The organism is Paraplanobispora siamensis, assembly GCF_016863175.1.
In the GTDB taxonomy this organism is placed as follows: domain Bacteria; phylum Actinomycetota; class Actinomycetes; order Streptosporangiales; family Streptosporangiaceae; genus Planobispora; species Planobispora siamensis.
On the sequence record NZ_BOOJ01000057.1, the window covers coordinates 1 to 110,257 of the forward strand.

A 110,257-nucleotide genomic window follows, 5' to 3' on the forward strand; every position below is an offset into this window, starting at 1 on the left:
GGGTGATCCCTGCCCGTCCCGGACGGAAGGAACCCGCCGGTCCGGCCGGGACCCCGCGCACGCCGAGCCCGCCGATCCCTCTGCGGGCTTGCGTACGCGGGGTCTTTGGTCCCTCATGCGCACGACCGTCGGCCCCTTCATCCGCGCGGCGGCGGGCGGAAGGCTGGAGGTGACCGTCAGGCGGCCGGACCGGCCTCCGGCGCCGGCCGCCCGAAGAGCACAGGCGGACAAGGAGATGAGTTCCCATGCGCGCGCTCGTGGTCTACGAATCGATGTTCGGCAACACCCAGACGATCGCCCAGGCCATCGCCGACGGCCTGGCCACCCGGATGGACGTGGAGCTGGTCGAGGTCGGCGCCGCCCCGGCGGCCGTTCCCGACGGGGTGGACCTGCTCGTGGTGGGCGGGCCCACGCACGCCTTCGGCATGAGCCGGGCCAACACCCGCAAGTCCGCCGCCGAGCAGGCGACCTCCGGCCTGGTGTCGAAGGGGCAGGGGATGCGAGAGTGGCTGTCCGCCCTGAGCGGCCACGCCCCCGATGTGAGCGCCGCGGCGTTCGACACCCGCTTCAAGAACCCCTGGCTGCCCGGCTCGGCCCGGCGCGGCGCCGAGAAACTCCTGCGCAGGAAGGGCCTGCCCGTCCTCACCGGCTCGCAGAGCTTCTACGTCTCCGGCACTCCCGGGCCGCTGCTCGAGGGCGAGATCGAACGCGCCCGCTCCTGGGGCGTGTCGCTGGCCGCGATGCGGGAGCCCGGCGAGCGGCGGCCCGCCGTGTGACCGAAAACAGCCGATCGTACGGATAGGCGGAAAGGACGTCTGCCGTGAACGTGATCCGCACCCGGGCGCTGACCAAGCGCTACGGCAAGACACTCGCCCTGGACGGCCTGGACCTGGAGGTGCCGGGACCGGCCGTCTTCGGCTATCTGGGGCCCAACGGCGCGGGCAAGACGACGACCATCCGGCTGCTGGCCGGGCTGCTGCGGGCCACCTCGGGACACGCGGAGGTGCTCGGCCTCGACATCGGCCGCGACCGCGACCGGGCACAGCGCCGGATCGGTTACCTGCCCGGCCAGTTCACCGCCTACCCCGACCTCACCGGCGACCAGTACCTGCGCTATCTGGCCGGGCTGCGCGGCGGTGTCGGCGGGAAGGCCGTGGCCGGTCTGGCCGAGCGCTTCGATGTGGACCTGTCCCGCCGCATCGGCGGCCTGTCCCACGGCAACCGGCAGAAGATCGGGCTGATCCAGGCGTTCATGCACGAACCCGAACTGCTGATCCTGGACGAGCCCACCATCGGCCTGGACCCGCTCATGCAGCGCGAGTTCCTGGCGCTGGTGCGCGAGACCCGCGACGCGGGACGGACGGTGTTCCTGTCCTCGCACATCCTCGACGAGGTCGAGGCCGTCGCCGACACGGTCGCCATCCTGCGCCGGGGCCATCTGGTGGTCGTGCGGCCGGTGGGGGAGCTGAAGGCCCAGGCGGTACGGCGCATGGAGCTCGTCTTCGCCGGAGAACCCCCGCTCGCCGAGGCCGAGAAGGCCGACGGGGTGCGCGAGGCGACGGCCGACGGCTCCCGCCTGCACCTGGTGGTCGAGGGCTCGACCGCCGAGCTGCTGCGGGTGGCGGCGCCGTACGGGATCGAGAGCGTCGTCACCCACGAGCCCGACCTGGAAGAGATCTTCATGACTTACTACGAGGAGCGGTGATGTTCCACAACGTCTTCCTCAAGAGCCTGCGCGACCAGCGCCGCGCCCTGCTGGGCTGGAGTGCGAGCCTGGCCGTCCTCGTGATCGTGATGGGAGCGATCTTCCCGCTCATGCGGGACATGGCCGACCTGGACAAGCTGATGGCGAGCTATCCCGAGGCGTTCAAGGAGCTGTTCAACATCGAGGCGATGACCACCGGGGTGGGCTTCATGAACGCCGAGCTGTTCAGCGCCCTGCTGCCCGCCCTGTTCATCGTCCTGGGCATCGGTCGCGGCGCCCGCCTGGTCGCCGGTGAGGAGGAGGCGGGCACGCTGGAGACGCTGCTGGTGACCCCGCTCTCGCCGGTCCGGCTGCTGCTGCAGCAGGCCGCCGTGCTGGCGGTCACGGTGATCGCGCTGGGCGCCGTGCTCTTCGTCTCGATGTCGGCCGCCTCGGCGCTCTTCGACATGGACATCGGCGTCGCCGAGGCGGCCACCGGCGCGTTGTCGATGACGCTGCTCGGCATCGAGTACGGCTGGCTGGCGCTGGCGGTGGGCGCCGTGACGGGCCGCCGGACGGTGGCCGTCGCCGTGGCCACGGTGATGGCCTTCGCCGGGTACGTGCTCTACGTCGCGGGCGAGTTCGTCGACGCGCTCGAACCCTGGCGGCCGATCTCCCCCTTCCACCAGGCGCTGGAGGGCGGGCCGCTGGGCGCGGGGCTGCCGGTCTCCTACGTCTGGATGGTCATCGTGCCGGTGGTGCTCCTCGCCGCGGCCCTGCCCGTGTTCGACCGCCGGGACATCGCGACCGCCTGACCGGGATACCCGAAGACGCGTACGGCGCCGCGCTCGAGATCGGCGGCCTGGCCGTACACGGTGACGTTCAGATGCTCGGGACCGTCGTCGCCGCGGGTGACCCGCACCCCGCCGGGTTCCACGTCGATGGACAGCCAGGCGCCGCGGACCCGGATCGGCAGGGCCAGAGTGGTGAGCCGGGCGGGCAGCAGCGGGCTCAGCCGCACCCCGTCGGGGCCGGCCTCCAGCCCGAGATAGCAGCGCTGCACCAGGTCCAGGGTGCCGGCCATGGCGCCCAGGTGCACGCCTTCGGCGGTGGTGCCGCCCTGCACGTCGTCGATGTCGCAGGACAGGGCCTCGGTGAAGAACCGCCAGGAGCGCGCCCGGTCCGAGCGGGCCAGCACCCAGGCGTGCACGACGGCGCTCAGCGTGGAGCCGTGGCAGGTGCGCGCCAGGTAATGGCCGACCGTGCGCGGGATCAGGTCCGGCTCCGTCCGGTAGCCGAGCCGGTCGAGGATCTCCCCGAGCTCGTCGGCGGTGAGCAGGTAGAACAGCATGAGCACGTCGGCCTGCTTGGAGGCGCGGTAGCGGTTGGGGCTGTCGCCCCCGGCCTCCAGCGCCCGGTCCAGACGGCGCACGCCCCGATAGCGCTCCCAGTCCAGCTCCAGCAGGTCCGCGTACCCGGTGAACTGGCTGATTACCCCGTCGTGGAAGTCGATCCGCATCCGGCGGGTGATGTCGTCCCAGCGCTCCAGCTCCCGGTCGGTGAGCGCGAGCCTCGACGCCAGCGCCTGCCGCTCGTGCTCGGGCAGCAGCGCCAGGGCCTGGCGGGCGCGCAGCAGCAGCCAGACCGTCATGACGTTGGTGTAGGCGCTGTTGTCCAGGCCGGGGGAGGCCGCGCCGGGGTAGGACTCGTGATACTCGTCGGGCCCCATGACGCCGTGGATCTCGTAGCGGCCCGACACCGGATCGGGGACGGCCAGCGAGGCGAAGAAGCGGGCGATCTCCACCAGGAGCTCCGCCCCGCACTCCACGAGGAACTCGATGTCGCCGGTCACCGAGTGGTACTGCCAGGTGTTGTAGGCGATCGCCAGCCCGACGTGCCGCTGCAGGTGCGAGTGGTCGGGCAGCCAGTGTCCGGAGATCGGGTTGAGGTGCAGCGTCTGGGTCTGCTCGGTGCCGTCGCTGCCGCTCTGCCAGGGGAACATGGCGCCGGCGAACCCCGCCTCGCGCGCGGCCGCCCTGGCCTCGGGCAGGCGGCGCCACCGATAGCGCAGCAGGCCGCGGGAGATCTCCGGGAAGCGCATGGTGAGCCAGGGCAGCACGAACAGCTCGTCCCAGAACACGTGCCCCCGGTAGGCCTCGCCGTGCAGGCCGCGCGCGGGCACGCCCGCGTCCAGGTCGGCGGTGTGCGGGGAGAGCGTCTGCAGCAGATGGAACACGTGCAGGTGGACGACGCGCCCCACCTGCGGGCCGTTCACGTCGAGACGGGCGCGGCGCCACAGGCCGTCCCAGGCGGTCCGGTGCCGGTCGAGCAGCTCGCCGAAACCGGGCGCGCGCCGTACCGCGCGGATCGCGGCCGAGGGGGCGTCGGCGATCGCGCGGTCGCGGGAGGTCACCAGAGCGACGATCTTCGTGAACGTCGCCGGTCGTCCCTGCCGCAGGTCGAGCACGTGCCGTTCGGCGATCCACCCGGTCCCGCCGCCGACCCGGCGCCGGGCCGAGGAGGTCTCCACCCGGGCGGCCAGGGCGACGGTGATCTCCGAGGTCCGGGTCCTGACCGACAGCCAGGTGATCCCGTCGTGCGCGCCGGTGACGTGCCCGGTGAGATGGGCGCCGTTCAGGTCGTGATAGCGCCTGACCCCCCGGTTCGTCACCCGGCCGTCCAGCGCGGAGCGCACGCGCAGCGGCCCCGACCAGTTCTCGGCGATGAAGACGGTCTCCAGCGCGGCCAGATGGGGGTCGGCCATGGACACCAGACGGCGCTGCCGGACCGCGGTGACGCGGCCGTGCTCGTCACGGAAGCGGAACCTGCGGTGCAGCACGCCGTGGCGCAGGTCCAGCTCCTGGCGGTAGTCCAGCAGCTGCGCCTCCTCCGGCCGGAACCAGGCGCAGCCGGGGGCGGCGAAGGACAGCGGCAGCCAGTTGGGCAGGTTGACGATGTCCTCGTTGCTCACGGTGCGACCGCCCACGGCTGAGTCCAGCAGGTCGAAGCAGCCGGCCGCGTAGGTTCCGGGATAGTGCACGCCGTCGGCCCCGGACTCGGGCGCGGCTCCCCGGGTGGCGATGTAGCCGTTGCCCAGCGTGCACAGCGCCTCGCGCAGCCCCTCGGCCGCCGGATCGAAGCCCTTGTAGACCAATGTCCAGGCCGTCATGGCGCACCGGCCGGTATGCGCCCTCTGACGGTCACCTCGCTCAGGTCGGTCACCACGACGTCCGCCCCGTGCTCGCGCAGCGGCACGGCCAGGCCCGTACGGTCGACCCCGATGACCAGGCCGAAACCGCCCCGCCGGCCGGCCTCGACCCCGGGCAGCGCGTCCTCCGCGACCGCCGTGCGGCCCACGGGCGTCTCCAGGCGGCGGGCGGCCTCCAGGAACAGCGCAGGATCGGGTTTGCCGGGCAGGCCGAGGCGGTCGGCGTCGTTGCCGTCGACGAGGACGTCGAACAGCTTCATGGCCCCGGCCGCGGTCACCACCGTGCGGCAGTTGCGGCTGGCCGAGACCACGGCGGTACGGCAGCCGCGGCGGCGCAGCTCGTGCAGCAGGGCCACGGTGTCGGGGAAGGCGGCCACGCCGTACCGCGCGACCTGCTCGGCGAACAGCCGGTCCTTGGCGGTGCCCAGGCCGTGCACGGTCAGCGCGTCCGGCGGATCGTCCGGCCCGCCCTCGGGCAGGGTGAGGTCACGCGAGGCCAGGAAGGTGCGCACGCCGTCCAGCCGGGGCCGGCCGTCGACGTGGCGCAGGTAGTCGTCGCGGACGTCGAAGGGCGCCGACCGGCCCCGCAGGAATTGGTCGAACACGTGCTTCCACGCCGCCGCGTGCACGCGTGCGGTGTCGGTGACCACACCATCGGTGTCGAAGACGACGGCGCTGATCAGCCCCAGATCGATGATCGGTGATAACGGCTCGTCCATGCCTTCAGTGTCGGCCCAGGACCGGCCGGTGGGAACGGCCGAAGGTCCCGGGGAGTGGAGGCGCAGGCCTCTACGGAGGTCCGCCGCGGCCCACGCTCGCCGGAGCGCGGCACAAGGGTCTTTGTACCCGCACATCCCCCTACGGTCGCCTCTGCGACAGCTCCGCGACCGGCTGAAGGATGGAGGCGAGATGAGGAAGGCGGAGCGGCCGGGCGGCGGATGACGACCGGGGAGAGGAGCCCGCGATGAAGGCGGCGGTAGGCGACAGGCTGTTCGTCGAGGGTACCCGCGGGGACGACGTCCGGCGGATCGGCGTGATCATGGAGTTGCGTCACCCCGACGGCTCCCCGCCCTACGTGGTGCGCTGGGTGGACGACGGGCACGAGAGCCTCGTGTTCCCCGGACCCGACGCCCGCGTGGTGACCAAGGAAGAGCGGGACGCCTCGTTTCGCGATCCCGTGGACGACCCGAGCCCCTGGAGGAGAACGTCATGATCATGGTGGGAGTGGACGGGTCGCAGGCCGCGCTGGAGGCGGTCGGCTGGGCGGTGCGCGAGGCCCGGCTGCGCGGCACGCGGCTGCGCGTCGTGCACATCATGCCGGCCTGGGCCTTCGAGATGCCCGAGGACGCCCCGCACGCCGACGTGGGCCGGTGGATGCGCCGCGGCGCAGCCGAGATGCTGGACGCCGGGACGGCGCGGGCCCGCGCGGAGGATCCCTCGGTCGAGGTGGAGTCACGGCTGCTCCCGGGCGATCCGCGGCTCGGCCTGATCCAGGCCGCCAAGGAGGCGGACCTGCTGGTGGTCGGCAGCCACGGGCGGGGCGGCTTCATGGGCATGCTGGTGGGCTCGGTGGCGCTGGGCGTGTGCGGGCACACCACCTGCCCGGTGGCCGTGGTCCGTTCCGCGCCCGCCGAGCAGGACGGGCCGGTGGTGGTCGGGATCGACGGCTCATCCGCCGGGGCGGGCGCCCTGGCCTTCGCCTTCGCCGAGGCCGCGGCGCGCGGGGTCGAGCTGCGGGCGGTCCACGCCTGGAGCGGTCCCCTCGTCGAGGGCGTGCCCGGCCTGCTCACGCCTGCGGAGGAACGGGAGGGCGGCGAGCAGCGGGTGCTGGCCGAGGCCCTGGCCGGCTGGGGCGAGCACTACCCGGACGTCAAGGTCGTCGCGCAGGCCGTCAACGGCCACCCGGTCGAGGTGCTCAAGGGCGCCTCCACGGGAGCGGGCCTGCTGGTCGTGGGATCGCGCGGACGAGGTGAGCTGACCGGTCTGCTGCTCGGCTCGGTCAGCCACTCGCTGCTGCACCACGCGCCCTGCCCCCTGGTGGTCGCCCCGCCGAGGCGACCGTCGCGGTGATCTCCGTTTCCGGAAGGGAGGGACCGGGTCATGAAGGTCACGGTCGTCGGGGCCGGTTCCTGGGGGACCACGGTGGCGTCACTGGTGGCCAAGCGCCATGACGCCACAGTGTGGGCCCGCGAGCCCGGCCTCGCGGAACAGATCAACGACGGGCACGTCAATCCGCTGTACCTCGAAGGCTTCTCCCTGCCGGAGCGGCTGGCGGCCACGGACGACCTCAAGGCCGCCGCGGAGACGGCGCAGCTGCTCATCGTCGCGGTGCCCTCCCACGGGTTCCGCGACGTGCTGCGCCGGGCCTGTCCCCACGTCCCGCCCTGGATCCCGGTGATCAGCCTGGCCAAGGGGCTGGAGCAGGGGACGCTGCTGCGGATGACCGAGATCATCCGGGAGCTGCTGCCGGGGCACCCGGCCGCGGCGCTGACCGGGCCCAACCTGGCCAAGGAGATCCTCTCCGGCAAGGCGGCGGCGACCGTCGTGGCCACCGAGGACCTCACGGTCGCCGCCGCACTGCAGGAGGTGCTGCACCGGGGGATGCTCCGGGTGTACGTCAACCACGACGTGACCGGTTGCGAGCTCGGCGGCGCGCTCAAGAACGTCGTGGCGATCGCGGCCGGGATGGCCGAGGGCCTCGGCGTGGGGGACAACACCCGCGCCGCGGTCATCACCCGGGGCCTGGCGGAGATCACCCAGCTGGGCACGGCGATGGGCGGCGAGAGCGTCACCTTCGCCGGGCTCACCGGCATGGGCGATCTGCTGGCCACGTGCATGAGCCCGCAGAGCCGCAACCGGTACGTCGGAGAGCAGCTGGGACGGGGCCGCAGTCTCGAAGACGTCCTCGGCACGATGCGCTCGGTCGCCGAGGGCGTCAGGACCGCCGGGGTGGCCGTCGAGCTCGGCGACCGGCACGGGCTGCCCCTGCCGATCTGCCGCACGATCCAGCACGTCATCGAGGGAAAGATCTCCGCACGCGACGCGTACGACGGACTGCGCAACATTCCGGCGGGACACGAGGCCGACCCCTGGTGAACCGCCGTCCCTGAGGCTTCTCCGGGAGGAGACGATGACCGGTCCTCAGCGGGTGATCGAGCGGGCCGGCTCCGCCGATCTGGCGATGGGGTCGCGCTCGGCTCCCCAGCAGATAGGCGCCCTCCTGACACTGGAGGCGGCGCCGGGCTTCGACGGGACGGCCGCCACCCGGCTGCTCGCCGAGCGCGTGCGGGCCGTGCCACGCCTGCGGCAGCGCCTGGTACGGGTGCCGCCGGGGTGCGGCCGCCCCGTCTGGGCCGATGACCCGGCCTTCGACGCCGGTCGTCACGTGCGCTGCGCGCCCTGCCCGGAACCGGGAGACGAGCAGGCGCTGCTGGATGCGGCCACCGCCGTGGTGAACGAGCCGCTGCCCCGCTCCCGGCCGCTGTGGGCGGTGGTGTTCGTCACCGGCCCGGCCGGCGACGTGCTCGGGATGGTCGTCGTCCTGGACCACGTGGTGGCCGACGGCATCGGCGGGCTGGCCGTGCTCGCCGGCCTGGTGGACCAGGCGGCCCCTGCGTCGTCCGCCCGGGAAGTCCCGTTCCCGCGGCGCCCGCCCTCGACGCGGGAGCTGGCCGCCGACGCCCTGCGCGAGCGCCTGCGAGCGCTGCGTCGCGTGCCCGCGTTCTGGCGGGCCGTGCGGGTGGCCGTGACGGCCTCGGGCGGCCTGCGTCCGGCGCCGGCGGAGCGGTGCTCACTGCTGCGGCCGGTCGGGCCGCGCTGCCGGGTCGAGGCGGTTCACGCCGATCTGGCCGGGCTGCGGGCGGCGGCCCACCGCTGCGGCGGGACCGTCAACGACGCGCTGCTGACCGCGATCACCGGCGCGCTGCGCACGCTGCTGGCGCACCGCGGCGAGTCCGTCGACGTCTTCTCCGTGGCGGTGATGGTGGCGGCCCGCCGTACGGCCGGCGCCGACCGGCTCGGCAACGAGGTCGTCCCGCTGATCGTCGCCCTTCCGGGCGCGGACGGGCCTCCCTCGCGGCGGCTGGAACGCGTCGCGGCCATCCTGCGGGCCCGCAAGGCCACCCAGGCGGAGATCCCCCTCACGGCCCTGTCCGGCCCGCTGTTCCGGGTGGCGGCCCGGCTGGGGCTGTACCGCCGGTACATGCGGCGCCAGCGACGCCTTCACACGCTGGTGAGCAACATGCGCGGTCCCGACCGGCCGCTGTCCTTCGCCGGTGCCCCGATCCGCGCGGTCGTGCCCATCGCGGTCGCCGAGGGCGGGAACATCACGGTGAGCTTCGAGGCCCTGTCCTACGCCGGGACGCTCACCGTCGCCGTCCTGGCCGACCCCGGCAATGTGCCCGACCTGCCCGTGCTGACCGCCGCCCTGCGGGCCGAACTCCACGCCCTGACCGCGTTGCCGGTATGACCTTCACCTTTGTCCTCGCCGCATGCCGAAGGCGGCTCCGCGCAGTTCCCTGACGGCCTGGTCCAGGGTGATGAGGGACTCCTGGATCCTGCGGGCGGCGCGGTCGTCGTGGACGTCCGGCAGGGCACTGTGCAGGTGAAGGGCGGCGGTGAACAGCCGCTGGATCAGCCCGTCGCCCAGATCGCCGATGTCGTGGACGGGCCGTTCGCCGCCGGCCGGCGCCGGTAGGCGGACCGGGTGCCTGCGGCGCGGCCGTCCGGTGCCGATCAGCCACGGACCGCCGACCGAGGACGAACGCCGATAACTGCTGCTACCTGAGGACGAACGCCGATGATTGCGCACTATGACCGGTACTCCCTTCACTGAAGGGACGATGCCTCCCCGGATGCGGGGGAACTTCATCCTCGCTCCCGCACGATCGGCTGAAAAGCCCCGCCCGAGGGCTCTTCGGCCCTGTCGTTCGCCTCTACCGCCATTCCCCCCGCCCGGCCGAGGCTTGAGATGACCTCGTACGACATGGCGATGAAGTCCGGGGAGAAGGGAAAAGAGGTGAGGCACCGATGCGACGGGAACCGAGACGAAACAGCGGGCCGCAGGAGATCGCCGAGGATGTCTTCCTGCTGGCCCTGGGGTGTGGCGTCACCGCCTGCAACGTGTACTTCGTGCGCTCCGGCTCCTCGTGGGCGCTCATCGACACGGGCTGGCGCAAGCAGGGACGGCGCGTCAGGGAGGCGGCCGAGAGGCTCTTCGGAGCCGGTGCGCCGCCGGCCGCCATCGTGCTGACCCACCTGCACCCCGATCACTCCGGCTCCCTGCTCGAGCTGGTCGCGGCCTGGAAGCCGCCGGTCTACGTGCACCCGGATGAGCTGCCGCTGGCCGCCGGGGGGTATGTGCCGCAGTACGCCAATCCGCTCGACCGCTGGCTCGTCGCCCCCGTGCTGCGCCTGATCCCGCCTCGCACGCTGCGCCGGGCCCTGGCAGCCAACAGCGTGGCGGGCCTGGCCCGGTCCTTCGATCCCGAAGGCGCCGTGCCCGGCCTGCCCGGCTGGGAGTGCGTGGCCACCCCCGGGCACACGCCCGGCCACAGCGCCTTCCTGCGCCGCCGGGACGGCGTGCTGATCACCGGGGACGCCGCGCTGACGGTGGATCTCAACCGTCCGTGGAACCTGCTGCGCGAGGCTGCGGGGGTGTACGGCCCGCCGTACGTCTCGACCTGGAACTGGCCCGAGGCCCGGCGGTCGGTCGCCGCCCTGGCCCGGCTCGAACCACGGGTGCTGGCACGGGGGCACGGGCCGCCCCTGGTCACCGGGGCCGCCCCGGCCCTGCACGCCCTGGTGGCGCATCGGTAGCGGTCTTCACCGCCTTTCCGCGTGAGGATGACTCACGGCTCCAGGCACTCGGGGATGGAGTCGGAGGGGCCGGTGGGCCGTTCGGTCTGCCCGGCCGCGTTGTAGATCTTCACCCACTTGACCGACGGGAACTGCTTGAGCGTCGGGATGATCTCGTCGGCGACGGTGAAGGTGGAGCCGCCACTGGTGCACCGGCCGGTCAGGTAGACCCGGGCGACGCCCTTGGTGATGGTCAGCTTGCTGAAGCCGGTGGCCCTGGAGCTGATGAATCGCAGACCCTGCGCGCGTTCGCTCTGGGTCGGTCCGGCGAACAGCCGCTGCAGCGCGCCGTAGGCGGTGCCGGGCGGGATCACCGGTCGGAGCACGGCGGTGGTGTACGGCTCGTGCCCGGTGTTGAAGTTGCGGAGGTTGAGGAAGTGGTTGCGGGCCATGACGGTCCGGTACGGCGTACTGATGTCGACGACCACCCGGCTGGGCCGGTTCAGGGCGTAGACGCGATACGGCGTGCGCTTGGCCAGCCCCACTCCGAAGGACAGCACGGCTTCGTCGTCACCGGTGGAGACGACCTGGACGACGCCGGGCAGGGAGTAGGTGCGGCGGGCCGGGCCGTAGGTAGCGCCGTTGCCGTCGTGGCCGGTGGCCTTGGTGAAGCGGACCTTCAGCAGCGCGTCACCGACGGCGCGCACAGGCCTGCCGGACGGGTCGCCGATGAGCTGCTTGACGTAGCGGGCGCTGTAGCGGGCCGGAACGGGGCCGCGGAACTCGAAGACCAGCCGGTCCAGGCCCGGATGGTGGGCGGCGCGCACGTCGACGAGGGTCGGGACGGTCGGCCGGGCCGACTGCTCCGCGGCCTGCCGGGTGGCCGTCGCCCACAGCGGGGCGGGGGCCGCAGCGGCCTGAGCCGATACGGCGGGCAGCAGCCCGGCCGTGCCGGCGGTCAGGAGAGCGGTGGTGAGGAGGGTGCGGGTGGTGAGCACGGTGATCATCTCTTCTCGCTGATCATCTTCTGTTCTGGTGCTCCACCTCCACAGTGCTGCGGCGCGCCCGTGGGCGAACGCGGCGAACGTCACCGGTCGACGGGCCGAAAGACAGATTTTTCGCGGCCGGCGGCCGGGCGGGCGGGACGGGGTCAGGCTGTCGCCTCCGCCTCCGCCTCGGCGACCAGCGAGAGCAGGAGCGGGGCCACCTCGTCGAGCGCCGTCACGTGGTCGACGATCTCGTCCCGGGTGATGGTGGCCTGGGGCATGGCGAAGTGATTGCTGGTCGCCCGATCGGTGGTGATCACGGTGCCGCCGAGGCGGTGGACCGCGGTGGCGCCGGTGGCGCCGTCCCTGCCCTCGCCCGACAGGATGACCGCGACGGCGTCGGGTCCCACGGCCAGCGCCAGGCTGGTCAGCAGCAGGTCGGCCGAGGGCCGGTAGGGCGGAAGCGGGCCGGAGACGATCAGGAGCAGCCGGCGGTCACCGGTGACGAGCAGGTGTTGCCCGGGCGGGGCGACGACCACACGGCCGGGGACCAGGGCCTGCCCGTCGCACGCCGCCGCGACCGGCAGGGCGGTGCGCCTGCCCAGGATGTGCGGGAGCATGCTGCGGCGGTCGGGGTTCAGGTGCTGCAGCACGATCACCGCGGCGGGCAGACCGACCGGCAGCGCGCCGAGGACGCGGCTGGTGGCGGCCAGCCCTCCGGCGGAGGACACGAGCGCGATGACCGGGAGACGGCCGGCGGGCGGGGCCGCCGGGACGGGTTCGTGCCGGGTGCTCATGCCGGCCGGAGTGTTCATGAGTGTCTCCGATCTCATCGTCCGGCGCCGTGGGAAAGGCGCTCCGCGCCGCTCGACCGGATGTTCCGTTTCCATCATCGACGTCCGCGGGGTCGGCGGCAGGGGCCGGAAGTCCCCTCCGGGAGAGCCGGTCGCCCCTGGGCGGGCCGCCGGGCCGGGAGTCGGATGGAGCGGAGGAGGAACCGCCACGACGATGATCGACGTCATTGGTCCCGGCCGGAGTGGCGGGCCGAGATGATGTGGGAGACCGTTCACAAGAACCCGATTCAGGCGAACCTGCTGGACTACGCCGCCGAGTGCCGGTCCTTCTCCTGGGAGGGGGCGCGCGCCCGGCTGTACGGCCGTCACGGGCTCAACATCGCCTACGAGGCCGTGGACCGGCACGCCGAGACGGAACGCCGTCACCAGACGGCTCTGCGGTGCGTCGGCAGGGATGACAAGGTCACCGAGCTGACCTACCTCGATCTGCACAGGGAGACCGGCCGCTTCGCCAACGTGCTGCGCGAGCTGGGCGTGGGCAAGGGCGAGCGGGTCTTCACACTGCTGGGCCGGGTCCCCGACCTGTACGTCACGGTGCTGGGCACGCTCAAGAACCTCAGCGTGCTGTCGCCGCTTTTCTCCGCCTTCGGTCCCGAGCCGATCCGCGAGCGGCTGCGCCTGGGCGGCGGCCGGGTCCTGGTGACCACCCCCGAGCTCTACGCCCGGAAGGTCGCCCCGATCCGGGACAGTCTGCCGGCGCTGGAACACGTCCTGGTCACCGGTGACGGCCCCGCCCCGGAGGGCACCCGGCTGCTGCGGGAGGCGATGACCGGGGCGAGTCCGCGCTTCGACATCCCGCCCACCGACTCGGAGGACATGGCGCTGCTGCACTTCACCAGCGGCACCACCGGCAGGCCCAAGGGCGCCGTGCATGTGCACGCCGCGGTGATCGCCCACCGCGCCACCGCCGTCTACGCCCTGGACCTGCGGCCCGAGGACACCTTCTGGTGCACCGCCGACCCCGGCTGGGTCACCGGCATGTCGTACGGCGTCATCGCCCCCCTGACGATCGGCGCCACCGTGGTGGCCGACACGGGCGAGTTCGACGCCCGCCGCTGGTACCGCACGCTGCAGGACCAGCGGGTCAGCGTCTGGTACACCGCGCCGACCGCGCTGCGCATGCTGATGCGCCACGGCGGCGAGCTCGCCGCCGGCTACGACCTGTCGCGGCTGCGGTTCGTCGCCAGCGTGGGCGAGCCGCTCAACCCCGAGATCGTCGTCTGGGGCCTGCGCGCGCTGGGCCTGCCGGTCCACGACAACTGGTGGCAGACCGAGACGGGCGCCATCATGATCAGCAACTACGCCGCGATGGACGTCAAGCCCGGATCGATGGGCCGCCCGCTGCCCGGGATCAGGGCGGCGCTGCTACGGCGCGGCGCGGACGGCCGGGCCCTGGTCTCCGACGGAGAGGTGCAGGTCGTCGAGGAACCGGACGCGGAGGGCGAGCTGGCGCTGCGGCCCGGGTGGCCGTCGATGTTCCGTGGATACCTGGACGATCCCGAACGGTACGCCAAGGCGTTCGCGGGCGGCTGGTACCTCACCGGTGACGTCGCCCGGCGCGACGCCGACGGCTACTACTGGTTCGTGGCCAGGGCCGACGACGTCATCAAGTCCGCCGGCCACCTCATCGGCCCGTTCGAGGTCGAGAGCGTGCTGATGGAGCATCCCGCCGTGGCCGAGGCCGGCGTCATCGGCAAACCCGATCCGGTGGCGGGCGAGCTGGTCAAGGCGTTCGTCACGCTCAGGCCCGGTCACGAGCCCACCGACGCGCTCCGCCGGGAGCTGGTCGCCTTCGGCCGTCGCCGGCTGGGCGCCGTCGCGCCCAAGGAGATCGCGTTCGACCAGAACCTGCCGCACACCCGCAGCGGCAAGGTGATGCGTCGTCTGCTCAAGGCCCGCGAGCTCGGCCTTCCCGAGGGCGACATCTCCACCCTGGAGGGATCGGGTTGAGCCGGGCGCCAGCGGCCCGGTACGGCCCGGGCCCGCTCCTTCGGGGGGAAGGAGCGGGCCCGGGTGACCACCGCGGGGCGCCGGTCGTCGTCAGCTCTTCTTGCCCTTGTCGTCGGGCTTGCCGACCAGGATGCGGACGCCCTCCGGCTTGACCTCCGACAGCTTCACGCTGACCTCGAGGATGCCCTTGTCGTAGCCGGCCTTGACGTCCTTGGGGTCGGCTCCGGCGGGCAGGACGATGGACCGGGTGAAGGCGCCGTAGCGGAACTCGCTCCGGTGCCCCTCCGTCTCCTCCTGGTGCCGCTCGGCGTGGATGGTCAGGACATCCCCGGCCAGGGTGATCTCGACGTCCTTGTCGGGGTCGATGCCGGGCAGTTCGGCGCGGAGCACGTAGCGGCCGTCCTTGACGCAATCCTCGAACCGGATCATCTGTCCCAGCATCGGCCGCAGTCCGGCGAACGGTGCCTCGAGCCAGTCGAAGATCTCGGGGATCAGCCCGCGGGGCTCCCGGCGGACCAGTGCGCTCATGATCGTCCCTCCGTTTCCCGTGACACTCCTTCACTTCCATCCCATCGCCGCGGCCGGCCGCCGGGCAGGGGCGGAAGTCCCTACCTGGGAGACGGAGGTCATCGGACGATCCTGATGTCAGAGATGCCGGAAAGGTCGGCTAAAGGCGGGAGGTCCCTGACGATCCGGGCCTCTCGGTCATGACCGGCCGGGCCGTACGGCACTGCCCGCGTGGCCGGGAAACCGGTGTGCTGGGGAGGCGGTCGGGATCGGCGCCGGGCCTGCGCGACCGCCCGCCGCAGTCTGAGAGGAGACCCGCGATGGAGCTCAAGGAACTGCTCGGTGACGAGACCTCGTCCCTGCTGGGACACGAATGCTCCACGATCGGCCGGGAGCGGCTGAGCACGCCCGGCCCGGACTTCGTGGACCGGGTCCTGGCCGGCGGCGACCGGCCCCCCGCGGTGCTGCGCAACCTGCAGCACGTCTTCGACACCGGCCGCCTGGCCGGCACCGGATACCTGTCGATCCTCCCGGTCGACCAGGGCGTCGAGCACTCGGCGGCGGCCTCGTTCGCCCCCAACCCGGAGTACTTCGACCCCCTGCGGCTGTGCGAGCTGGCCGTGGAGGGCGGCTGCAACGCCATCGCCTCCACTCTGGGCGTGCTGGGGATGGCCGCCCGCCGCTACGCGCACCGGGTGCCGTTCATCGTCAAGCTCAACCACAACGAGCTGCTGACCTACCCCAACCGGTACGACCAGGTGATGTTCGCCTCCGTCCGGCAGGCCTTCGATCTGGGTGCGGTGGGGGTCGGCGCGACGGTCTACTTCGGCTCGCCGGAGAGCATGCGGCAGCTGCGGGAGGTGCGGCAGGCCTTCCAGGCGGCGCACGGGCTGGGCATGTTCACCGTGCTGTGGGCCTACCTGCGCAACGAGGCCTTCCGCAGGGACGGCGTCGACCACCACACCAGCGCCGACCTCACCGGCCAGGCCAACCACCTGGCGGCGACGGTGGAGGCCGACATCGTCAAGCAGAAGCAGCCGCAGGGCAACGGCGGCTTCCGCGCGCTGGGGTTCGGCAAGACCAGCGACCTGGTGTACGAGGAGCTGACCACCGACCACCCGATCGACCTGACCCGCTGGCAGGTCGTCAACTGCTTCATGGGCCGGGTCGGACTGATCAACTCCGGGGGCGCGTCCTCAGGCCAGGGCGACCTGGCGCAGGCCGTACGGACCGCGGTGATCAACAAGCGGGCGGGCGGCATGGGACTGATCGTCGGGCGCAAGTCCTTCCAGCGGCCGATGGCCGGGGGCGTCCGGCTGCTGAACGCCGTACAGGACGTCTACCTCGACCCCGACGTCACCATCGCCTGAACCTGAAAGGGCACGACCGCCACGGCGGTCGTGCCCGGCCCGCGTCTTCCGGCGGGCGCTGTCACCGAGGACGCCACCGAGGACGGCGTGAATCCGCCGGGACCGGGCCGGTCGTCCGCACTCATCCGGCGGTCGCGTTCTGCGCGGCGCTCTCTGCCGTGACGACCCGGAAGTCGACCCGCGGCGGCACGCGCAGCGAGTTGTGCACCGTGCAGTGCTCGATGACCGCGGTGAAGGAGTCGCGCAGGTTCTCCGGCAGGCCGGGCGCCTTCACCACCAGCTCCACCCGTGCGACCCGTGCGGGCCGCGGGTCCATCTCGTACCGGGCGGTCACGGTGACCCCCATGGGCAGGTCGCGCCGGTGCAGGTAACGCCTGGCGTAGTGGGCGGTGCAGGCGGCCAGGCCGGCGACGAACAGCTCGACCGGCGTGGGACCGGTGTCACTCCCGCCGGCGTCCGTGGGCTGGTCCGCCCGGACCCGGTGATCACGGATCTTGATGTCGAAACGGTCACCGCCGTACCAGACGACTCGCACGGTGCCGCTGGGCTTGTCGATCATGGCCTGCTCCCCTGTAGGCCTCCCTTGAGTACCTCTGATCTCAGCGTGCTATCGCACCGTGTTCCCCGGCAGGGCCGGACGTCCCCGGGCGCGGGACCGAACGGCCCGCGACGCCGGCCGCGGGCGGCACAGAGGACGAAAGGCCCCCCACTGCGAGGCGCAGGACTCTGCCCCGGCGGCGCGGCGGGCGGGAACATGGAAGTACGACACCCGCTGGAGCGGGGATCGAGGGGCCGGCCCGGAGAGGCGATCTCCGGGCGGCGGTCCCGCCCGGATGACAGGGGAAGGGCGACGGCGGCCGTACGGCCACCAGACCCGCCGCCGTTCAGGCGGCATCCCTGCTTCGACGGGCGGACCACCGGCCTCGGGATCCGAGCTCGGCGGGTGCCGTTGTATCCGGCCCGGCCGGATCGGCGCCGGGAGGATTCGATGACACGTCGCATCGTGGTAGGGGTGGACGGATCGTCCGCCTCCCGTGACGCCCTGCTGCAGGCACGGGCCGAGGCGGGACTGCGCGGTGCGGCGCTGACCGTGGTGCACGCGGTGTACTGGGATCCGATCGGCACCGAGCTGCTCGTCCCGGACAGACGCAACTGCGGCAGTGGGGGCACCATCTGCTGGACGGGGTGCTGGCCGCGGCGAACTCGTCGATCGACGTCCAGGCGGGCGTCCAGGTCGACGTCCGCCCGGTGGTGGCCCACGGCCACCCCGCACAGGTCCTGCTCCCCTACGCCAGGCGCGCCGATCTGCTCGTGAGCGGCTCCCGCGGGCACGGCGCCCTGTCCCGGCTGACGCTGGGTTCGGTCAGCACCTACTGCGCCGAGCACGCCCGCTGCCCGGTCATGGTGGTCAAGGAGCACGAGGCCGTCACCGGCTGACCTCCCGCGGGCGGTCCGGAACCGACGAAAGGTCCGCCGGGCCCGGGGCTTTCGCCTCTGGGGCCGGCCGCGGGCGCGTGGGGTAATGGGGTCACCGGGACCGATCGGGGGGACCCGTTCGCGTCTCACGCGGAGGATCGCGGTGATGTCGGGGAGACCGTCGGCACAGGAGCCTCCGGCCGCCTCCCGGGTGGGAACGGAGCGGCTGGTCTTCGCCGACGTGCTGAGAACCGCGCTCGTCGCCATGGTGATCGTCCACCACGCCGCCCAGGCGTACGGCCCCACCGGCGGCACCTGGCCCGTGGAGGATCCGGCGCAGAGCGAGTGGTTCCGGCCGTTCTACACGGTGAACGCGGCGATCGGCCTGGGCCTGCTGTTCCTGCTGGCCGGATACTTCGTCCCCGCCTCCTGCGACCGCAAGGGATCCGGGTGCTTCCTGCGGGAGCGCTGGGCCCGCATCGGGGTGCCGATGGTGTTCTTCGCCCTGGTGGTGCACCTGCCCCTCGTCTATCTCTACGTGGACCGCCCTCCCCTCGGTGAGTTCACCGGCGCGCTGTACGAGAGCGGCTGGCAGGGCCTGTACATGCACCTGTGGTTCCTGGCGCACCTGCTGCTGTACTCGGCGGTGTACGTGGGGTGGCGGAGCCTTTCCGGCCGGTTCGCCGGAGCCGGGCCGCCCCGCAGGGCGTGGCCGCCGCCGGACCACGCCGCCGTCGCCGGGTTCGTCGTGGGGCTGGCCCTGGTCACCTGGGTCGTCCGCTGGTGGTACCCCGTCGACGAGTGGGTGCCGCTGCTGTTCGTGGTGCCCGCCGAGCCCGCGCACCTGCCGCAGTACGTCAGCCTGTTCACGTTGGGCGTCATGGCCTGCCGGGGCGACTGGCTGCGCCGGATCCCGGACAGGACCGGCGCCCTCTGGCTCGGCGTCGGGCTGTTCTCGGCGGCGGCCATGTACCTCCTTCAGGGCCTCGCCCCCGAGTTGTACGTGGACCTCGTGGCGCCGGGCGGGTTCACTGGCGGATCGCTGGTGCGCAGCACGTGGGAGACGCTGATCTGCGTCGGCCTCGGTGTGGGGCTGATCGTCCTGTGCCGCAGGCTCTTCAACCGGCCCGGCCGGCTGCTCGCGGCGATGGCGGACGCGAGTTACGCCGCGTACATCCTGCACGTCGTGATCGTCGTCGTGCTCCAGCTGCTGATCCTGAGCCCGCCGCTGCCGGCCGTCGTCAAGTTCGCCCTGGTCGCGGCGGGCGGAGTCGGATTGTCGTTCGGCGTCGGGCATCTGTCCCGCGGGGTACCCGGTCTCAAGGTCGTGCTGGGCACCGCTCCGGAGACTCCTCACCGTTTGCGATCCTTACGCCCCAAGGGTTAACCTAGGAGCATTAGGGGGAGCCTATAGATCCTAGGAAAGGTGGTGCGCGCATGCCGCGGGCCGGGTTGACGGCGGACCGGGTGACGCTCGCCGGGGCCGAGCTGGCCGACGAGGTCGGGCTCGACCACGTGACCATGGCGGCGGTGGCGCGGCGGCTCGGGGTGAAGGACGCCAGCCTCTACGCGCACGTCCGCGGCCTGGAGGACCTGCGCGGGCGGATCGCGCTGCTGGCGGCGGACGAGAAGACCATCCGCATCGCCGAGGCCACCGCCGGGCGGGCCGGCAGGGACGCGCTGGTGGCGTTCGCGAACGCCTGGCGGCGGTACGCCCACGACCACCCCGGCCGCTACACCGCGACGCAGATCCCGACGCAGATCGACCCCGAGCTCCTGGCCCTGGCGCCGGGGCCGAGGCGCGCGGTCGAGCTGACCTACAGCATGCTGCGCGCCTACGCGCTGGACGAGCCCGACCTGACCGACGCGGTCCGGCTGATGCGCAGCATGCTCCACGGCTTCGTCAGCCTCGAGGCCGCGGGCGGGTTCGCGCACGCGCGCCCGGCGGAGGAGTCCTGGGTCCGTGGCCTCGACGCCCTGCACACCCTCCTTGAGCACTGGCCCGCCCGTCGGGAAGGAGACCCGGCATGACCGCCCCGACCATCGGCCGCCTGCGCGTGGACGGCGCCACCCTGCACCACGAGGTACGCGGCAGCGGCCCGCTCCTGCTGCTGATCCCCGGCGGCACCGGCGGCGCCGCCTCCTTCGACGGCGTCGCCGACGACCTGGCCGGCGACTACACGGTCGCGTCCTACGACCCGCGGGGCCTGTCCCGCAGCCCGCTGGACGACCCGGAGGCGCCCCAGTCGGTCGCGCGGCACGCCGAGGATGCCTTGCGGCTGCTGGAGCTGCTGTCCCCGCACGCGCCCGCCCGTGTGGCCGGCTGCAGTTCGGGGGCGATCGTCGCGCTGCACCTGCTGACCGCCCGTCCCGAGCGGATCGAGCGCGTCGTGGCGCACGAGCCGCCGGTGGTGGAGGTGCTGCCCGACGCCGCCGAGCACCGCGCGCTGCTCGCCCGGGTCCGGGACACCTTCGAGCGGGAGGGGCTGATGCCCGCGGCGGCCGTGTTCGCCGCCGGCCTCAGGCGGCGGCCCGGCGCCGATCCCGTCCCCGCCAGTCCCGCCGTCTCCGCCGCCCCCGCCGACGCCCCGGCGGTGACCGAACTGCCGCCGCAGGCGAGGGCGCGGGTCGAGCGGACGGTGGCGGACATGCCCTACTTCCTGGGGCGCATCGTGCCGAGCTTCATGGCCTACACCCCGGACGTGGAGCGCCTGGAGGCACTGTCGGACCGGCTCGTGCTCGCCGCCGGAACGGACTCGCGCGGTGAGCTGCCCTACCGCCCCGCCGCCTTCCTGGCCGAGGGCTTCGGCACGGAGCTCGTCCACTTCCCCGGCGGGCACACGGGCCTGAGCACCCACCCCGCCGAGTTCGGCGAACTGCTCCGCAAGGTGCTGAGCGCCTAACGCGGGCGGGCGGGCGGATCGCGGGAAGCCGCCGCGTTGCGGAAAGTCACCTGGATTACACACTGAGCTACCGTTTCGTCGGTCGCGTGTCACCGAGCGCTCCGAAGGTGGGAGGCGACATCTCCTACCTCGAGAGGTGAGCATGTTCCGACGACTCGGTGCCGTACTGACCGTGATGGCCGCCGCCGCGTTCCCGGCCGTGCCGGCGGCCGGTGCGAGCACACCGGCGGCCGGTGCGAGCACACCGGCGGCCGGCGCGAGCACATCGGCGGCCGTCGCGAGCGCACCGGGACGGGTCGCCAGCGTCGCCCACCGCGGCGCGAGCGCCCACGCCCCGGAGAACACGATCGCGGCGTTCCGGCTGGCCCGGCGGCAGCAGGCGGACCTGTTCGAGCTGGACGTGCAGGAGACCAGAGACCGCCGGCTGGTGCTGATGCACGACACCACGCTGGCGCGGACGACGGACGTGGAGAGGGTCTTCCCCGGGCGCGCGCCGTGGCGGGTGGCCGACTTCACCCTGGCGGAGATCCGCACGCTGGACGCCGGGTCCTGGTTCGCCCCGGAGTTCGCCGGTGAGCGGGTGCCGACGCTGGGCGAGTCGCTGCGCGCGATGGGGGACGGCGCGATGGGGCTGCTGCTGGAGATCAAGGCGCCCTCGCTGTATCCGGGCATCGAGCGGCGCGTCGCCGGCGAACTGCGCCGCCACCCGTCGTGGGTCCGGTCCGGCCCGCAGGGGCGCCGGCTGATCGTGCAGTCCTTCGACTTCTCCTCGATGCGGCGCTTCCACCGGTTGATGCCGCAGGTCCCGATCGGGCTGCTCGGCACCCCGGCCGCCGCCTCCCTGCCGGACCTGGCGAGGTTCGCCGACCAGATCAACCCCGCCCACGCCGGCCTGACCGCCCGCTACGTCCGGCGGGTGCACGCCCTGGGCATGGAGGTCTTCACCTGGACCGTGAACGGCGCCTCCGCCATGCGGCGCGCCGTCGACCTCGGCGTGGACGGGATCATCACCGACCGGCCGGACCTCCTGGGCGAGGTCCTGTCCGGCCGGGCCGTCTGAGATCCGTCTTCTCGCACGCGCCGGGGAAAGCCCCCGGCGCGAAAAGTCCCCGGTAAGGAAATCTCCGGCCGGATTCTCCAAGGAGACGGCGGCGGCCGAAACTTGACTCCCGGTGCGAAACTGTGCAAGACAAGGAATGGCGCAAGAGAGGGTGCCGCTTTTGTCGGAGAATCCGGGAACTGAAAAACCGTCGCCCGAAAACGCGTTTCCGGCCACACTCGACGTGGACGGGCTGCTGGCCTCGGGGTGGCGGCCTCTGGCTTTCCAGCAGTTCATTCTGAAGGTTCACAGCCGCTGCGACCTGGCCTGCGAATACTGCTACATGTACGAGATGGCGGACCAGTCCTGGAGATCGCAGCCCCGGCGCATGTCCGAGGCCGTCGTGGACCGTACGGCGCTGCGCATCGCCGAGCACGCGGCGGCCCACGGGCTGGCCGAGGTGGAGGTGGTCCTGCACGGCGGCGAACCGCTCCTCGCCGGGCCGGACTTCATCTCGCGCACCGTCCGCGCGATCAGGAGCGAGGCGGCCGATGTAGGCACGCGCGTCCGGGTGGCGATCCAGACCAACGGACTCCGTCTCGACGAAGAGTTCCTGCGCCTCTTCGAGCGGTTGGAGATCCGGGTGGGGGTGAGCCTGGACGGTGGTGAGAAGGCCCAGAACCGCCACCGGCGTTTCGCCGACGGGAGAGGAAGCCACGCGATCGTCTCGGCCTCGCTCGCCCGACTGACCTCCGGCCGCTTCCACCGTCTGTTCAGCGGCCTGCTGTGCACGATCGACGTCCGCAACGACCCGGTGGAGACATACGAGGCCCTCCTGGCCTTCGACCCGCCCGCGATCGACTTCCTGCTCCCGCACGGCAACTGGATCACGCCTCCGCCCTTCCGGGACCCGGACTCGTCCGCCACGCCGTACGCCGACTGGCTGATCCCCATCTTCGACCGCTGGTACAGCGCGCCGACAGAGGAGACGGAGATCCGGTTCTTCACCGAGATCATGCGGCTACTGGCGGGGCACGCCTCGCGGACCGAGGCGGTCGGCCTGTCCCCGGCGCGCATGGCCGTCATCGAGACCGACGGAGGCATCGAGCAGTCGGACTCCTTGAAGTCCAGCTACCACGGAGCCGCCGCGACCCGGATGCACGTCCTGAGCGACTCCTTCGACGCCGTGCTCCGGCATCCCGCCATAGCCGCGCGTCAGGTCGGCGAGCTGGCCCTCGCCCCCGTCTGCCACGCCTGCGACATCGTCTCCGTCTGCGGCGGCGGCCTGTACGCCCACCGCTACAACACCGTCGACGGGTTCATGGGGCCCTCGGTCTACTGCCCTGACCTGTACCGGCTCATCGGGCACATCCGTACCAGGTTCGCCCGCGACGTCGCCCGCATGAAAGGAGGCAGATGACGTCTACGCCGGGCCGGGTCTCCGACGCGGTCTTCGCCGAGCTCGCGGCCGGAGGCGGAGGGGCCGAGGCGTTGCGAGCGTTGCGCGCGTTCCAGCGTTGGCGCACGAGGCTTCTGGTGCGAGGCGTGGTCGAAGAGGCGAAGGCGGCGGGCCATCAGCACGCCGATCTGGCTTCTCATGCCTACGACCTGCTGGAGGAGCTCGAGACCCGGGCGAAGGACGCGATCGACGCCGTGCTGGGCTATCCGGCCGCGGGCGCGTGGGCGTGGCGGGCCTACCAGGCGCTGGCCGGGGACACCCGGAGCGACCGGGCCGATCTCGGACGGCTGGGCGCGCTGGCGCTGGCGTCCGCGATCCGGGCGGGCGTCGCCTGCGAGATCAGGGTTCCCCTCAGCGGCGGGACGCTCATGCTGCCGTCGCTGGGGGAGATCACCCTTCCCGGGGGCGCGGGCGGCGGGACGGCGGACATCACCGTGCGGCCGGACGGGGAGGACACCGAAGTCCGCCTGGGCCGGTCCGCTGTACGGGTGAACCCGTCCGGGGACGGGACGGGCTGGCGTGCCCTGGGACGCTTCCCAGTGACCGAGGGCTTCGGCCCGGCACTGGACGACCTCGACCCGTACCGGTGGCCGGTGGATCGGGACGTGGCGCCGAGGCTGACCGCGGGGCAACGCCGTACCTGGGGGGAGTGCCTCGGGGCGGCCTGGCGCATCCTGGCCGCCGGGCACAGGACCGTCGCCGACGAGGTCGCCTCGGCTGTGACTGTCCTCGTCCCTCTGCGATCTGTGGACTTCGGTCAGAACAGCGCGAGCGCCCGGGAGTCATTCGGGGCCGTCGCGCTCTCTGAGCCGCGCAGCGGTCTCGGGCTCGCGGCCACGTTCGCCCACGAGATCCAGCACGTGAAGCTCACGGCGCTGATCGACATGGTCGACCTGACCGTGCCGGACGACGGGCGGCGCTACTACGCTCCGTGGCGCCCGGACCCTCGTCCCGCGTCCGGGCTCCTGCAAGGTGCCTACGCCTTCATGGGAGTGGCCGACTTCTGGCGGCGGCGGCTCGGGCGCGAGACGGGCGCCACGGCGTTCCGGGCCCGGGTGGAGACCGTGCGCTGGCGGGAGGGCGCGTACCTGGTCACCGGCACGCTCCTGCGGAGCGGCTGCCTGACGGAGCGCGGTGAGGAGTTCGTCGCCGGGATGCGGCGCACCCTCGAGGCGATGCTCGGGGAACCGGCGGACCTGGCCTCGGCGGCACAGGCGCACCGCGAGGCCGAATGGCACCGTGACACCTGGAACCGGCGCAACGCGGGCCGGGCCGGTGTCGCGCCGGCCGCCGGCTCCTGCAGGCCGCCTGGCCGGTCGGGTCAGGTCAGCGGCGGATCGAAGTCGCAGTCGACGCGTCGCCCCTCGTAGACGGCGAGGAGATCAGGCGGGTCCGATGTCGAGGCTCCGGGTGGGTCGAAGCGGCGTACCGTATCGGCGTACAGCAGGTCGGCCTCCTCCTGCGCGCCCGTCGCCCTCATGTCGAGGACCAGGTTGGCGGCGCACACCAGGGTCAGGTGGTGGTCCGCACCGAAGAGCTTGCGCAGCCGGCCGAGTGTGTCCTCGCCCAGTTCCCGGGCCGCGGCCGGATCGCCCAGCGTGGCGAGGTCCGTGGCGAGGTTGACGGCGCAGGTCAGCGAGTAGTGGTGGTTCCGGCTGACCTTGGAGATCAGCTGCTCCCGGGCGTCCTCGTTGAGCCGCCTCGCCACGGTGGCGTCACCGCGCAGCCGGTGCAGGATCGCGAGGTTGCCCCGGCACGCGTGGGTGAAGGGATGGTCTTCGCTGAACACGCGGGGATAGCGGGGCACGACCCCCTCGGCGATCGTGAACGCCTCGTCGATCTGCCCGGCGGTGCGCAGGGTGTTGGAGACGTTGATCGCGGCGGCCATCGTATCCGGGTGGTCATCACCGAAGATCCGCTGGAGCCGGGTGTGCGTCTCACGGGCGAGCTCCAACGCGTCGGCCAGGTCGCCGATCCTGCGCCGGGCGATGGACAGCTCCTTGGCCGCGAGCAGGGTCATGTGGTGGTCGGGAGGTAGCTCGTGCACGCCGTATTCGTAGGCTTCGTCGCCGACGTCGCAGGCCTCCGCGTAGTCGCAGCAGAGCCGTACGGCCTGCGCCAGGCCGCTCCACGACAGCAGGAGCGAACCCTTGCCGATCGCGACGTTCGTCTTTCCCCGGTAGGCCTCGCTGTGCAGTTCCCGCGCCTTCACGTAATCGCTGGTGAGGACGTAATCCAGCGCGAGATTGTACATGACGCGCAGGGTCGCGGGATCCGTCGGCCCGAGGACTCTCTTGTGGGCGGCGTAGGAGCCCTGGTCGAGCTCCAGGGCGGGGAGGAACTCGCCGCGGGCCCGCAGTGAGCCGCCGAAGCCGTTGATGGCCCAGAGCGTGTCGCGATGCTCCTCTCCCAGGACCTTCCGCATCTTCTCGATGGTCTCGCGGCCGTTCTCGTAGTCCTCGGAGTAGCGGCCGAGCATGCGCAGGATGTTGCTGCGGTGGGTCCGCGCCACCAGGACGTCCTTGTGGTCCGGTCCGTCGGCCGCGGTCCACCTGCTGATGAACTCGTCGATGAACTCCAGGGCGGGCTGGTAGTTGCCCGCCTGGTAGAGCGAGCGGACGCTGTTGAGGGCGAACTCGCGGACCCGCGGGTGGGTGCACTCGGCCACCCGGGAGGGCGTGATGTGGGCCACCACCCCCTCGAAGTCGCCCCACTGGTCGGTGGTCTCGGGGGCCGACGGGGTCGAGCCGGCCAGCAGCAGGTGGACCTCGTGGCGGGCCTTGTCCTTCTCCGCGTCCGTCATGTCGTCGCGGAGAAGGGCCTGGACGAGCCGGTGGACCTGGACCGTGCGGGTCGAGGACTCGATCCGGGCGAGCGCGTACCGTCCCAGTTCCTTGATCACTTTGCTCAGCAGAATGGGGTCGGACAGGATCGCGCCCAGTTCGAGGGTGGCGCCGCTCTCGTCGCGGGGGAGGGTCTCGCCGCCCTTGCGGAAGACGTCGCGGGGGATCGGCTCGGGACCGAAGAAGGCGCAGCACCGCAGTACCTTGATCGCCTCGGGTAGACGGTCCTCCAGTTGCGAGACCGACACCCGCCAGGCGGCGGTCATCGACATCGGGTATCCCGGCGCCCGGTTCACGCCGAGCAGCCGCCCGGTCTCCCGGTCGAGCCGCTCGATGTACTCGTCGACCGACATGACGGTCTCGTACTGCAGCGCTCCGGCCTGTTCCAGCGCGAGCGGGAGGTCGCCGAGCTTGTCGGCGAGAAGGGAGGCGTCCTTGTCGGAGACATCGCGCTTGAGTCGTTTCCTGAGGAACTCCACGCTCTCCTCGCGCGCGAACACGTCGACCTGGAGCGTCTCGAAGTAGTCCTCCCACTGGGGGTTGCGCGAGGTGATCAGGACGTGGCCCGGTCCCCGGGGAATGAACTCCTCGATCTGCACCGGATCCTCGGCGTTATCGAAGATCAGCAACCATCGGCGGTACGGCTCACCGCTCTGCAGCGCCCGGCGTACGGCCTCGGCCGCCTCCTCCACACCCATGACCGTGGCCGGCGGAAGGCCCAGGGACGGCGCCATCATCGCCAGCGCCGACGGCACCAGGACGCGCTGGTCGGAGGGAATCCACCAGACCAGGTCGTAGTGCGAGCGGTAGCGGTGGGCGTACTCGACGGCGAGGTTGGTCTTGCCCACGCCGCCCAGTCCCTGGAGCGCCTGGGGCTGGGGGACGACCGCGGTCACGGTGTTGATGCCCTGGCGGAGTCTGGCCAGAAGCTCGTCGCGGCCGGTGAAGTTCCTGTTGCGGGGAGGGACCCGCTCCCAGACCTCCGGTTGCCGTTCCGGCATCGCGTGCGCGGTACCTGAAAGCTCCACCACTATGGCCTCCACATGGTAATGCCCGGGATGCCGGAAATCTCTTGGGCACATCATAGAGGTTGCCTCAATAGGCTGGGCGTTTCAGAATTGAGCGAAATCGCACAGGAAGGATCCGGCGCAGAAAAGGGCGACCGTTCGGCCCTGTTTTCGAGGGTCCGAAAACAGAATGACCGTTGTGGCCGTGATACAAGGAGTGCAGATGGGTGAGCACGAGTCCGGATCCGTCGCTCTCGTCGACCTGGAGGGCCTGTCACTGAAGGACGTGCGAGAGCTCGGAATGCCGGCTCTCCAGAAGATGCTGCAGGAATGCATCTCCCGTTCGAGCGGTGTGCCGTACTCGAAGTTCGACAGTTCCATATGATCCATATGAGTGGTCATCCTGCTGTGAGGTGGTGCCGCACGTGCACGACATGGGCAGCGCCGAGTGGGAAAGGCTGATCGACCAGCTGACCACGGGGGACTGCACCCCTTTCCTGGGGGCCGGTGCGTGTTCCGGCGTGTTGCCCACGGGGGCGGCGCTCAGCCGGCAGATGGCACGTAGGTGGAGCTATCCCTATGACGACGATCACGAGTTGCACCGGGTGGCCCAGTTCGCGGCGATGAGGTACGGCGAGGCCGTATACGTCAAGAAGCAGGTCTGCGCGGAGCTCGCCGCCGCGGGTCCGCCGGACTTCCTCGATCCGCTGGAGCCGCACGGCATGTTGGCGGGATTTCCGCTGCCGGTGTACCTGACCACCAATTACGACGACTTCATCGTCAAGTCGCTGAGGGCGGCGGGGAAACATCCGAACATGGCTCTGTGCCCGTGGAACGACAGCATGGAGTACGACGGGTTGTTCGGCCGGGAGGTCGGCTGGGCCCCCCGGCCGGACACGCCGCTGGTCTATCACCTGCACGGCAGCCTCCACGACCCCCGGTCGATCGTCCTCGCCGAGGACGACTATCTGGAGTTCCTCACGAGTCTGGCGATGGAGGGCAGCGCGGTCGGCCCTAGGATGCTTCCCCCCGCGATCCTGGCGGCGCTCACCCAGCGACCGCTGCTGTTCATCGGCTACAGCCTGCAGGACTGGACGTTCCGCGTCCTGTTCGGTGCTTTGCTGAGAGCGGTGCCGGGCATCAACCGGCGCAGGCATGTGAGCGTCCAGCTCGCCCCGCCGCTCAACGCCGTGCCGGAGAGAGTGCGGGAGCTGCAGCAACAGATCGCCAGATATTACGAGGGATGGCGGATCTCCATCTTCTGGGGGACCGCCGAGGATTTCTGTGCCGAGCTGCGACGGCGGATGGGGACGGTGTCATGATGAGCGCTGACCGTGACCATCCCGGACGCGAGGAGCAGCCGTATGTCGGACTGCGCGCGTTCCGGCGCGAGGACGGCGTCAAATTCTTCGGGCGCACCAGGGAGGCTCGCGAACTCGCGGACCTGTGGCAGGCCAACCGGTTGACCATCCTCTACGGACCGTCCGGGGTCGGCAAGACGTCGCTGATCCACGCCGGGGTGCTGCCGCTGCTGGATCCCCGCATGACCGACGTCCTCCCGATCGGCCGCGTCTCCCACGGTTCGCCCTTCCCGTCCGCCGCGCTCTCCGAGCACAACCCCCACGTGTTCGCGCTGCTGTCCTCCTGGGCCCCGCACGAGACGCCCACCCGGCTTGCGGGCCTGACGCTCCACGGGTTCCTGCAGCGGCGCCCGCCCCGGTACGACGCCTACGGCGACCCGGTCCTCCGCCTGATGGGCATCGACCAGGCGGAGGAACTGTTCGGGGACTTCGCGCACCGTCGGCCGTACCGGGAGTGGTTCATCAGCCAGCTCGTCGATGCGCTGGACAACGATTCCAATCTCCGTCTCCTGGTGGCGATCCGGGAGGACTACCTGGCTGCGATGCTGCCGCATGAGCCCAAGCTGGCCGGCATGCCCAGGAGCCGCTTCCCGCTGAGGCCGCTGGACACGGCCGCGGCGGTGCTCGCGACGGAGGGCCCGCTGCGGGGTACGGCGCGCTCGTTCGCCCCGGGCGCGGCGGAGGAACTGGTCGAGGGACTGCGCATGGTCAGGGTCGGCAGGATGCTCGGTCAAGAAGTCGTCGCCGACACCGAGGTCGTCGAGCCCTACCAGCTCCAGGTGGTCTGCTCGGCGATGTGGCGTTCCCTTCCGCCCGATGTCCGGGTCATCACCTCCGATCACGTACGGCGCTTGGCCAACGCCGACCGGTCCCTCACGGACTTCTCCGAGCGGATGATCGGCGAGGTGGCACATGATCACTACGGCGGCGACGCCGGCAGGCTGCGGACGTGGCTGCGGCGCAACTTCATCACCGAGCTCGGCACCCGGGAGCTCGTCTACCAGGGGGAGACGCTTACGGCGGGCGAGCCGAACTACGTGATCAGAGCACTGGTGGAGCGCCGCATCCTGCGCGAGGAGATCCGGGCGGGCACGCGGTGGTGCGAGCTGTCCCACGATCGCCTCATCCAGCCGATCCTGCAGCACGACGGCCGCGGCGTCGCGGAGGCCGTCCGCCCGCTGACTCCGGAGGAGTATCTGCGAGCGGCCGAGCTCGCGCTCCGGGACGGAGAGTTCGGGCTGGCGGCCAAACAGGCGGAGGAGGCACTGGAGCGGTGCGGCGACAACACGCGGCTCCGCGCGGAGATTGAGTCCTTCCTGGGGAACGTGGCCCATCGCAGGGAGGATTACGAGAAGGCCGCAGCGCACTACCGGACCGCGGCGGTGCTGTTCGAGACGCTGGGGGCCACCGCGGCCGTCGGCCGCCTGCTGGCCGGGATCGGCCGTCTCCGGCTGGCCCAGGGACGCCCTTCGGCCGCGGTCAGGGAGCTGCTGTCGGCCATCCGCCGGGTGCCCAACGAGACGGCCATCCAGACCGAGCTGGCCTGGGCCCTGTGGTACGACGGCCATCCGGAGGCAGCCGGTGACGTTCTCAACGACGTGCTGAGCAGGGAGGGGAACGCGACCGAGGCACTGAGGGCGCGCGGTGAGATCCTGGCCGGTCTCGGGCACGGGCCCGCGGCGCTCCGCGACCTCGACCGGCTCCGGCCGTTGCAGTGGCCCTCCGCCCGGGCCGCGTACGCGCTCGCGCTGGCGTCCACCGGGCAGGTCGCCGAGGCGGAACGGGAAGTGACGGAAGTCCTGGCCGAAGCCGAGGACCACGGGCCGGCGCTGATCTACGCGGCGAAGGTCAGGGAACTGGCTGGCGATCAAGACTCGGCGGCGGAGCTGGCCATCCGGGCGAGGAGAGCGCAGTCACCGTCTCTTCCTGCCCACCTGAAAGCGGAGGCGGATCGGCTGGCGCGGGGCTTGACGTCCTGAGCAGCATCTCCCGGAAGACCGCCCGGGTCTCGTCCCGAGGACCGGACGCGATCCCGAGACTCTTGCGCAGGGGAGGGGCGGCCGTGACGATCACCGCGATCGCGAGCATCGTCACGAAGAGGATCACCGCCGCCCTGCCGATCCCGAACCCCGCGACAAGCAGGCCACCGGCGGGTGCCGCCGCGGCGATCGCGCCGCGGGTGACGAGCCGTGACACGCTCGCCACCCGGGCGATCTTGTCCGGGGCGATCTGGTCGGCTTCGAATGTCCTGACGGTGACGTTGTTGAGGGCTCCGAAGAACCCCGTCGTCAGCGTCGCGAGCCCGAAGAACACCGGGTGCTGACCGGCCGCGGCGATGAGAAGCGCGATCACCCAGACCCACATTTGGATGAACGGCATGGCGGCGGGCGGCCTCATCCGCAGGGCCATGAAGGAGCCGAGGAGACCCCCGAACCCTCCCATGGCCAGGACTGAGCCGACGACGAAAGACGACAGCCCGGCCGAACCGGTGAGGAAAACCATGATCAATGTGTTGATCATGAGATTGGTGATCGCGGTGAGCGCCATCGAGATGTACAGGAAGTGATGGCGGGAGAGGATCCGCACGCCGTCGGCGATCTCCGAGAGGATGTTCGGGGAGTTGCGGTACCGCGTGCCCTTGTCCTCCATGCGCAGAAGGGAGCCGAACGACAGGGCGAACAGCACCGTGTTCACCGCGAAGGGCACCGCCTGTCCCAGCCCGAGCAGCAGCCCGCCGAGGGGCCTGCCCGTCATGACGGCGACGTGGAAGCTGGTCTCGCTGCGCGCGAGCGCCCGGGGGAGCTGGTCGCGTGTGACGAGGGAGGGGATCAGCGTGGTCTCCGCCAGCGAGTGCAGCGCCCACATCGCGCCCTCCACGATGGCGGCCGTGAAGAGGTGCGTCATCGAGAGCGACTGGAGGGACAGCGCCGCGAAGACGCTGATGACCGAGATCCCGCGAAGGGCTTCGGCGCAGAGCATGACCGAGCGCGGTTTGAACCGGCCGATCAGGGCTCCGGCCGGGATATAGAACAGCACCCCGGGGAGCGTCCAGGCGAATCCCACCCAGCCCGCCGCCGCGGGGGAGCCCGTGATCGCCAGGGCGATCAGCGGGTAGGACACGCCCAGGGTTCGGAACGCGATCATAGATAGCGCCGAACCTGTCCAGAGCCGACGGAAATCCTTCACCTCGCGGATCCGAATCCCGTGTTTCTTTTCTTTTGCCGCCCCCAATGCCTGCGTGTCCCCCGAGCTTGTTTCCGACGTCAGAACATAGCTCACAACGGTATGGGCATCGCGGGCCATCAGGGCTGCCAAAGAATTGGATGGGCTGGGAGAAAAAATAAAGACTGGAGTCCGATATGTCAGGACTCCAGTGTTGGTGTCGCGCTGTTTCGCCGCCAAGCATAGCGGTGATCATCCGGGAGGGGAGACGTATCCGTCTATCGAAGTGATCACACGATCGGAGATCGCAGGCCTCCAGCGGACGTCGGAGACCGCGGCCCGCCGCGTCCGCGGGCCGCGCGATCACGGACCGTGGGTCTCCGGAAGACTCACAGGCCGTAGGTCTCCAGGAGACGGAGCCAGACCTCGCTCACCGTCGGGAACGACGGCACCGCGTGCCACAGGCGCTCCAGCGGGACCTCGGCGGTGACGGCGATCGTCGCCGCGTGCAGCAGTTCGGCCGCGCCCGGGCCGACGAAGGTCACGCCGAGCAGGATCCTGCGGTCCTCGTCGACCACGGCCTTGGCCCGGCCGCGGTAGCCGTCGCCCAGCAGGTAGGCGCCGGTGACGGAGCCGAGGTCGTACTCGACCGTGCGCACGGCGAACCCCTCCTGACGGGCCCGGGCCTCGGTCCGGCCCACCGAGCAGGCCTGGGGGTCGGTGAAGACCACCTGCGGCGCGCCGTACCCGCCCGCCACCTCGCGCAGCGCGGGCAGGTCGTCCTTGTCGCCCCTGGCCCGGGCGGCGATGACGTCGCCGCACACCCGGGCCTGGTACTTGCCCATGTGGGTGAGCAGGTCGCGGCCGTTGACGTCGCCCACGGCGTACAGCCAGCCGTCCTCCACGCCGGTCGCGCGCATGCTGTCGTCGACCTCCACGGCCCGGCCCGCGGGCAGGCCGACGGACTCCAGGCCGAGGCCGTCGACGGCGGGACGGCGGCCGGTGGCCACCAGCAGTTCGTCGGCCTCGATCGGCGCGCCCTGCGACAGGTGCACGGTGACCGGCCCGCCCGGCTCGGGACGCTCCACCCGGACCACCTCGGTCCCGCTGCGCACGGTGATGCCGGATGCGGCGAACGACTCGGCGACCATCTGCCCGGCGAAGGGCTCCATCCGCTCCAGCAGGCCCGCGCCGCGCACCAGGACGGTGGTCTCGGCGGCGCCGAGGCCGTGCATGGCCTGGGCCATCTCGCAGGCGACCACGCCGCCGCCGATCACGACCAGCCGTCCGGGCACGGACTTGGCCGCGGTCACCTCGCGGCTGGTCCACGGCCGGGCCTCGGCCAGGCCGGGGGCGGGCGGGACGACCGCGCGGCTGCCGGTGGCCAGCACGACCGCGTGCCGGGCCGTCAGCAGGCGCTCGCCGCCGTCGGTCAGGGCCACCCGGACCCGCCGGGGGCCGTCCAGGCGCCCCCGGCCGCGGACGAACTCCGCGGGCAGGCCGGTGATCCACCGAACCTGTCCGGCGTCGTCCATGTGGGAGACGGCCTCGTCACGGCGGGCCAGGACGGCGGCCGTGTCGATGGGGCCCAGGCTCATCCCGGGCACCCGCGCGACCTCGCCGGCCAGGTCGACCGGGCGCAGCAGCGCCTTGCTGGGCACGCACGCCCAGTAGGAGCACTCCCCGCCGGCCCGCTCGGCCTCCACGACCGCGACGCTCAGCCCGCCCCGCACGGCCCTGTCGGCGACGTTCTCCCCGGCCGGGCCGGCGCCGATCACGATCACGTCGAACTCGTCCGACACCACTGCCTCCCGTGGCAACACCCGCCGAAGATCCTGAAAACCGCAGGATCCGTATCTTTCCCGTCCCGCGGCGCCCACCGCAACGTGGCGGTCCGCCACAAGACGACAGCCCGCCACAAGACGACAGCCCGCCGCGAGGTGACGCAGCGCCCGCGGCGGTGCGACCCGCCGCAGGACGGGACGGCGTCCGCTCCACCATGACATCACGCCCCGGGCGTCGTGACGCCGCACCCGCGGTGTCGCGCGCACCGCGTCCGGCGGGCCGGTGACCTGGCGGGCGGCGATAATTCGGTGGGCGCCGAAGGGCCCGCCGCCTAGGGTGCCGCACATGAGCCAGAACGCCTCTGCGGACACCCCGAACATCCCGAACATCCCAAACACCCCGACCGTTCAGAACACCCTGCCCGCCCCGGACACCGCGGACGTCCCGTCCGTCCCGGGCCCTCCGGACACGAGGGACGCTCCCGGCACCCCCACGGGAGGCCTCGCCGACCGCCGGGCGCTCGCCGCCGCCGGGGTCACGGTGGTGCTGTGGGCCTCGGCCTTCGTCTCCATCCGCGCCGCCGCGCCGTACTTCTCGCCCGGCGCCCTGGCGCTGGGACGGCTGCTGGCCGGGTCGGCCGTGCTGTGCGCGATCCTGCTGATCCGGCGGGAGGGATGGCCGCCGCGGGCGGCGTGGCCGGGGATCGCCGGGGCGGGGGTGCTGTGGTTCGGCCTGTACATGGTCGTCCTGAACTGGGGTGAGCAGGAGGTGGACGCCGGCACCGCGGCGATGGTCGTCAACGTCGGGCCGGTCCTGATCGCGCTACTGGGCGGCTGGCTGCTGCGGGAGGGGTTCCCGCGCAGCCTGCTGGCCGGGATGGCGGTGTCGTTCGCCGGAGCCGTCGTGGTGGGGGTGTCGATGTCCGGCTCCGTGCCCGGCTCGGCGTCCGCCGAGGGCCGCTCGGCGATCCTCGGGGTGCTGCTGTGCCTGCTGGCGGCGGTGTCGTACGCCGGGGGAGTCGTCTGCCAGAAGCCCGCCCTGCGGCACGCCTCGGCCCTGCAGGTCACGACCTTCGGCTGCCTCGTCGGGACGGCGGCCTGCCTGCCCTTCGCCGGGCAGCTCGTCGAGCAGGCGGCCGCCGCCCCGACCGGCGCGCTGCTGAACGTCGTCTATCTGGGCGTCTTCCCGACCGCGCTGGCCTTCACCACCTGGGCCTACGCCCTTGCCCGCACCACCGCGGGCAAGATGGGCGCCACCACCTACGTCGTCCCGGCGCTGGTGGTGCTGATGTCGTGGGCGGTGCTGGGCGAGGTGCCCGGCTGGCTGACCTTCGCCGGCGGCCTGCTCTGCCTGGCCGGGGTGGCCGTCTCCCGCAGGAAGTGACCGCCGCCCGGCAGGCGGATCCCGTACGGCGACCGCCAACCGGCGGGTGAACGCCCCCTCATCGCGGCCGGATCGCGGTTGTGAACCGGGTTCGGGTTCACGCAGGATCCAGTCATGGATCCGGGCCCGCGGGCCGTCCGCGGTGACCCGGATCTCCCGGACCTCTCCCGGAAGGCGGATGGCATGGCGCTTCACCCCAACCTCGACCCCGAGCTCGCCGCGGTCGTCGAACAGTTCCCCCTCCCCACGGTGGACTTCGGCACCCTGCGGCCGGAGGACCTGCCCGGTATCCGCGCCGAGTTCGACGCGATCCAGGCCGCCATGGCCCCGCCCCTGCCCGAGGGCGAGGTCACGGTCGAGGACAGGATGGTGCCCGGCCCCGAGGGCGCCCCCGACGTCCGGCTGCGGATCTACCGGCCGGTGGGCCTGGAGGGGGCCGCGCCGGGGCTGTACTGGATCCACGGCGGCGGCATGATCATCGGCAGCCCCGAGAACGACGACCTCCGGATGATCGAGTACGTCACCCGGCTGGGCTGCGTGGCCGTCTCGGTGGACTACCGCCTGGCGCCGGAGCATCCCGACCCGGCCCCGGTGGAGGACTGCTACGCCGGCCTGGTGTGGACCGCCAAGAACGCGGCCGAACTGGGCATCGACCCCGCCAGGATCGTGGTGGGCGGCCTGAGCGCGGGAGGCGGGCTCGCGGCCGGCACCGTCCTGCTGGCCCGCGACCGGGGCGGTCCGGCGATCGTCTTCCAGCTCCTGCTCTGCCCGATGCTGGACGACCGCAACACCACGCCCTCCAGCCTGGAGTTCACCGACGCCGTGGTCTGGGACCGGACGGCCAACCTGTTCGGCTGGCGCTGCCTGCTGGGGGAGCGGGCCGGCACCGACGACGTCTCGCCGTACGCAGCCCCCGCCCGCGCGGAGGACCTGTCCGGGCTGCCCCCGGCCTACGTCGACGTCGGCGAGCTGGAGGTCTTCAGGGACGAGTGCGCCGAGTACGCGCTGCGGCTGACCCGGGCGGGGGTGTCGGCCGAGTTCCACCTGTATCCGGGCGCCTTCCACGCCTCCGACTCGATGGTGCCCCAGGCGGAGGTCAGCCGCCGGGCCGTCGCCGAGCGGCTGGCCGTACTGCGCCGCGCGATGCGGGACTGACCGAGGGCTGCGCTCCGGTCTCGCCGGAGCGCAGCCGTACCAGCCGCAGGGCCAGGTGCGCCCGCAGGCGGCCCGCGGGGTCGGCGAGGGAGAAACCGAGGACCGCCTCGGCGCGGGCGATGCGCCCGGCCAGGGAGCTGTGGTGCAGGTGCACCGCCGCGGCGGCCCTGCGCACCGAGCCGTGCGCGCACAGCGCCCGCACCGCCTCCAGGGCTTCGGCCCCGTACGGCAGGCGCGACAGCTCCTCGACGGCGCGCACGTCCGGCAGGGCGGCGATCGCCTCGTCCGGGACGTGCCGGGCGAACAGCGCGAGGGCTCCCAGGTCCGCCCAGTCCACCACCCGGTCTGCGGGATGGGGGCCGGTGAAGCGCAGCGCGGTCCGCGCCGCGGCCCATGACTCCGCCGCGTCCGCGCAGCCGGCCTCCGGCCCCACCCCCGCCCGCTGCCCGGCGGGGAGTTCGCCGATCTCGGGAGGGGAGACCAGGACCGCGGCCGAATCGCCCATCCGGGCGGCCCGGACGTGGTGACCGGCGGCGCGCAGGCGGGCCACGAGCGCCTCGCCGCCGTCGCCGTCGGGTACGGCCAGCACGCGCAGCCGCGCCCGGGACCCGAAGCCGAGCAGCCGCAGCGCCCGGATCCGTTCGGCCTCCCCGGCGCCGGCCGACAGGACCAGCTCGACCAGGGCCGGGTCGTCGCCCGAGCGCACCCGCGCGGCGGCCCGCTCCAGGGTGACCTCGGCGGCCTGGGCGAAGCGCTCCAGGACGATCTCGTCGAGCTCCGCGAGCTCCGCGGGGTGTTCCATCCAGACCGTGCCGAGACCGGAGCCGAGCGGACGCAGGACCGCCCCGGGCGGCGGGGTCCCGGCACGCTCCGCGGTCCCGCCGGGCGCCGCACGCAGATGCCCGCCCGTGGCCGCGTCGGTCAGGCCGACGGGATGACCGGCCAGCCGCGCCGTGGCCCGCAGCAGCACGGGGACGTCGACGTGGTCGCGCACCAGCGAGTCGAAGTAGGCGATGACGCGCACGGCGTTCTCCGCGCTGGAGTCCAGGGCCGACAGGCGCAGCAGCAGTTCCCGCATCGCTCCACAATAGGTTCCCGGAACCGCCGGCACCCGGGCCCGTAACGGATGCCGGGAGCGGGACGGCAACCGCTGTGCTTCACGCTCTTCCACGCGCGCCGTTCACCGGTGCGCTCCAGGGTCTGCCCGCCCGAGGGCGAGCCGCCCGTCAGTGCCGTCGGACGCGCTGGAAGGACCGGGCCGACGCACTCGTCCCCGGATGGCTCACGGCGCGCGGGACGGCTGGCCGCGGCCGCAGCGCTCATGACACTGCTGGGCGGCGGTCTCGTGGCGACGGCGCCCGCCGGCCCGGAGCCGGGCGGCCGTGACCGGCCCATCCCGACGCCGACCGCCTCCGCGCCGAGCGTCTTCGTCACCAGGGACGAACGGGGCCGCCCCGGCGGGCGGGGTCCCGACTCGCCGCTGTACCGCTGGTTCAGGCCCTGACCCGTTTCCGGGGGAGTCCTTCCGAGGGTGGCGGCCGGTCCGGGCCGCCATTCTATTTTTCGGATGGATGGCGAAACTTTCAAAGTCGTCCGGTCTGCAGGTCGGCCACCCGGTCAGGGCTTCTGCTGGCCGTACCAGCCACGATCGCGTAGGCGGATGCCGTGTTGCGAGATGAGGTGGGTCTTTAAGGAGGATAAGGTGCGGCGATATTTCAGGGATCGTTGACAGTCGGTCAAGGACGATCCGATACTTTCGCCGTCGCGACGATATTTTCGTAGCCGGACGGAGTCCACGGCTGCCGGTCTGAGCCACCCACCTCATGCTCCTCCGGGTCGTATCACGCTGCCCGGCCTCCCGCCGGCCTTCACGAGAAGGAAGCACGCACATGAACGACGCCCCCGCCCGTCCGAGACGCCGCGGCCGCGGCCGCATCGGCCTGCTCGCCGGCCGCGCCTGGATCGTGGCCGCAGCGCTGGTCCTGGTCGTGGCGACGCCGCCCGGCATCGCCAGCGCGGCTCCCGTGACCTCCAACCAGACCGGCACCAACAACGGCTACTTCTACTCGTTCTGGACCGACAGTCCCGGAACGGTCTCCATGGAACTGGGGTCCGGCGGAAACTACAGCACCTCGTGGCGCAACACCGGCAACTTCGTCGCCGGGAAGGGCTGGAGCACCGGCGGACGCAGGACCGTGAGCTACTCGGGCAGTTTCAATCCGTCCGGCAACGCCTATCTGACGCTCTACGGGTGGACGAGGAACCCGCTCGTGGAGTACTACATCGTCGACAACTGGGGCACCTACCGGCCCACGGGGACGTACAAGGGCACGGTGACCACCGACGGCGGCACCTACGACATCTACCAGACGACGCGCTACAACGCCCCCTCGATCGAGGGCACCAGGACCTTCAACCAGTACTGGAGCGTCCGGCAGTCGAAGCGGACCGGCGGGAGCATAACCTCCGGCAACCACTTCGACGCATGGGCCCGTCACGGCATGAACCTGGGCGGCCACGACTACATGATCATGGCGACGGAGGGATACCAGAGCAGCGGAAGCTCCAACATCACGGTGGGCGGCTCCTCCGGCGGCGGCGGCGGTGGCGGTGGAGGCGGGGGGACCCCCGGCGGCTGCACCGCGTCGCTGTCCGCGGGCCAGCAGTGGAGCGACCGGTACAACCTCAACGTCGCGGTCAGCGGTTCCGCCGACTGGACCGTGACGATGAACGTGCCGTCCCCGGCGAAGATCATCGCCACGTGGAACGTCGGCGCGAGCTATCCCAGCGCCCAGGTGCTGACCGCCAGACCCAACGGCAGCGGCAACAACTGGGGGGTGACGATCCAGCACAACGGCAACCGGACCTGGCCGACGGTCTCCTGCAGCGCCGGCTGACGCTCGGGAAGACCGCACCTCCGGCACGGCGGCCCGACCGCCGCGCCGGTCACAACTTCGGATCTACAACGTAAAGGGAGCGGGATCTGTCACACCACGGATCCCGCTCCCAGATCACGGCTCCGAGGGACGGAGGGTCTCCGACAGGTGCTTGGCCAGCCCCTCGGACGCGGCCTTGACCATCTCCAGCACCTCCACGAACCCCTCGGGACCGCCGTAGTAGGGGTCGGGTACCTCGGCGCCGGGCGGGGCGGCCGGGTCGAAGGAGCGGAACAGGCGCACGTCGGCCCCGGGCGGGGCCATGCGGCGCAGGGCGCGCAGGTTCTCGTCGTCCATCGCCAGCACCAGGTCCGCGTGGCCGTACCACTCCTTCAGGAACTGCCTGGCCCGGTGGGAGGAGCCGTCGTAACCGTGCTCGGCCAGGACCGCGGCGGCCCGCTCGTCCATCGGGCCGCCCTGGTGCCAGCCTCCGGTCCCCGCGCTGTCGACCGTGACGAGCCCGTCCAGCCCGTGGTCGGCGAGCGTCTCGCGCAACACGACCTCGGCGATGGGGGAGCGGCAGATGTTTCCCAGGCACACCACGCACACGTGATAACTCATGGTGCCAAGCATGCCGCCTCGGCGCACGAGGCACGTCCCGGGCCGGGGCGGGCGAACGGGGCGGGCGAACGGGGCGGCGCCGGGCGGTGTACCACAGGCATGCGCAGACATCTCGTCGTCGCCGCCGTCGTGGTCGCCGTGGTCGTCCTGGGCGCGGCCGTCCGGGGCCTGCTGGCCTCCCGTCCCAGGGAGGACCTGGCGGCGGTGTTCCCGCCGATCACTCCGACGGCCACCGGTTCCGCCGGGGCCGGGATCGTCATCCCCGAGGGTTCCTCGCCCACGAGGACGACGCCGGACGGCCGCTGGGCGACCAGCCGGAGGCCCGGTGGGAGCGCACCGACGAGCCCGGACTGCCGCCGCTGCTGAACCCCTGCGAGACGCCGCCGGCCGAGGACGGCGAGCGGGTGGCCGGCCGGCAGATCGCGCTGGTCACACCGACCCTGTACAAGATCGAGCGGATGACGGTCTACCGCGACGAGTCCGGCGCCCGGGCGGCCATGGCCCGGTACCGCCGGGCCCTGGACGGGCGCGCCCGCCGTACCCGCACCGACGGCACCGTCACGGTGTGGCGATGGGAGCCGCTGGCGATCGGCCAGGAGGCTTTGTCCGTGGCGGGTCAGCGCTCCTCGGGGTTGAGGCGGACGATCGCGGTGTTGAGGGCGGTGGCGAACAGCGTCCACGCGCCGTAGGGCAGCAGGGTCGCGCCGGCGGTCCTGTCGGTCTTCCACGCCTGCCTGATCAGGGCGGCGTTGGAGGCGTTGAGCGCGGCGATCTCGGCGAGCGCCAGCCGGGGGGAGCGGGCCCGGAAGAAGATCAGCGTCCATCCGGCGTTGAGGACCAGGTTGGTCGCGAGCTGGGCGGCGAACGCCTGGCGCTCCGTGCCCTCCCGGCGGTCGAGGACGCGGGCGGACCCGAGGGCGATCAGCCCGTACAGCGGGGTCCACACCAGCCCGAAGGCCTGGGAGGGCGGCTGCCAGGACGGCTTGCGCAGCCGCTGATACCACCGGGACGCGGCCGTGGTGCCCACGCCGCCGGTCACGGCCGTCGCGGTCACGGCCAGCAGCGTCAGGGCCAGCGTCTTCGGGCGGCTTCCGGTCAGCGTCCTCATGTTCATGACCCGCCCCTACCCCGGGCCGGGGAGGTATGCCCCCGGGGCCCGTGGCCGGAGGCGGCCTTTTCCTCCTCCCGGTCCCGGTGGATGATCCTTGCGATGACCGGAGCGCGAGAGAGGGGCAACGGGTGGCTGGAGCAACGGACCCCGGTCGCTGGCAGACGCGGCTCGCGGAGCTGATCGAGGAGTTCGAGGTCCCCGGCGCGGGCCTGGCCCTCCTCCATGAGGGAAGGGTCCACGAGTTCGCGGCGGGCGTGCTCAACACCGGGACCGGGGTCGAGACGACCACGGACTCGCTCTTCCAGATCGGATCGATCACCAAGGTGTGGACCGCCACCCAGATCATGCTCCTGGTCGAGCGGGGCGACCTCACCCTGGACACGCGCGTGGTCGAGATCCTGCCGGAGTTCCGGGTCGCCGACGCCGAGCTGACCGGGTCCGTGACGGTACGCCACCTGCTCTCGCACACCTCCGGCATCGACGGCGACCTGTTCATCGACACCGGCCGCGGCGACGACTGCCTGGAGAAGTACGTCGCGGCCTGCGCGGACCTGGCGCGCAACCACCCGCTCGGCGCCACGCAGTCGTACGGCAACTCCGGGTTCGTCATCGCCGGGCGGATCGTCGAGCGCCTCACCGGCAAGGTGTGGGACGTCGCGCTGCGCGAGCAGATCATCGACCCGCTCGGCCTGAGCCACACCTGGACCCTGCCGGAGGACGTGATCCGCTTCCGCGCCGCCGTCGGTCACATCGAGGGCGAGCTCAGTCCGGTCTGGGGACTGATGCGGGCCGTCGGCCCGGCGGGACTGATCTGCTCGCGGCCCGCGGACGTCGTGGCCTTCGCCCGCGCCCACTTCGGCACCGGCCTGCTCGCCGCCCCCGAGGCGATGTGGGAGCCGCAGGTGGAGATCCCCAACCCGTACACCATGGGCAGGCAGTGGGGGATCGGGTGGATCCTGGACGAGTGGGACGGCCACCGGATCCTCTCCCACGGCGGCAACACCGTCGGCCAGGCGGCCATGCTCTGGGCGGTGCCCGACAGCGAGACGGCGGTGTGCGTGCTGGCCAACGGCGGCCACACCACGGCCTTCCAGCGGACCCTGATCACCGAGCTGCTCGGCGAGCTGCTCGGCCTGACCGTGCCGCCGGTGCTCGGGCCGCCGGACACGCCCGTGGAGGTGGACGCCGGGCGCTACGCCGGGCGGTACGAACGCACGGGGAGCCGGGTGACGCTGACCCTCCAGGACGGGCGGCTCCGGCTGCGCAGCGAGGCCACCGGCACGCTCGCCGGGCTCCGCCCGCCGGTGGAGTTCGACCTCGTGCCGGTGGACGAGACCACCTTCGTCGGCCGTCCGGAGGGCGACCCCCAGTGGATCCCCGTGGTCTTCTACGAGCTGGCCGACGGTTCGCCGTACGTGCACTTCGGCGCCCGCGCCACGCCCAGGGTCGGGTGACCGGGGCGGGGCCTCACAGGGCGATCCACTCGGCGGAGACCGTGACCTCCCGCAGGATCTCCGGTACGGGATCCACGCCCAGACCGGCGCCCGCGGGGACCGGCAGGTGGCCGTCGTCCAGGACGAACGGCGGCGTGATGTCGGTGGCGTAGTAGCGGCCGGAACCGGAGGTGTCGCCCGGCAGGATGAAGCCGGGCAGCGCGGCCAGCGCGACGTTGGCCGCCCTGCCGAGGCCGGTCTCCAGCATGCCGCCGCACCACACGGCGACGCCGTGGGCCCGGCACAGCTCGTGGATGCGCCGGGCCTCCAGGTAGCCGCCGACGCGGCCGGGCTTGACGTTGACGATCGAGCAGGCGCCCAGGGAGATCGCCGCGGCGGCGTGCGCGGCGGACTCGATCGACTCGTCCAGGCAGATCGGGGTCCTCATCAGCTTCGCCAGCCGGGCGTGCTGGACCAGGTCGTCGTCGGCCAGGGGCTGCTCGACGAGCAGCAGGCCGAACTCGTCGAGCCGGGCGAGGTGGTGGGCGTCGGCGAGGGTGTAGGCGGCGTTGGCGTCGACCTGGAGCAGCAGGTCCTCGCCGAAGCGCTCGCGCACGGCCCGGACCGGCGCCAGGTCCCAGCCCGGTTCGATCTTCAGCTTGATCCGCAGGTAGCCCTCCTCGACGTAGCCGGTGACCGCGTCGAGGAGCTCGGGGACGGAGTCCATGATGCCGACCGAGACGCCGCAGGGCACGCGGTCCCGGGACGCGCCGAGGAAGGAGCCGAAGGACTCGCCGCGGGCGCGGAGCTGCGCGTCCAGGACGGCGGTCTCCAGGGCGGCCTTGGCCATCCGGTGGCCCTTGAACGGCTCCATCGCCCGGCCGGCGGCCTGGGCGTCGGCTTGCCCCGGCAGAACGGGGATGAGGAAGCGGCGCAGCACGTCGGCGGCGCCGTCGGCGTACTCGGAGGAGTAGCGGGGCTCGGCCATGGCCACGCACTCGCCCCAGCCCTCGGCGTCGGCGGTGACGACCCGGACCAGGAGCACCTCGCGGGTCGTCTCGGTGCCGAACGAGGTGCGGAACGGGGCGACCAGCGGCATCGCGATCCGCCGCAGCTCGACTCCGGTGATCTTCATTGACTCTCCTCGGGCGTGGTTCGGGCGGGGCGCGGGTGTTTCCGGCGGTTAGGAGGGGCGTTCCACGACATAACACGATTTCTGGTGAAATCCGGTGACTTTGGCGCCCTCTTCCATGAGCCCGCCCAGCACTTCCCGTACGGCGTGCCGCCACGCCTTGGCCGCTCCCGGATCCCGCCGCCGCAGGTCCTCGATGTCACCGGGCACCGTCACCAGCACCACCCGCGCGTCGGTCCGCCCGGAGACCGGGCGGCCGTCCCGCTCTGCCAGCCCGGTCACCGCGTCCGCAGGCACATCCGGCAGGTACGGCTCACGCCGTGCGGCGGCCGCCACGTGCGGCTCCGCCAGCCGCCAGACGGCCAGGACCCGGTCCGACTCGTCCCCGGCGTTGATCGCGTCCCCCATGGCACCGTAGAACGACGGCAGGTACTCCTCCGGCATCGCGCCCAGCTTGACCAGGTTGAAGTGGGCGTTGCGCCGTACCAGCGGGTCGTAGGTCCAGGTGACCCGGTCCAGGCCGCGTTCCAGGGCCCACGAGCGCTGGTGGAGCTTGAGGGCGAATCCGATCCCGCGCCCGGCCGAGGTGCCGGTGACGTGGGAGTGCAGCGCCTTGCCCGCCGGGGCCGCCAGGAACCCGACCGAGGCGCCGGCCAGCCGCCCGTCCTCGTAGGCCCCGGCCACGTAGTTGCCCGCGTGCGACAACGCCCGCATCAGCTCGACCGTGGCGGGCGGGTTGCCGGGATCGGGCCGCCAGATGCGGTCGAAGAGCCGGAAGACCTCCCCGAACTCCTGAAGAGAGTGCAACTCCCGCACCACGACCCCGCCCGCCGTACGTCCCGCGCCGTCCTGACCCGCCGCGTTGCGATTCATGCCGTCCCCCTGGGCGCGCCGGTTCACCGCGCCGCCGTTCCGGCCAGCACCGCCTCGACGAGGCCGGCCAGCAGCGCCGCCCGGCCCGGCATCTCGGCCACGATCACGTGCTCGTCGCGGGCGTGGGCGCCGCCCCCGACCGCGCCGAGCCCGTCGAGGGTGGGGCACCCCACGCCCGCGGTGAAGTTGCCGTCGGAGGCTCCGCCCACGGCCGTCGCGGCCAGGTGCCCCAGACCGAGTCCGGCGGCGATCCGCCGGGCCAGCGCGAGCAGCTCGACGGAGGAGGACTCCTCCATCGGCGGCCGGTTCGGGCCGCCCAGGATCTCCAGCCGGGTCCCGGCCAGCCGTGGGGACAACGCCCGCATCAGCGCGTCCACCCGCTCCTGCGCGGCCGCGGAGGGCGCCCGCACGTCCACCGACACACGGCCCAGCGCGGGCACCGTGTTGACCGTGGTCCCGGCGCTCACCACCGTCGGCGTGACCGTGGTCCCCATCCCCGACGCCACTGTGGACCCGGCTCCCAGGGCTGCCGTGATCCCGGCTCCCGGCGTGACCGTGCCCCGGGCCTCTCGCGGAACCGTGGTCCCGGATTCCGGCGCGGTCGGTACGGCGGCGCCCGCCGTACCCCGGCCGCCTGCGCCGTTCCGGCTGTCGGCGTCGCCGTGGTCGTCCGGCCCGTTCTGGGCGTTCGGACCGCTGCGATCGTCCGCGTCGGCGAGGGCGGCGATGCCCTCGACGGCGAGGATCTGGTGGGCCAGCTCGATCGCGGCGTTGGCGCCCTTGGCGGGTTCCAGGCCCGCGTGGGCGGCCTTGCCGTGCACCACGACGTCGTAGTTCGAGGTGCCCTTGCGCGCGGTCTTCAGCGCGCCGCCGTCGGCGCTCGCCTCCAGGACGAACGTCGCCGCGCATCCGCGGGCCGCCTCCTCGACCAGGGCGCGTGAGCTCGTCGAGCCGACCTCCTCGTCACCGGTGACCAGGATGCACACCCCCTCCAGCGACGGCAGCGAGGCCAGCGCGTGGAAGGCCTGGACCAGTCCGGCCTTCATGTCGAACACACCCGGTCCCCGGGCGATCCCGCCGGTCACCGACCAGGGGATGTCCCGCAGCGTGCCGATCGGCCAGACCGTGTCGTGGTGGCCCAGGACGAGCACCCGGGGCGTGCCGAAGGTCCAGCGCAGGTGGGTGACGCCGTCGACGACGACGGTCTCGGGGCCGGCCCCGAGCAGGCGGGCGCCCTGCTCGGCGACGACCCCGGCGCTGCGGGCGACCGCGGCCAGGTCGGCGGAGAAGGACTCGCAGACGACGAGATCCTCCAGGTCCCGCAGCATGGCGTCCAGGGTGATGCGGGGATGAGGGGCAACGGACACGGGCAGGCCCTTCGACGGGTTTTTACCGCGACCGTACGCCAGGTGCCCGGCCGCCGGTGCCCGTGGGGTCAGCGCTTCGGGAAGGGCCAGGGGTTGGGGCGGCAGCCGTGCAGGGACTTGGTCTGCTGGAGCATGATCGGGGCGCGCCTGCCGGGGCCGGGGCAGGAGACGTGACCGTGGCCCAGTCCGTGGCCGACCTCGTGGTTGACGACGTACTCCCGGTAGGAGGCGACGTCGCCGCGGTAGCCCGGCACGCCCTCGTTCCAGCGCATCGCGTTGATGACCGCGCGTCCGCCGTTCCAGCAGGACAGCAGGCCGAGGGTGCGCAACGGCAGGCACCGGCGGTCCGTCATCGCCGGGCTGGACAGCGACACCCGGATCTTGACCGGCCCGCGCGAGACCCGCTTGAAGCGGAACCCCCAGCTGCGCCGGTCGTTGAGGGTCCGGTGCACCTCGTGGGCGAACTCCTCCGCGTCGAAGGGGAGCCCGCGCTCGACCTCGACGATGTAGCGGACGACCTTCCCCTTGCCGCGGGGAGGCGGGGCCTCGCCGGGGACGACCCGGTAACGGCCGCTCGCGGAGCGGGGTACGCGGACCTTGACCGGCTGCTGCCGGCCGTTGACGAACAGCGTCTCCGGGCGGATCTCCCGCGGATCGGAGTCCGGCACCGGCGCGGGAGTGGGGGTCACCGAAGGCTGAGGCGCCCCGGTGGGAGCGGGCGTCACGGCCGGGCCGGGGGACGCCGTCGGGCCGGGCGTCACGGTCGGGCCGGAGGGCGGGGCCGGAGGCGTCGTCGCCGCGCCGTTAGCGGACCGGGGAGACGTCGTGGCGCCGGTCGCGGGCGCCGTCGTGGGGGCCGTGGCGGCTCCGGTCGCGGGTGCCGTCGCAGGTCCGGTGGTGGGCGCGGTCGCAGGTCCGGTGGCGGGTGCGGTCGCGGACCCGCCGACGGGGTGGAGCGTTCCGGTGGGCCGTACCGTCGGCACCGCTCCGGAGGGGACCGCGGCCTGCGCCACCGCGGTCGGGGCGGGCGTGCCGGGGACGGGTCCGGTGGCGGCGGGGGCCGGAGTGGCGGGCACGCTCACGACACCGCTGCCGCCGACCAGGAGCGTGGCCGCCCCGCCGAAGGCGAGTAGCCACAAAAAGGGCTTGCGCCCGCGATTGCCTACGATCCCGGTCATAACTCGTAAACCCTATTGCCACATCCCTCCCATCCGTAACTCCAGCCGCATCCATCCGGTAACAGCACTTCCGCGGCCCTCTCTATGGGATGTCATGAACAATGCAGACATCTCGTGAATCTCGCAGATCCAGGATGACACCGTCGTCGTTCCCAGGCCGGAGGTGACAGTCCGGCGGCAGCGTTTTGACAGCGCTCCCGTCGAGCATCGGTGAAACGACCCAGGGAGAGAGCATGACCATGACCACGGACGAGTTCGCCGACCGGCTGTTCCGGGCCGCGCTCGGCACGATCGAGATCCTGTCGATCCACCTCGGTGACCGCCTGGGCTGGTACCGGGCGCTGGCCGCGCACGGCCCGGCCACCGCCGCCGAGCTGAGCGCCCGGGCGGGAGGCCACGAGCGCTACGCCCGCGAATGGCTGGAGCAGCAGGGCGCCGCCGGGATCCTGACCATCGGCGCCGACGGCCGTTTCACCCTGCCCGCCGGGGCGGCCGAGGTGCTGACCGACGAGTCCAGCCTGGCCTACCTGGCCCCGCTGGCCCGCATGCTCGCCGGGGCCGCGGTGCACACCCCCGCCCTGCTGGAGGCCTACCGCGGCGGCGGCGGTGTCGGCTGGGCCACGTTCGGGACGGACGTGCGCGAGTCCCAGGCCGACATGAACCGGCCCTGGTTCGAGACCGCGCTCACGCCCGCGCTGGCCGGGGTGACCGACCTCGACGCGGTGCTGCGCCGTCCCGGCGCCCGCCTGGCCGACGTCGGCTGCGGCGGGGGATGGTCCGCCATCGCGCTGGCCCGTGCCTATCCGCAGGCCCTCGTCGAGGGCGTCGACGTCGACGCGCCCTCCATCGAGCTGGCCGAGCGCAACGCCAAGGCGGCCGGCCTCTCCGACGGCGGACGGCTGGCCTTCCACCACGGCGACGCGACCCTGCTGGAGGAGGGCCGCTACGACGCGGTCTTCGCCTTCGAGTGCCTGCACGACATGTCCCGGCCGGTGGAGACCCTGGCCGCGGTACGGCGGGCGGTCAAGCCGGGCGGCGCGGTCATCGTCATGGACGAGGCCGCCGGTGAGACCTTCACCGCCCCGGCCGACGACACCGAGCGGCTGCTGTACGGCTTCAGCCTGCTCATCTGCCTGCCCGACGGGATGGCGCACCAGCCCTCCGCCGGCACCGGGACCGTGATGCGCCCGGAGACCCTGCGCCGCTACGCCGCCGAGGCGGGCTTCCGCGACGTGGAGGTCCTGCCGATCGAGGACTTCGGCTTCTGGCGGTTCTACCGGCTGCTGCCCTGACGGCGGGACCGGGGACCGGCGGAGCGGCGGCCGGGACGTGGAACGGCGGCTGGGACGTGGAACGGCGGCTGGGACGTGGAACGGCGGCCGCCCTGACGGACGGCCGCCGCGATCACGCGTCCCCGTGCGGGGACGGGTTGTTACGGGTTACGAGTGGGGGCAGGAGGAGCGGTACTCCTCGATGGTCGTGCTGCGGTTCGGGGGCGGGCACAGGAACCGGTCGTAGCGCAGGTCGTCGTCGACGAAGCGCTTGATCCAGGAGATGGCGTACTTGGCGATCGTGTCGTTGTCGCTGTTGGGCGCGAAGTGGCTGGCGCCGTTGAGCTCCAGGTACGCCTTCTCCGGAGCGCCGGAGAGGCTGTTGTAGAACGGCTCGGAGTGCGAGCTCACCGAGGCGATCGAGTCGTTCTCCGCTCCGATGATCATCGTCGGGACCCGGACGCCTCCCCAGCTCTTGTCGAGGTGCCAGGGGGTCAGGGGCACGGCCGCCTGCAGCGACGGGCGGCTGTTGGCCGCCGCGAGGGTGCCGCCGCCGCCCATGGAGTGGCCCATGACGCCGATGCGGCTGGAGTCGAGCCGGCTGCGGACCGTGATGCTGCTGTTCTCCGTCAGGTAGTCGGCGGCGGCCAGGATCTGCCGGCCGCGGCTGTCGGGCTGGTCCGAACGGGTGATGGTGTCGATGTTGAAGACCACGAACCCGTGGGAGGCGAGCCGCTCGGCGAGCCAGGCCATGCTGGACTTGCTCGCGGTGTAGCCCGGGGCGATGACGACGCCGCCGAAGGTCCCCTGGCTGGTGTCGGTCGGGTAGTAGATCGTTCCTCCGCCGAAGCCGCTCACCACCAGGGACGAGACGTTGGTGTCGGCGACGGAGAACGGGCCGCGGGTGGCGGCCAGGATGGCCTCGGTGGGCTCGGGACCGCGCTCGTACCCGGCGGCGGCGTGCGCGGCGGGGGCGATCGCACCGGTCCCGGCGGCGAGGGCGAGCGCCAGGGTCAGCTTCGCGAGGACCCTGGCCCGGCGGCTTGCGGAGATCGGGGGGTGTGACTGCACGTGACGTACTCCTGTCCGTAGGAGGGGGACCGGGTGGCGGGCCGGAGGCCACGCCCTGGCCCCGCCGCCGCGTGTGACGGCGGGGCCGGCGCTCCCGCGGTCCCCCTCGGAACGTTGACTGGAGACACTTTCGCGGTGTCAGGGTTGTCAGTGCATCGGTGAAATCACTTGTCTCGGGTGGGCGGTCACGAAAGCAGTCGCACCAGGTCGACCCGGGAACGGATGCCGAGCCGGGAGAAGACGTTCCTGAGGTGGTGCTCGACGGTGCGCGGGCTCAGGTACAGCCGGGCGGCCACCTCGCGGTTGGTGGCCCCGCCGGCGACCAGCCGGGCGATCTGCAGCTGCTGGGCCGTCAGCGCCTGGACCGCCGCCCCGGCCGCCCCGGCCGGCTCCACCGCGCCCATCCCCGCTGCGCCCATCCCTCCCGGACCCATCCCTCCCGGACCCATCCCTCCTGCGCCCGTTCCGACCGCGCCCATTTCCACCGTGGCCGTGCCCGTCCCGCGGATGCGGCCCCTGGGCCTGCGGGACGGCGGCGCCTCCCCGGAGGCGCGCAGCTCGCCGCGCGCCTGCTCGGCCCACAGCCGCGCGCCGTACCGCTCGAAGGTCTCCAGGGCGCCGTGCAGATGCTCCCTGGCCGCCCCGGGACGCCGGTTACGGCGCAGCGCGCTGCCGAACAACAGCTGCGTGCGGGCCGTCTCGAACGCGCAGGAGCCCCGGTGGTGCAGGTCCAGCGCGTGGCGGAAGCGCTCCTCGGCCTCCCCGGGTCCAGCCAGCAGCGCGTGGCAGCGCGCCGCCAGCGCCAGGCGGTCCGGGCTGCCCGTACTGGCCACCCAGCGGTCCAGCACCGCCAGGGCCGCCCGCGCGTGCCTGACGTCGCCGGTGCGCGCGGCCGCCTCCACGAAGTGCGGGGTCGCCATGACGCGGATGACGAGATGGCCGCCGGTCCCGTCGGCCCGGGCCACCGCCCGCAGCCTGCCGGCCGCGCTCGCGTGGCGGCCCGCGGCGACGTCGAGGTGGGCCAGCGCCCAGCCGCTGATCGCGCTGGCGATGCCCAGGCCGTGGGCGTCGGCCAGTTCGATCGCGCTTCCCGCCCTGATCCGGCAGGCCTCCTCGTCGCCCTCCACGGCGGCGGCCAGGGAGAGCCAGGCCAGGTGCTGGGCCGCGCTGTTGAGCCTGCCGGTCTCCTGCGCCAGCCGCAGGCCCTCCATCGCGTTGGCCGCCATGGAGGAGTAGCGGCCCAGCCAGAGCTCGGCCTGGATCAGGAACTCCAGCACCTGCGGCACCGTGGAGACCGCACCCTGGGCGCGCGCGGTCTCGATGGCCCGGGTGGACAGCGTCAGCGCCTGGGCGTCGTCGCCCAGCAGGAGGCTGGACACGCACGCCCAGACCAGCACGGAGGGGTTGTCCACCGAGGGGGCCAGCTCCACCACCCGGCGCAGGGGCGCCGCCGCCTCCCGGTGCCGTCCGCGGAAGGTCGCCGCCATGCCCGCCAGATACTCGAACATCAGCCGCGTGGCCGGCGGGTCGTCCGGGCTGCGCAGGGTGGCGGCGCGGCGCGTGATGTCGAGGAAGCGGTGGGTGTCGCCGGCCATGTAGCTGGCCTCGCTCGCGCGCACCAGCGCGCGCACGGCCTGCTCCCGGTCGCGGTCGAGCAGCCACTCGGCGGCCGCCAGCAGTTCGTCGCAGGCGTTGCCCGTCTTGCCGCTGCGCAGCTCCAGACTGCCCCTGACCAGCTCGGCCCGCCCGCGCACCTCCTCGGAGAGGGTCAGGGAGCTGAGGAGGTTGAGCCGGTTGAGCAGCGACCGGGCGCGCTGCGGGAGGCCGGCGTGCCAGGCGTGACGGGCGGCGGCGGCCAGCCGGGCCGCCCGGGCGTCGCCGCGCGCCGTCAGCTCCGCGGCCCGCTCCATGACGCGGAACGGCTCGGGGAAGCCGTCGCGCCCGCCCGCCGCGCCGTCCGAGATCCGTGACAGCTCCTCCACCAGTTCGTCGGCCAGCCGTTCCGCGGGCCCGTCCAGCGCGACCGCCCGGTGCCAGGCCCGGCGCAGCCGCTGGTGGTCCTGGTCCAGGAGGGCGGCGAGCCTCAGGTGGGCCGCGCGCCGTCCGGCGGCCGGCGCCTCGCCGTACACCACCGCGCGCACCAGCGGATCGCGGAAGCCGTACCGGTCCCCCTCCAGCCGGACCACGACGCCCGCCCGTTCGGCGGCCTCCAGCGCGGCGAGCGCCCGCTCGGCGTCCTGCCTCCGGGCCTCCCGCGACGCGGGACGGGGACCGCCTTTGCGGGGACTGTCCCTGTGCGGGCTGTCTTCGTGCCGGCTGTCCTTGTGGAGACCGCCTCTGTGCGGTACGGCCGGCGCGCGGCGCGGATCGGCGGCCCGCAGCAGGGTCGCGGTGTCCAGGGCGGGATCGGCCGCGATGAGCAGCACCAGGTCCGCGGCGGTGCGGGGCAGCCGGGCGATCCGGGCGGCGTGGGCGCGCCACAGCCGTCCGCCGGGCGGCGGGTGCTCCGGCGGCGCGGCGGTGCCGCGCAGCTGCTCGGCGGTGAGCGAGCCGACGAGCTCGCGCAGGGCCAGGGGGTTGCCGCAGGCGGTGTGGGCCAGCGAGGCGCGCAGGTCACCGGTGAGCCCGGGCGGCGCCAGGTCGTCGATCACCTGCCGGGCCGCCTCCTCGGTGAGAGCGCCGAGGACGATTGTGGCGACGTCGGCGGGGACCTCGGGGAAGGCGCTGTCAGAGTCGTCGGGGCCGTCGCCGGAGCCACCGCCCGGGACGCCGCCGGGGACACTGCCGGGGACGCCGCCGGAAACGTCGTCGGCCGTGAGCAGCAGCGCGATCGGCTCTCCTTCCAGGCGCCGGGCCGCGAAGAACAGCGCCTCGCGGCTCGGCCGGTCGAGGAGGTGGACGTCGTCGGCGCACACCAGGACGGGGCGTCCCACGGCCAGCAGCAGGTTGAGGACCGCGGCGGGCAGCGCCAGCCCGTCACCGGCCGTGCCCAGCTCCAGCGCCTGCCCCAGCACCGCGGCCTGGGCCGGGGGCAGCGCCGTCAACCGGTCCGCGATGGGCCGCAGCAGGGCGTGCAGCCCGGCGTACGGCAGGCGGCCCTCCATCCGCGTGCCGCGCGTCCTGAGCACCACGAAACCGTCCTGCCGCTCCGGCACCGCGCCGAGGGCTTTCCGCTCCGGTGCCGTACCGGCGGCCTCCCGCTCCGGCGCCGTGCCCGAGGTCCTCCGCTCGGGCGTGGGCTCGGAGGGCGTTCCACCGGGGGTCTCCCGTTCCGGTGCGGAACCGGCGGGCGGTGCGTCGGGAAAGGACGCCGCGCGGGCGGCGGCGTCGAGCAGCGCGGACTTGCCCGTGCCCGGCGCGCCCATCAGGAGCAGGGCGCCCCCCGCTCCGGCGGCGGCGCCCTCGATCAGGCGCCGCAGCGCGTCCAGCTCCGTGTCGCGGCCGTGGAGCACCGGTGCCCGGGTGACGGAAGAGGCGCAGAACATGGCTCAGTGTTACGCGGATGTGTCGAAAGAGGAAAGGGCTCGTGTCGGATCGCCTCACGCACGTGCGCGGACGGGCTCAAGACCGGTGATTTCACCGATGCGCGGCGCGGAACGCGGCCGGGAGACTTCCCCTCCTCCCACCCGGCCGCACCATCCCCAGGAGAGACGGTGACACTTGAGATCGGCGGGCTGACCGTGCGGTTCGGCGGTGTGACCGCGCTGACGGAGGTCGACCTCACGGTCCGCCCCGGCGAGCTGGTCGGCCTGATCGGGCCGAACGGAGCGGGCAAGACCACCCTGTTCGACTGCCTGACGCGCCGGGTCGAGCCCGCCGCGGGCCGGATGCGCTTCGAGGGCGCGGGCCTGGAGGGGACGGCCCCGCACGAGGTCGCCGGGCGCGGGATCGCCAGGACCTTCCAGCAGCTCGGGCTGTTCTCCGGCCTGTCAGTACGGGAGAACGTGATGGTGGGCGCCCACCGCCACGGGCGGTCCGGATTCGGCGCGGCCGCGATCCGGCCGGGCCGGGTGCGCCGGGAGGAGCGGGCGATCCGGCGGATCGCCGACGAGGCCCTGGACCGGGTGGGCCTGCTGCCGCTGGCCGACCATCCGGCCGTCCACCTGCCGCACGGGACCCTGAAGCGGGTGGAGATCGCCCGCGCGCTGGCCGTACGGCCCCGGCTGCTGCTGCTCGACGAGCCGATCAGCGGCCTGGGTCACGACGAGATCGCGGACTTCGCCCGCCTCGTGCGGGACATGCACCTCACGTCGGACATCATGATCATCGTCGTCGAGCACCACATGGAGTTCGTGATGAACCTGTGTGAGCGGATCGTCTGCCTCGACTCCGGGAGGAAGATCGCGGACGGCGCGTCCGGCCGGGTCCGCCGTGACCCCCGGGTCATCGACGCCTACCTCGGGGTCGTCCCGTGGGCGAGCCCGGCGGGCCGGCCGTGACCGGTCCGGCCGGTGACGGCCCGTCCCGCAGGCCGCCGGCGGGCGGGGCCCCGGTGCCCCGGCCGCCCTTCCTGCGGGTGCGGAACCTGCGTACGGGCTACGGCCCGGCGCGGGTCCTGCAGGGCGTCGACCTGGAGGTGGAGGAGGGGGAGATGGTCGCCGTACTGGGACAGAACGGCGCCGGTAAGACGACCCTGCTGCGGGCGTTGTCCGGCCTGGTACGCGGCCGGGGGTCGGTCGGCCTGCGCGGGACCGAACTGCTCGGCCGGGCGCCGGAGGAGATCGCCCGCCGGGGGGTGGGACACGTCCCCGAGGGCAGGGGCGTGTTCGCGCCCCTCACCGTGGAGGAGAACCTGCGCGTCGGGGCGCACCTGCGGCCGGGATCGGAGCTGGCCGAGGACATGCGTCACGTGCTGACCTGCTTCCCGGTCCTGCGGGCGCACCTGAGCCAGCCCGCGGGGAGCCTGAGCGGCGGGGAGCGGCAGATGCTCGCGATCGGCCGCGCGCTGATGGCCAGGCCCCGGCTGCTGCTGCTCGACGAGCCGTCCCGGGGGCTGGCGCCGCTGGCCACCCGGCGGCTGTTCGACGTGCTGCGGGCGATCAGCACCCATGAGCGGGTCGCGATGATCCTGGTCGAGCAGAAGACGCAGCTGGCGGCGGAGTTCGCCGCCCGCTCCCTGGTCATGGAGTCGGGACGGCTGGTCACGCCGGGCATGGCGGGCCCGCCCGGAGACCCGTCCACCCAGGGCACGCGGCCGTGGCACGGGAGTCCACCCGGCCCCGGCACGTGGCAGGGGTCCGGGCCGCCGTCGACTCCGGACGTGTGGCAAGGGCCTGGGAACCCGTCCACTCCGGACGTGTGGCAGGGATCCGGCGAAGTGTGGCAGGGGCCGCCGTCCGGAGGACGGTCTGCGCCCGGTCGTCCCCGGCCTTGGGGGCGGTCGCATGGGTGACCTGCTGCTGCAGGTGGTGCAGGGGCTGAGCCTGGGCGCCGTCTACGCCGCACTCGCTCTGGCGCTGGTGCTGGTGCACCGCTTCAACGGGATCGTCAACTTCGCCCAGGGCGAGCTCGCCATGCTCTCGACGTACGTCGCCTGGCAGCTGCTGGAGGCGGGCCTGCCCTTCTGGGCCGCGCTGCCGATCACCCTGGCGGTGTCGGTGTCGGCGGGCGCCCTGGTGGAGCGGGTGGTCATCCGGCGGGTCGAGGGGGGTGGGGAACTGGCCTGCGTGGCCGTGACGGTGGGCCTGATGGTCCTGGTCAACGCGGCCGCGGGGCTGGTGTGGTCCTTCGCCGTCCGGTCCTTCCCCAACCCGTTCCCGGCCGTCCTCAGCTTCGGCAGCGCGCAGAGCGGGTTCTCGGCGCTGGGCGTGCTCGGGGTCGTGGCCGTCATGATGCTGACGCTGCACCTGTTCTTCAGGCACACGGGCGCCGGGCTGATCATGCGGGCGGTCGTGGCCGACCCGGTCGCCGCCCGGCTGTCCGGCATCCGGGTCGGCAGGGTGCTCAGCCTGGGCTGGGGGGTGGCGGCCGGTGTCGGGGCGGTCGCCGGGATCCTCGTGGCCCCGCTGCTGTTCCTCGAACCCAACATGATGGGCGGAGTCCTCGTGTACGCCTTCGCCGCCGCGGTCCTGGGCGGCTTCCACGATCCGGTGACGACCGTCGCCGCGGGGCTGGCGATCGGCGTCGCCGAGACCCTGGCCGGGACGTATGTGAAGTTCGTCGGAGCCGACCTCAAGGTGGCCGTGCCGCTGCTGGTCATCGTCGCGGTCCTGTCGCTGCGGCGGGGCCGGGCGGTCGTGCGGGGGACGGGGTGAGCGGCGTGGAGGTCGCCGGGCGGACCGGGCACCGCAGGCTCGCGGTCGGCCAGGTGGCCGGTGACCGCAGGCGGGCCTGGCCGTGGCCGCGGGTGACGCTGGCGGCGCTGGCCGCGGCGGCCTGCCTCGTCCCGTTCCTGCTGGAGCCTTACCGGGTCTTCCAGCTCACCATGGTCCTGGTCCACGGGATCGCCCTGCTCGGGCTGAACCTCCTGGTCGGGCACGGGGGCCGGGTGTCGCTCGGGCATGGAGCGTTCCTGGCCGTCGGCGCGTACGGCTCGGCGATCATGACGACCTCGCTCGGCGTGCCGTACCCGCTGACCCTGCCCGTGTGCGCGCTGCTCACCTTCGGCGCCGGTCTCGCCCTGGGCCGGCCGGCCCTGCGGCTGAGCGGGCCGTACCTGGCGGTGGTGACCTTCGCGGTCGCCGTGGTCGTCCCGCTCGTGATCAAGCGTTTCGGCACGGTGACCGGCGGGTCGATGGGCCTGTCGACACCGGTGCCGGCCGCGCCGTCCTGGACCGGGCTGGCCGACGACCAGTGGCTGTACCTGCTGGTCCTGGCGGTGGCGGTGGCCGCCTTCGCGGTGGCGCGCAACCTGGTGGAGTCGCGCGCGGGCCGGGCCCTGGCGGCCGGCCGGGAGAACCCGGCCGCGGCCGAGGTCCTGGGGGTGCGCCTGGACTCCCACCGGACGCTGGCGTTCGGGTGGAGCGCGATGTACGCGGGCGTGGCGGGAACGCTCTACGCGTGGGTGGTCGGGTTCGTCTCCCCGGACTCCTTCACCGTGACGCTCTCGATCGTCCTGCTCGCCGCCGTCGTGGTCGGCGGCCCGGGATCGCTGCTCGGCCCGCTGCTGGGCGGGGTCTTCATCACGTTCGTCCCCGCCGTCGCGCAGCGGGCCGGGGACGCGGTCCCGGGCATCGTCTCGGGAGTCCTGATCGTCGTGGTCGTCTGCTTCGTCCCCACCGGACTGGCCGGGCTGCTGCGCATGGCCGCCGGAGCGGTGACGCGCGGGACGGGGAGGGGATGACCGTGCGCGAGGTGACCGTGCGCGAGACGACCGGACCGCGCGTTCCGGCCCGGCCTGTGATCCGGACCGCCGTCTCGGCGGCCCTGGCGCTCGTGCTGGCCCTCCCGCTGGGCGGGTGCCGCCTCACCGAGGAGGACGACGTGCTGCCCGCCGGCGCCTGCGCCGGGCAGCAGGTGACGGGCATCAGCGGGGACGCGATCAGGGTGGGCGGGATCTATCCCCTGTCCGGACCGGCCTCGGCCTACGGGCTGATCGCCTCGGGCGCGCGGGCCTACTTCGGTCACGTCAACGAGGAGGGCGGGGTGGACGGCCGGAAGATCGAGTTCGTCGTCCGCGACGACGGCTACCAGCCCGCCAGGGCCGTGGAGGAGGCGCGCAGGCTCGTGGAGCTGGAGGAGGTGTTCGCGATCTTCCAGACGGTGGGCACGCCCTCGACCGCCGCGGTGCGCGACTACGCCGACCGCCGGCGGGTGCCGCAGGTCTTCGCGGCGACCGGGGCCTCCCGGTGGGGGACCGACTGGGAGCACCCGTGGACCATCGGCTACCAGCCCAGCTACGTGGCCGAGGCCCGGGTCTACGCCCAGTACCTGAAGGAGACCGTGCCGACGGCCACGGTGGCGGTGCTGTACCAGAACGACGACTTCGGCAGGGACCTGCGCGACGGCTTCGCCGACGCCGTTCGCGGCAGCGGGGTGCGGATCGTGGCCGAGCAGAGCTACGAGGTCACCGACCCCGGCGTGCAGGGGCAGATGGCCAACCTCGCCGCCTCGGGGGCGGAGGTGCTGCTGAGCGTCACCACCCCCAAGTTCGGGGCCCAGGCCCTGGCCGTCGACGCCGCCGTCACCTCGTGGAACCCCCTGCACATCATCAACAGCGTGGCCGTCGCCCCGGCCGTGATGGCGGGAGTGGACACCGGGAAGGTGCGGGAGATCATAAGCGCGGTCTACCAGAAGGACGCCGCCGACCCGGAGTGGGCGGACGACCCCGCGGTCGCGGCCTACCGTGCGAGCCTGCGGCGGTACGCCCCGGAGGCGGACCCGGCCGCCCAGCAGGCCATGTTCGGCTGGACGGCCGCGCAGGCCTTCGTGCAGGCGCTCAAGCGGATGGAGTGCCCCACCCGCGAAGGGCTGCGCGAGGCGGTCCGCCGCCTCGACGAGGTGTCCGTCGACACCCTGATGCCCGGGATCACGCTGTCCACCGGCCCCGGTGACGGCTTCCCGATCGAGTCGATGATGCTGGCCAGGTTCGCCGAGGGCCGCTGGGCGTCCTTCGGCGAGGTCGTCGACACCCGCGCCGTGTTCGGCCCGGTGCGCACCGCCGGCTCGGCCGGCTGACCCGCCGTGCCGTACGGCGCCGCCACGCCGTGCGGCACCGGTTCCGCGAGGCCGTACTCCGTCAGCCGGTTCCGCCGGGCCGTACGTCGCCGATCGGTTCCGCTAGGCCGCGTGCTCGGCGGCGGTCTCCTCGGCCACCGCCTCGCGGGCCACCGCCGGGTCGTCGGCGTCCAGGGCGATGCGGGCGTTGGCCTCGCAGCGGGCCAGGGAGGTGCGGGCCAGCCTCTCGCGCACCGGCGCGAGGCTCGGCGCCGACATCGACAGGCTGGTGACGCCGAGGCCGGTCAGGACCGTGGCCAGCAGCGGATCGGCGGCGGCCTCCCCGCACACGCCGACGGGCTTGCCCGCCGCCCGGCCCGCCCGCGCGCACTCGGCCACCAGCCGCAGCAGCCCCGCCTGCCAGGGGTCGAGCAGGTCGGCGAGCTCGCCGTGCTGGCGGTCGGCGGCGAAGGCGTACTGGCTGAGGTCGTTGGTGCCGATGCTGAGGAAGTCGAGCTCGCGCAGCAGGTGGCCGGCCCTGAGGGCGGCGGCCGGGACCTCGATCATCGCCCCCACCCTGGTGATGCCCCGCGCGCGGGCCCGCGCGGCGAAGTCCGCCGCCTCGCCCACGGTCGTCACCATCGGCGCCATCACCCACGGCCGGACACCGCTCGCGCGGGCCGCCTCGGCGATGGCGTCGAGCTGGACGTCGAGCACGTCCTGCCGTACGCGGCCGACCCGCAGTCCCCGCACGCCCAGCGCCGGGTTGGGCTCCTCGGGCAGCTCCAGGAACGGCAGGGGCTTGTCCGTCCCGGCGTCGAGCGTGCGCACCACGACCTTGCCGCCGGGTACGGCCCGCAGCACCGCCTCGTAGGCCGCGACCTGCTCCTCGAAGCCGGGGGCGTCCTTGCGGCCCAGGAAGAGGAACTCGGTCCTGAAGAGCCCCACGCCCTCGGCGTCCACGCCGGCCCCCAGGTCGGCGGCGGATCCGATGTTGAGCAGGAGCTCGACCCCGTGGCCGTCGGCCGTGCGTCCCGGACCGGCGCTCGCGGCCAGGCGGCTGCGCTCGTCGGCGGCCCGGCGCAGGATCTCCTCGGCGTCCTGTTCGCCGAGGCCGGTCCCGACCTCCCCGGCCGTCCCGTCGACCGACACCCAGATCCCCTCGCCGATCTCCAGGGCGCCCCGGCAGGCCACCACGGCGGGCAGGCCGCGGGAGCGGGCGAGGATGGCGGTGTGGCTGGTCGGCCCGCCCTTCTCGGTGACGAGGGCGAGCACGGTCGCCGGGTCGAGGTTCACCGTGTCGGCGGGGGCGAGGTCCTCGGCGACCAGGACGAACGGGTGGCCCGGATCGGGGATGCCGGGCACCGGCAGCCCCAGCACCGCGGCGACGGCCCGGTTGCGGATGTCGTCGAGGTCGGCGGCGCGTTCGGCGAAGTAGCCGCCGGCCTCCAGCAGCGCGCGCCGGTGGTGGTCGCAGGCGGCGTCGACGGCGTGCCCGGCGTCCATGCCCGCCGCGACGTTCTCCTCGACCGTCTCGCGCAGGCCGGAGTCGGCGGCCATGAACGACTGCGCCTCCAGGATCGCGCCCGCCTCGGCGTCGGAGGTACGGCCGGCCCGCGCGGCCAGGTCCGCGGCGACCTCCTCCAGCGCGCGCACCGCCAGGGCGGCCTCCCGCGCGGCGTCGGCGACCGGGAGCGGGTCCGGCAGGCGCGGGGGACCGGCCATCCGGCACACCCGCCCGGCCGCCCGCCCCGGGCTGACCCCCAGCCCGCGCAGCGTCCCGGTCGCCGGAGCCCTCTGCGTCCCGGCCGTCCGGGTTCCCTGCGCACCGGTCACCACGGCCTCTGCCACCCCGGCCGCCGGGGATGTGCCCGTCTCAGGCACCGGAGGCCTCCTCGGCGTCGAGGTCGCGGGCCAGGAGCGCGGCCAGGGAGTCGAGCGCGGCCTCCGCGCCCGGCCCGTCGTCCGCGGTGAGGGTGACCTCCGTGCCCTGGACGGCGCCCAGCGCCAGTACGGCGAGCATGCTGGTGGCCAGGGCGGGCCTGCCGTCGCCGACCCTGATCCGGACCGGGACGCCCTGCGCCTGCGCGGCCTGCACGAACAGCTTGGCTGGGCGGGCGTGCAGGCCCGTGCGCGAGGCGATGGTGACTGTTCTCTCCGGCATCTTCGGGACTTCCTCTCGCAGAGGGATTCGGGGGGTTCAGGGTTCGACGGTGACCTTGATGGCCTCACCCCGGCTGACGATCCCGATCCCGTCCAGGACCTCCGGAAGCGGCAGCCGGTGGGTGATCAGATCGGAGACCGGGACCTCGCCGCCGGCGATCAGCTCCAGCGCCTGCGCGTTGTGCGCGGGGCTGGACCCGTTGGCGCCGACGATGGTCAGCTCCCGGTAATGCACCAGGTTGGAGTCGCAGCGGATGATCGGGTCGTCCTTGGGCAGGCCGCCGAAGAAGCTGATGCGTCCCTGGCGGGCCGCCATTCGAAGGGCCTGCTCCTGGGCCGCGCCGGAGGCGGCGGCGGTGACGACCACGTCGGCGCCCCGGCCCTCGGTCAGCTTGAGCACCTGCTCCACGGCCGAGTCGCCGCCCTCGGCGTGCACGGCCGCGTCCGGCCGGACGAGCGAGGCGGCCATCTCCAGCCGCTCGGCGTTGACGTCCAGCAGGAAGACCCGGGCCGCGCCGCGCGAGCGCGCCAGCCGTACGTGCAGGCAGCCGATGGGGCCCGATCCCATGATCACGACGTCGTCGCCCTGACCGACGCGGGCCAGCTCCTGGCCGTTGAGCACGCAGGCCAGCGGCTCGGCCACCGACGCCTCGGCGAACCCGACGCCGTCGGGGATGCGGTTGACGCCGTTCACGGCCAGGACCTTGGCGGGCACGACCATGTACTCGGCGAACCCGCCGTCGTAGTGGTAGCCCATCGACTCCTGGTTCGGGCAGACGGTCATCCGGCCCCGGCGGCACTCCCCGCACGTCCCGCAGGGGATCGCCGCGATCACCTGTACCCGGTCGCCCGGGGCCCAGCCCTCCGTCCCGTCGACGACCTCGCCGGCGATCTCGTGCCCCATGACCCTCGGCGGCCTGATGTGGTGGTGGCCGTGCTTGAAGATCTTGGCGTCGGTGCCGCAGGTCGAGCAGTTCCGCACGCGGATCTTGATCTCCCCGGGCCCGGCGACGGGCTCGGGGGCGTCCTCGACGCGGATGTCGCCGGGAGCGTGGAAACGGGCGACCTTCACTGGTCCTCCTGGGTCGGTTGCAGTAGCGAGAGCACCTCGGAGACCTCGTCGGCCTCGCGAAGGGCCCGGGCGCTGTCGGGGTCCATCAGGATCTGGGCGAGTTCGGACAGCAGCCGCACGTGGCCGTCGCCGCGGGCGGCGATGCCGACGCAGACCGTCACCCGCTCGCCGCCCCAGTCGACGCCTCCGGGGAAGCGCAGCACGCAGATCGCGTCGTGGCGGACCACGTCCTTGGCGGCGAGCGTGCCGTGCGGGATCGCCACCTCCTCGCCCACGTAGGTGGAGATCGAGCGCTCCCGCGCCAGCATGGCCTCGACGTAGGAGGGCTCGACCGCGCCGATCTCCACCAGCACCCGGCCGCACTGCGCGATGGCGTCGTCGCGGTCGGCGGCCGAGGCGTCCAGCCGTACGGCGCGCGGGTCCAGGGGAAGCGGTGCCGTCTCAGGCATCGACGGTCCCGCCCTTCTTGATCGTGTCGATCAGCCGGGTCACCGCCGGGTCGCCGATGAAGACCTGGAACGGGACCAGCACGACGCCCGGGGCCGAGGCCCTGGCCCGGTCGGCCAGGCCCGCGTGGCACAGCACGACGTCGGCGTCGCCGGGGATGGAGTTGACCGGGGTGTGCACCACCTCGACGCCCTCCCCCTTGAGCTGCTTGCGGACCTGGGAGGCGAGCATGACGCTGCTGCCCATCCCCGCGTCGCAGGCGATGACGATCTTGTGGATGTCCTTGCTCTCGATGCCGGCCATGGGTCAGGCCTCCTTTGTGACGGGCGGGGCGGCGGGCGGGGCGGCGGGTGTGGTGACGGACGCGGTGGCAGAGGAGTTCTCCTCGGCGGCCTCCTGCGCCGCGTCCTGCTCGGCCTCCTCCTTCTCGCCCCGGCCGAAGCCCAGCAGGAGCGCGGCGACGGCGAAGGAGACGACGGTGGCGACCAGGATTCCGGCGATGGAGGCGAGCCAGCCGCCCTTGGGGGTCACGGCCAGGTAGGCGAAGACGCTGCCGGGGGAGGGCGGGGCCACCAGGCCGGCGCCGGTGAGGAGGAAGGTGAAGACGCCCGCGGCGCCGCCGGCGATGACGGCCAGGATCAGGCGCGGCTTCATCAGGACGTACGGGAAGTAGATCTCGTGGATGCCGCCGAAGAAGTGGATGACCATCGCGGCAGGGGTGCTGGGACGCAGCATCCGGGGCCCGAAGAACATGAACGCCAGCAGCAGGCCGAGACCGGGGCCGGGGTTGGTCTCCAGCATGAACAGGATCGACTTGCCCTGCTCCGAGGCCTCGGCCACGCCCAGCGGGCTGAGCACGCCGTGGTTGATGGCGTTGTTGAGGAACAGGACCTTGGCCGGTTCGATCAGGACCGAGGCCAGCGGCAGCAGGCTGTGGGCCACCAGCCAGCCGACCGCCTCGCCCGCGGCCTTGGTCACCGCCTCGATGATCGGGCCGATGCCCCACACGCCCAGCAGCGCCACGCCGCCGCCGACGATGCCGGCGGTGAAGTTGTCCACCAGCATCTCGAAGCCGGCCTTGGTGCGGTCCTGGAGGAAGCCGTCGACCAGCTTCAGGATGTAGGCGGCCAGCGGGCCGATGATCATCGCGCCGAGGAACATCGGCACGTCCGCGCCGACGACCACGCCCATGGTGGCGACCGCGCCCACCACGGCCCCGCGCTGGCCGTGGACCATCCGCCCGCCGGTGTAACCGATCAGGACGGGCAGCAGGACCTTGACCATCGGCTCGACGAGGGCGGCCAGGCTCTCGTTGGGCAACCATCCCGTCGGGATGAACAGGGCGGTGATCAGACCCCAAGCGATGAACGCGCCGATGTTCGGCATGATCATGCCGGCGAGGTGCCCCCCGAAGCGCTGGATGGCGGCTCTCGCCCCTGTCCCCTGGACGGCGGGAGTGTAGTCGGTGGTCATCTAATGGTGCTCCTTCCGGGGTGACCGGCGGGTGGGAGCCGGTCGAGGGGGGTGGTGGTGCGCCGCTGTCAGCCCCCGGACCGCAGCGGCAGGGCCGGATCGGCTGTGGAGGTGCGGATGTGGTCGCGGCGGATGTCGGCCGGGCCGGGCATCCGGCTGCCGGGCAGGCCCACAGCGGCGGTGCCCCAGGCCAGGGCCTCGGCCAGCGCGACCTCGCCGCGGGCCCCGGCGGCCAGGAAGCCGGCGAGCATGGCGTCACCGGCTCCGACGGTGCTGCGCGGCTCGGCGACGGGGCCCTCGCCGTACCAGATCCCGTCGTCCTGGATCAGGACCGCGCCGTCGGCGCCGAGGCTGGCCAGGACCGTTCCCGCGCCCATGGCGCGCAGCCTGCCCGCCGCCTCGATCGCGTCGCCGAGCGTGGTGATCTTCATGCCGGTGGCCTCGGCCAGTTCCTCGCGGTTCGGCTTGACCAGGGCGGGCCGCGCGGGCAGCGCGGCCGTCAGCGCGGGCCCGCTGGTGTCGATCGCGACGAGGATCCCGGCGGCGGCGAAGCGGCGGCACAGCCGGGCGTAGAGGTCGGCCGGGACCCGCGGGGGCAGGCTGCCCGAGGCGACCACCCAGTCGGCCGAGCCGGCGGCGCCCAGCACCGCCTCGGCGACGGCGTCGAGCTCGGCCGCGGACAGCTCCGTGCCGGGCTCGTTGATCTTCGTGATCGTGCCGTCGGGTTCGGCGAGCGCGACGTTGGAGCGGGTCGGGCCGGTCACGGGGACGGTGACCATGTCGATGCCCTCGGCCGACAGCAGCCCGATGAGCCGCCCGCCCTCGTCACCGCCGAAGGGGACGATCGCGCAGGAGCGGATCCCGTTGGCCAGCAGCGCCCGGGAGACGTTGACCCCCTTGCCGCCGGGGTCGAGATGGGTGGCGGCGGCGCGGATGACCGCGCCGCGGGTCAGGGCGCCGACCTCGATGGTGCGGTCCAGGCTGGGGTTGAGGGTGAGCGTCACGATCATGCCCGGACCACCTCGGGCCCGGCGGCCGCGAGGTCGGCCGCCGTCAGCGCGTCCAGGCCGGTGTCGCTGATCACCATGTCGATCTCCGACAGGGTCGCGAACCGGGCCAGGTAGGTGTTGGTGAACTTGGTGTGGTCGGCCAGCAGCACGCTGCGCTGCGCCGCGCCGATCATGGCCCGCTTCATCGCCGCCTCGGCGGGGTCGGGCGTCGTCAGGCCCTTGGCCACCGAGCAGCCGTTGGTCGCCATGAAGGCCACGTCCACGTGGAGGCCGGCCAGCGGGCGCAGCGCCCAGTCGTCGACCGTGGCCAGCGTGCGCCCGCGGACCCGGCCGCCCAGCATGATGACGCTCAGGTTGGGACGGGCGGCCAGCACGGTGGCCAGGGGAGGGGAGTTGACGATGACCGTGAGCTCCCGGTCGGCGGGCAGGGCCTGCACCAGCCTGGCCGTCGTCGACCCGGCGTCGATGATGATCGACCCGTCCTCCGGCAGCTCGCCGAGGGCCGCCTTGGCGATGCGCTCCTTCTCCTGGGTCATCACCTCGTCCCGGGCGGCCAGGGCCGGCTCGAAGCCCAGCCGCTCCACCGGGATGGCGCCGCCGTGCACGCGGCGCAGCACGCCCGCGCGCTCGAGCGCGGTCAGGTCGCGCCGGACGGTCTCCGTGGTGACGGCGAACTCCTCCGCCAGCGTCACCACATCGACGCGCCCGGCCTCCCGTGCGCGTCGCAGGATCTCCTGCTGCCGCTCCTCGGCGTACATGGTGTTGATTCACCGCCGTTTCCGTTTGGTTTCACCTTTGTTTACACCCGAGTGTGTTGGAAAACAAGAGGTTCGACGCTTGTGGATGTGGCGATGTGATGTGCACGGGTACGGAGGCGCCGTGTCACCCGGGCATGGCGGCGTCATCGCACCCGGGCGCGGCGGCGCGATGTCACCCGGGCGCGGCGGCACGATGTCACCCGGGCGCGGCGGCCTCCCGCCCGACCAGCGCGACCGCCTCGGCGAGCGGGAGCGGCCCGCGCCGCGACCCGTCACGCAGGCGCAGCGCGACCAGCCCGGCCGCCGCCTCCCGCGGCCCGACCACCGCCTGGTACGGCACCAGCCTGTGATCGCGGACCCGGGCCCCGAGGGTGCCGCGCTCCGGCCCGGACAGCTCGGCCCGCAGCCCGGCCTCCTCGCACGAGCGCAGGAACTCCCCGGCCGCCGGGACCTCGGCCTCGGAGACCGGCAGCGCCACCACCTGGACCGGGGCCAGCCAGGCGGGGAACGCCCCGCCGTACACCTCGATCAGATGGGCCGCCAGCCGCTCCATGCTGCCGACCACGCTGCGGTGCACCATCACCGGCCGGCGCATGCGCTGGTCGGGGCCGATGTACTCCAGTCCGAAGCGGCCCGGCTGGAACAGGTCCACCTGCACGGTCGACAGGGTCGACTCGCGCCCGGACGGGTCGGTGAACTGTATGTCGATCTTCGGCCCGTAGAAGGCGCCCTCCCCCTCGGCCTCCTCGTACGGCAGGCCGCACTCCTCCAGCGCCTCGCGCAGGATCGCCTCGGCCCGTCCCCACATGGCCGGGTCGTCGATGTACTTGTCCCCGCCGCCGCGCAGCGAGAGCCGGTACCCGGAGGCGGCGATGCCCAGCGCCCGGTGCGCCCGCCCGATCAACGCCAGCGCCTCGGCCACCTCCCGGCCCGCGTCCTCCTCGGCGCAGAACACGTGACCGTCGTTGAGCTGGATGGCCCGCACCCGGGACAGCCCGCCGAGCACCCCCGACAGCTCGGCGCGGTGCATGCCGCCCAGCTCCGCCAGGCGCAGCGGCAGGTCCCGGTGGCTGCGCGGCCGGGAACGGAAGATCAGCGCGTGGTGCGGGCACAGGCTCGGGCGCAGCACGAACTCCTCGCCGCCGAGGACCATCGGCGGGAACATGTCCTGGCGGTAGTGCGCCCAGTGCCCGGATATCTCGTACAGCTCGCGTTTGCCCATGATGGGGGAGTGGACGTGCCGGTATCCGGCGCGCCGCTCGACCCGGTGGACGTAGTCCTCCACGGCGTGCCGTACGGCCGCGCCCGCCGGCAGCCAGAACGGCAGGCCCTTGCCGATGAGCGGGTCGGTGTCGAACAGGTCGAGCTCACGGCCCAGGCGACGGTGGTCGCGGGGATGGCCGGGCCGGTCGTCGGAGCGATCGGGCTGCTCGCCGGGGTGATCGGGATGATCGCGGTGGTCGTGCATGGCGGTCTCCTCGCTCGGGAAAAGGCGAGCGACCGAACGACGAAGCCCCGGGCGCTCGCCCGGGGCTTCGTTTCACGACAGATGTCAGCGCGCCGGGACGATCTCCGGCGTCGTCGTCACATCAGCGCGTCTCATGACGGCGACGGTAGCCGACCCTGCCGGGACGGCGCCACTGCTTTCCTTTCCGGCTGAGGAACCGGGTGCGGCACGACCGCGGAGGGAACGGCCGTTCGCCGGGGATGTGCCTGGATGTGCCGGGCTGATGGAGACAGGGCCGGCTCGAATATGACGACACTCTATGCCTGCTTGATATCGCAGGTCAGGGCATGTGTTGAAACAAGAGGCCCGGCCGGTCGCGCGCCGGTCGCGGAACCGGTAGCCCCCGGCCGGGCCGGCGGATCACGGGATGCGGGACTCCGCGGCCTCCCAGGTGCGCAGGTAGGCCTCGGCTCCGGCGGCCAGGTCCTGGACGATCCCATCGCCCGCGACGAGCCGGATGTCCTCGACCCAGTCGGGGATCAGGCCGTAGTGGGCGACCCCGTCGACGTTGACGTCCCAGACCCGCTCGCCGGTGCGCTGGCGCTCCAGCGTGACGGCCCCGTCGAAGGAGGTGAACGGGTAGGTCACCGGGTTGGCGGCGTTGCCCGGGCGGACCGGGGGCAGCGCGCCCAGGCCGTTGGCGTCCATGCCGAAGCCGTACCCGGGACGCCCGGTCTGCTGCCGCAGCGGCAGGCTCTCGCGCCAGGACGCGGCGTACGGCTCGGCGTGGTGGCTGCGGGCGGTGACCATCCCGCCCAGACGGTAGATCCGGCCCAGGTAGGACGGGTCGAGCCAGCTGTGGGAGGAGACCACGCCGGGATAGTTCCGCGCCTCCAGCAGGTCCAGGGCCTGGTCGGCGGCCTTGACGCTCATGTGGTCGATGTCAACGAGCATCCCGCGCCGCATCATGCCCTCGATCATGTAGGAACCCAGGCTCGTCAGCCCGCGGGTGTTGCAGTGCGGGGCGGCCGGATAGACCGGCAGCCCGATCCCGCGGGGGAAGAGCCTGGCGATCTCGGGCGGGAGCACGCCCGCCGGGTCGATCGTGTTGTCGTGCTCGGGCCCGGTGCAGGTCCGTGCGCTCCAGAACCTGCCGGTGGACAGGAAGTTGCCCAGGTTGACGATGACGCCCTGGGTGCCGGAGTCGAAGCGCACGCCGCACAGCGCGTTGTCGTACTTGTGGCAGACGAACATGGTGCGCACGCCCAGCGCGTGCATCTCGTCCAGGCCGCGGTCGATCTGCGCCCGCGTGCAGTGCGGGACCCCCAGGGTCTGACGACAGCCGAACGGCTCGGAGGTCTCCACGCCGAGGATCACCGCGAGCTTGCCCGCCGCGATCACCTGCCGGGCCTCGGCCGCGGAGCGCACGACCCGGAACCAGCCCTTCCCGGGGCCGCCTGCCCGGGCGTCGACGAAGTCCTGCATCTCGAAGGTGCGCTGCGCCTGCAGGCGCAGCGAGGCCATCTCACCGCAGGCGTTGCGCTTGAGCGGGTAGATCTCGCACAGCTGCCGGTTGGCGACCAGATGGTTGACCAGGACGCGCAGCCCGCCCCGCCAGGCCCGCTCCACCCAGCGGTGGTAGGTCTGCTGGTGGGTGAGCGAGTCGGAGGCCGGCCAGCTGCGGAAGGTCGGCCAGCCGACCGGGTCGTGGGTGCCGGTGGGGGAGCCGGTCCGGGTGAAGTTCTCGAACCAGGCCGCCTGGCCGTTCGGGAAGTGGTCGGGGCAGTCGACGAGGGCGTGGTCGATGCCGTCGGGGTCGAACGGCTTGCCGCACAGGAGCATTCCGCCGAACGCCTCGTACGACATCAGGTGCGTGTGCCCGTCGACGAAGCCGCGGGCGGGGTTCGCGCTTCCCGGCGGCTCGCCAGTGGTGTTGACCTCCGATTCCGGAGGGGCCGGGGCGGCGGTGGCGGGAGTGGCGAGGCCCGCCAGGGCGAGAACCCCGATCAGGGACAACGCGGCGGTGATGGATCCGGCGAGTTTGATCATGCTGCACCTCTGGTGCGCCGGGGGGATTTGATGACTTATGTTCCGTCCGGTCAACTCGCCGGTCAATAGAAATGTGAGCCCTACTCAAAAGTTTCCGCGGCCTCGCCGTGCCTTCTCGTCTGGCCGTACGGCTCCCGCGGAAGTGACGGTCGCCCGAGAGCGGGCAGGGAAGAGCTCATGCAGCACTATGACGTCGCGATCATCGGTGGCGGTCCCGCGGGACTGACGGCGGCCATGACGCTCAGCCGGTCCCTGCGCCGGGTGGTGGTCCTGGAGGCGCCGGAGCCGCCGCGCAACGCGGCCTCCCACGGGATGCACGGCATCGTCGGGCTGGACGGCGTGACTCATGACGAGTACCGCCGCCGGGCGTGGAAGGATCTGGCCGCCTACGGCATGGCCGAGTTGCGCGAGGCCCTCGTCGCCGACGTGGTGCCCGACGGGCGGGACGGGTTCGACCTGACGGTCGAGGACGGCGATCCGGTGTGGGCGCACCGGGTGCTGCTGGCCACGGGCATGGTCGACATCCACCCCGAGGTCGAGGGGTTCGCCGAGTGCTGGGGCAGGACGGTGATCCACTGCCCGCTCTGCACGGGCTGGGAGAACCGCGACCGGTCCTGGGGCGTGGTCACCTCCGATCCGGAGTTCGCCAAGACGGCGGACGCCGGGTTCGCCGCCTGGAGCGACAACGTGGTCGTCTTCGCCAACGGGAGGATGCCGGAGGGGGACCACGGGGTGGACGCGATCGAGGGCAGGATCCGCAGACTGCACCACGACGACGGGGACCTGTACGCGGTCGAGCTGGAGGACGGCGCGGTCGTCGCCCGCCAGACCCTGCTGTGGCAGCTCGACCAGCGGCCGGTTCCCCTGGTCGCCCGGCTCGTGGAGAACCTGGACCTGGCGGTGCAGGAGAACTGCTACCTCAAGATCGACGACGGCTACCGCACCAGCGTGCCCGGCATCTACGCGGCGGGGGACGTCGTCAGCATGGAACAGAGCGCGATGGAGTCGGCCGCCGCCGGCTCCGCCGCCGCCTTCCGGATCGTCAGCGACGGCACCGCACGCTGGGAACCCTGACCGGCCGCGGGGACCGTGACGGGCCGGTGCGGCGGCGGGTGCGGGACGGGGGCGGTCACATGGCCCGTACGGCGTGCAGGCAGCGGGCTGCCTGGGCGCGCAGGGCCTCGGCGAGTTCCGGCGGGCCCTCGACGAGGGTGAAGTCGGCGTCCACCGAGGTGATCATCCACACCAGCGCCGACGGGGTGTCGGCGCCGACGTGCAGCAGGCAGTTGCGCTCGTCGACGGCCTCGACCACGCCCATGCCCGGCCAGACCCTGTCGGCCACGCTCTCGGCGGGCTCGTGCAGGATGACGGTCGCCTGGACCGGCCAGGTCTGCGACGACAGCCGCCGCGACAGGTAGGCCGCGACGTCGCCCTCGGGCGGCTGCCTGGGGGCGAAGCGGGGACCGGTGGGCGTGCGGGGGGTCAGCCGGTCCACCCGGAAGGCGCGCCAGTCGTCGCGGTCGGTGTCCCAGGCGACGAGATACCAGTGCCGGCCGAAGCTGACCAGGCTGTGCGGCTCGACCGACCGGACCGTCTGACCGCCGCGCGGACTCGCGTAGTCGAAGCGCAGCCGCTCCCGGCGGCGGCAGGCGTCGGCGATCGTCATCAGCGTGTCCGGGCTGACCGCGGGCCCGTCGCCGCCGCCGACCCGGACGGTCGCCGTGTGCAGCGTGTTCACCCGGTGGCGCAGCCGGGAGGGCAGCACCTGTTCGAGTTTGCCCAGCGCCCGCAGCGAGGTCTCCTCGATCCCGGCGACCGAGCCGCCCGCCGCCGTGCGCAGCCCGACCGCCACGGCGACCGCCTCGTCGTCATCGAGCAGCAGCGGCGGCAGCGAGGCGCCCGCGCCCAGCCGGTAACCGGCGGCGCCCTGGGTCGCGTGCACCGGATAACCCAGCTCGCGCAGCCGTTCCACGTCCCTGCGGACCGTGCGCGCGGTGACGCCCAGCCGTTCGGCGAGCTCGGCGCCGGAGTGCTCGCGGCGGGTCTGCAGCAGCGACAGCAGTCTCAGCAGCCGTGCGGCGGTGTCGGTCATAACGTCAAGATTGCCGGATCTCCCGCCGTGACCGTCACTCTCGCCACCGGATCACTTCCGGCACCGGGCCGCTTCCGGCGCCGCGTTATGGGACTCAGCCGTCGGCGGCCCAGCCGTGGGTGGCCCGCAGGACGGCGGCGACGCGCAGGAAGCGGTCGCGGTCGAGGACGGCGCCCTCGCGGCGGATGTCGTCCTCGTCGAGCTCGAAGATCCGGTCGAGGCGGAGATAGGAGGGGCGGTTGTCCCGGTCCCAGCGGCCGGGGCCGAGTTCGAGCCACTCGTCGGGACGGTCGCCGCCGCGGCTGGAGAGCATCATCGCCAGCAACCTGCGCCGGTGGCGGCCCACGACCAGCAGGGGCCGGTCCTTGCCCCGCGCCGGATCCTCCTCGTAGGGGACCCACGCCCACACGATCTCGCCGGGATCGGCGAGCCCGTCCAGATCGGGGGAGTAGTTCAGGGTCGCCGCCCGGTCCACACGATGGACCTCCCGTACGGCGCCGCGAACGGGCCGCGGGTCCTCACCGAGATCGCGCACGCGGGAGAGCCTATGGCAGATCGCCCGCCTCTCCCAAGTCCCGGGACTCCGCGCGGCTCCCGGGACCTCGGGACGGCCGGCTCAGCCGCCGCTCTTGCGGCGGAAGGAGCGCTTGCCGCCGACGGGGCCGTGCGCGCCGTGGATCTTGGAGGAGCCCTTCCCCCGGCCGCCGGCGTTCATGTCCGTCTGGGCGAGCTTCTTGCGCTCCAGAGCCTCGCGGAACTTGCGCTTCAGCTCATCCTCGGAACTCGCGGACTCCGGTGCGACCTCGGCGTCCTCGAGACTTCCGGGCTCGGGCGTGACATCGGACATGCGGACCTCCTGATCCGGACGGGTCGTCCAACTCCGGCCAACCGGATCATCATCCTCTCACGCCCGAAATCGGATTTCGGACGGAGACGCGACGTCGGCCGGATGTCGGGTCTGCCCCTCGGCGGTCCGCTCCTCGACGGGCCCGCTGCGGAACATCGGTTCCTTGCTGACCGGTATGCGGGGCTCGGACCTCGTGGGCTGAATAGTAACCCGCGTCATGGTCGCCGTCAGAGGCCGCTGGGCCACACTCCGGCGCCGGGGATCGCCGGATTGTCCAGGCCCGATCCGGGTACGCTCTCCCCACTGTCGGAGCGGGGGGAGGCGATCGGCGGTGTCCGGCGGCGGCGCGGCGTCCGGTGCGGACGCGTCCTGATCGCGACTCGCACCCGCAAGGACGGGACCTGCGCGGCGAGGCGGATCGCGTACCGCCTACGATCGTGGAACGTCTGGACGTGGAACTCGCCGAGTCGCAGGATCTTCGCCAGGCGCCGACCCGCGTGATCGCCGCCGCGAGCAACGCGACCGAATGACCGATATTGAGAGGAACAGGGAGACGTCATGGCTGGAAGTCACGCAGGGAGCCCCAAGTCCTGGCTGGCGGTGATCGTCATCCTGGTGGGATTCACTCTCGGCGGCGTGGCGCTGTGCCTGGGCCCCAACTGGCCGCTGGTGTGGGCCGGAGCGGGCGTCATCGTGGTCGGAGGCGTGATCGCCCTGATCGTTGACATCTTCTCCGACGTGATCGTTGACGCGCCGCGCGTGCTCGGAGCCGAGAAGGTCCAGCGCAAGGGCTGAACCCCGGCCCCGGCGGCCCTCCGGCGGGCTCACACCTCCCGGAGGGCGTCCTCGACGGTCGGGGAGATCTCGAAGACGGGCCGCAGCCCGGTGATGGCCAGTATCCGCTCCAGAGTGCCGTGCACCCCGACCAGGACCAGTCGCGAGCCCAGGGCGCGGCTCTGCTGGAGGCTCCAGATCAGCTCGGCGACCCCGGCGGAGTCGCAGAAGGTGAGCGTGGTGAGGTCCATGACGACCGTCTGCGGCCCTCCCGCCCTCCAGACCCTGCTCATCTCGTTGCGGAAGACGGGAGCATGACCGTAGTCGAGCTCTCCGCTGACCTGGACGACGAGCGCCGTGCCGCGCAGGTCGGACGAGACGGTGAAGAAGGGCATGCTGAAGACTCCTCCGCCCGCGGGTGGCAGGGCGGGCTGTCTCAGTCCTACCAGGTATGCGCCTCCGATAGCGCCCGGGAGGTCGCAGGATCTCTCCGGTGGCCTCTGCCCCGGGCCCGCCGTGCGGGGCCGTACTCGGCGGTCGGGCCCGCGAGGCGCTACGGTTCAGGGGTGGACAGGGTCTTCACGGTCGACGAGGCCCGGGCGATGATGCCGGGCGTGCTGGAGCGGGCCGGCGATTTCGTGCGCATGCGCGGTGACCTGGCGGAACTCGTCCGAGAGCTGCGCGACCACGGTGAGTCGGAGCTCGGAGGGCTGCCGGAGGTCAAGGCGCTGGAGGCGCGCCTGGACGAGATCCTCGGCTGGTTCACCTCGAACGGCGTGGAGGTCAAGGGCGTCGCGCCGCTGCTGGTCGACTTCCCCGCGGTGTTCGACGGGGTGGCGGTGCGGCTGTGCTGGCTCGAGGGGGACCGCGACCTGGCCTGGTACCACCGTGACGACCTCGGCTTCGCCGGTCGCCGTCCCCTTCCCTGACCTGTCGGCTTCCCTGATCCCTCAGCCCGCCCGGCTCACTCGATCACCAGCTCGACGGGGATGTTGCCCCGCGTGGCGTTGGAGTACGGGCAGACCTGGTGGGCGGTCTCGACCAGGGAGGCGCCCGCCTCGCCCTGCAGGTCGTCGGGGAGCTCGACCCGCAACGTCACGGTGAGCCCGAACCCCGCCCCCCGGGCCCGCAGGCCGACCTCGGCGGTCACCGAGGCGTCGGAGACGTCCGCTCCCGCCCGCTTGGCGACCAGCTGGAGCGCGCTGGCGAAGCACGCCGCGTAACCCGCCGCGAACAGCTGCTCGGGGTTCGTGCCCTCGCCCGATCCGCCGAGCTCCTTCGGCGGGGCGAGCTTCACATCGAGCCTGCCGTCCGAGGACGCCGCCCGTCCCTCGCGGCCGGCGGCGGTGGCGATGGCGGTGTAGAGCGAGCTCATGAGAGAGGTTCCCCTTTCGGTTGCGTACATTTTGATTGTGCACAACTTAATTGGTCGCAGTCAAGCGCGTATACTTCCTCCTGTGAAGCTGCTGCTGGACAACCAGGTGTGCTTCGACGTGCACGCCGCCTCACGGGCGCTCGACGGCCTCTACCGCGCCCTGTTGCGCGATCTCGGCCTCACCTACCCCCAGTACCTGGCGATGATGGTGCTCTGGGAGCGCGAGCCGGTGACGGTCAAGGAGCTCGGCGCCGCCCTGCGCCTCGACTCCGGCACGCTCTCGCCGCTGCTCAAGAGACTGGAGGCCGCGGGTCTGGTCCGCCGCGAGCGCAGCGCCGCCGACGAGCGCTCGGTGCTCGTACGGCTGACGCCGGACGGGGCCGCGCTGAGTTCCAGGGCCGAACAGGTCCCCGACCGGCTGCTCGCGGCCACCGGCCTCGACGTGGAGGAGCTGGCGGCCTTCAGGGGCACCCTGCGCCGCCTGACCGCCGCCGTGGACGAGGCGGCCCTGGCGGTCCGGAGGGCGGAGTGACGGTCACCGCCGAGGACGTGCGCCGCGTGGCGACGGCCCTGCCCCGCACGGAGGAGAAGATCGTCAGGGACCGGGTGACCTTCCGCGTGGGCCGGATCGTCTACGTCGCGATCTCTCCCGACGAGACCTCCATGGGCTTCGCCTTCCCCAAGGAGGAACGGGCCGCCCTGGTCGCCGCCGAACCCGGCAAGTTCCACATGCCCCGCCCCTCCGACGAACGCTACAACTGGGTCCGTGTCTGGCTGACCGCCATCGACCCGGCCGAGATGACCGAACTCGTCCAGGAGGCCTGGCGCATGGCCGCCCCCAAACGCCTGGCCGCCGCCCACCTCGGCCCCGCGAACCCCCGCTGAGGCAGCGCCGCAACGATGGGGCACGTTTCCGGTGAGCCGGGTGTCGCCCACCCGCGATGCGCCTCCCCGGCCGGGCGGGTGCTGCCCACCCGGGCTGCGCCGTACGGCAGACGAGCCTGGCCGCCGCGCCGGCGCAGAGGCGACGAGGGGTGTCGCGAAAGGCGGGCCGGTTGACAAGCGGTGCGGGAGATCCATCCAGATGCGACTTACGAACCCAACCTCCTAGCCTCGACCTCATGAATGACCATGCATTCGTCCCCGATGACTTCGCCGTTCCCTCACACCTGGCCACCTCACAGTTCCGCCTGGAACCCCTGGGGCCTGAGCACAACGCTGCCGACCACGCTGCCTGGACCGGCAGCATCGAGCACATCCGTGCGACCCCGGGCTTCCTGGGCCGGGGATGGCCTCCCGCGGACGGCATGACCCCGGAGGCGAACCTCGCCGACCTGCAGCGCCATGCGAACAACTTCGCCCAGCGCCGCGGATTCACCTACACCGTCCTAGAGACGACCAGCGGCGAGGTGATCGGATGCGTCTACATCTATCCCTCCCGCAGCGACGACCACGACGCTGACGTGGCCTCCTGGGTCCGGGCCGACCGAGCCGAACTGGACTCGCCCTTGCATGAAGCCGTGACAGCCTGGCTGTCCGCGCATTGGCCCTTCGAGAGACTCAACCACCACCCGCGCTGAGACCGCGCCATCCCGCAGGCAACCCCATCGGCCTCTGCGAGACGCCTCGCATCCCACCGCCCGCCACCCGGCCGAACGCACCACCCGGCGAACGTTTCCGGTGCCTTTCAGAGCCCTATTCGCGGAGGGGGCCGACGAGGCAAGGGCGGCGCGCCGCGAGCCGGCGACCAGGCGGCCGCCGGGCAGGAGCGCTTCGGGGAGAACGTCGGCCTCCTGCTGCGCTACGACCCGAGCCCGGCCCTTCCCGGGAGGACCTCATCGGGAGCGGGGTTCGAACCGTCCCACGACGCGGCAGTTCGACCCTGATCGCTGTTGACGCCGCACCGGTCGGGGATGCGGCAGGCTGTCCTGTCACACCGATGTCGATGTGCTGCGGGCCTGCCGTACGGCTCCTCGGGTGCGTATCGTGCGGGCTGTGACGATCATCTCGCTCATGCTCGCCGTACCGGACGCCCCGGCGGCATCGGCCTGGTACCAGCGTGCGCTCGGCGCCACACAGCTGTGGAACCTCGGCTCGGTCATCGGCCTCGAGGTCCGCGGAGCGCCGTTGTTCCTGGCCCAGACGGAGAGCAACGGCTGGCAGACCCCCGCCGCGGCCGGCACCACCACGGTACGGGTCGAGGTGTTCGTGGACGATCCGGATGAGTTCGCCGACAGCGCCGCGGCCGCAGGCGCGAACTACCACGATCCGGTACGTGACCACGAGATGCCGTGGGGAACGCATAGGCAAGGCGGCTTCTTCGACCCGTTCGGGCATCTCTGGCTGGTCGGCGACAGGTCACCGCTCCACCGCCATCCCTGATCGCCGCCCTCGTCGGCCTGCCGCCGAGGACTGGCAGGCCGTCTTCGATCTCGTGCGTTCCAAGGGCTGGCGGAGGTCGTGGGCTCCGCGGACCCGTGGGTCGTCCCGTTCGTCGTGCAGTTGGTCGGCGAGTACGTCTTGGAGATCCTGGTCGTCATCCGCGATGAGCTTCGTGACGCCTGGGTGGGCGACACCCGGCCGGCCGCGGACGCGCTTCACGGGTGGGCTCACCCGCTCGGCCCGCACCGCCGTACCCGCTTTCAGGTTGAGGACTTACTCGGCCGGCGCGTCACGCGGTAGCGGAGGTAGACGACCTTCGAGTTGAAGGTGCGGGTCTCGAGGAGTTCGAGATCCACCCGGCGCTCGCGCTGGGGGAAGAACGGGATGCCACCGCCGACCAGCACCGGGTAGACCCTGGCCCGGTACTCGTCGATCAGGCCCAGCGCGGCCGCCTCGGCGGCGAGAGTCGCGCCGCCGATCGCGATGTCGCCCTCTCCCGGCCCGGCACGCAACCGCTCGATCTCCTCCGCCAGGCCGCCGGAGGCCAGGCGGGCGTTGCCCTGCACCTCCGACAGCGTGGTGGAGAACACCACCTCCGGGAGCGCCTTCCAGATCGCGGCGAACTCGCGCGTCGAGTAGCCGAGCGACGGGTCCCGGTCGGCGGTCTCCCAGTACAGCATGGTCTCGTACAGCCGTCGTCCCAGCAGGTGGACGCCGAGGTTGCGCACCTCGTCGGTGGCGAGGTCGAAGACCTCCTCGTCGGGTGCCGTCCAGTCGAAGGAGCCGTCCGGCCCGACGATGTAGCCGTCCAGCGACACGGCCATCGAGCAGGTCACGCTGCGCATCGGAAGTCCTCCTCGGTAGCGGGTGGCAGCGCTCTTCGGTAGCTCGGCTCAGGTCTGCGGCCCGGTCATCCCGGGGTGTTCCCGGCCGGGGGCTTCGCCGTCGTGACGGGCCGGTACCGTACGTCCACCTCCAAGGTGGGGTCGTCCACACCGAGCCGGTGGAGGTGGACCGGCTTGCCGCCGGGGTTGTCGTACAGCCGGATGCCCTCGCCGAGCAGGACCGGCGCGATGTGCAGGTCGATCTCGTCGATCAGCCCCAGTTCGAGGAGCTGGCGGCCGATGGTGGGCGACAGCACTTCGACGTTCTTCCCGCCCGCCGCCTCCAGCGCGATCCGCACCGCCTCGGCGGGGCCGCAGCTCAGGAACGTGACTCCCTCGGCGGGCGCGGCGTCCTCCGGGTGGTGGGTGAGCACGAAGACCGGCCCCTGCCAGGCGCCGCCGTACACGCCACTTGCGTCCGGATAGTGGTCCCAGCCGTCCCGGCCGCCCAGCACGGCGCCCGTGGTCGCGACGTACTCGTCGGTCAGGTTCGGGCGGAACGTGGTCTCGGACATCCAGTCCATCTCGTGGTCCGGCCCCGCCACGAATCCGTCCAGCGACATCGTGAAGTGCCAGAGCACCTTTCCGGCAGCGGTCTGCGGCTCGTTCATCCGGCGCCTCCTGCGATCTGCTTGCGGTTTGCAACCAGTGATCAACGCTAGGACAACTGGTGGTAGATTGCAACCGGTTCGGAAACGAGGTGTGGAATGGGGGACTCCGCGCGTTCCGGGTGTCCGATCAATGCCGCGGTCGAGGCGTTCGGCGACAGCTGGAGCCTGCTCGTGCTGCGGGATGTGATGTTCGGCAACCGGCGCCATTTCAGGGAACTGCTCGCCGGATCCGAGGAGGGGATCGCCTCCAACATCCTGGCCGACCGGCTGAAGAGGCTGGTGAAGGCCGGGCTGCTGACCCGGGAGGACGTGGGGCCGGGACGGCGGGCCGCCTACAGTCTGACCGAGGCGTCGATCCGGCTGGTGCCGGTCTTCGCCCAGCTCGGTGAGTGGGGGCTGCGCCACCGGCCGACCACGGAGCGGCTGCGGGTGCGGGCGGAGCTGCTGGCGGCCGGCGGGCCTGAGCTGTGGGACGAGTTCATGGCCGAGCTGCGCGTCGTCCATCTCGGCGAACCGGCGCCGGAACGGGACGGGCCGGGCGTCATGGAGCGCCTGGCCGCCGCCTACGCCGCCGCGCTCTGAGGTTTCTCGCGTGCGTCACTGTGTTCTGGGGTTCCTCGCGCGTCGCCGCGCTCCGGGACTCCTCGCTTGCCGCCGTGTTCCCGCGCTCCTCACGCGTCGTCCGGGCCGCCCTGCCCCCGTTCACCGCCGCGCAGGGCCGACACCGTGCTGGCGGTACGGCGGCGCAGCAGGACGCGCAGCGTGTTGGCGTGCTCGTAACCGACCCTGCGGGCGATGGCCTCCAGGGGGAGATCCGTGGTGCGCAGCAGGTGGCGGGCCTGTTCCACGCGCAGATCCTGGACGAACTGCACGGGTGAGACGCCCAGAACGCGGCGCACGGTCCGCTGGAGAGTGCGCTCGCTGACGCCGGCCGCGCGGGCGGCCTCGGTGACGCTGAACGGCTGCTCCAGGCGGGCCCGGACCCAGCGTTCGAAGGCCGCCACGGTCGGGTCGCTCTGGGCGAGCGCGCCGGCGATGGTGTAGGCCGACTGGGACGGCCGCTCGTCGATCACCAGATAGCGGGCGATGAGATCGGCCAGGTGGGGACTGCTCGCCCGCACGACCGCCAGGGCCAGATCGACGTGCCCGAAGGCGGCGCCCGCCGTCATCACGCCGTCGGAGGTGATCACCATGCGGGTCTGGTCCAGCGTGACCTTCGGGTAGCGGGCGCGGAAGTACGGCGCCAGCCACCAGCTGGTGGTCGCCCGCCGTCCGTCGAGCACCCCGGACTCGGCCAGCAGGAAGGTGCCCGTGCAGGCCGAGGCGATCCGGATCCCCCGCTGACGGGCATCGGCCGCCAGGCGCCGTACCTTCCCCGCGGCGGGGCTCGAGACGTGGGCGAGGAGGGACTCGGGCTCGCGCTCGGCGAGGGCGGGGACGAGCAGCAGGTCGGCCTGCTCGGCCCGGTCGGCGGGGTCGCAGGAGACCAGATGCCCGGCACCGGTACGGATCCGGCGGCGGAAGCCGACCGTGACGACCTCCCAGGCCGGCGGGGGCTGCGGAAGCTGTCCGCGCATCGCGTTGGCTCCCTGCAGGACGTCCAGGATCGCCGAGAGTCCGGAATCGAACACGCCGTCGTATGCCAGCACAGCTACCTTCATGCCGGAAACGCTATCAATAACGTCGTTTCCGCCACTGGGGATCGCTCCGGGCGCGGCGCTAGGTTGCTTCTGCACCGAGACGAGGAGGTCACGATGAAGATCGGTCTGCTGGCCCGGATAGAGGCCAAGCCGGAGTACGCCGACAAGGTCGAGGCGATGCTGCGCGACGCGGTGCAGCTGGCCGCCGAGGAGGACCACACCCTCACCTGGTTCGCCTTCCGGGAGAACGACACCACCTTCGGGGTCTTCGACACCTTCGCCGACGAGGAGGGACGGCAGGGTCATCTGCGGGGCCGGATCGCCGCGGCGCTGATGGAGGCGGCGCCGACCATGCTCAGCGCGCCGCCGGACATCCGCCCGGTGGACCTGCTGGCGGTCAAGCTGCCCTGAGCCGGATCCGGTACGGCGGGCGGGGTCTCGCCCGCCGGCGCCCCCGGGACGCCTCTGAGGCGTTCAGGGCTTCTGGGACGCCCCTGAAGGCGTTTTCCGCACGACATCGATCTCCGTACGACACCGAGAAGAAAGCCGAGAAGAAAGCAGCCATGACGCAGACCCCCGCGACCGGCTCACGTACCCGCACCCACACCTGGGCCCCGCCGACCTCCTACGCCGACGCGGGCACCTCATCCGGGCTCGAACTGCTGAGACTCAGCCTGGAAGGGCGCCTCCCCACCGCGCCGATCTGCGGCACGCTCGGCTTCCGGCTCGTCGACGTCGAGGAGGGCCGGGCGGTCTTCGAGGGAGAGCCCGGCGAGCATCTCTACAACCCCATGGGCACGGTGCACGGCGGCTTCACGGCCACCCTGCTCGACTCCGCGCTCGGCAGCGCGGTCATGTCGGCGCTGCCCGCCGGCCGGGCGTACACCACCATCCAGCTCAACGTGAACCTGCTGCGCCCGGTCTTCGGCGACACCCCGACTCTGCGCTGCGAGGCCACGGCCGTCCACGTGGGCCGTACCACCGCGACCGCCGAGGCCCGGGTGACCGGCGCCGCCGACGGCAGGCTGTACGCGCACGGCACCGCGACATGCGCGGTCTTCGCCCTGCCGGGGGCGTGAGGGACGGGACGGGCGCGGCGGTCAGGAGGTCGCGCTGCGGTAGAGGTCCCTGGCCAGGATGGTGGTGCGCTGAGTGGAGCGCTGCCAGCCGGTCCCGGCGGGGTGGGCGGTGAGCAGCACCATGATCCACCGCTCCCTCGGGCCGACCAGGCCGGTGGTGTGCAGCACCGGGCGGCCCAGGTCCGGGACGGGCGCCGCGGCGCGGGCGGCCGGGGCGAGGGCGAACCCCGCCGCAGTGAAGCCGGTGGCCGAAGTAGCGGAGCCGGTGGCCGGGGTGGCGGAGCCTGCGGGGGACGCGGCGAAGGCGGTGGGGGAGGTGCGGGTGCAGCGGACCGGGGGCGTGGAGCCGTACCCCGACCAGCCCTGCTTGACCGCCCAGGGGCCGGGCACCCCGCGCGGGATGCCGAAGAACTGGTCGAAGCCGTCGGAACCGCACTGGCCGGCCTTGCGCAGGTGGCCGAGGACGAGCCGGCCGACCCGGGGGTCGGCGCGGTCGAGCAGGTAGCGGTAGGTCCTGACGACGTCCAGCGCGCTGAGCGAGGTGTAGCCCCAGAAGCCCGGCTTGTCGGCGGGCGGGGGAGCCGTGTCGGTCAGGCCCAGCTTGCGCGCCGTCCGCTTGATGATCCTCCTCTGGCCGCCCCGGTTCCAGAACGCGGTCGCGGCGTCGTCGTCGCTGACCCGGAGCATGACCTTGAGCAGCTTCTGGTCGCGCGCGGGCACGGTCGCGTGGGACTCCAGATAGTCGATCGCGATCAGGAGCTTCACCACCGAGGCGGACCTGAACTTCCGGTGCGCGGACCGGTGGGCGACGATCTTCCCCGTCTGCCGGTCGAAGACCACGTATCCGGCGGCCGTGCCCGCCGGGACGCGCGGTTGACCCGGCTGACCCGGCGGGGCGGCGGCCGGGGCCGGGGTCGCGGCGAGGACGAGGGCCGCCGCTGCCGGGACGGCGAGGAATCTCATCACCCGCCCATGCCTACCAGATCCGGGCGGTGCGGAGGGGCCGGTCGCCGGCTTCCGGAGCGTACGGCCGGCGCGGTGGTCCTGCGGGTCGCCCGATCCGTCCGGCTCTCCGGGGCGCCCGTTCAGCGGACATCGCCCGGTTCGCCGGCATCCTCCGCGTCGACGCAGGCGCCCGGACCCTCGGCTCCGTCATCGGGGGCGTCAAGGGCGGCGACCCAGCGCCGGGCCCACCGGTCCAGGGGGCGGATGGCCTCGCCGAGCTCCCGGCCCGCCGGGGTGAGCTCGTAGCGGCCGTCGTCGGTGCGCCGCACGAGGCGGTTCTCCTCGAGCTCCAGCAGCCGCTGGCGCAGGACGCTGGAGGACATCCCGTCGCAGCGCTCCTGGAGCGACCGGAAGCCCGCGGGCGCCTCACGCAGCTCCCACAGGACGCGCAGGCTCCAGCGCCGGCCCAGCAGGTCCAGCGCGACCATGATCGGACGTCCGGTGGTCGATCCCCGTACGGGTCCTGGCCGGTTCACGGCACCCCCTTGCGCTTCGATTTCCGAATCGATACCGTCGCCATCACAGCGCTTCTGAAATAGAAGCATACGGGAGAGCAGGAGGCTGTGATGGCCCGCATCGAACCGCTCGCCGAGCCGTATCCCCAGCAGGAGGGCGCGCTGCTGCGCGCGATGATGCCGCCGGGGGTCGAGCCGATCGCGCTGTTCCGGGTGCTGGCCCGCAACCCGAAGTTGACGCGGGCCATGCACGGGTGGGGCTCCTACGAGCTGGGCCGGGAGCTGAGCGTGGGGCTGCGGGAACGCGAGATCGTGATCCTGCGCACCTGCGCGGCCTGCGGGTGCGAGTACGAGTGGGGCGTGCACGTCGCCTTCTTCGGCGGCAGGGCCGGGCTGACCCCGGCCCAGATCGCCTCGCTGACCTCGGGGGAGGCCGGCGACCCCTGCTGGGACGACGAGGGCGAGCGGCTGCTGATCCGGGCCGTCGACGCCCTCCACCGCGACGGGGACATCGGCGAGGAGCTGTGGTCCCGGCTGGCGGCCCGCTTCACCGAGCCCCAGCTCCTCGACGTCGTGGTCCTGTGCGGGTGGTACCACGCGATCAGCTTCCTGGCCCGCACCCTGCGCCTGGAACGGGAACCGGGCGCCCCCGCCTTCGCGGACGTCGCGCCCGGTGCCGTCCCCGTCGGCGGCGCGCCGCGTACGGCCGCGTCGTGAGCGCGGCCGTACGGCGGGGGCCGGTCAGGCGCGCTTGGCGATGGCGGTGATGAACGGCTGGACCAGGCGGGCGGCCAGCGGGCCGAACGCGGCCAGGAGGAGCACGTAGGCGGCGGCCAGCGGGCCCAGGTCGGGGTGGGCGCCGGCGGCGACCGCCAGCCCGGCGATGACGATGTTGAACTCGCCGCGCGGGATGAGCGCGATGCCGGCCCGGGCCCGGCCGGCCCGGCCGATGCCCGCCCGCCGGGCGGCGTACACGCCGGTCAGCAGCTTGGTGACCATGCTGATCAGGGCCAGCGCAGCGGCGAGCCCGGCCACGGGCAGGATCTTCGCCGGGTCGGTCTGCAGGCCGAAGAAGACGAAGAAGACCGCGGCGAACAGGTCGCGCAGCGGGGCCAGCAGCGCCTGGGTCTCGTGGGCCAGCTCCCCTGACAGGGCGATGCCCACCAGGAACGCCCCCACCGCGGCCGAGACCTGCAACTGCTGGGCGGCCCCGGCCACCAGCAGGGCCAGGCCGACCACCTTCAGCAGCAGCACCTCGGAGTTGGGGCTGGAGACGAACGCCTCGATGAAGCGCCCGAAGCGCAGCGCCACCAGCAGCACCACGCTGACGGTGGCCAGCGCGATGCCCACGGTGGCCGCGCCACCGGCGAAGCTGAGACCGGCCAGCATGGCGGTCAGCACCGGCAGGTAGATCGCCATGGTCAGGTCCTCGAAGACCAGCAGCGACAGCACCACCGGGGTCTCGCGGTTACCGATCCAGCCCAGGTCGGACAGGACCTTGGCGGTGATGCCCGAGGAGGTGGCGTAGGTGACCCCGGCCATGGCCACGGCGGCGACCGGTCCCCAGCCCAGCAGCAGCGCGCAGATCGCGCCGGGCGCGGCGTTGAGCACCAGGTCCACCAGGCCGGCCGGGGCGTTGCTCTTCAGACTGGTCACCAGCTCGTCGGCGTTGTACTCCAGGCCGAGGGTGAGCAGCAGCAGGACGACGCCGATCTCGGCGCCGGTGGCGATGAACTCCTCACTGGTGGCCAGGGGGACGATGCCGCCGGTGCCGAAGGCCAGTCCGGCCAGCAGGTAGAGGGGGATGGGCGAGATGCCGACGCGCAGCGCCAGCGCCCCGAGAATGCCGAGCCCGAGCAGGACGGCGCCGAACTCGAGAAAAAGAATTGCAGTGTGGTGCACCCGCCGGCCTAACCGTGAGAGAAGATGTCGGCGACGGCGGCGGTGCTCTCCGGGCTGCCCACGACGACCACGATGTCGTCTCCGGTCAGGACGAACTCCGGGCCGGGGCTGGCGACGACCTGACCGGAGCGGACCACGGCCACGATGGAGGCGCCGGTGCGGGTGCGCACCCGCGCGTCCCCCATCGGGCGTCCGTCGTAGCGCGAGCCGGACGGGATCGGCAGCTGCAGGCTGACCAGTCCCTCGACGTCCCGGTGCAGGGCGTTGAGGCGCTGCACGATGCGCGGGGCGCCGAGCAGCTCCACCAGCGCGTCGGCTTCCTCGTCGTTCAGCTTCACGGTCTCGCAGGCGCGGTCGGGATCGTCGGCATCGTAGATCACCAGATCGCGGCGGCCGGTACGGTGTGAGACGATCCCGATCCTTCGCCCGGAGCGCGTCGTGAACTCATGCCGCAATCCGATCCCCGGAAGCACCGTCTGCTCGACTTCCACCGCGCTGATCCTCCACTCGTACACGTACGTTCGTCCTCCCCAGAACCTATAACGGGAGGCCGACGGACGCCGAGGCGCCTGCCGGGAGCGGCGTTCCGCTCCCGGCAGGCGCCTCGGTGCGAGCCCGGTGATCAGCCGGCGGACGCCGGGGCCGGGCTCGTCTTGACCGGCCGGTAGGTCAGGAGGACGGTTCCCGACTCGAACGTCTTGTTGTCGACGAGTTCCATGGTCGCCTCCGTGCCCTCGCGGAACAGGGGCTGCCCGCCGCCCTTGACGACCGGGTAGATCCAGATCTTGTACTCGTCGAGCAACCCGTGCTCGGCGAGCGTGTCGGTGAGCCGGCCGCAGCCCCAGATCATGATGTCCCCGCCGGGCTGCTGCTTGAGCCGGTTCACCTCGGCGAGCAGGTCGTCCCCGTGGATGACGCTCGAGTTGTTCCAGTCGGTCTCCTGCAGGGTGGAGGAGACCGCGTACTTGGTCATGGCGTTGACCTTGTCGGAGTAGGGGTCGCCCGACATGGAGGGCCACGCCTGGGCCATGCCCTCGAAGGTGACCCGGCCGAGCAGGAGGATGTCGCTGCCCAGCAGGAGATCGAGAGAGTACTTCTGGGACTCCGCGTCGGAGTACGACAGGGCCCACAGGTGCGGGTCGTCGATGAAGCCGTCGAGCGTCGCGAAGGTCGAAGCGATGATCTTCCTCATTGTTTCCTCCGGTGTTCGATCATGTGGTGAAGCAGGTGAAGTAAGAGGTGTTCAGACCTTGTAGGGCTGCCTGACCCGGGCCTCCCGCAGAGCGCGAGCCCACCAGGTCAGCCGGTCGAGCGCGGCCGCGGCCTCGTCGTTGCATGGAGCGGAGGCCTTGGGCCAGCTGCCGTCGGCTGCGAACAGCTCCCAGTAACGTGGCAGGACGACGGCGTCGCAGATCGCCACGGCATGCAGTTCTGTGAAGATTTGGCGCAACTGGCCGACGGCGTGCAGGCCGCCCGACTCCCTGCCGTAGGCGACGAAGGTGACGGGCTTGGCGTGCCACTCCTCGTAGTACCAGTCGATGGCCGTCTTGAGCGGAGCGGGAAAGCTCCGGTTGTACTCGGGTGTGACGACCGCGAAGGCGTCGGCTGCGGTCAGCCGCGGCGCCAGGTCCCGCACCCGCTGTGGGAGGGGTTCGTCCTGATCGGTAAGGGTCTGCGGCAGATCCGCCTCGGCCAGGTCGATCAGGTCCACCTCCAGGTCGGCCCGCCTGCGGGCCCTGGCGGTGAACCAGTCGGCGACCGTGGGGCCGAACCGGCCGTTGCGGGTACTGGCGATGATGACCGCCAGCCGCAGCCGCCCGTCCTCCGGCGTCTGTCCGCACATCCGTTCCGCCTCCTTCGCGACCGTCTCGCTTTGACGTCTCCTACGATGCCCGGACCCCTTTACGGTTTGTTTCTCGCCGCCTTACGGCTCCCGCCCGTCGTTTCTCGTGGTCTTACGGCTTTCGCCCGGCCGGCTTACGGGGTGAGGGGACGGGGCGGCCGTTATCGTGATTGCCATGCGTTTCGGGGTGTTGGGGCCGCTGGCGGTGTGGACGGCCGGCGGTGAGCCGGTGCCGATCCCGGGGCTGAAGGTCCGTGCCCTGCTGGCCGACCTTCTCGTGCACGAGGGGCGGCCGGTGCCCGCCGACCGGTTGATCGACGACCTGTGGGGCGAGGACCCGCCCGGCAATCCCGCGGGTGCGCTGTCGGCCAAGGTCTCGCAACTGCGCCGGGCGCTGGAGGACGCCGAGCCGGGCGCCCGCGAGCTGGTCGCCCACCACCCGGCGGGGTACCTCGTGAGGGGCGAGACCGACGCCGACGTGTTCCGGGCCCTGCTCGCCGAGGCCGGCCGGGCCCGCGACCCCCGGGCCAGGGCGGACCTGCTGTCCGACGCGCTGGCCGTCTGGCGGGGCCCGGCGCTGGCGGACTTCGCCGACGAGCCGTTCGCCTGGCCCGCCGTCACCCGCCTGACCGAGCAGCGGCTGGCCGCGCAGGAGGACCGGGCGGAGATACGACTGGAGCTGGGCGAGCACGCCGCCCTGGCCGGAGAGCTCCGCGAACTGCTGACCGGCTACCCGTTCCGGGAGAGGCTGCGCGCCGCGCACATGCGCGCGCTGTACCGCTCCGGCCGGCAGAACGAGGCCCTGGCCAGCTACGAGGAGCTGCGGACCATGCTCGCCGACGAACTCGGGCTGGACCCGAGCGCCGAGCTGGCCGCCCTGCACCGGGCGATCCTGACCCAGGACCCGTCGCTGACCGCCCCCGCCCCGTCTCCGGTCCCCGCTGCGTCCCCGGCGCCCGGCCCGCAGCGGAACGCGCCCGCTCTTGACGGGAGCGCGCCCCCGGCGGCCACGGCGCCGCCTCCACCGCCTGCGACCGTACCGGACCCCGTGACGTCGGCCGTACCGGCCCCCGCGGCGTCCGCCGTACCCGGGACCGCACCCGCCACGAACGTGCCCGCGCCGATCACCGGCCTGGTCGGCAGGGACGAGGCGGTCGCCGGGATCCTCGCCCGGCTGGCGGCGGACCGGCTGGTGACGCTCACCGGCCCCGGAGGGGTGGGCAAGACCCGGTTGGCGGTGGAGGCCGCCGGCCGGCTGGTGAACCCGCCCGCGCCCGGGACGTTCGAGGGCTCGCCGTCGTCCGGGACACCGGCGGACCTGTCCGCGTCCGAGGCGTCGGTGGGCCCCTCCGCGTCCGGGACGGCCCTCGCCGCGCGTGAGCTGTTCCCCGACGGCGTCTGGCTGGTCGAGCTGGCCGCGCTCGACCGGCCCGCCGACCGGGACGCCGTGCCACGTCTGGCCGAGGCGGTCATGACGGTGCTGGGCATCCGGGACGCCGCGGACCCGGGCGGGCCGGCGACGGCCGCGGGCCGGCTCGCAGAGGCGCTGCGCGCCCGGCGGCTGCTGCTGGTGCTGGACAACTGCGAGCACGTGATCGAGCCGGTCGCCGGGCTGGTGGAGTCGCTGCTGCGGGCCGCTCCCGGGCTGCGGGTCCTGGCGACCAGCCAGGAACCGCTCGCCCTGGCCGGGGAGGTCGTCTGGGCCGTTCCCCCGCTGGAGGTGCCCGACCCAGCCGCCGGGATCGAGGAGCTGCGGGAGTCCGGGGCGGTCCGGCTGTTCGTGACCCGCGCCTCCGCCGCGGCGCGCGGTTTCACCCTGGACGAGGAGACCGCCCCGGCGGTCGCGGTGCTGTGCCGCCGGCTGGACGGCATCCCGCTGGCGTTGGAACTGGCGGCCACGCGGGTGCGGACGCTGGGCGTGCACGGCCTGGTGGACCGGCTGGACGACCGGTTCCGGTTGCTGGCCACCGGCCACCGGGGCGCCCCGCCGCGCCAGCAGACGCTGATGGCGATGATCGACTGGAGCTGGGAGCTGCTGAGCGACGCCGAGCGCGTCGTGCTGCGCCGGCTGGCCGTGCACGCCGACGGCTGCACCATGGAGGCCGCCGAGGCCGTCTGCGCCGGTGACGATCTGCCGGCCGCCGAGGTGATGGATCTGCTGACCCGCCTGGTGGACCGCTCCCTGGTGGCCCTGGCCGACGGCGCGGACGGGCCCCGCTACCGGCTGCTGGAGTCGGTGGCGGCCTACTGCGCCGACCGGGTGCGCGAGGCGGGGGAGGCCGGCAGGCTGCGGCGGTGGCACCGCCGCCACTACACCGCCCTGGCCGAGGAGGCCGGGCGGCAGCTGTACGGCGGCGGCCAGCGGCGGTGGCTGCGGCGCCTGGACGCCGAGGCGGCCAACCTGCGCGCCGCGCTCGCCGCCGCCGTCGAGGACGGCGACGCGCAGGGGGCGCTGCGCCTGGTCAACGCGCTTTCCTGGTACTGGTTCCTGCGCGGGCGCCTGGCCGAGGCCCGGCGGTCGCTGGCCGCGGCGCTGTCCCTGGCGGCGCCGGAGACCGCGGGCGCCGGCGGCTCCCGTACGGCTGCGCCACCCGGCGGGGTCCGTACGGCCGAGCCGCCCGCCGGGGCGTCCGCGCCGGAGACCGGCGTCCGGCCGCCCGATCCCGCGCTGGTGGCCGGGGCGATGGCCTGGCAGGTCGGGATCGGTTTCCTGTACGGCGACGCCGCCGACCGGGACGTCCGCAGGCAGGCGGTCCTGAAGGCCTACGAGGCCGCCGACGACCCGGGCGGGCGGGCCAGGGCCGAATGGTTCCTGGGCTACGCCGGGCTGGACCTCGGAGACCTGGAGGCCGCCGCGGAGCTCACCGAGCGGGCGCTGCCGGTCTTCCAGGAGCTCGGCGACCGGTGGGGCACGGCCGCCGCCCTCGCCACCCGGGCCAAGCTCGCGCACGTGCGGAGCGATGTGGCAGCGCTGCGGGCCGACGGCGAGCGCAGCGCGGAGCTGTTCGGCGAGCTCGGCGACCGCTGGGGCCGGCTGGAGGCCTCCGGCTGGCTCGGCGCGCTGGCCGAGATGGTCGGTGATCTGGAGCAGGCCGGCCGCATGCACGAGGAGGGCCTGCGCATGGCCGAGGAGCTCGGGCTGTGGACCGAGGTCTCCGCGCGGCTGGCCTGGCTCGGCTGGATCGCGTTGCAGCGCGGCGACTACGCCGGGGCGCAGGAGCTGTGCGAGCGGGCCCTGCGGCTGAGCGTCGAGCAGGGCCACCAGGCGGGGCAGGTCTTCGCCAGGATGGGCCTGTCCTTCGCCGCCCGCCGGGACGGGCGGCTCGACCGCGCCGAGACCCATCTGCGCGCCGTACTGGACGCCGCGCCGCGCCAGGACGGCGGGACGCCGCCGCCGTACCTGCCGATGATCGTCTCCGAGCTCGGCTTCGTGGCCGAGCAGCGCGGCGACGCGGCCGGGTCCCTGGCCCTGCACCTGGAGGCCTTCGACCTCGCGGTCAGGCTGGGCACCCCCCGGGGGACGTCCGTCATCCTCCTCGGCATGGCCGGGGCGCTGTCCCTGCGCGGCAGCCACGATCTCGCCGCCCGCCTGCTCGGCGCGGCCGAGGCCGTGCACGGGGTGGACGAGGCGCCGCTGGCCGTCGCCGAGGGCGTCGACACGGCACGGGTCACCACGCGGGTGCGCGAGGCGCTGGGCGAGGACCGCTTCGCCGCAGAACACGAGCGCGGGAGGGCTCTCACTCCCGAGCAGGCACGGGATTCGGCGGCCACACCGGACGGAGAGGACACGCCGGGTATGCAGGACGAGATGGACATATCGGGTGGGGCAGGGGGGTCGCGGCGTACGATCCCTGCACGCCCGTCCGGATCCGCCCGCTGAAAAGGAGGGCTCGTCCATGGCCGACGACCGCCCGTACGACATCGTGCTGTTCGGCGCCACCGGGTTCACCGGCGCGCTCACCGCGGACTACCTCGCCGGCGCCGCCGGTCCCGGCTGCCGCTGGGCGCTGGCCGGGCGCAACCGGGCCAAGCTGGAGGCCGTCAGAGAGCGGATCGCCAGACCCGACCTGCCGCTGCTGCACGCCGACGCCGGAGACCCCGCCTCGCTGGCCGAGGTGGCCCGCCAGGCCACGGTGGTCGCCACCACCGTGGGCCCCTACATCCACCACGGGGAGCCGCTCGTGGCCGCCTGCGCCGAGGCCGGCACCCACTACGCCGACCTCACCGGCGAGCCGGAGTTCGTCGACCTGATGTTCACCCGCCACCACGCGCGGGCGCAGGAGACCGGCGCCAAGATCGTGCACGCGTGCGGGTTCGACTCGATCCCGCACGACCTGGGCGTCTACTTCACGGTCGACCGGCTTCCCGAGGGCGTGCCGATCCGGGTCGACGGGTACGTGCGCGGCAACGGCAGGCCCTCGGGCGGGACCGTGCACTCCGCCGTCGCCGCGGTCTCCCGCGCCCGGCAGACCGCGCAGGCCGCGACGGCCCGGCGCAGGGCGGAGGAGCGCCCCGCGGGGCGCAGGGTGCGGGGAGGGCCCGGGACGCCGCACTACGTGGGAGGCTGGGCACTGCCGCTGCCCACGATCGACCCGCAGATCGTCGCCCGCTCGGGCCGCGCGCTGGAGCGCTACGGTCCCGACTTCGCCTACCGGCACCACGTCGCCGTCAAGCACCTGTCCAGCGCCGTCGGCCTGGCCGCGGGCGCCGGGGCGGTGTCGGTGCTGGCCCAGCTCCCGCCCGTGCGGTCGTGGTTGCTCACCCGCTTCGAGCAGGGTGACGGGCCCACCCCCGAGCAGCGGGCCGAGAGCTGGTTCAAGGTGACCTTCGACGGCCGGGGCGGCGGCCGGCGCGTGGTCACCGAGGTCGCCGGAGGCGACCCCGGCTACGGCGAGACCGCGAAGATGCTCGGCGAGTCGGCACTCTGCCTGGCCCTGGACGACCTGCCGAAGGTCTCGGGCCAGGTGACCACCGCCGCGGCGATGGGCGACGCGCTGATCGGCCGCCTCCAGCGGGCCGGCATCACGTTCCGCGTGCTGAGCGACTCAGCCGGGTGATGGTACGGCGGGCGGCCATGCCCGCCCGCCGTACCGGCTATCTATCTCACCCGGGCAGCCCGGTCAGTTCCGCTGCCAGAGCGCCGGGACGTTCGGCGGCTCCCAGCCGGGCAGCGAGGTGTGGCCCTGCAGGCAGCGGTAGCTGACGCCGTTGTAGGTCACCACGTCGCCCGCGGCGTACGGCTTCCAGGGCTCCCAGGTCGTGCCGCCCTGGCCGCCGCCGACGGTGAGGGTGAAGGCGGCCGAGCGGTCGGAGGCGGCGCCGTCACCGTTGAGGGCAATGGTGTAGGTCCCCGGGGGAGTGCCCGCCGAGGTGGTGACGGTCACCGCGGAGGACTGCCCCGAGGTGATCGTCACCGGGCTGAAGGTCACCGCGGCCCCGGAGGGCAGGCCGGTGGCGCTCAGCGCGACGCTCTGCGCGTTCCCGGAGGTGACCGTGGTGTTCAGCGTGGCGGAGGCGGATCCGCCGGGCTGGACGGTGGCCGAGGACGGGCTCACCGACATCGTGTAGTCGTCCACCGGCGGCGGGGTGTCCCCGACGGCGAGCTTCCACAGGACGTAGGCGGCGCCGTCGGCGTTGCGGTCGAGCGCGGTGGAGTTGACGTTGCCGGAGGTGTCGCAGGCGGAGTGGTAGCAGCGGTCGAAGGGCTGGCCCGCGCTCCCGCCCCACTTGGCCGCCTGGGCGGCGGACTTGACGCCTTCGGCTCCGGTGAACACGCCGCCGACCCGCACGCCCGCGTTCTTGAACGGGGCGTGGTCGCTGCGTCCGTCACCCTGGGTCTCGATCTCGGTGGGGACGTTGATCGAGGCGTAGAAGGCCTTGAAGTGGCCTTCGATGGCCGGATCGTCGTCGTAGACGAAGTATCCGGGGTTCGGGGAGGCGGTCATGTCGAAGTTGAGGTAGGCCTCGACTCCGGACGCTCCGCCGTTCTGGACGTAGTAGGTCGAGCCGTTCATGCCGCTCTCCTCGGCGGCCCACCACGCGAAGCGCACGTGCTTGGTGAGCGCGGGCCGGTTCGCCGGCAGGGCGAGGGCGACCTCCAGCAGGGTGGCCGAGCCCGAGCCGTTGTCGTTGATGCCCGGTCCGGCCTGCACGCTGTCCAGATGGGCGCCGAGCATCACCGTCTGGTTCGCCGGGCCGCCCGGCCAGTCGGCGATCAGGTTGGTATGGGTCCTGCCGCCGAGGGTGAAGGACTGGGTCCGGGTCTGGAACCCGGCCGCGTCCAGTTTGCCCTTGAGGTAGGTGAGCGAGGCGGTGTAGCCCGCGCCGCCGGAGACCCGGGTGCCGCCGTTGCCGGAGGCGATCGACTGGAGCTGGTTCAGGTGCGCGGTGACGTTGGCGACCGGGATGTCCGGCGCCTGGCCGCCGGGCTGGCCGCCGACGACGAGGTTGAAGCCGAGCTGCTTGTCGGCGTCCGCGCCGTCGAGGGTGAGCGTGACGGCGTGTGTGCCGGTCGGCGTGGCGGAGGTGGTGGCCAGGGTCAGCCGGGAGGTCTGCCCGGAACTGATCGCGGCCGGGTTGAAGGAGGCGGTCACGCCCGCCGGCAGGGTGGCGGCCCGCAGCGTGATGGACTGGGCGTTTCCGCTGGTCACCATGGTGCTGACGGTGGCGGTGGCCGACTGGCCCGGCTGTACGGTGGCCGAGGCCGGGCTGATCGAGGCCGAGTAGTCGTTGCCGCCGCCCTGCGGGGTGCAGGTCTCGTTGGCTCCGGCCGGGACGTTGACCGCGTTCCAGGCGGCCTTGACCGCGTTGAACTGGGCGCAGGTGGGATCCAGCGTCCTGGCGGCGGCCAGCGTCTGGGCGCGGGACTGGGCGTGGGTCCGGCTGCCGGTGGTCTTCATGTTCAGGCCGGCCAGGTAGATCCGGCCGGCGTTCTGGATGCCGATGCCGGTCAGGGTCGTGTTGTTGCACGTCGGGCTGGCCGGCTTGCCGGGCGGGTTGGTGCCTTCGGCCAGCAGGTAGAACCAGTGGTTCTGCGGCCCGGCCGCGGAGTGCACCTCGGTGTTGGGAATCGAGGAGCTGTAGCAGTCCGGGTCGCCGTTGGTGCTCGGCCGGTACATGTAGCGGATCGGGCCCTGTCCGACCAGGTTGACCTCCTCGCCGACCTGGTAGTCCGCCGGGTCGTTGGGGTTGGCGGCGTAGTGCTCGAGCAGGGCGCCGAAGATGTCGCCGGTGGACTCGTTGAGGCCGCCGGACTCGTTGCCGCCGCCCGCGCCGCCGGAGCCGGCGTACTCGAAGATGGCGTGGCCGTACTCGTGGCCGACCACGTCCATCGGGGTGGCCTGCTGGTTGCCGGCCCGGTTGCGGCCGAAGTTGGTGTACGACCCGTTCCAGAAGGCGTTGACGTCGTTGAGCCCGACCCGGGCGGGGAAGCCGCCGCCCTCACCGGTGAAGCCCCGGTAGCCGAACCACTCCTGGAGCATGTCCCATTCCTTCTGCGCCGCGTAGAACGCGTCGACGCAGGCGGTCTCCAGGCTGGTGCCCTGGCCGTTGCCCCAGGAGTCGGTGGTCTTGGTGTACGGCTGGCCGTTCTGGCCGCCGCACGCCAGGCCGGAGCGGGTGGTGTCCCGCATCGTGTAGGAACCCGACGTGGTGATGGTCACGTTGCCGTTGTAGAAGCCCTGGCCGGTTCCGTGCCGGACCGCGTCCCAGGAGCTGAGCACCGAGCCGTCGAGCGCGTCGATGTAGACGTGCAGGGTGCTCGGGGCGCGCTTGGCCCGGCCGGTGACGACCAGCTCCCAGGCCATCCGCGGCTTGTCTCCGAGGGCGTGCACGACCAGTCCGGGCGTGGTCACGCTCTCCACCGCGGTGAGCAGGGAGCGCGCCTTGAGCGCGGCCTGGTCTGCGGTGATCTTGGTCCGGGTGTCGAGTTCCAGCTCGGTGGTCTGGGCCGTGCCGACGTCCGCGACGCCGAGCCCGGTCCTGTCGGTGGAGACGACCACGTCTCCGCCGTAGACGGGCACCCCGTGGTAGGTGCGGGCGTAGGTGAGGAACTGCATGCCGCCGACCGAGGTCGTCTTCTTCAGGGAGAAGACGTCATCCTCGCCTCTGGCGATGTCATCGGCCTCGACGACCAGAGCGCTTTCGGCGGTGGCCAGAGCGTGCTTGCGCGCTTCGGGGTCCGGCGGGGCGAAGGAGGGCGGAGCGGTGAACGCGGCGCCGGCGCCGGCCGGGGTCGCGGTGGCGCTTGTGGCGCTCACGACCGAGGTGGTGGTCAGGGCGACGGCCGCCAGTACGGCGACCACGCCCAGCCTGGCCTTGGGGTTCACTCGGGGTGACTCCTCTCGAGTTCCCTTGGGGGTTGAGGGATGCAAGGAGCCCGGGGAGACCCGGCGGGGTGCGCCGTACGGCGCACCCCGCCCGGGCGTTCCCCGACGGTTTGGGCTGGACCAAAGCTGTCATCGGGAACGCGTGGCCGAGTACCCCACGAAATTCCATAACGCAGCGATATGGACGGGCCGGCGGAGCCTCATCCGAGGTGCGGCAGCGGGCCGTGCCGATCCAGCCAGTCGGCGTAGACGGGCACCTGGCGCACCTCGGCCCAGTAGGACCTGGTGACCGCCTCCACCAGAGCGGAGGCGCGCAGGGCGACGGGCCCCTGCTCGGTCCAGCCGATCATGTGCCGGAACCGCAGCGGGGTCTCGGCCAGCGGGCGGATGGCGATCCCGGCGTATCCCTTGCTGGTCGCCTGGAACATGCCCACGCACCGGGCCGAGGCGATCAGGTCCAGGGCGAGGCTGAGGTCGGCCGAGTAGGCCACGCGCGGCTCGAAGCCCTGCTGGGCGCAGGCCGTCCAGAAGTGCTCGCGGTGCCCCGCCTCGGCCAGGGCGTGCATCCCCCAGTCCTCTTCGGCCAGGTCCCGCAACTCGATCTCCTGCCGGGCGGCCAGAGGGTGGGACTCGGCCAGCCCGACGAAGATCGGCTCGTCGGCGATGTTCGCGTAGGCCACGCCGGGCGGCGGGACGAGTTCGCGGCCGGGGTAGTCGCCGAGGGTGGCCAGCTCCAGCCGCTGGGACTCCAGCAGTCCGGGCAGCAGGTCCATGGCCTCCTCGGTGCGCGCGACGATGTCGGCGTCGGCGAACAGCTCGCCCAGGCAGGTGATGACGTTGATCGCCAGGTGGCTGGACATGCAGCCGACCCTGATCCTGGGCCGATCGGCCGCATGCCCGTAGCGCATGCCGTCGCGCCGCAGCTCGTCGAAGGCCGGCAGCAGCGACCGCGACCGGACCAGCACCCACGCGCCGAACTCGGTGGGCCGGGCCCCCTCGCGCCCGCGTTCGAACAGCGGGCCGCCGAACATGCGCTCGATGCGCCGCAACTGGGCGGCGAGTGCGGGCTGGGACATCTTGAGGACGACCGCCGCCCTGGAGATGCTGCCCGCCTCGGCGATGGCGCAGATCGCCCGTAGATGACGAACCTCTAGATCCACACCAGGAGGCTATTAGTAAGGATTCTTTCCGGTAAGGCCCAATTTCGGCGGCCGCCCGGGCCTCGCGGCCGCCGCGCCCGGCCCGCCGCGCTCACCAGGAGCGGCGCTCGCCCCGGTCGCCCTTCTCCGCCTTGAGCCGGGTCACCAGGGCCGCGGCCTGGGTGCGCCGCTGCATGTCCAGCTTGGCCAGCAGGTGGGAGACGTAGTTCTTGACCGTCTTCTCGGCCAGGAACATCCGCTCGCCGATCTGCCGGTTGGTCAGCCCCTCGCCGATCAGGTCCAGGATCTGCCGCTCCTGCTCCGACAGGGCCGCCAGCGGATCCTTCTTGCTCTCCTGGTCGCGCAGGCGCGCCAGCATGGCCGCGGTGGTCTGCGGGTCCAGCAGGGACTGCCCCGAGGCCACGGTGCGCACGGCGCCGATCAGGTCGGAGCCGTGGATCTGCTTGAGCACGTAGCCGGAGGCGCCGGCCATCACCGAGTCGAACAGCGCGTCGTCGTCGGCGAAGGAGGTCAGCATCAGGCAGGCCAGCCCGGGCAGGGCCGAGCGCACCTCCCGGCAGACGTCCACGCCGCTGCCGTCGGGCAGGCGCACGTCCAGCACCGCCACGTCCGGCTGGAGCGCGATGATCCTGGCCACCGCCGACTCGGCCGTCCCGGCCTCGCCGACGACCTCGATGTCGTCCTCGGAGTCAAGGAGTGCGGCCACGCCGCGCCGTACCACCTCGTGGTCGTCCACGAGGACCACGCGAATCACACCCATACTCCCGAACTCTCCTCACCGTCTCCGTGGGCGGCCCGACCGCCCGATCCCGGACGACCCATCAAAACACGGATGCGGCCGGGACACCGATCCGGGCGGGGTCACGAGCCGTTTCCGACCCGGCGGCCGGTGACCTCGGTCGCGGCGACCTTGACGTAGAGGTGGCGGTCACCGCCCGCCCAGGGGTGGACCTCCGCCTTCTCCAGCTCGGCCTGCTCCTCGGGGGAGGAGACGAGGTGGGCGCCGCCCCGCACGACCACGCTCCAGCCCGTGTGCTCGGCCTCGTCGAACCGGTCGACCTCGAAGGCGACCTTGAAGTCCACCCCCGCCATGCCGGTGCGCAGCCCCATGTCGAGCGTGCCGCCGGCCGCGGTACGGAAGATCACGGAGTTGTCCCGCAGGACGTAGTTGACCGGCAGGATCGCCGGTCCGCCGGGGTCGTTGAAGGCCACCCGGCCGATGCCGCCGGGGGAGATCAGCTGCAGGCACTCCTGCGGATCGAGCTTCTCCGGGACGGACGCGTGCTCGGTCATGGGTTCTCCCAACAGACGAGGCGGAAGGCGGATGCGGACCCCGCGGTCCGCCCGGGGGCGGCGCGGAGCCGCGACCCGGGTCATTTTCCGGATCTCCCCAGGGCGGGACGACTCTAACCCGCCGGGCGCGCGGCCCGCGCGGCGGGAGGGCCGGTGAGGACTTTGGTCCTCACCGGCGAGAGCCTTGGTCCCGGACCCGCGGGACGCCCGGCCCTACGGTGGGGCGGCCGGGACACGGGAGGCTGCCGTGCAGTCACTCGCGATACGGAGCACCCATGGACGTCCTGGACCTCTCCCGCTGGCAGTTCGGGATAACGACGGTCTACCACTTCCTCTTCGTCCCCCTGACGATCGGCCTGTCGATCATCGTGGCCGGCCTGCAGACCGCCTGGCACCGGACGAAGAACCCCACCTACCTGAGACTGACCAAGTTCTGGGGCAAGCTCTTCCTGATCAACTTCGCGATGGGCGTGGTCACCGGCATCGTGCAGGAGTTCCAGTTCGGAATGAACTGGAGTGACTACTCCCGCTTCGTCGGCGACGTCTTCGGCGCCCCGCTGGCGATGGAAGGGCTGATGGCCTTCTTCCTGGAGTCCACCTTCCTCGGACTGTGGATCTTCGGCTGGGACAGGCTGCCGCCCCGGCTCCATCTGATGACGATCTGGCTGGCCGCCATCGGCACGAACCTGTCGGCCTACTTCATCCTGGCCGCCAACTCGTGGATGCAGCACCCGGTCGGCTACCGGATGAACCCGGAGACCGGCCGCGCGGAGCTGACCGACATCTGGGCGGTGCTGACCAACTCCACGACCCTGGTGACCTTCCCGCACGTGATCTTCGGCGCGTTCGTCACCGCCGGGGCGTTCGTCGCCGGTGTGAGCGCCTGGAAGCTGCTCAAGAAGAAGGACGTCGAGCTGTTCCGCGTCTCGGCGCGCGTGGCGCTGGCCGTCACGCTGGTCGCCTCGGCCGGGGTCGCCTTCAGCGGCCACTGGCAGGCGCAGATCATGACCGAACAGCAGCCGATGAAGATGGCCGCCGCGGAGGCGCTGTGGGAGGACGAGACCTCCGCCGGGTTCTCGCTGTTCGCCGTCGGCGACGTGGAGAACGGCCGCAACCACGTCAACGTCCAGATCCCGTACGGCCTCAGCCTGCTGGCCACCAACACCCTCGACGGCAAGGTGGAGGGCATCAACGACGTCCAGGCCCGCTACGAGGCCCAGTACGGCCCCGGCGACTACAGGCCGGTCGTCGGCATCGCCTACTGGTCCTTCCGCCTGATGATCGGGTTCGGGGTGCTGGCCGGGCTGCTGGCGCTGGCCGGGCTCTGGCTCACCCGCCGCGGCCGGCTCCCGGGCGGCCCCTGGTTCCACCGGCTGGCCGTCATCGGCATCGGCCTGCCCTTCCTGGCCAACTCCCTGGGCTGGATCTTCACCGAGATGGGCCGCCAGCCGTGGACCGTCTACGGGATCATGCGCACCGCCGCCGCGGTCTCGCCCGGCGTCGACGTCACCGAGGTCGCCCTCACCCTGGTCGGCTTCACCCTGCTCTACGCCGTGCTCGCGGTGATCGAGATCCGGCTGCTGCTCAAGTTCATCAAGATCGGCCCGGTGGAGGAGCAGTCCGGCACCGAGGCCGGGACCGACACCGCCCCCGCGCTCTCCTACTGAGGGCCACCGAGGACTACCGAGGACTGCTGAGGATCTCCCATGGAACTCACCACCGTCTGGTTCCTGCTCATCGCCGTGCTGTGGACCGGCTACTTCGTCCTGGAGGGCTTCGACTTCGGCGTCGGCATCCTGCTGCCGGTGCTGGGCCGCGACGAGGCCGACCGCCGGACCGTCCTGGCCTCCATCGGCCCGGTCTGGGACGGCAACGAGGTCTGGCTGCTGGTCGCAGGGGGCGCCACCTTCGCCGCCTTCCCCGAGTGGTACGCCACCCTGTTCAGCGGCTTCTACGTGCCGCTGTTCCTCATCCTCGTCGCGCTCATCCTGCGAGGGGTCGCCATCGAGTACCGCAACAAGAGCGACAGCACGCGCGGCTGGGACCGGGCGATGTTCTTCGGCTCGCTGCTGCCCGCCTTCCTGTGGGGGGTGGCCTTCGCCAACATCGTCCGCGGCGTCCCGCTCGACGCCGACCACGAGTACACCGGCTCGCTGCTCACGCTGCTCAACCCCTACGCGCTGCTCGGCGGCCTGGCCACGCTCGTCCTGTTCGTCCTGCACGGCGCGCTGTTCCTGGCCCTGCGCACCACCGGGGACCTGCGCGCCCGCGCGGTCAGCCTGGCCGGGAAGGCCGGCCTCGCGGCGCTGGCGGTCGGCGGGGCCTTCCTGGTGATCACGCAGCTCACCGCGGGCAGGCCCGCCACCTGGGTGAGCGCGGCGCTGGCCGCGGCCGGGATCGCCGGCGCCCTGGCCGCGACCCGGCGGGGCCGCGACGGCCGGGCGTTCGCGGCCAACGCGGTGGCCATCGTCGCGGTGACCGTCACCCTGTTCGGGAACCTCTGGCCCGACGTGATGCCCGCGCTGGACCCGGCCCACAGCCTGACCGTCGAGAACGCCTCCTCCTCGCCGTACACGCTGACCGTGATGACCTGGGTCGCGGTCGTCTTCACCCCGCTGGTGCTGGCCTACCAGGGCTGGACGTACTGGGTGTTCCGCCGCCGGCTCACCGGCAGCGGGACGTAGGTCCCCCGCGGCCGGGGACTTCCGCCGCTTGCCGCTCCCGCGCCCGTCCCGTGACCCTGGAGGAAAGGAGGCCGACCATGGACGACAGCAGATCCGCGACCCGCACGGAGCAGGAGACCGCCTTCGCGCTCCGCGCGGCGGTGGAGGCCGCCGTGTACGCGCCGTCGGTGCACAACACCCAGCCGTGGAGCTTCGTCATCGAGGATGACGAGATCGCACTGCGCGCCGACACCGACAGGAAGCTGAGGGTGGGCGACGCCGAGGGGCGGGAGCTCGCGATCAGTTGCGGCGCCGCCCTGTTCACCGTACGGCTGACGCTGCGGGCGCTCGGCTACGAGCCGCTGGTGAGCGTGCTGCCCGACCCCGACCGTCTGTCGCTGCTGGCGACGGTCCGTCTGGGGGAGAACACGCGGCCCGACGAGGACACCCGGACGATGCGCGCCGAGGTCGAGCGCCGCCGTACCCACCGGGCCGGGTTCACCGAGCTGCCCGTGCCGGACCGCCTGATCGACGCGCTCGCCGCCGAGGCCGGCGCCGAGGGGGCGCGGCTGACGCCGGTCCGCTCACCGGCCGCCGTGCGGGTGGTCGCCTCCCTGACCTCGGCGGCCCAGGACGTGCAGTCCCAGGACCGCGTCTTCAGCCTGGAGGTGATCCGCTGGGCCCGGCCGCCCGGCAGCACGCGCAAGGACGGCGTCCCGGCCGAGGCCTATCCCCGCGAGCCGCGCCGTACCAGCCCGCACTTCCCCCAGCGCGACTACGCCAAGGGGCACTCGTGGGGCAACGACGCCGACCAGTTCGTCTCCACCTCCACCGGTGCGGTCGCGCTGCTGACCACAGAGGGCGACTCCCGGCAGGACTGGATCGCGGCGGGTCAGGCGCTGCAGCGCGTGCTGCTGCACGCCTCCGGCCGCGGGGTCGCGGCGGCCTTCCACACCCAGGCGCTGGAGATGTTCCACCTGCGGGAGTTCCTGCGGCAGGAGCTGTGCTCCGGGGAGTACCCACAGATGATCATGAGGCTGGGCTTCTCCTTCGACGAGACCGCGGCCGTGCGGCGCCCGGTCGGGGAGGTGCTCGAGGAGCGCTGACCGTCCGTCCGGCCCGGAAGCGTCAGCCGGAGATCTTCTCCCACAGGGGATCGCGGTAGAGCACCACGGCGGTGCCGCGCAGCAGCTCGTCGGGGGCGGAGACCATGACCAGCTCGCCCGCGGCCTCCATCCCGCGCAGGATGTCGCGCACGCGCGGCCCGACGGGCAGGCGTCCCACGGGCAGGTCGAGGGCCTCGCGGACGGCGTCGGCGACCTCGGACAGCCGGAAGGGCCCGGTGAGAGGGTCGATCACCGTCTTGACGGTGTCGACGCCGATCATCACCTCGGCCTCGGCGTAGGCGAGCTGCCACTGCAGCTGCGTCCTGCGCCGGCCGGTCCCGGCGCAGGAGGTGCAGCGCTGGGAGTAGCCGGGCAGGATGTCCTCCGAGGTGGAGCCCAGGCAGGTGGTGCACTGGCCGGTCTCCGCCGCGTGCAGCTCGGCCGCGGTCCGGTCGCGCAGCTGCGTGCCGCACAGGCAGAGATAGACCCGGAAGCCGCCCCTGACCAGGACCAGGTCGTCGGCGTCGTCGGGAATCTCCTCCCAGAACGCGGTGATCGTGTGCTTTCTCATGATTCCTGCGACTCTACCGAGCGCCGGACAGTGCGGCGCGCGAAAGCCGGTCGGAGACGCGGGTGGTCTCCGGAAGCCGGTGGGCCGGGGTGAGGTTGAGCACGTTGCGGCAGGCGGTGCCGAGGTCCACCCGGTGGCCGACGGAGACGAAGACCGGTTTGACGCCGTCCCGGGTGCGCAGGACCCGGCCGACGACCTCGCCGTCCAGGACCAGGTCCGCCTGCGAGCCGCGGGCGGGGCCCGGCTCGGCGTGGGAGCCGACGAACGCGGTCTTGCCCACCCCTATCGACGGCAGGCCGGTGAGCACGCCCAGGTGGCAGGCCAGGCCGAAACGGCGCGGGTGGGCCAGGCCGTACCCGTCGCAGACGACAAGCTCGGGGACGACCCTCAGCCGCTCCAGCGCGTCGAGCAGGGCCGGCAGCTCGCGGAAGGCCAGCAGGCCCGGGACGTAGTCGAAGGCCGTGCGGCCGGTGACGGTCACCTCCTCCAGGACCTCCAGCGTCGTCCCGTCGAGTACGGCCACCGCCGCAGCCAGCCGGTCCCCGTCGTAGGCCACATCCACCCCGGCGACCGTGGCGGGCCGCTCGGGACCGGGACCGGTCAGGTCCAGCAGCGGCCGCAGCTCGTCCTGGATCGCCTCGGCCTCGGCGACGGTGCGGGGCATGCGTACTCTCATGCGTCCATGTTCGCGGATCTTCACGGCCGAAGGCCGGCGGGCAGAGCGCAGGGCGGGGACCCGGCTCGGCGCGGCGGGCGTGAGATCGCTATTTTCTCAGGCATGACGACGTATCAGGGGAGCGTGCGGCGGGTGCTGCGGTGGCCGGTCAAGTCGCTGCGGGGCGAGGAGGTCGAGCAGGGCCGCTTCGACGGGCGGGGGATGGCCGGGGACCGCGCCTACGCGCTGATCGACGAGCGGGACAACCACGCGGGCAGGACGCTGACCGTCCGGCAGCGGGCCGAGATGCTCCACTGGCGCAGCGCCTACGACGGCGGGGACGCCCCGGTTCTGACGGCGCCCGACGGGACCTCCTGGGCGTGGGACCACCCGGAGCTGCCCGGAGAGCTGTCGCGGTCGCTGGGCGTCCCGCTGAGCCTGCGCGCCGCCGACGGCCAGCAGGACCGGGGCCCGACCGTCCTGGTCACCTTCGAGTCCTCCCGGGCCGGGCTGGAGGAGGAGCTCGGCCGGGAGGTGGACCTGCTCAGGTTCCGGCCCAACCTGCACCTGGAGCTCGACGCGCCCGCCTTCGACGAGGAGGACTGGGCGGCCGGGACCGTGCTGTCGGCGGGCGAGGCGGAGTTCACGGTGGCCGGCGACGTGGCGGGGCCGTGCATCAGGTGCGCCGTGCCGAGCTGGGACCCCACCGGCCGGGAGCGCTGGCCCGCGCTGCAGAAGTGGCTGATCGACAGGCACCGGAACATCTTCGGCGTGATCATGGTAGTCACCCGGCCGGGCACCGTACGGCGGGGCGACCCGGTGAGCGTCACGGTGGACCGTACGGTGACCTCGGCCGTCTGAGCCGCGCCGGGCACGGGACGGCCGGCGGCACGGTCAGCGGGGAACGACCGCCGAGGCGATCAGTGGCGGCTGAGGTCGGCCGGGTCGATCCCGCGCTCCTGCAGCAGGGCGTCGAGCTTGGCCTCCATGCGATCATCGCTCTCCTTGGACTGCGATGACCCCCAGTGATACAGGAAGGCCAGGCCCGCCGCCTGCCAGATCAGCTGCAGGAACTCCGACTGCCAGTTCTCCAGCGTGGAGGCGAGGAACTCGGGCAGGAACTCGGCCCAGGCGAAGTCCTGCCCGTGCTGACCCTGCTCGTTCTGGAACGCGAACAACTGGAAGACGAACTGTCCCACCCAGGAGAACAGGAAGAACAACCCCGTGACCAGGACGAAGGAGTACGCCTTGGCGAAGGGTGGCTTGGCGAAGGGCAACCCCGGACGCGGACTCTTGCGGGGGGAGATCTGCGTCATCATGCCTCCTATATCGCGGATAGAGGCATCGGCTTCCCCGGAGCGGTGACGGAAAACCGCCGGTGATCGCACCCGGCGGAGGCGGCCCTGCTCGGCGCCGCATTCGCGCCCGCCGGGCGCGGGCGCTCCCGGGTGTGCGGAGTCGTGATGTCGTTCCCCTCATCGGGCCGGCGACGTCACCGGTGCCTCCAGCGCCCCGGCCCCGCCCCAGCTCGGCGGAGACGTCACCGTGCAGCTGACCGGTTCCACCGGGACCATCGGCGCCGCGGGCCGCGCCGAGAACCGGCGTACCGACATCCAGCTGCTGTACTGACGGCCGCCGTACCGGCAGCCGCCGTACCGACCGGCGCACCACAGCAGGCCGCCGGCCGGGGGAAGCCCGCTTCCCCCGGCCGGCGGCCTTTACTGTAGGGATCGGCCGGGACGGTCCCGGAGAAGGAGGGCAGGCGGTATGTCGGTGCTCGTGGCGTTCAGCGTGACGCCGATCGGCGCGGGGGAGGACGTCGGCAAGCTCGTCGCAGAGGCCGTACGGGTGGTGCGCGCCTCCGGTCTGCCCAACCGGACCGACGCCATGTTCACCACCGTCGAGGGCGACAGCTGGGACGAGGTGATGGCCGTGGTCAAGGACGCGGTCGCGGCGGTCGAGGCCCGCTGCGGGCGGGTCAGCCTCGTGCTGAAGGCCGACATCCGCGAGGGCGGGGGCGGCCGGATGGAGGCCAAGGTCGCCACCGTGGAGCGGCACCTGGCGTGAGGCCGGGCGCCGGGCCGGGGCCGGTTTCCCGGCGGGCCGGGTCAGTCGGGGCCGGGCCGGTTTTCCGGGCGGGCCGGGTCAGCCGAGGTCGGGGGGCGGGGGCATGCGGTCTCCCTTGACCTGGCCGGCGATGGGGTCGAGCGCGGAGAGTTCCTCGTCGGTCAGCGTGATGCCGGCGGCGCCGGCGTTCTCCCGCAGCCGGGCCGGGCTCCGGGTTCCGGGGATCGGGACCACGGGGATCCCGTGCGCGTCGGAACGCTGGAGCAGCCAGGCCAGGGCGATCTGGGCCATCGTCGCCCCCCGGGCGTCGGCGATGCGCCGGACCGGGGCCAGCAGGGTCGCGTTGTGCTCGGCGTTGGCGGTCTCGAAGCGCGGCAGGCCGCGCCGGATGTCGTCCTCGGCCAGCCCGTCGGCGGAGGTGTGGCGGCCGGTCAGGAAACCCCGGCTGAAGGGCGCGTAGGCGACGTATCCGATGCCCAGCTCGGCGCAGGCCGGTACCACCGCCTCCTCGTCCTCGCGGGTGAACAGCGACCACTCGTTCTGCACCGCGGTGACGGGATGCACCCGGTGCCCGGCCCGCAGTTCGGCGGCGGAGACGTTGGACAGCCCGATGTGGCGGATCTTGCCCGCGGCGACGAGCTCCGCCATGGCGCCGACGGTCTCCTCGATCGGGGTGGTGAAGTCGGGGTGGTGCAGATAGTAGAGATCGATGTGGTCGGTGCCCAGACGGCGCAGGCTCGCCTCGCAGGCGGCGCGGACGTACTCGGGGTCGCTGCGCACCCCCACGAGCTCACCGGTCCCCGGAGCGCGGACGGCGGCGAACTTGGTGGCGACGGTGATCCCGTCGCGGCCGTGATCGGCCAGGAACTCCCCGATCAGGCGCTCGTTGGCGGAGTCGACGCCGTAGTAGTCGGAGGTGTCGAGGAAGGTCACGCCGAGGTCGGCGGCCTCGCGCAGGGCGGTGAGGGACTCGTCGTGGTCGGTCGGGCCGAGGAACTCGCTCAGGCCCATGCAGCCGAGGCCGACGGCGGACACCCGAAGACCTCCGCCGAGATTGACCGTACGCATGAGGTGTCTCCATCCGGGGGTGGGGTTCGGTAGAATCGGGACGACTGTCCCGGTTGATGGTGAATATACGGGACGGCCGTCCCGGTTGTCTATCGTCTCCTGGAGCCGTACCTCGATGAGCAAGCCGTTGCGTGCCGACGCCCAGCGCAACAGGGCACGGGTGCTGGAGGTGGCGGCCGAGACCTTCGCCGCCGAAGGGCTGTCGGTGTCGGTCCACGAGATCGCCCGGCGGGCCGGCGTGGGCACCGGCACCGTGAGCCGGCACTTCCCCACGAAGGAGTCGCTGTTCGAGGCGATCCTGCTCAGCCGGATGGAGCAGCTCGTGCAGCGGGCCGAGGCGCTGGCCGAGGGTGCGGAGTACGGCGAGGCGTTCTTCGCCTTCTTCGCGCTCATGGTCGAGGAGGGCGCGAACAACCGCGGCCTGGTCGACGCCCTGGCGGGCTCGGGGTTCGACTTCCGGTCCGTCGAGGCCGAGCGCAGATACGACGTCATGGGGGCGTGGCGGGAGCTCCTGCGGCGGGCCCAGCAGGCGGGCGGGATACGGGCCGATGCCGACATCGCCGACGTCAAGGCCCTGCTCACCGGCTGCATCGACCGTGAGCGGAGCGGTGCGGACCCGGTGGCCCGCGCCCGCATGCTCGCGATCGTCCGTGAGGGCCTGAGAGCCTGAGGGGCCCGGTCGCCGTCCGCCTGTGACGCACGCGACCCCGCCTCCGGAAGGCACCGGGAACACCCGGAGCACGCCGCCAGTTGGACGATACGGGGTCGAGACGGGTCAAGTCCGGGGAGTTGATCGAAGATGGCAGGAACACGATCCGCAGGACGTCTCGTCGCGGGCGGGCTGGCGCTGGCCGCCGCCGCGTGGTCCCTGAAGGACGTCCCGGCCGAGCTGGGCGCCAGGGCCGGGGGAGCGCGGCTGGAGCGGATGCTGCGCTCGCCGCAGTTCCGCGACGGCGCCTTCCACAACACCGTGCCCGGCACGTCCACGCCGCCGCCGGAGGGCCTGCCCAAACTGCTGCGCGAGCTGGTCTTCGACCGTGACGGGCGCAAGCCCGCCGCCCCGGTCCCGCTGGTGACCTCCCCGGCCACCCCGCCGGCCGAGGACGGCCTGAGCGCCGTCTGGTACGGCCACGCCACCACGCTGGTGGAGATCGAGGGACGGCGCGTGCTGTTCGACCCGGTGTGGAGCGACCGGGTCTCGCCGGTCCCCATGGTGGGCCCGCGCCGCATCCACCCGCTGCCGGTGAGCCTGGCCGGCCTGCCGGCGCTGGACGCCGTCGTGATCTCACACGACCACTACGACCACCTGGACCGGGCGACGATCCGCGCGCTCACCAGGACCCAGGAGACGCCGTTCCTGGTCCCGCTGGGCATCGGCGCCCACCTGGAGCGCTGGGACGTGCCCGCCGAGCGGATCATCGAGCTCGACTGGGAGGAGGAGGCCCAGGTCGCCGGCCTGCGCTTCGTCGCGACCGCGGCCCGTCACTTCTCCGGGCGGACCTTCAGGCGCGATGACACCCTGTGGGGCTCGTGGGTGGTCGCGGGCGCGCACAAGCGCGTGTTCTACGCGGGCGACTCGGGCTACTTCGACGGCTACGCGCGCATCGGCGCCGACCACGGCCCCTTCGACCTCACGCTCATGCCGATCGGCGCCTACAGCCCGAGCTGGCCCGACATCCACATGGACCCCGAGGAGGCGGTCACCGCCCACCTCGACCTGGGCGGCAGCCTGCTGCTGCCGGTGCACTGGGCGACCTTCACCCTCGCCCTGCACCCGTGGGCTGAGCCCGTCGACCGGCTCCGGCACGAGGCCAAGGCACGCGACGTCCGGATCGTCGTCCCGCGCCCCGGCGACCGCGTCGACGCCGGTGACCCGCCGCTGCTGGACCCCTGGTGGGAGCTGCTCAAGGGGGCCTGAGGTCAAAGAGGTCCTGAGGTCAAAGAGGTCCTGAGAAGCCTCCAGCCGATGAAGCCTCCTCAGCCGAAGCCTCCTCAGCCGGCGAAGATGTCCTCGGGCAGGAACGCCGAGACCAGGAAGCTCGGCACGTCCACCAGCTGGCTGACCTTGAGGTCGACGGCGACGCTGCAGATGGCGTAGGCCTGCTGCGGACTCCACCCGCGCTCGCCGAGATGGTCGATCATCTCCAGCAGCGCGTTGCGGGCCGCCTGCGTGGCGTCCTCGGCGGCCACCTCGCCGTCGCGTCCCACCGACATCCCGGTCGTGGCGTAGAAGCTGCGGGGGGCGGCGTACTGCGGCGCCACCCAATAGTCGGAACGGGCGAACCTCGGTCCCCGGATGCCCTTGGCCGCGGCCTCGCCCGGGTGGAGGGCGAAGCGCACTCGCAGCGTCGCGTTCATCTCGATGGCCGTGCCGCACGCCTCGCTGTCGCCCTGGGCGAAGTGCGCGTCACCGGCGGAGAACAGCGCCCCGGGGGTGTCGACCGGTACGTAGAGCCGGGTGCCGGCCCCGAGCTGCTTGATGTCGACGTTGCCGGCCTGCTCCCGGGGCGGGATCGTGCGCAGGCCCCGCGCGGCGATGCCCGGATCGGCCGGCACCGCCCCGTCGGCCGAGGGCGGCAGCACGAACCCGCCGCGCTCCATCGCGGCCCGCTCGCGGGCGGTGATGCGGGCGAGCGCCTCGTGCCCGGGGGACAGGCCGATCGTGCCCATGAACGGCGCGGCGGGGACGCGCACGCCGGGCAGGTCGCCGGAGGTGGCCCAGCCGTCCTCCAGCCGCCAGCGCACGATGAACGGCTCGGGGAAGACGTCCCGCAGGAACCCGAAACCGGGCACCTGGACGGTGTAGCCGTAGCCGTCCGGGACGATCTCCAGGATCTCGATCTCCAGAAGGTCTCCGGGCTGGGCGCCCTCGATGTGGACGGGGCCGGTCAGCGGGTGGACGACGTCGAGATCGGGGGCCTCGACGGTCTTGAGCGTGGCGCCCGGCCCCATCTGCCCGTCGAAGGCGTCGCGGGTCTCCATGACGACCTCGTCTCCCGGCTCGCACCGCACGACCGGGGGGATGTCGGGATGCCAGCGGTTGTGCCCGGTCGCGGGCTCCTCGCGCAGGGTGAGCCGGGGATCGATGCGGATCTCGTGTACGGCCATGGCGGCCCCCTCGTGTGGACGCGGCTGAGCGTCACGCTCTGCCCGCCCTCCCGGCCTGTCAAGGCCCCGCGGAGCCCGTACGGGCAACCCCGCGACCCGGGCGGAGGCCGTACGGTCAAGACCCGGCCGCCGCGATCCGGGCCGCCGCGACCGGGGCCCGTCTACCGCCCCCCGAGCCGCACGCGCACCACGAGGTCGTGCAGGACCTCGCCCGCGGCCGGCTCCTCCGGCAGCGCCGAGGAGTCCATCGCCTCCTGCAGCGTGTCCCTCAGCCGGGTGACGTCCTGCTCCAGCCGTACCCGGTCGGGAGCGTCGGCGGGGAGCATCCCGTGCTCGGCGGAGCGCTTGGCCGCGATGAGGTCGGCCAGGTACGGCGGGCCGCCCTCCAGCCGGGTCAGGTCGGCGACCAGGTCGCCGACGCGCATCAGGTGGATGCCGGTCAGCAGCACCCGGAAGGTGTACAGCAGCGGCTTGAGCTCGCCCGAGCGCTCGAACAGGCGCCACTGGGTCCGGGCGAAGCCCTGGTAGTGGTGGGCGTGGTTGCGGGTGAGGCAGCCCGGGGCGGCGGCGACGAGCTCCTCGTGGACCGGCGAGGTGGCCACCACCAGCGGGGACAGCAGCTGCTCCAGGACGTAGCCGTTGCGCCGCAGCAGCATGCGGCAGAACTTGGCCAGGTCGTGGGTGACCAGGTCCACCTCGACACCGTGGCGGACCCACGAGCGGGTGACGGTCTCCTGCCCGGTGCGCAGCCCGACGATCTCCTCCAGCGGCAGCATGTGCACGCCGCGCAGGTCCACGTCGGAGTCCTGCGAGGGAAAACCATATAAATGGGCTCCGCTGACCGTGGCGAAGGCCAGGGCGTGCGGCTGCTCGGCGGGGATCCCGGACAGCCAGTCCGGAAGGGTCGCGGTCACGGGGAGGTCCTCCTCACGCCGTACGGCCGGGCGGTCCGGGGTACGGGGTCATGACGGGCAGGGGGCGTTGGCGGTGGGGAAGCGCAGGGCCGTGCGTGCGGGGGAGCCGACCAGGTTGTCCCAGAACCGGCCGGGGGTCATCGGAGCCCTGGCGGCCTGGAGCAGGTCCTGGAAGGGGGCGGTGGCTAGCTGGTCCCTGATCCGGCCCACCTCGGTCCGGAGCCGCTCGTCCGTCAGCGGCGTTCCCGGGTCCATGTGGTCGGCGAAGACGTACTCGTCGGGCAGCGGTTTCTCGTGCCCGACCCGGCGTCCGCACGCCGGCGCCATGTGGCTGCCGAGGGGGTTGGCCAGGCCGAGCCGGTCGATGACGAGGACGTCCAGCGGGAAGGACGCGCCCAGCGTGCCCAGGACGTCGCCCGCGACCGCCAGGCGCGCGGGCCGGTCGGCGCGCAGCGGCACCGGTGGCGCGCCCGGCACGTGCAGGCCGGTGGCGCCTCCCGTCCGCAGCGGATCCGCGGCGGCGCGGACGTAGGGCTCGGCGGTGACCGGATGCGGGTCCTGGGTCCGGTGCACGTAGAAGCCGCGCTCGTCGGAGATCCCGTCCGGCCCGACGGCCTGCTCGTACGGCACGCGCAGCGCTATGGCGCAGGGCACGGCCCACAGCGCCACGGTCGCGCAGGCGAGCGCGGTGACCAGGTGCAACGGCAGGACCATGGCGGGCAGCAGCAGGAGCAGCAGGACCGGCAGCATCATCCGGCCGTGCATGAAGTCGCCGCCGACCCGCAGGACGTACAGCAGCATCAGGATCCCGGCCAGGATCGGGGCCGCCGACACGACGAGGTCGCGGCGCGTGCGGCAGGCCCACAGCGACAGCGGGATGACCGCCAGCAGGGGGCCGACGAGCTGGTAGGTCCAGACGGTGTCCCCGGCGTACAGCAGGCCGCGCGCCCACCGGCTCTCGCCGGCCTCCTTGGCCAGGGCGGTGTTGGGCACCAGGAGCCCGTAGTAGCCCATCCGGAAGATCTGGTAGGCGACCGGCAGCGCGAGGGAGACCGCGAACCAGCGGGCGGCGGCCAGCCGTCCCGGCCACCGCAGGACGAGCAGCGCGCCGAAGAAGACCGGATAGACCAGGGCCAGCTCCGGCCGGACCAGAGGTGCCAGGCCCAGGACGACCACCAGGGGCAGCGTCGGGCCGCCCGCGGCCGCCCGGACCAGCAGCCACCAGGACGCACCCGTCCACAGGAAGACCAGTCCAGTCTCCAGGCCGGAGGTCGCGAAGTCCCAGAACGGCGGCAGCGCGAGCAGGACCAGCACCCCGGCCGGCAGCAGCGGCCGCGAGCCGCCGCGCAGGAGCGCGGTGCCGGCCACGGCGAACGCCACCGCGCCGGCCGTGCACGCCAGGCCGAGCAGCACCGAGACGAAGGCCACGTCCCCCCGGCTCACCCAGGAGACCAGCGCGACCAGATAGGTCCACGCCGTACTGGTGTTGGCCTCGACCCGCTCGCCGATGTTGAAGACCGGCCCGTTGCCCTCCAGCAGCTGCTGGACCGTGCGCACCGCGATCAGGCCGTCGTCGCTGATCCAGCGGTTCTGCCACCCGGCGTAGGCCGTCACGCCCGCCGCCGCCACCGTGATCGCGTGGTTCCACATCCGTGACCACCGCGGCTGCCGTGTGGTGCTCGGAGCCCGGTCGGCGTACACGAGCAGGGACACGTCATCCTCCGTATCGGTCGCACGGTCCGGTCACACGGCACCCCGCCGGAATCCCCTGCAGCACGGGCACCGACCGGCACACGGGACCAGAACCCTACCGGAGCGCCGCCGATAACCGATCAAGCTGTTGCGGACCTACCGGGCCTTGACGATTCCCTTTAATTCTCAATTTTCGGTAGTTCGGCTGATTGCGCGTATATGTGTCTTTCTGTGCGGAAGGGCGGCGCCACCTCAGTAGCACGTCTCGCAGGCCGCCGGACTGCGCATGGCCCTCATCCGGCCTCCCGCCGTCGCCGGGAGCCGCCGGCATCAGGGTGACCCAGGAGCCGGACGTCAGCCTGCAGACCCAGAAGTGGGAGCCGCGCTTCGCTCCCGGCGGTGCCGTCCCGCAGCTCGTCAACGCCAAGACCGGCCTGTGTGGGCATCAGGAACGGCTCCCCGCTCAGCGGCACCCTCCTGGAGTCGCAGGTCCTCAACGGCCTGGCCAGCCAGAAGTTCAAGCTGAAGTGAGCCCTCCGGCGCCGTGACGACCTCGCCGACGACCGGGCCGAACAGCGTGTCCCCGGGCTGCGGCACGGGCAGCGGGCTCTCGGCGAGGATCAGGGGCAAGCCCGTCGCCGGCCGGCCTTCGCGTGCTCGCCGGGGACGATCGCGTCACAGGAAGGCTTTGCGCACACCGGTCAGATAGTCGTCGACGGTCCGCCGGTCGGGGGCGGCGGGCAGGGCGCCCGTCTCGCCGACGCCCCGTACGGCCTCGGTCAGCTCCGCCTGCCAGCGGGTCACCTCCCCCCAGGGCACCTCGCCCCGCCGTACGGCCAGCAGCCGGTCGCGGTGCTCGTCCATCCGCACCAGAGGCTCGCCCTCGCGGGCCAGGTGCAGCCCGCTGATCAGAAGCCTGATCATGTGCA

107 protein-coding genes and 2 pseudogenes (1 of these 109 cut by a window edge) are annotated in these 110,257 nt (G+C 72.7%); 54 read left to right on the plus strand and 55 right to left on the minus strand.

Annotated elements, in window-relative coordinates:
- Positions 1 to 245: 245 nt before the first annotated feature.
- Genes Psi01_RS31970 through Psi01_RS31980 form a run of 3 tightly spaced genes read left to right on the plus strand, consistent with a single transcriptional unit; the run spans position 246 to position 2,499 of the window.
- A complete protein-coding gene (locus Psi01_RS31970) occupies positions 246 to 776 on the plus strand; it encodes a flavodoxin family protein (RefSeq protein ID WP_204067862.1) in 531 nt (176 codons plus the stop codon).
- 44 nt (positions 777 to 820) lie between these two features.
- A complete protein-coding gene (locus Psi01_RS31975) occupies positions 821 to 1,705 on the plus strand; it encodes an ABC transporter ATP-binding protein (RefSeq protein ID WP_239128171.1) in 885 nt (294 codons plus the stop codon).
- Complete coding sequence (locus tag Psi01_RS31980) at positions 1,705 to 2,499, plus strand: efflux permease Rv1217c-related protein (protein ID WP_204067863.1); 795 nt, start codon at positions 1,705 to 1,707, stop codon at positions 2,497 to 2,499. Before Psi01_RS31975 ends, Psi01_RS31980 begins: the two co-directional genes overlap by 1 nt.
- On the opposite strand, the gene Psi01_RS31985 is transcribed toward Psi01_RS31980, so the two are convergent.
- Together Psi01_RS31985 and Psi01_RS31990 are read right to left on the minus strand one after the other, a co-directional pair.
- On the minus strand, positions 2,415 to 4,853 hold the full coding sequence (locus tag Psi01_RS31985; protein ID WP_204067864.1) for a glycoside hydrolase family 65 protein: 2,439 nt from the start codon (positions 4,851 to 4,853) through the stop codon (positions 2,415 to 2,417). The genes Psi01_RS31980 and Psi01_RS31985 overlap by 85 nt on opposite strands.
- Positions 4,850 to 5,611 carry an HAD family hydrolase gene (locus tag Psi01_RS31990; protein WP_204067865.1) on the minus strand — a complete coding sequence of 254 codons (762 nt, stop codon included), beginning with the start codon at positions 5,609 to 5,611 and terminating at the stop codon, positions 4,850 to 4,852. Before Psi01_RS31990 ends, Psi01_RS31985 begins: the two co-directional genes overlap by 4 nt.
- Before the next feature lie 245 nt (positions 5,612 to 5,856).
- Between Psi01_RS31990 and Psi01_RS31995 the strand changes: the two genes are divergently transcribed.
- The 4 genes from Psi01_RS31995 to Psi01_RS32010 are packed head-to-tail and all read left to right on the plus strand — an operon-like array spanning position 5,857 to position 9,360.
- Positions 5,857 to 6,105 (plus strand): DUF1918 domain-containing protein, encoded by a 249-nt coding sequence (locus tag Psi01_RS31995; RefSeq protein WP_204067866.1) that lies wholly within the window; start codon positions 5,857 to 5,859, stop codon positions 6,103 to 6,105.
- Positions 6,102 to 6,962 (plus strand): universal stress protein, encoded by an 861-nt coding sequence (locus Psi01_RS32000; protein WP_204067867.1) that lies wholly within the window; start codon positions 6,102 to 6,104, stop codon positions 6,960 to 6,962. Before Psi01_RS31995 ends, Psi01_RS32000 begins: the two co-directional genes overlap by 4 nt.
- A gap of 30 nt (positions 6,963 to 6,992) precedes the next feature.
- The gene (locus Psi01_RS32005) at positions 6,993 to 7,988 is read left to right on the plus strand and encodes an NAD(P)H-dependent glycerol-3-phosphate dehydrogenase (protein WP_204067868.1); all 996 of its coding nucleotides are present in this window, start codon (positions 6,993 to 6,995) and stop codon (positions 7,986 to 7,988) included.
- A gap of 34 nt (positions 7,989 to 8,022) precedes the next feature.
- Positions 8,023 to 9,360 carry a wax ester/triacylglycerol synthase domain-containing protein gene (locus Psi01_RS32010; RefSeq protein ID WP_204067869.1) on the plus strand — a complete coding sequence of 446 codons (1,338 nt, stop codon included), beginning with the start codon at positions 8,023 to 8,025 and terminating at the stop codon, positions 9,358 to 9,360.
- Between the two features lie 3 nt (positions 9,361 to 9,363).
- Here the strand turns inward: Psi01_RS32010 and Psi01_RS32015 are convergent, their stop codons facing one another.
- Positions 9,364 to 9,702 (minus strand): sensor histidine kinase, encoded by a 339-nt coding sequence (locus Psi01_RS32015; RefSeq protein WP_204067870.1) that lies wholly within the window; start codon positions 9,700 to 9,702, stop codon positions 9,364 to 9,366.
- Positions 9,703 to 9,920: 218 nt separating this feature from the next.
- Here Psi01_RS32015 and Psi01_RS32020 point away from each other — a divergent pair, with 218 nt between their 5' ends.
- Positions 9,921 to 10,709, plus strand: coding sequence for an MBL fold metallo-hydrolase (locus tag Psi01_RS32020; RefSeq protein ID WP_204067871.1), 789 nt, complete (start codon positions 9,921 to 9,923; stop codon positions 10,707 to 10,709).
- A 32-nt stretch (positions 10,710 to 10,741) separates the two neighbouring features.
- On the opposite strand, the gene Psi01_RS32025 is transcribed toward Psi01_RS32020, so the two are convergent.
- Positions 10,742 to 11,695 (minus strand): AMIN-like domain-containing (lipo)protein, encoded by a 954-nt coding sequence (locus tag Psi01_RS32025; protein WP_204067872.1) that lies wholly within the window; start codon positions 11,693 to 11,695, stop codon positions 10,742 to 10,744.
- Positions 11,696 to 11,838: 143 nt separating this feature from the next.
- Complete coding sequence (locus Psi01_RS32030) at positions 11,839 to 12,489, minus strand: chemotaxis protein CheB (RefSeq protein ID WP_204067873.1); 651 nt, start codon at positions 12,487 to 12,489, stop codon at positions 11,839 to 11,841.
- Between the two features lie 165 nt (positions 12,490 to 12,654).
- On the opposite strand from Psi01_RS32030, the gene acsA reads away from it, so the two are divergent.
- The gene (acsA, locus tag Psi01_RS32035; protein ID WP_204067874.1) at positions 12,655 to 14,478 is read left to right on the plus strand and encodes an acetate--CoA ligase; all 1,824 of its coding nucleotides are present in this window, start codon (positions 12,655 to 12,657) and stop codon (positions 14,476 to 14,478) included.
- Positions 14,479 to 14,568: 90 nt separating this feature from the next.
- Here the strand turns inward: acsA and Psi01_RS32040 are convergent, their stop codons facing one another.
- Positions 14,569 to 15,006 carry an Hsp20/alpha crystallin family protein gene (locus Psi01_RS32040; RefSeq protein ID WP_204067875.1) on the minus strand — a complete coding sequence of 146 codons (438 nt, stop codon included), beginning with the start codon at positions 15,004 to 15,006 and terminating at the stop codon, positions 14,569 to 14,571.
- A gap of 299 nt (positions 15,007 to 15,305) precedes the next feature.
- Between Psi01_RS32040 and Psi01_RS32045 the strand changes: the two genes are divergently transcribed.
- On the plus strand, positions 15,306 to 16,355 hold the full coding sequence (locus Psi01_RS32045; protein WP_204067876.1) for a class I fructose-bisphosphate aldolase: 1,050 nt from the start codon (positions 15,306 to 15,308) through the stop codon (positions 16,353 to 16,355).
- A 121-nt stretch (positions 16,356 to 16,476) separates the two neighbouring features.
- Here Psi01_RS32045 and Psi01_RS32050 read toward each other — a convergent pair whose 3' ends face one another.
- The gene (locus Psi01_RS32050; RefSeq protein WP_204067877.1) at positions 16,477 to 16,914 is read right to left on the minus strand and encodes an OsmC family protein; all 438 of its coding nucleotides are present in this window, start codon (positions 16,912 to 16,914) and stop codon (positions 16,477 to 16,479) included.
- Between the two features lie 429 nt (positions 16,915 to 17,343).
- Between Psi01_RS32050 and Psi01_RS44600 the strand changes: the two are divergent.
- From Psi01_RS44600 to Psi01_RS32090, 8 genes and pseudogenes are all read left to right on the plus strand, one after another.
- Positions 17,344 to 17,469, plus strand: a pseudogene (locus Psi01_RS44600) (universal stress protein); the annotation flags it as partial.
- Positions 17,470 to 17,540: 71 nt separating this feature from the next.
- A complete protein-coding gene (locus Psi01_RS44235) occupies positions 17,541 to 17,792 on the plus strand; it encodes a universal stress protein (RefSeq protein WP_275424622.1) in 252 nt (83 codons plus the stop codon).
- 145 nt (positions 17,793 to 17,937) lie between these two features.
- On the plus strand, positions 17,938 to 19,158 hold the full coding sequence (locus tag Psi01_RS32065) for an acyltransferase family protein (RefSeq protein WP_204067880.1): 1,221 nt from the start codon (positions 17,938 to 17,940) through the stop codon (positions 19,156 to 19,158).
- A 50-nt stretch (positions 19,159 to 19,208) separates the two neighbouring features.
- Complete coding sequence (locus tag Psi01_RS32070; RefSeq protein WP_204067881.1) at positions 19,209 to 19,802, plus strand: TetR/AcrR family transcriptional regulator; 594 nt, start codon at positions 19,209 to 19,211, stop codon at positions 19,800 to 19,802.
- Positions 19,799 to 20,674, plus strand: a complete 876-nt coding sequence (locus tag Psi01_RS32075) for an alpha/beta fold hydrolase (RefSeq protein WP_204067882.1) — start codon at positions 19,799 to 19,801, stop codon at positions 20,672 to 20,674. Before Psi01_RS32070 ends, Psi01_RS32075 begins: the two co-directional genes overlap by 4 nt.
- 142 nt (positions 20,675 to 20,816) lie before the next feature.
- Complete coding sequence (locus Psi01_RS32080) at positions 20,817 to 21,734, plus strand: glycerophosphodiester phosphodiesterase (RefSeq protein ID WP_204067883.1); 918 nt, start codon at positions 20,817 to 20,819, stop codon at positions 21,732 to 21,734.
- A 223-nt stretch (positions 21,735 to 21,957) separates the two neighbouring features.
- Positions 21,958 to 23,133 carry an FxsB family cyclophane-forming radical SAM/SPASM peptide maturase gene (locus Psi01_RS32085; protein WP_239128172.1) on the plus strand — a complete coding sequence of 392 codons (1,176 nt, stop codon included), beginning with the start codon at positions 21,958 to 21,960 and terminating at the stop codon, positions 23,131 to 23,133.
- Entirely contained in the window at positions 23,130 to 24,542 is a 1,413-nt protein-coding gene (locus Psi01_RS32090; protein WP_204067885.1) for an HEXXH motif domain-containing protein, read from the plus strand. Before Psi01_RS32085 ends, Psi01_RS32090 begins: the two co-directional genes overlap by 4 nt.
- Here the strand turns inward: Psi01_RS32090 and fxsT are convergent.
- Entirely contained in the window at positions 24,494 to 27,043 is a 2,550-nt protein-coding gene (fxsT, locus tag Psi01_RS32095; RefSeq protein WP_239128173.1) for an FxSxx-COOH system tetratricopeptide repeat protein, read from the minus strand. The two genes, Psi01_RS32090 and fxsT, sit on opposite strands and share 49 nt — an antisense overlap.
- Positions 27,044 to 27,245: 202 nt before the next feature.
- Between fxsT and Psi01_RS32100 the strand changes: the two genes are divergently transcribed.
- From Psi01_RS32100 to Psi01_RS44605, 3 genes are read left to right on the plus strand one after another with little or no spacing between them, the layout of a single operon-like run.
- Positions 27,246 to 27,407 carry a hypothetical protein gene (locus tag Psi01_RS32100; RefSeq protein ID WP_204067886.1) on the plus strand — a complete coding sequence of 54 codons (162 nt, stop codon included), beginning with the start codon at positions 27,246 to 27,248 and terminating at the stop codon, positions 27,405 to 27,407.
- A 28-nt stretch (positions 27,408 to 27,435) separates the two neighbouring features.
- The gene (locus tag Psi01_RS32105; protein WP_204067887.1) at positions 27,436 to 28,344 is read left to right on the plus strand and encodes an SIR2 family NAD-dependent protein deacylase; all 909 of its coding nucleotides are present in this window, start codon (positions 27,436 to 27,438) and stop codon (positions 28,342 to 28,344) included.
- Positions 28,344 to 30,362, plus strand: a complete 2,019-nt coding sequence (locus tag Psi01_RS44605) for a tetratricopeptide repeat protein (protein ID WP_373872521.1) — start codon at positions 28,344 to 28,346, stop codon at positions 30,360 to 30,362. The genes Psi01_RS32105 and Psi01_RS44605 overlap by 1 nt, the downstream gene beginning before the upstream one ends.
- 76 nt (positions 30,363 to 30,438) lie before the next feature.
- On the opposite strand, the pseudogene Psi01_RS32110 reads toward Psi01_RS44605, so the two are convergent.
- Together Psi01_RS32110 and Psi01_RS32115 are read right to left on the minus strand one after the other, a co-directional pair.
- Positions 30,439 to 31,686 (minus strand): annotated as a pseudogene (locus Psi01_RS32110) (MFS transporter); the annotation flags it as partial.
- A gap of 248 nt (positions 31,687 to 31,934) precedes the next feature.
- Positions 31,935 to 33,347 (minus strand): dihydrolipoyl dehydrogenase family protein, encoded by a 1,413-nt coding sequence (locus Psi01_RS32115; RefSeq protein WP_204067889.1) that lies wholly within the window; start codon positions 33,345 to 33,347, stop codon positions 31,935 to 31,937.
- 328 nt (positions 33,348 to 33,675) lie between these two features.
- Here Psi01_RS32115 and Psi01_RS32120 point away from each other — a divergent pair, with 328 nt between their 5' ends.
- Positions 33,676 to 34,713 carry a DMT family transporter gene (locus Psi01_RS32120; protein WP_204067890.1) on the plus strand — a complete coding sequence of 346 codons (1,038 nt, stop codon included), beginning with the start codon at positions 33,676 to 33,678 and terminating at the stop codon, positions 34,711 to 34,713.
- 183 nt (positions 34,714 to 34,896) lie between these two features.
- Positions 34,897 to 35,868 (plus strand): alpha/beta hydrolase, encoded by a 972-nt coding sequence (locus Psi01_RS32125; protein ID WP_204067891.1) that lies wholly within the window; start codon positions 34,897 to 34,899, stop codon positions 35,866 to 35,868.
- Here Psi01_RS32125 and Psi01_RS32130 read toward each other — a convergent pair.
- Positions 35,810 to 36,946, minus strand: coding sequence for a helix-turn-helix domain-containing protein (locus tag Psi01_RS32130; protein ID WP_204067892.1), 1,137 nt, complete (start codon positions 36,944 to 36,946; stop codon positions 35,810 to 35,812). The genes Psi01_RS32125 and Psi01_RS32130 overlap by 59 nt on opposite strands.
- A gap of 243 nt (positions 36,947 to 37,189) precedes the next feature.
- Between Psi01_RS32130 and Psi01_RS32135 the strand changes: the two genes are divergently transcribed.
- Together Psi01_RS32135 and xynA are read left to right on the plus strand one after the other, a co-directional pair.
- Positions 37,190 to 37,372 (plus strand): hypothetical protein, encoded by a 183-nt coding sequence (locus Psi01_RS32135; RefSeq protein WP_204067893.1) that lies wholly within the window; start codon positions 37,190 to 37,192, stop codon positions 37,370 to 37,372.
- A gap of 385 nt (positions 37,373 to 37,757) precedes the next feature.
- On the plus strand, positions 37,758 to 38,765 hold the full coding sequence (gene xynA / locus Psi01_RS32140) for an endo-1,4-beta-xylanase XynA (protein ID WP_204067894.1): 1,008 nt from the start codon (positions 37,758 to 37,760) through the stop codon (positions 38,763 to 38,765).
- A gap of 114 nt (positions 38,766 to 38,879) precedes the next feature.
- Here xynA and Psi01_RS32145 read toward each other — a convergent pair whose 3' ends face one another.
- Positions 38,880 to 39,365: a low molecular weight protein-tyrosine-phosphatase gene (locus Psi01_RS32145; RefSeq protein ID WP_204067895.1), complete on the minus strand. Its 486-nt coding sequence runs from the start codon at positions 39,363 to 39,365 to the stop codon at positions 38,880 to 38,882.
- Positions 39,366 to 39,464: 99 nt separating this feature from the next.
- Here Psi01_RS32145 and Psi01_RS32150 point away from each other — a divergent pair, with 99 nt between their 5' ends.
- Together Psi01_RS32150 and Psi01_RS32155 are read left to right on the plus strand one after the other, a co-directional pair.
- The gene (locus Psi01_RS32150) at positions 39,465 to 39,731 is read left to right on the plus strand and encodes a hypothetical protein (RefSeq protein WP_204067896.1); all 267 of its coding nucleotides are present in this window, start codon (positions 39,465 to 39,467) and stop codon (positions 39,729 to 39,731) included.
- Between the two features lie 38 nt (positions 39,732 to 39,769).
- Positions 39,770 to 40,054 carry a hypothetical protein gene (locus Psi01_RS32155; protein ID WP_204067897.1) on the plus strand — a complete coding sequence of 95 codons (285 nt, stop codon included), beginning with the start codon at positions 39,770 to 39,772 and terminating at the stop codon, positions 40,052 to 40,054.
- Here Psi01_RS32155 and Psi01_RS32160 read toward each other — a convergent pair.
- Positions 39,982 to 40,479: a TspO/MBR family protein gene (locus Psi01_RS32160; protein WP_204067898.1), complete on the minus strand. Its 498-nt coding sequence runs from the start codon at positions 40,477 to 40,479 to the stop codon at positions 39,982 to 39,984. The two genes, Psi01_RS32155 and Psi01_RS32160, sit on opposite strands and share 73 nt — an antisense overlap.
- 125 nt (positions 40,480 to 40,604) lie before the next feature.
- Between Psi01_RS32160 and Psi01_RS32165 the strand changes: the two genes are divergently transcribed.
- Entirely contained in the window at positions 40,605 to 41,930 is a 1,326-nt protein-coding gene (locus tag Psi01_RS32165) for a serine hydrolase domain-containing protein (RefSeq protein ID WP_239128174.1), read from the plus strand.
- A 13-nt stretch (positions 41,931 to 41,943) separates the two neighbouring features.
- Here Psi01_RS32165 and menC read toward each other — a convergent pair whose 3' ends face one another.
- From menC to Psi01_RS43640, 4 genes are all read right to left on the minus strand, one after another.
- Positions 41,944 to 43,044, minus strand: coding sequence for an o-succinylbenzoate synthase (menC, locus tag Psi01_RS32170; protein WP_204067900.1), 1,101 nt, complete (start codon positions 43,042 to 43,044; stop codon positions 41,944 to 41,946).
- A 48-nt stretch (positions 43,045 to 43,092) separates the two neighbouring features.
- The gene (locus tag Psi01_RS32175; protein ID WP_204067901.1) at positions 43,093 to 43,914 is read right to left on the minus strand and encodes a GNAT family N-acetyltransferase; all 822 of its coding nucleotides are present in this window, start codon (positions 43,912 to 43,914) and stop codon (positions 43,093 to 43,095) included.
- A gap of 23 nt (positions 43,915 to 43,937) precedes the next feature.
- The gene (locus tag Psi01_RS32180; protein ID WP_239128175.1) at positions 43,938 to 45,281 is read right to left on the minus strand and encodes a M20/M25/M40 family metallo-hydrolase; all 1,344 of its coding nucleotides are present in this window, start codon (positions 45,279 to 45,281) and stop codon (positions 43,938 to 43,940) included.
- Between the two features lie 68 nt (positions 45,282 to 45,349).
- On the minus strand, positions 45,350 to 46,459 hold the full coding sequence (locus Psi01_RS43640; RefSeq protein WP_239128176.1) for a DUF3152 domain-containing protein: 1,110 nt from the start codon (positions 46,457 to 46,459) through the stop codon (positions 45,350 to 45,352).
- Between the two features lie 233 nt (positions 46,460 to 46,692).
- Between Psi01_RS43640 and Psi01_RS32190 the strand changes: the two genes are divergently transcribed.
- Positions 46,693 to 47,751 carry a class I SAM-dependent methyltransferase gene (locus Psi01_RS32190; RefSeq protein ID WP_204067902.1) on the plus strand — a complete coding sequence of 353 codons (1,059 nt, stop codon included), beginning with the start codon at positions 46,693 to 46,695 and terminating at the stop codon, positions 47,749 to 47,751.
- Between the two features lie 147 nt (positions 47,752 to 47,898).
- Here the strand turns inward: Psi01_RS32190 and Psi01_RS32195 are convergent, their stop codons facing one another.
- Positions 47,899 to 48,801 carry an alpha/beta hydrolase family protein gene (locus Psi01_RS32195; protein WP_239128177.1) on the minus strand — a complete coding sequence of 301 codons (903 nt, stop codon included), beginning with the start codon at positions 48,799 to 48,801 and terminating at the stop codon, positions 47,899 to 47,901.
- Between the two features lie 185 nt (positions 48,802 to 48,986).
- Positions 48,987 to 52,286 carry a helix-turn-helix transcriptional regulator gene (locus Psi01_RS32200; RefSeq protein ID WP_204067903.1) on the minus strand — a complete coding sequence of 1,100 codons (3,300 nt, stop codon included), beginning with the start codon at positions 52,284 to 52,286 and terminating at the stop codon, positions 48,987 to 48,989.
- A gap of 168 nt (positions 52,287 to 52,454) precedes the next feature.
- Between Psi01_RS32200 and Psi01_RS32205 the strand changes: the two genes are divergently transcribed.
- From Psi01_RS32205 to Psi01_RS32225, 5 genes are read left to right on the plus strand one after another with little or no spacing between them, the layout of a single operon-like run.
- Positions 52,455 to 53,240, plus strand: a complete 786-nt coding sequence (locus Psi01_RS32205; protein WP_204067904.1) for an ABC transporter ATP-binding protein — start codon at positions 52,455 to 52,457, stop codon at positions 53,238 to 53,240.
- On the plus strand, positions 53,213 to 54,193 hold the full coding sequence (locus Psi01_RS32210) for an ABC transporter ATP-binding protein (RefSeq protein WP_239128178.1): 981 nt from the start codon (positions 53,213 to 53,215) through the stop codon (positions 54,191 to 54,193). The genes Psi01_RS32205 and Psi01_RS32210 overlap by 28 nt, the downstream gene beginning before the upstream one ends.
- Positions 54,186 to 55,055: a branched-chain amino acid ABC transporter permease gene (locus Psi01_RS32215; protein WP_204067905.1), complete on the plus strand. Its 870-nt coding sequence runs from the start codon at positions 54,186 to 54,188 to the stop codon at positions 55,053 to 55,055. Before Psi01_RS32210 ends, Psi01_RS32215 begins: the two co-directional genes overlap by 8 nt.
- Positions 55,052 to 56,083, plus strand: coding sequence for a branched-chain amino acid ABC transporter permease (locus Psi01_RS32220; protein ID WP_204067906.1), 1,032 nt, complete (start codon positions 55,052 to 55,054; stop codon positions 56,081 to 56,083). Before Psi01_RS32215 ends, Psi01_RS32220 begins: the two co-directional genes overlap by 4 nt.
- Before the next feature lie 2 nt (positions 56,084 to 56,085).
- Entirely contained in the window at positions 56,086 to 57,417 is a 1,332-nt protein-coding gene (locus Psi01_RS32225) for an ABC transporter substrate-binding protein (protein WP_239128179.1), read from the plus strand.
- A 102-nt stretch (positions 57,418 to 57,519) separates the two neighbouring features.
- Here the strand turns inward: Psi01_RS32225 and ptsP are convergent, their stop codons facing one another.
- The 10 genes from ptsP to Psi01_RS32270 all read right to left on the minus strand — a co-directional run bounded on the left by ptsP (position 57,520) and on the right by Psi01_RS32270 (position 67,815).
- Positions 57,520 to 59,232, minus strand: a complete 1,713-nt coding sequence (ptsP, locus tag Psi01_RS32230) for a phosphoenolpyruvate--protein phosphotransferase (RefSeq protein WP_204067980.1) — start codon at positions 59,230 to 59,232, stop codon at positions 57,520 to 57,522.
- 40 nt (positions 59,233 to 59,272) lie between these two features.
- Positions 59,273 to 59,560: an HPr family phosphocarrier protein gene (locus tag Psi01_RS32235; RefSeq protein WP_204067908.1), complete on the minus strand. Its 288-nt coding sequence runs from the start codon at positions 59,558 to 59,560 to the stop codon at positions 59,273 to 59,275.
- A 36-nt stretch (positions 59,561 to 59,596) separates the two neighbouring features.
- Positions 59,597 to 60,631: a zinc-dependent dehydrogenase gene (locus Psi01_RS32240; RefSeq protein WP_204067909.1), complete on the minus strand. Its 1,035-nt coding sequence runs from the start codon at positions 60,629 to 60,631 to the stop codon at positions 59,597 to 59,599.
- Positions 60,628 to 61,080: a PTS mannitol transporter subunit IIA gene (locus Psi01_RS32245; protein ID WP_204067910.1), complete on the minus strand. Its 453-nt coding sequence runs from the start codon at positions 61,078 to 61,080 to the stop codon at positions 60,628 to 60,630. The genes Psi01_RS32240 and Psi01_RS32245 overlap by 4 nt, the downstream gene beginning before the upstream one ends.
- Entirely contained in the window at positions 61,073 to 61,381 is a 309-nt protein-coding gene (locus tag Psi01_RS43645) for a PTS sugar transporter subunit IIBC family protein (RefSeq protein WP_239128180.1), read from the minus strand. Before Psi01_RS43645 ends, Psi01_RS32245 begins: the two co-directional genes overlap by 8 nt.
- Positions 61,382 to 61,384: 3 nt before the next feature.
- Complete coding sequence (mtlA, locus tag Psi01_RS32250) at positions 61,385 to 62,551, minus strand: mannitol-specific PTS transporter subunit IIC (RefSeq protein ID WP_239128181.1); 1,167 nt, start codon at positions 62,549 to 62,551, stop codon at positions 61,385 to 61,387.
- A 68-nt stretch (positions 62,552 to 62,619) separates the two neighbouring features.
- On the minus strand, positions 62,620 to 63,561 hold the full coding sequence (gene pfkB / locus Psi01_RS32255; RefSeq protein ID WP_204067911.1) for a 1-phosphofructokinase: 942 nt from the start codon (positions 63,559 to 63,561) through the stop codon (positions 62,620 to 62,622).
- Positions 63,558 to 64,319 (minus strand): DeoR/GlpR family DNA-binding transcription regulator, encoded by a 762-nt coding sequence (locus Psi01_RS32260; RefSeq protein ID WP_204067912.1) that lies wholly within the window; start codon positions 64,317 to 64,319, stop codon positions 63,558 to 63,560. Before Psi01_RS32260 ends, pfkB begins: the two co-directional genes overlap by 4 nt.
- 196 nt (positions 64,320 to 64,515) lie before the next feature.
- The gene (thrS, locus tag Psi01_RS32265) at positions 64,516 to 65,787 is read right to left on the minus strand and encodes a threonine--tRNA ligase (protein WP_204067913.1); all 1,272 of its coding nucleotides are present in this window, start codon (positions 65,785 to 65,787) and stop codon (positions 64,516 to 64,518) included.
- 399 nt (positions 65,788 to 66,186) lie between these two features.
- Positions 66,187 to 67,815 (minus strand): amidohydrolase family protein, encoded by a 1,629-nt coding sequence (locus tag Psi01_RS32270; RefSeq protein ID WP_204067914.1) that lies wholly within the window; start codon positions 67,813 to 67,815, stop codon positions 66,187 to 66,189.
- A 177-nt stretch (positions 67,816 to 67,992) separates the two neighbouring features.
- Between Psi01_RS32270 and Psi01_RS32275 the strand changes: the two genes are divergently transcribed.
- Positions 67,993 to 68,889: an NAD(P)/FAD-dependent oxidoreductase gene (locus Psi01_RS32275; RefSeq protein ID WP_204067915.1), complete on the plus strand. Its 897-nt coding sequence runs from the start codon at positions 67,993 to 67,995 to the stop codon at positions 68,887 to 68,889.
- 55 nt (positions 68,890 to 68,944) lie between these two features.
- Here Psi01_RS32275 and Psi01_RS32280 read toward each other — a convergent pair whose 3' ends face one another.
- From Psi01_RS32280 to Psi01_RS32290, 3 genes are all read right to left on the minus strand, one after another.
- Positions 68,945 to 69,907, minus strand: coding sequence for a helix-turn-helix transcriptional regulator (locus tag Psi01_RS32280; protein WP_204067916.1), 963 nt, complete (start codon positions 69,905 to 69,907; stop codon positions 68,945 to 68,947).
- 94 nt (positions 69,908 to 70,001) lie between these two features.
- On the minus strand, positions 70,002 to 70,442 hold the full coding sequence (locus Psi01_RS32285) for a type II toxin-antitoxin system PemK/MazF family toxin (RefSeq protein ID WP_204067917.1): 441 nt from the start codon (positions 70,440 to 70,442) through the stop codon (positions 70,002 to 70,004).
- 81 nt (positions 70,443 to 70,523) lie between these two features.
- Positions 70,524 to 70,754, minus strand: coding sequence for a DUF5302 domain-containing protein (locus Psi01_RS32290; protein ID WP_204067918.1), 231 nt, complete (start codon positions 70,752 to 70,754; stop codon positions 70,524 to 70,526).
- A gap of 558 nt (positions 70,755 to 71,312) precedes the next feature.
- On the opposite strand from Psi01_RS32290, the gene Psi01_RS32295 reads away from it, so the two are divergent.
- The gene (locus Psi01_RS32295) at positions 71,313 to 71,549 is read left to right on the plus strand and encodes an HGxxPAAW family protein (RefSeq protein ID WP_204067919.1); all 237 of its coding nucleotides are present in this window, start codon (positions 71,313 to 71,315) and stop codon (positions 71,547 to 71,549) included.
- A gap of 29 nt (positions 71,550 to 71,578) precedes the next feature.
- On the opposite strand, the gene Psi01_RS32300 is transcribed toward Psi01_RS32295, so the two are convergent.
- A complete protein-coding gene (locus tag Psi01_RS32300; protein ID WP_204067920.1) occupies positions 71,579 to 71,923 on the minus strand; it encodes an anti-sigma factor antagonist in 345 nt (114 codons plus the stop codon).
- A gap of 171 nt (positions 71,924 to 72,094) precedes the next feature.
- Here Psi01_RS32300 and Psi01_RS43650 point away from each other — a divergent pair, with 171 nt between their 5' ends.
- The gene (locus Psi01_RS43650; protein WP_239128182.1) at positions 72,095 to 72,457 is read left to right on the plus strand and encodes a DUF2203 domain-containing protein; all 363 of its coding nucleotides are present in this window, start codon (positions 72,095 to 72,097) and stop codon (positions 72,455 to 72,457) included.
- A gap of 35 nt (positions 72,458 to 72,492) precedes the next feature.
- Here Psi01_RS43650 and Psi01_RS32310 read toward each other — a convergent pair whose 3' ends face one another.
- The gene (locus Psi01_RS32310; protein ID WP_204067922.1) at positions 72,493 to 72,903 is read right to left on the minus strand and encodes an organic hydroperoxide resistance protein; all 411 of its coding nucleotides are present in this window, start codon (positions 72,901 to 72,903) and stop codon (positions 72,493 to 72,495) included.
- Positions 72,904 to 72,991: 88 nt separating this feature from the next.
- On the opposite strand from Psi01_RS32310, the gene Psi01_RS32315 reads away from it, so the two are divergent.
- The 4 genes from Psi01_RS32315 to Psi01_RS32330 all read left to right on the plus strand — a co-directional run bounded on the left by Psi01_RS32315 (position 72,992) and on the right by Psi01_RS32330 (position 75,285).
- Positions 72,992 to 73,435 carry a MarR family winged helix-turn-helix transcriptional regulator gene (locus tag Psi01_RS32315; RefSeq protein WP_275424626.1) on the plus strand — a complete coding sequence of 148 codons (444 nt, stop codon included), beginning with the start codon at positions 72,992 to 72,994 and terminating at the stop codon, positions 73,433 to 73,435.
- Entirely contained in the window at positions 73,432 to 73,788 is a 357-nt protein-coding gene (locus tag Psi01_RS32320) for an MmcQ/YjbR family DNA-binding protein (RefSeq protein ID WP_204067924.1), read from the plus strand. The genes Psi01_RS32315 and Psi01_RS32320 overlap by 4 nt, the downstream gene beginning before the upstream one ends.
- Before the next feature lie 236 nt (positions 73,789 to 74,024).
- A complete protein-coding gene (locus tag Psi01_RS32325; RefSeq protein WP_204067925.1) occupies positions 74,025 to 74,483 on the plus strand; it encodes a GNAT family N-acetyltransferase in 459 nt (152 codons plus the stop codon).
- A gap of 415 nt (positions 74,484 to 74,898) precedes the next feature.
- Positions 74,899 to 75,285, plus strand: a complete 387-nt coding sequence (locus Psi01_RS32330) for a VOC family protein (protein WP_204067926.1) — start codon at positions 74,899 to 74,901, stop codon at positions 75,283 to 75,285.
- A gap of 260 nt (positions 75,286 to 75,545) precedes the next feature.
- Here the strand turns inward: Psi01_RS32330 and Psi01_RS32335 are convergent, their stop codons facing one another.
- Together Psi01_RS32335 and Psi01_RS32340 are read right to left on the minus strand one after the other, a co-directional pair.
- A complete protein-coding gene (locus tag Psi01_RS32335) occupies positions 75,546 to 76,130 on the minus strand; it encodes a dihydrofolate reductase family protein (protein WP_204067927.1) in 585 nt (194 codons plus the stop codon).
- A 65-nt stretch (positions 76,131 to 76,195) separates the two neighbouring features.
- The gene (locus tag Psi01_RS32340; RefSeq protein ID WP_204067928.1) at positions 76,196 to 76,780 is read right to left on the minus strand and encodes a dihydrofolate reductase family protein; all 585 of its coding nucleotides are present in this window, start codon (positions 76,778 to 76,780) and stop codon (positions 76,196 to 76,198) included.
- Positions 76,781 to 76,876: 96 nt separating this feature from the next.
- On the opposite strand from Psi01_RS32340, the gene Psi01_RS32345 reads away from it, so the two are divergent.
- Positions 76,877 to 77,362: a winged helix-turn-helix transcriptional regulator gene (locus Psi01_RS32345; protein WP_204067929.1), complete on the plus strand. Its 486-nt coding sequence runs from the start codon at positions 76,877 to 76,879 to the stop codon at positions 77,360 to 77,362.
- Positions 77,363 to 77,451: 89 nt separating this feature from the next.
- On the opposite strand, the gene Psi01_RS32350 is transcribed toward Psi01_RS32345, so the two are convergent.
- A complete protein-coding gene (locus Psi01_RS32350) occupies positions 77,452 to 78,441 on the minus strand; it encodes a GlxA family transcriptional regulator (protein WP_204067930.1) in 990 nt (329 codons plus the stop codon).
- Between the two features lie 93 nt (positions 78,442 to 78,534).
- On the opposite strand from Psi01_RS32350, the gene Psi01_RS32355 reads away from it, so the two are divergent.
- Together Psi01_RS32355 and Psi01_RS32360 are read left to right on the plus strand one after the other, a co-directional pair.
- Positions 78,535 to 78,831: a putative quinol monooxygenase gene (locus Psi01_RS32355; RefSeq protein WP_204067931.1), complete on the plus strand. Its 297-nt coding sequence runs from the start codon at positions 78,535 to 78,537 to the stop codon at positions 78,829 to 78,831.
- A gap of 152 nt (positions 78,832 to 78,983) precedes the next feature.
- Complete coding sequence (locus Psi01_RS32360) at positions 78,984 to 79,499, plus strand: PaaI family thioesterase (RefSeq protein WP_204067932.1); 516 nt, start codon at positions 78,984 to 78,986, stop codon at positions 79,497 to 79,499.
- Positions 79,500 to 79,520: 21 nt separating this feature from the next.
- Here Psi01_RS32360 and Psi01_RS32365 read toward each other — a convergent pair whose 3' ends face one another.
- Together Psi01_RS32365 and Psi01_RS32370 are read right to left on the minus strand one after the other, a co-directional pair.
- Positions 79,521 to 80,462, minus strand: a complete 942-nt coding sequence (locus Psi01_RS32365) for a D-alanyl-D-alanine carboxypeptidase family protein (protein ID WP_204067981.1) — start codon at positions 80,460 to 80,462, stop codon at positions 79,521 to 79,523.
- A 122-nt stretch (positions 80,463 to 80,584) separates the two neighbouring features.
- Positions 80,585 to 80,980 (minus strand): winged helix-turn-helix transcriptional regulator, encoded by a 396-nt coding sequence (locus tag Psi01_RS32370; RefSeq protein WP_239128184.1) that lies wholly within the window; start codon positions 80,978 to 80,980, stop codon positions 80,585 to 80,587.
- Positions 80,981 to 81,070: 90 nt separating this feature from the next.
- Between Psi01_RS32370 and Psi01_RS32375 the strand changes: the two genes are divergently transcribed.
- Complete coding sequence (locus Psi01_RS32375) at positions 81,071 to 81,676, plus strand: carboxymuconolactone decarboxylase family protein (protein WP_239128185.1); 606 nt, start codon at positions 81,071 to 81,073, stop codon at positions 81,674 to 81,676.
- A 24-nt stretch (positions 81,677 to 81,700) separates the two neighbouring features.
- Here the strand turns inward: Psi01_RS32375 and Psi01_RS32380 are convergent, their stop codons facing one another.
- The 4 genes from Psi01_RS32380 to Psi01_RS32395 all read right to left on the minus strand — a co-directional run bounded on the left by Psi01_RS32380 (position 81,701) and on the right by Psi01_RS32395 (position 84,704).
- Entirely contained in the window at positions 81,701 to 82,861 is a 1,161-nt protein-coding gene (locus Psi01_RS32380; protein ID WP_204067934.1) for a cation:proton antiporter, read from the minus strand.
- Between the two features lie 8 nt (positions 82,862 to 82,869).
- Positions 82,870 to 83,376 carry a cation:proton antiporter regulatory subunit gene (locus Psi01_RS32385; protein WP_444980729.1) on the minus strand — a complete coding sequence of 169 codons (507 nt, stop codon included), beginning with the start codon at positions 83,374 to 83,376 and terminating at the stop codon, positions 82,870 to 82,872.
- 107 nt (positions 83,377 to 83,483) lie between these two features.
- Positions 83,484 to 84,053: a dihydrofolate reductase family protein gene (locus Psi01_RS32390; RefSeq protein WP_204067935.1), complete on the minus strand. Its 570-nt coding sequence runs from the start codon at positions 84,051 to 84,053 to the stop codon at positions 83,484 to 83,486.
- 51 nt (positions 84,054 to 84,104) lie between these two features.
- Entirely contained in the window at positions 84,105 to 84,704 is a 600-nt protein-coding gene (locus Psi01_RS32395; protein WP_204067936.1) for an NADPH-dependent FMN reductase, read from the minus strand.
- A gap of 175 nt (positions 84,705 to 84,879) precedes the next feature.
- Between Psi01_RS32395 and Psi01_RS43655 the strand changes: the two genes are divergently transcribed.
- A complete protein-coding gene (locus Psi01_RS43655; protein ID WP_239128186.1) occupies positions 84,880 to 88,584 on the plus strand; it encodes an AfsR/SARP family transcriptional regulator in 3,705 nt (1,234 codons plus the stop codon).
- A gap of 16 nt (positions 88,585 to 88,600) precedes the next feature.
- Positions 88,601 to 89,761, plus strand: a complete 1,161-nt coding sequence (locus tag Psi01_RS32405; protein ID WP_204067937.1) for a saccharopine dehydrogenase family protein — start codon at positions 88,601 to 88,603, stop codon at positions 89,759 to 89,761.
- Positions 89,762 to 89,824: 63 nt separating this feature from the next.
- On the opposite strand, the gene Psi01_RS32410 is transcribed toward Psi01_RS32405, so the two are convergent.
- From Psi01_RS32410 to Psi01_RS32425, 4 genes are all read right to left on the minus strand, one after another.
- Entirely contained in the window at positions 89,825 to 93,031 is a 3,207-nt protein-coding gene (locus Psi01_RS32410) for a M28 family peptidase (RefSeq protein ID WP_204067938.1), read from the minus strand.
- Positions 93,032 to 93,231: 200 nt separating this feature from the next.
- Complete coding sequence (locus Psi01_RS32415) at positions 93,232 to 94,191, minus strand: LysR family transcriptional regulator (protein WP_204067939.1); 960 nt, start codon at positions 94,189 to 94,191, stop codon at positions 93,232 to 93,234.
- A gap of 91 nt (positions 94,192 to 94,282) precedes the next feature.
- Positions 94,283 to 94,951 (minus strand): response regulator, encoded by a 669-nt coding sequence (locus tag Psi01_RS32420; protein WP_275424624.1) that lies wholly within the window; start codon positions 94,949 to 94,951, stop codon positions 94,283 to 94,285.
- Between the two features lie 101 nt (positions 94,952 to 95,052).
- Positions 95,053 to 95,484 carry a pyridoxamine 5'-phosphate oxidase family protein gene (locus tag Psi01_RS32425; RefSeq protein ID WP_239128187.1) on the minus strand — a complete coding sequence of 144 codons (432 nt, stop codon included), beginning with the start codon at positions 95,482 to 95,484 and terminating at the stop codon, positions 95,053 to 95,055.
- A gap of 275 nt (positions 95,485 to 95,759) precedes the next feature.
- Between Psi01_RS32425 and Psi01_RS32430 the strand changes: the two genes are divergently transcribed.
- From Psi01_RS32430 to Psi01_RS32440, 3 genes are all read left to right on the plus strand, one after another.
- On the plus strand, positions 95,760 to 97,151 hold the full coding sequence (locus tag Psi01_RS32430; RefSeq protein ID WP_204067941.1) for a cytochrome ubiquinol oxidase subunit I: 1,392 nt from the start codon (positions 95,760 to 95,762) through the stop codon (positions 97,149 to 97,151).
- A 39-nt stretch (positions 97,152 to 97,190) separates the two neighbouring features.
- Positions 97,191 to 98,168, plus strand: a complete 978-nt coding sequence (gene cydB, locus Psi01_RS32435) for a cytochrome d ubiquinol oxidase subunit II (protein ID WP_204067942.1) — start codon at positions 97,191 to 97,193, stop codon at positions 98,166 to 98,168.
- Between the two features lie 77 nt (positions 98,169 to 98,245).
- A complete protein-coding gene (locus tag Psi01_RS32440) occupies positions 98,246 to 99,253 on the plus strand; it encodes an Acg family FMN-binding oxidoreductase (RefSeq protein ID WP_204067943.1) in 1,008 nt (335 codons plus the stop codon).
- Between the two features lie 22 nt (positions 99,254 to 99,275).
- Here the strand turns inward: Psi01_RS32440 and Psi01_RS32445 are convergent, their stop codons facing one another.
- Positions 99,276 to 99,824: a hypothetical protein gene (locus Psi01_RS32445; protein WP_204067944.1), complete on the minus strand. Its 549-nt coding sequence runs from the start codon at positions 99,822 to 99,824 to the stop codon at positions 99,276 to 99,278.
- Between the two features lie 13 nt (positions 99,825 to 99,837).
- Positions 99,838 to 100,500 (minus strand): endonuclease V, encoded by a 663-nt coding sequence (locus tag Psi01_RS32450; protein ID WP_204067945.1) that lies wholly within the window; start codon positions 100,498 to 100,500, stop codon positions 99,838 to 99,840.
- A gap of 102 nt (positions 100,501 to 100,602) precedes the next feature.
- On the opposite strand from Psi01_RS32450, the gene Psi01_RS32455 reads away from it, so the two are divergent.
- Positions 100,603 to 101,340, plus strand: a complete 738-nt coding sequence (locus Psi01_RS32455) for an MOSC domain-containing protein (protein ID WP_204067946.1) — start codon at positions 100,603 to 100,605, stop codon at positions 101,338 to 101,340.
- Between the two features lie 59 nt (positions 101,341 to 101,399).
- On the opposite strand, the gene Psi01_RS32460 is transcribed toward Psi01_RS32455, so the two are convergent.
- Positions 101,400 to 101,795: a DUF6766 family protein gene (locus Psi01_RS32460; RefSeq protein WP_204067947.1), complete on the minus strand. Its 396-nt coding sequence runs from the start codon at positions 101,793 to 101,795 to the stop codon at positions 101,400 to 101,402.
- Positions 101,796 to 102,246: 451 nt separating this feature from the next.
- Between Psi01_RS32460 and Psi01_RS32465 the strand changes: the two genes are divergently transcribed.
- On the plus strand, positions 102,247 to 102,546 hold the full coding sequence (locus tag Psi01_RS32465; RefSeq protein ID WP_275424625.1) for an MTH1187 family thiamine-binding protein: 300 nt from the start codon (positions 102,247 to 102,249) through the stop codon (positions 102,544 to 102,546).
- Between the two features lie 78 nt (positions 102,547 to 102,624).
- Here the strand turns inward: Psi01_RS32465 and Psi01_RS32470 are convergent, their stop codons facing one another.
- Positions 102,625 to 103,614 (minus strand): aldo/keto reductase, encoded by a 990-nt coding sequence (locus tag Psi01_RS32470; protein ID WP_204067948.1) that lies wholly within the window; start codon positions 103,612 to 103,614, stop codon positions 102,625 to 102,627.
- 115 nt (positions 103,615 to 103,729) lie between these two features.
- Here Psi01_RS32470 and Psi01_RS32475 point away from each other — a divergent pair, with 115 nt between their 5' ends.
- A complete protein-coding gene (locus tag Psi01_RS32475; protein ID WP_239128188.1) occupies positions 103,730 to 104,284 on the plus strand; it encodes a TetR/AcrR family transcriptional regulator in 555 nt (184 codons plus the stop codon).
- A 129-nt stretch (positions 104,285 to 104,413) separates the two neighbouring features.
- Complete coding sequence (locus Psi01_RS32480) at positions 104,414 to 105,532, plus strand: MBL fold metallo-hydrolase (protein WP_204067949.1); 1,119 nt, start codon at positions 104,414 to 104,416, stop codon at positions 105,530 to 105,532.
- 74 nt (positions 105,533 to 105,606) lie between these two features.
- Here Psi01_RS32480 and Psi01_RS32485 read toward each other — a convergent pair whose 3' ends face one another.
- From Psi01_RS32485 to Psi01_RS32500, 4 genes are all read right to left on the minus strand, one after another.
- Positions 105,607 to 106,722, minus strand: a complete 1,116-nt coding sequence (locus Psi01_RS32485; protein WP_204067950.1) for an acetamidase/formamidase family protein — start codon at positions 106,720 to 106,722, stop codon at positions 105,607 to 105,609.
- Between the two features lie 161 nt (positions 106,723 to 106,883).
- The gene (locus Psi01_RS32490) at positions 106,884 to 107,636 is read right to left on the minus strand and encodes a nucleotidyltransferase domain-containing protein (protein ID WP_204067951.1); all 753 of its coding nucleotides are present in this window, start codon (positions 107,634 to 107,636) and stop codon (positions 106,884 to 106,886) included.
- Positions 107,637 to 107,684: 48 nt separating this feature from the next.
- Positions 107,685 to 109,349: an arabinofuranosyltransferase AftB family protein gene (locus tag Psi01_RS32495; protein ID WP_204067952.1), complete on the minus strand. Its 1,665-nt coding sequence runs from the start codon at positions 109,347 to 109,349 to the stop codon at positions 107,685 to 107,687.
- 654 nt (positions 109,350 to 110,003) lie between these two features.
- On the minus strand, positions 110,004 to 110,257 hold the final stretch of the coding sequence (locus Psi01_RS32500) for a nucleotidyltransferase domain-containing protein (RefSeq protein WP_204067953.1). It continues 427 nt past the right edge of the window; 254 of the gene's 681 nt are visible here — the last part of the coding sequence; its start codon lies off the right edge, out of view; the stop codon is at positions 110,004 to 110,006.

Coding starts and splice junctions, on each gene's coding strand:
- Psi01_RS31970 (WP_204067862.1), top strand. CDS start 246: ATGCGCGCGCTCGTGGTCTACGAATCGATGTTCGGCAACACCCAGACG.
- Psi01_RS31980 (WP_204067863.1), top strand. CDS start 1,705: ATGTTCCACAACGTCTTCCTCAAGAGCCTGCGCGACCAGCGCCGCGCC.
- Psi01_RS31985 (WP_204067864.1), bottom strand. CDS start 4,853: ATGACGGCCTGGACATTGGTCTACAAGGGCTTCGATCCGGCGGCCGAG.
- Psi01_RS31990 (WP_204067865.1), bottom strand. CDS start 5,611: ATGGACGAGCCGTTATCACCGATCATCGATCTGGGGCTGATCAGCGCC.
- Psi01_RS31995 (WP_204067866.1), top strand. CDS start 5,857: ATGAAGGCGGCGGTAGGCGACAGGCTGTTCGTCGAGGGTACCCGCGGG.
- Psi01_RS32000 (WP_204067867.1), top strand. CDS start 6,102: ATGATCATGGTGGGAGTGGACGGGTCGCAGGCCGCGCTGGAGGCGGTC.
- Psi01_RS32005 (WP_204067868.1), top strand. CDS start 6,993: ATGAAGGTCACGGTCGTCGGGGCCGGTTCCTGGGGGACCACGGTGGCG.
- Psi01_RS32010 (WP_204067869.1), top strand. CDS start 8,023: ATGACCGGTCCTCAGCGGGTGATCGAGCGGGCCGGCTCCGCCGATCTG.
- Psi01_RS32020 (WP_204067871.1), top strand. CDS start 9,921: ATGCGACGGGAACCGAGACGAAACAGCGGGCCGCAGGAGATCGCCGAG.
- Psi01_RS32025 (WP_204067872.1), bottom strand. CDS start 11,695: ATGATCACCGTGCTCACCACCCGCACCCTCCTCACCACCGCTCTCCTG.
- Psi01_RS32030 (WP_204067873.1), bottom strand. CDS start 12,489: ATGAACACTCCGGCCGGCATGAGCACCCGGCACGAACCCGTCCCGGCG.
- acsA (WP_204067874.1), top strand. CDS start 12,655: ATGGAGCGGAGGAGGAACCGCCACGACGATGATCGACGTCATTGGTCC.
- Psi01_RS32040 (WP_204067875.1), bottom strand. CDS start 15,006: ATGAGCGCACTGGTCCGCCGGGAGCCCCGCGGGCTGATCCCCGAGATC.
- Psi01_RS32045 (WP_204067876.1), top strand. CDS start 15,306: ATGGAGCTCAAGGAACTGCTCGGTGACGAGACCTCGTCCCTGCTGGGA.
- Psi01_RS32050 (WP_204067877.1), bottom strand. CDS start 16,914: ATGATCGACAAGCCCAGCGGCACCGTGCGAGTCGTCTGGTACGGCGGT.
- Psi01_RS32065 (WP_204067880.1), top strand. CDS start 17,938: ATGTCGGGGAGACCGTCGGCACAGGAGCCTCCGGCCGCCTCCCGGGTG.
- Psi01_RS32070 (WP_204067881.1), top strand. CDS start 19,209: ATGCCGCGGGCCGGGTTGACGGCGGACCGGGTGACGCTCGCCGGGGCC.
- Psi01_RS32075 (WP_204067882.1), top strand. CDS start 19,799: ATGACCGCCCCGACCATCGGCCGCCTGCGCGTGGACGGCGCCACCCTG.
- Psi01_RS32080 (WP_204067883.1), top strand. CDS start 20,817: ATGTTCCGACGACTCGGTGCCGTACTGACCGTGATGGCCGCCGCCGCG.
- Psi01_RS32090 (WP_204067885.1), top strand. CDS start 23,130: ATGACGTCTACGCCGGGCCGGGTCTCCGACGCGGTCTTCGCCGAGCTC.
- Psi01_RS32100 (WP_204067886.1), top strand. CDS start 27,246: ATGGGTGAGCACGAGTCCGGATCCGTCGCTCTCGTCGACCTGGAGGGC.
- Psi01_RS44605 (WP_373872521.1), top strand. CDS start 28,344: ATGAGCGCTGACCGTGACCATCCCGGACGCGAGGAGCAGCCGTATGTC.
- Psi01_RS32120 (WP_204067890.1), top strand. CDS start 33,676: ATGAGCCAGAACGCCTCTGCGGACACCCCGAACATCCCGAACATCCCA.
- Psi01_RS32125 (WP_204067891.1), top strand. CDS start 34,897: ATGGCGCTTCACCCCAACCTCGACCCCGAGCTCGCCGCGGTCGTCGAA.
- Psi01_RS32130 (WP_204067892.1), bottom strand. CDS start 36,946: ATGCGGGAACTGCTGCTGCGCCTGTCGGCCCTGGACTCCAGCGCGGAG.
- Psi01_RS32135 (WP_204067893.1), top strand. CDS start 37,190: ATGACACTGCTGGGCGGCGGTCTCGTGGCGACGGCGCCCGCCGGCCCG.
- xynA (WP_204067894.1), top strand. CDS start 37,758: ATGAACGACGCCCCCGCCCGTCCGAGACGCCGCGGCCGCGGCCGCATC.
- Psi01_RS32145 (WP_204067895.1), bottom strand. CDS start 39,365: ATGAGTTATCACGTGTGCGTGGTGTGCCTGGGAAACATCTGCCGCTCC.
- Psi01_RS32150 (WP_204067896.1), top strand. CDS start 39,465: ATGCGCAGACATCTCGTCGTCGCCGCCGTCGTGGTCGCCGTGGTCGTC.
- Psi01_RS32160 (WP_204067898.1), bottom strand. CDS start 40,479: ATGAACATGAGGACGCTGACCGGAAGCCGCCCGAAGACGCTGGCCCTG.
- menC (WP_204067900.1), bottom strand. CDS start 43,044: ATGAAGATCACCGGAGTCGAGCTGCGGCGGATCGCGATGCCGCTGGTC.
- Psi01_RS32175 (WP_204067901.1), bottom strand. CDS start 43,914: ATGAATCGCAACGCGGCGGGTCAGGACGGCGCGGGACGTACGGCGGGC.
- Psi01_RS43640 (WP_239128176.1), bottom strand. CDS start 46,459: ATGACCGGGATCGTAGGCAATCGCGGGCGCAAGCCCTTTTTGTGGCTA.
- Psi01_RS32190 (WP_204067902.1), top strand. CDS start 46,693: ATGACCATGACCACGGACGAGTTCGCCGACCGGCTGTTCCGGGCCGCG.
- Psi01_RS32200 (WP_204067903.1), bottom strand. CDS start 52,286: ATGTTCTGCGCCTCTTCCGTCACCCGGGCACCGGTGCTCCACGGCCGC.
- Psi01_RS32215 (WP_204067905.1), top strand. CDS start 54,186: ATGGGTGACCTGCTGCTGCAGGTGGTGCAGGGGCTGAGCCTGGGCGCC.
- Psi01_RS32235 (WP_204067908.1), bottom strand. CDS start 59,560: ATGCCGGAGAGAACAGTCACCATCGCCTCGCGCACGGGCCTGCACGCC.
- Psi01_RS32245 (WP_204067910.1), bottom strand. CDS start 61,080: ATGCCTGAGACGGCACCGCTTCCCCTGGACCCGCGCGCCGTACGGCTG.
- Psi01_RS43645 (WP_239128180.1), bottom strand. CDS start 61,381: ATGGCCGGCATCGAGAGCAAGGACATCCACAAGATCGTCATCGCCTGC.
- mtlA (WP_239128181.1), bottom strand. CDS start 62,551: ATGACCACCGACTACACTCCCGCCGTCCAGGGGACAGGGGCGAGAGCC.
- pfkB (WP_204067911.1), bottom strand. CDS start 63,561: ATGATCGTGACGCTCACCCTCAACCCCAGCCTGGACCGCACCATCGAG.
- Psi01_RS32260 (WP_204067912.1), bottom strand. CDS start 64,319: ATGTACGCCGAGGAGCGGCAGCAGGAGATCCTGCGACGCGCACGGGAG.
- thrS (WP_204067913.1), bottom strand. CDS start 65,787: ATGCACGACCACCGCGATCATCCCGATCACCCCGGCGAGCAGCCCGAT.
- Psi01_RS32270 (WP_204067914.1), bottom strand. CDS start 67,815: ATGATCAAACTCGCCGGATCCATCACCGCCGCGTTGTCCCTGATCGGG.
- Psi01_RS32275 (WP_204067915.1), top strand. CDS start 67,993: ATGCAGCACTATGACGTCGCGATCATCGGTGGCGGTCCCGCGGGACTG.
- Psi01_RS32280 (WP_204067916.1), bottom strand. CDS start 69,907: ATGACCGACACCGCCGCACGGCTGCTGAGACTGCTGTCGCTGCTGCAG.
- Psi01_RS32290 (WP_204067918.1), bottom strand. CDS start 70,754: ATGTCCGATGTCACGCCCGAGCCCGGAAGTCTCGAGGACGCCGAGGTC.
- Psi01_RS32295 (WP_204067919.1), top strand. CDS start 71,313: ATGGCTGGAAGTCACGCAGGGAGCCCCAAGTCCTGGCTGGCGGTGATC.
- Psi01_RS32300 (WP_204067920.1), bottom strand. CDS start 71,923: ATGCCCTTCTTCACCGTCTCGTCCGACCTGCGCGGCACGGCGCTCGTC.
- Psi01_RS32310 (WP_204067922.1), bottom strand. CDS start 72,903: ATGAGCTCGCTCTACACCGCCATCGCCACCGCCGCCGGCCGCGAGGGA.
- Psi01_RS32325 (WP_204067925.1), top strand. CDS start 74,025: ATGAATGACCATGCATTCGTCCCCGATGACTTCGCCGTTCCCTCACAC.
- Psi01_RS32335 (WP_204067927.1), bottom strand. CDS start 76,130: ATGCGCAGCGTGACCTGCTCGATGGCCGTGTCGCTGGACGGCTACATC.
- Psi01_RS32340 (WP_204067928.1), bottom strand. CDS start 76,780: ATGAACGAGCCGCAGACCGCTGCCGGAAAGGTGCTCTGGCACTTCACG.
- Psi01_RS32345 (WP_204067929.1), top strand. CDS start 76,877: ATGGGGGACTCCGCGCGTTCCGGGTGTCCGATCAATGCCGCGGTCGAG.
- Psi01_RS32350 (WP_204067930.1), bottom strand. CDS start 78,441: ATGAAGGTAGCTGTGCTGGCATACGACGGCGTGTTCGATTCCGGACTC.
- Psi01_RS32355 (WP_204067931.1), top strand. CDS start 78,535: ATGAAGATCGGTCTGCTGGCCCGGATAGAGGCCAAGCCGGAGTACGCC.
- Psi01_RS32360 (WP_204067932.1), top strand. CDS start 78,984: ATGACGCAGACCCCCGCGACCGGCTCACGTACCCGCACCCACACCTGG.
- Psi01_RS32365 (WP_204067981.1), bottom strand. CDS start 80,462: ATGAGATTCCTCGCCGTCCCGGCAGCGGCGGCCCTCGTCCTCGCCGCG.
- Psi01_RS32375 (WP_239128185.1), top strand. CDS start 81,071: ATGGCCCGCATCGAACCGCTCGCCGAGCCGTATCCCCAGCAGGAGGGC.
- Psi01_RS32390 (WP_204067935.1), bottom strand. CDS start 84,053: ATGAGGAAGATCATCGCTTCGACCTTCGCGACGCTCGACGGCTTCATC.
- Psi01_RS32395 (WP_204067936.1), bottom strand. CDS start 84,704: ATGTGCGGACAGACGCCGGAGGACGGGCGGCTGCGGCTGGCGGTCATC.
- Psi01_RS43655 (WP_239128186.1), top strand. CDS start 84,880: ATGCGTTTCGGGGTGTTGGGGCCGCTGGCGGTGTGGACGGCCGGCGGT.
- Psi01_RS32405 (WP_204067937.1), top strand. CDS start 88,601: ATGGCCGACGACCGCCCGTACGACATCGTGCTGTTCGGCGCCACCGGG.
- Psi01_RS32420 (WP_275424624.1), bottom strand. CDS start 94,951: ATGGGTGTGATTCGCGTGGTCCTCGTGGACGACCACGAGGTGGTACGG.
- Psi01_RS32425 (WP_239128187.1), bottom strand. CDS start 95,484: ATGACCGAGCACGCGTCCGTCCCGGAGAAGCTCGATCCGCAGGAGTGC.
- Psi01_RS32430 (WP_204067941.1), top strand. CDS start 95,760: ATGGACGTCCTGGACCTCTCCCGCTGGCAGTTCGGGATAACGACGGTC.
- cydB (WP_204067942.1), top strand. CDS start 97,191: ATGGAACTCACCACCGTCTGGTTCCTGCTCATCGCCGTGCTGTGGACC.
- Psi01_RS32440 (WP_204067943.1), top strand. CDS start 98,246: ATGGACGACAGCAGATCCGCGACCCGCACGGAGCAGGAGACCGCCTTC.
- Psi01_RS32445 (WP_204067944.1), bottom strand. CDS start 99,824: ATGAGAAAGCACACGATCACCGCGTTCTGGGAGGAGATTCCCGACGAC.
- Psi01_RS32450 (WP_204067945.1), bottom strand. CDS start 100,500: ATGAGAGTACGCATGCCCCGCACCGTCGCCGAGGCCGAGGCGATCCAG.
- Psi01_RS32455 (WP_204067946.1), top strand. CDS start 100,603: ATGACGACGTATCAGGGGAGCGTGCGGCGGGTGCTGCGGTGGCCGGTC.
- Psi01_RS32460 (WP_204067947.1), bottom strand. CDS start 101,795: ATGACGCAGATCTCCCCCCGCAAGAGTCCGCGTCCGGGGTTGCCCTTC.
- Psi01_RS32465 (WP_275424625.1), top strand. CDS start 102,247: ATGTCGGTGCTCGTGGCGTTCAGCGTGACGCCGATCGGCGCGGGGGAG.
- Psi01_RS32470 (WP_204067948.1), bottom strand. CDS start 103,614: ATGCGTACGGTCAATCTCGGCGGAGGTCTTCGGGTGTCCGCCGTCGGC.
- Psi01_RS32475 (WP_239128188.1), top strand. CDS start 103,730: ATGAGCAAGCCGTTGCGTGCCGACGCCCAGCGCAACAGGGCACGGGTG.
- Psi01_RS32480 (WP_204067949.1), top strand. CDS start 104,414: ATGGCAGGAACACGATCCGCAGGACGTCTCGTCGCGGGCGGGCTGGCG.
- Psi01_RS32485 (WP_204067950.1), bottom strand. CDS start 106,722: ATGGCCGTACACGAGATCCGCATCGATCCCCGGCTCACCCTGCGCGAG.